This is a genomic window from Streptomyces sp. NPDC002868 (assembly GCF_055563295.1).
Genome location: NZ_JBVHDR010000006.1, coordinates 1 through 114,204 on the forward strand (window position 1 = coordinate 1; position 114,204 = coordinate 114,204).

General features: G+C 68.3%; 105 protein-coding genes, 1 tRNA gene and 5 pseudogenes. 78 read left to right on the top strand and 33 right to left on the bottom strand.

What is annotated here, in order from left to right; genetic code table 11:
- Nucleotides 1-938 (top strand): hypothetical protein (locus tag ACZ3H8_RS19120; RefSeq protein WP_467403268.1); only part of this gene is annotated, 938 nt, incomplete at its 5' end.
- Between the two features lie 155 nt (nt 939-1,093).
- Nucleotides 1,094-1,702, top strand: a complete 609-nt coding sequence (locus ACZ3H8_RS19125) for a hypothetical protein (protein WP_467403271.1) — start codon at nt 1,094-1,096, stop codon at nt 1,700-1,702.
- Here the strand turns inward: ACZ3H8_RS19125 and ACZ3H8_RS19130 are convergent.
- Nucleotides 1,695-2,621, bottom strand: coding sequence for a hypothetical protein (locus ACZ3H8_RS19130; protein WP_467403273.1), 927 nt, complete (start codon nt 2,619-2,621; stop codon nt 1,695-1,697). The two genes, ACZ3H8_RS19125 and ACZ3H8_RS19130, sit on opposite strands and share 8 nt — an antisense overlap.
- A 601-nt stretch (nt 2,622-3,222) precedes the next feature.
- On the opposite strand from ACZ3H8_RS19130, the gene ACZ3H8_RS19135 reads away from it, so the two are divergent.
- The gene (locus ACZ3H8_RS19135; RefSeq protein ID WP_467403275.1) at nt 3,223-5,916 is read left to right on the top strand and encodes an NB-ARC domain-containing protein; all 2,694 of its coding nucleotides are present in this window, start codon (nt 3,223-3,225) and stop codon (nt 5,914-5,916) included.
- Between the two features lie 224 nt (nt 5,917-6,140).
- Here ACZ3H8_RS19135 and ACZ3H8_RS19140 read toward each other — a convergent pair whose 3' ends face one another.
- The 3 genes from ACZ3H8_RS19140 to ACZ3H8_RS19150 all read right to left on the bottom strand — a co-directional run bounded on the left by ACZ3H8_RS19140 (nt 6,141) and on the right by ACZ3H8_RS19150 (nt 8,979).
- Entirely contained in the window at nt 6,141-6,455 is a 315-nt protein-coding gene (locus ACZ3H8_RS19140) for a hypothetical protein (RefSeq protein WP_467403278.1), read from the bottom strand.
- Nucleotides 6,456-6,705: 250 nt separating this feature from the next.
- Entirely contained in the window at nt 6,706-7,179 is a 474-nt protein-coding gene (locus ACZ3H8_RS19145; protein WP_467403281.1) for a cupin domain-containing protein, read from the bottom strand.
- Between the two features lie 339 nt (nt 7,180-7,518).
- Nucleotides 7,519-8,979 (bottom strand): IS4 family transposase, encoded by a 1,461-nt coding sequence (locus tag ACZ3H8_RS19150; protein WP_467403284.1) that lies wholly within the window; start codon nt 8,977-8,979, stop codon nt 7,519-7,521.
- A gap of 146 nt (nt 8,980-9,125) precedes the next feature.
- On the opposite strand from ACZ3H8_RS19150, the gene ACZ3H8_RS19155 reads away from it, so the two are divergent.
- From ACZ3H8_RS19155 to ACZ3H8_RS19170, 4 genes are all read left to right on the top strand, one after another.
- Nucleotides 9,126-10,286 (top strand): tyrosine-type recombinase/integrase, encoded by a 1,161-nt coding sequence (locus tag ACZ3H8_RS19155; protein ID WP_467403287.1) that lies wholly within the window; start codon nt 9,126-9,128, stop codon nt 10,284-10,286.
- Nucleotides 10,287-10,679: 393 nt separating this feature from the next.
- The gene (locus tag ACZ3H8_RS19160; protein WP_467403290.1) at nt 10,680-11,642 is read left to right on the top strand and encodes a protein NO VEIN domain-containing protein; all 963 of its coding nucleotides are present in this window, start codon (nt 10,680-10,682) and stop codon (nt 11,640-11,642) included.
- A 61-nt stretch (nt 11,643-11,703) separates the two neighbouring features.
- Complete coding sequence (locus ACZ3H8_RS19165; protein ID WP_467403293.1) at nt 11,704-13,554, top strand: DNA/RNA helicase domain-containing protein; 1,851 nt, start codon at nt 11,704-11,706, stop codon at nt 13,552-13,554.
- A 300-nt stretch (nt 13,555-13,854) separates the two neighbouring features.
- Nucleotides 13,855-14,127 (top strand): DUF6959 family protein, encoded by a 273-nt coding sequence (locus ACZ3H8_RS19170; protein ID WP_467403298.1) that lies wholly within the window; start codon nt 13,855-13,857, stop codon nt 14,125-14,127.
- A 172-nt stretch (nt 14,128-14,299) separates the two neighbouring features.
- Here ACZ3H8_RS19170 and ACZ3H8_RS19175 read toward each other — a convergent pair whose 3' ends face one another.
- From ACZ3H8_RS19175 to ACZ3H8_RS19185, 3 genes are all read right to left on the bottom strand, one after another.
- Nucleotides 14,300-14,866 carry a hypothetical protein gene (locus ACZ3H8_RS19175; protein WP_467403301.1) on the bottom strand — a complete coding sequence of 189 codons (567 nt, stop codon included), beginning with the start codon at nt 14,864-14,866 and terminating at the stop codon, nt 14,300-14,302.
- A 936-nt stretch (nt 14,867-15,802) separates the two neighbouring features.
- A complete protein-coding gene (locus ACZ3H8_RS19180) occupies nt 15,803-16,615 on the bottom strand; it encodes a hypothetical protein (RefSeq protein ID WP_467403304.1) in 813 nt (270 codons plus the stop codon).
- Nucleotides 16,616-17,231: 616 nt separating this feature from the next.
- Complete coding sequence (locus ACZ3H8_RS19185) at nt 17,232-18,326, bottom strand: DUF1152 domain-containing protein (protein WP_467403307.1); 1,095 nt, start codon at nt 18,324-18,326, stop codon at nt 17,232-17,234.
- An 81-nt stretch (nt 18,327-18,407) separates the two neighbouring features.
- Here ACZ3H8_RS19185 and ACZ3H8_RS19190 point away from each other — a divergent pair, with 81 nt between their 5' ends.
- From ACZ3H8_RS19190 to ACZ3H8_RS19250, 13 genes are all read left to right on the top strand, one after another.
- Complete coding sequence (locus tag ACZ3H8_RS19190; protein ID WP_467403309.1) at nt 18,408-19,148, top strand: GntR family transcriptional regulator; 741 nt, start codon at nt 18,408-18,410, stop codon at nt 19,146-19,148.
- Between the two features lie 287 nt (nt 19,149-19,435).
- Nucleotides 19,436-19,879, top strand: a complete 444-nt coding sequence (locus ACZ3H8_RS19195; RefSeq protein ID WP_467403311.1) for an ATP-binding protein — start codon at nt 19,436-19,438, stop codon at nt 19,877-19,879.
- A 95-nt stretch (nt 19,880-19,974) separates the two neighbouring features.
- A complete protein-coding gene (locus tag ACZ3H8_RS19200) occupies nt 19,975-20,703 on the top strand; it encodes a GntR family transcriptional regulator (RefSeq protein ID WP_467403313.1) in 729 nt (242 codons plus the stop codon).
- 127 nt (nt 20,704-20,830) lie between these two features.
- Nucleotides 20,831-21,181: an SCO3933 family regulatory protein gene (locus tag ACZ3H8_RS19205; protein ID WP_398990521.1), complete on the top strand. Its 351-nt coding sequence runs from the start codon at nt 20,831-20,833 to the stop codon at nt 21,179-21,181.
- Nucleotides 21,182-21,185: 4 nt separating this feature from the next.
- Nucleotides 21,186-22,526, top strand: a complete 1,341-nt coding sequence (locus tag ACZ3H8_RS19210) for an FtsK/SpoIIIE domain-containing protein (protein ID WP_467403316.1) — start codon at nt 21,186-21,188, stop codon at nt 22,524-22,526.
- Nucleotides 22,527-22,604: 78 nt separating this feature from the next.
- Nucleotides 22,605-23,216, top strand: a complete 612-nt coding sequence (locus ACZ3H8_RS19215) for a DUF2637 domain-containing protein (RefSeq protein ID WP_467403318.1) — start codon at nt 22,605-22,607, stop codon at nt 23,214-23,216.
- A 17-nt stretch (nt 23,217-23,233) separates the two neighbouring features.
- A complete protein-coding gene (locus tag ACZ3H8_RS19220; RefSeq protein ID WP_467403320.1) occupies nt 23,234-23,446 on the top strand; it encodes a hypothetical protein in 213 nt (70 codons plus the stop codon).
- Complete coding sequence (locus tag ACZ3H8_RS19225; protein ID WP_467403323.1) at nt 23,416-23,607, top strand: mobile element transfer protein; 192 nt, start codon at nt 23,416-23,418, stop codon at nt 23,605-23,607. The genes ACZ3H8_RS19220 and ACZ3H8_RS19225 overlap by 31 nt, the downstream gene beginning before the upstream one ends.
- A 10-nt stretch (nt 23,608-23,617) precedes the next feature.
- Nucleotides 23,618-23,812: a hypothetical protein gene (locus tag ACZ3H8_RS19230; protein WP_142214576.1), complete on the top strand. Its 195-nt coding sequence runs from the start codon at nt 23,618-23,620 to the stop codon at nt 23,810-23,812.
- A gap of 15 nt (nt 23,813-23,827) precedes the next feature.
- On the top strand, nt 23,828-24,127 hold the full coding sequence (locus tag ACZ3H8_RS19235; protein ID WP_467404069.1) for a hypothetical protein: 300 nt from the start codon (nt 23,828-23,830) through the stop codon (nt 24,125-24,127).
- 153 nt (nt 24,128-24,280) lie between these two features.
- Nucleotides 24,281-25,603 (top strand): replication initiator, encoded by a 1,323-nt coding sequence (locus ACZ3H8_RS19240; RefSeq protein ID WP_467403325.1) that lies wholly within the window; start codon nt 24,281-24,283, stop codon nt 25,601-25,603.
- Complete coding sequence (locus ACZ3H8_RS19245; RefSeq protein WP_467403328.1) at nt 25,596-25,808, top strand: excisionase family DNA-binding protein; 213 nt, start codon at nt 25,596-25,598, stop codon at nt 25,806-25,808. The genes ACZ3H8_RS19240 and ACZ3H8_RS19245 overlap by 8 nt, the downstream gene beginning before the upstream one ends.
- Nucleotides 25,808-26,974, top strand: coding sequence for a tyrosine-type recombinase/integrase (locus tag ACZ3H8_RS19250; RefSeq protein WP_467403330.1), 1,167 nt, complete (start codon nt 25,808-25,810; stop codon nt 26,972-26,974). Before ACZ3H8_RS19245 ends, ACZ3H8_RS19250 begins: the two co-directional genes overlap by 1 nt.
- Before the next feature lie 51 nt (nt 26,975-27,025).
- Here the strand turns inward: ACZ3H8_RS19250 and ACZ3H8_RS19255 are convergent.
- Nucleotides 27,026-27,099 (bottom strand) — tRNA-Gly (locus tag ACZ3H8_RS19255).
- Nucleotides 27,100-27,566: 467 nt separating this feature from the next.
- On the opposite strand from ACZ3H8_RS19255, the gene dcd reads away from it, so the two are divergent.
- From dcd to ACZ3H8_RS19285, 6 genes and pseudogenes are all read left to right on the top strand, one after another.
- Nucleotides 27,567-28,142, top strand: a complete 576-nt coding sequence (gene dcd, locus ACZ3H8_RS19260) for a dCTP deaminase (RefSeq protein WP_307662108.1) — start codon at nt 27,567-27,569, stop codon at nt 28,140-28,142.
- Between the two features lie 3 nt (nt 28,143-28,145).
- The gene (locus tag ACZ3H8_RS19265; RefSeq protein WP_467403333.1) at nt 28,146-28,655 is read left to right on the top strand and encodes a phosphoribosyltransferase; all 510 of its coding nucleotides are present in this window, start codon (nt 28,146-28,148) and stop codon (nt 28,653-28,655) included.
- Between the two features lie 186 nt (nt 28,656-28,841).
- On the top strand, nt 28,842-30,032 hold the full coding sequence (locus ACZ3H8_RS19270) for a PIN domain-containing protein (protein WP_467403335.1): 1,191 nt from the start codon (nt 28,842-28,844) through the stop codon (nt 30,030-30,032).
- Between the two features lie 216 nt (nt 30,033-30,248).
- On the top strand, nt 30,249-31,025 hold the full coding sequence (locus ACZ3H8_RS19275) for a hypothetical protein (protein ID WP_467403338.1): 777 nt from the start codon (nt 30,249-30,251) through the stop codon (nt 31,023-31,025).
- A 197-nt stretch (nt 31,026-31,222) separates the two neighbouring features.
- Nucleotides 31,223-31,306, top strand: a pseudogene (locus ACZ3H8_RS19280) (hypothetical protein); the annotation flags it as partial.
- 29 nt (nt 31,307-31,335) lie between these two features.
- Complete coding sequence (locus ACZ3H8_RS19285) at nt 31,336-31,746, top strand: formylglycine-generating enzyme family protein (RefSeq protein ID WP_467403340.1); 411 nt, start codon at nt 31,336-31,338, stop codon at nt 31,744-31,746.
- 125 nt (nt 31,747-31,871) lie between these two features.
- Here ACZ3H8_RS19285 and ACZ3H8_RS19290 read toward each other — a convergent pair whose 3' ends face one another.
- The 5 genes from ACZ3H8_RS19290 to ACZ3H8_RS19310 form a co-directional block, all read right to left on the bottom strand.
- A complete protein-coding gene (locus ACZ3H8_RS19290) occupies nt 31,872-33,662 on the bottom strand; it encodes a glycosyltransferase family 2 protein (RefSeq protein ID WP_467403342.1) in 1,791 nt (596 codons plus the stop codon).
- Between the two features lie 159 nt (nt 33,663-33,821).
- Nucleotides 33,822-34,406, bottom strand: a complete 585-nt coding sequence (locus ACZ3H8_RS19295) for a hypothetical protein (protein WP_467403345.1) — start codon at nt 34,404-34,406, stop codon at nt 33,822-33,824.
- Nucleotides 34,407-34,458: 52 nt separating this feature from the next.
- Nucleotides 34,459-35,028, bottom strand: coding sequence for a DUF4365 domain-containing protein (locus tag ACZ3H8_RS19300; protein WP_467403348.1), 570 nt, complete (start codon nt 35,026-35,028; stop codon nt 34,459-34,461).
- A gap of 774 nt (nt 35,029-35,802) precedes the next feature.
- Complete coding sequence (locus tag ACZ3H8_RS19305; RefSeq protein WP_467403351.1) at nt 35,803-36,336, bottom strand: GNAT family N-acetyltransferase; 534 nt, start codon at nt 36,334-36,336, stop codon at nt 35,803-35,805.
- A 24-nt stretch (nt 36,337-36,360) separates the two neighbouring features.
- Nucleotides 36,361-37,134, bottom strand: a complete 774-nt coding sequence (locus tag ACZ3H8_RS19310) for a GntR family transcriptional regulator (protein WP_467403353.1) — start codon at nt 37,132-37,134, stop codon at nt 36,361-36,363.
- 167 nt (nt 37,135-37,301) lie between these two features.
- Between ACZ3H8_RS19310 and ACZ3H8_RS19315 the strand changes: the two genes are divergently transcribed.
- The 11 genes from ACZ3H8_RS19315 (at nt 37,302) to ACZ3H8_RS19365 (ending at nt 45,749) form a co-directional block, all read left to right on the top strand.
- Complete coding sequence (locus ACZ3H8_RS19315; RefSeq protein ID WP_467403356.1) at nt 37,302-37,643, top strand: SCO3933 family regulatory protein; 342 nt, start codon at nt 37,302-37,304, stop codon at nt 37,641-37,643.
- 5 nt (nt 37,644-37,648) lie between these two features.
- Nucleotides 37,649-39,007: an FtsK/SpoIIIE domain-containing protein gene (locus tag ACZ3H8_RS19320; RefSeq protein ID WP_467403359.1), complete on the top strand. Its 1,359-nt coding sequence runs from the start codon at nt 37,649-37,651 to the stop codon at nt 39,005-39,007.
- Nucleotides 39,008-39,084: 77 nt separating this feature from the next.
- Nucleotides 39,085-39,267, top strand: coding sequence for a hypothetical protein (locus ACZ3H8_RS19325; protein WP_467403362.1), 183 nt, complete (start codon nt 39,085-39,087; stop codon nt 39,265-39,267).
- A 75-nt stretch (nt 39,268-39,342) separates the two neighbouring features.
- Entirely contained in the window at nt 39,343-40,020 is a 678-nt protein-coding gene (locus tag ACZ3H8_RS19330; RefSeq protein ID WP_467403364.1) for a DUF2637 domain-containing protein, read from the top strand.
- A gap of 6 nt (nt 40,021-40,026) precedes the next feature.
- Nucleotides 40,027-40,221, top strand: a complete 195-nt coding sequence (locus tag ACZ3H8_RS19335) for a hypothetical protein (RefSeq protein WP_142213821.1) — start codon at nt 40,027-40,029, stop codon at nt 40,219-40,221.
- 23 nt (nt 40,222-40,244) lie between these two features.
- Nucleotides 40,245-40,565 carry a hypothetical protein gene (locus ACZ3H8_RS19340; protein WP_467403366.1) on the top strand — a complete coding sequence of 107 codons (321 nt, stop codon included), beginning with the start codon at nt 40,245-40,247 and terminating at the stop codon, nt 40,563-40,565.
- An 88-nt stretch (nt 40,566-40,653) separates the two neighbouring features.
- Nucleotides 40,654-40,878 carry a hypothetical protein gene (locus tag ACZ3H8_RS19345; protein WP_467403368.1) on the top strand — a complete coding sequence of 75 codons (225 nt, stop codon included), beginning with the start codon at nt 40,654-40,656 and terminating at the stop codon, nt 40,876-40,878.
- The gene (locus ACZ3H8_RS19350) at nt 40,878-42,386 is read left to right on the top strand and encodes a DNA cytosine methyltransferase (protein WP_467403370.1); all 1,509 of its coding nucleotides are present in this window, start codon (nt 40,878-40,880) and stop codon (nt 42,384-42,386) included. Before ACZ3H8_RS19345 ends, ACZ3H8_RS19350 begins: the two co-directional genes overlap by 1 nt.
- Entirely contained in the window at nt 42,386-42,817 is a 432-nt protein-coding gene (locus ACZ3H8_RS19355; RefSeq protein WP_467403372.1) for an ASCH domain-containing protein, read from the top strand. The genes ACZ3H8_RS19350 and ACZ3H8_RS19355 overlap by 1 nt, the downstream gene beginning before the upstream one ends.
- Nucleotides 42,810-44,183, top strand: a complete 1,374-nt coding sequence (repSA, locus tag ACZ3H8_RS19360) for a replication initiator protein RepSA (protein ID WP_467403375.1) — start codon at nt 42,810-42,812, stop codon at nt 44,181-44,183. The genes ACZ3H8_RS19355 and repSA overlap by 8 nt, the downstream gene beginning before the upstream one ends.
- A 144-nt stretch (nt 44,184-44,327) precedes the next feature.
- The gene (locus ACZ3H8_RS19365) at nt 44,328-45,749 is read left to right on the top strand and encodes a recombinase family protein (RefSeq protein WP_467403377.1); all 1,422 of its coding nucleotides are present in this window, start codon (nt 44,328-44,330) and stop codon (nt 45,747-45,749) included.
- Between the two features lie 214 nt (nt 45,750-45,963).
- Here the strand turns inward: ACZ3H8_RS19365 and ACZ3H8_RS19370 are convergent, their stop codons facing one another.
- The 3 genes from ACZ3H8_RS19370 to ACZ3H8_RS19380 form a co-directional block, all read right to left on the bottom strand.
- On the bottom strand, nt 45,964-46,860 hold the full coding sequence (locus ACZ3H8_RS19370) for a Yip1 family protein (RefSeq protein WP_467403380.1): 897 nt from the start codon (nt 46,858-46,860) through the stop codon (nt 45,964-45,966).
- A 201-nt stretch (nt 46,861-47,061) separates the two neighbouring features.
- Nucleotides 47,062-49,332 (bottom strand): heterodisulfide reductase-related iron-sulfur binding cluster, encoded by a 2,271-nt coding sequence (locus ACZ3H8_RS19375; RefSeq protein WP_467403385.1) that lies wholly within the window; start codon nt 49,330-49,332, stop codon nt 47,062-47,064.
- Nucleotides 49,333-49,458: 126 nt separating this feature from the next.
- On the bottom strand, nt 49,459-49,992 hold the full coding sequence (locus ACZ3H8_RS19380; protein WP_467403386.1) for a sugar transferase: 534 nt from the start codon (nt 49,990-49,992) through the stop codon (nt 49,459-49,461).
- A gap of 267 nt (nt 49,993-50,259) precedes the next feature.
- Between ACZ3H8_RS19380 and dnaK the strand changes: the two genes are divergently transcribed.
- From dnaK to ACZ3H8_RS19400, 4 genes are read left to right on the top strand one after another with little or no spacing between them, the layout of a single operon-like run.
- Entirely contained in the window at nt 50,260-52,116 is a 1,857-nt protein-coding gene (dnaK, locus tag ACZ3H8_RS19385; RefSeq protein ID WP_307662102.1) for a molecular chaperone DnaK, read from the top strand.
- Nucleotides 52,113-52,763 (top strand): nucleotide exchange factor GrpE, encoded by a 651-nt coding sequence (gene grpE / locus ACZ3H8_RS19390; protein WP_467403389.1) that lies wholly within the window; start codon nt 52,113-52,115, stop codon nt 52,761-52,763. The genes dnaK and grpE overlap by 4 nt, the downstream gene beginning before the upstream one ends.
- A 30-nt stretch (nt 52,764-52,793) precedes the next feature.
- On the top strand, nt 52,794-53,984 hold the full coding sequence (gene dnaJ / locus ACZ3H8_RS19395; protein WP_467403391.1) for a molecular chaperone DnaJ: 1,191 nt from the start codon (nt 52,794-52,796) through the stop codon (nt 53,982-53,984).
- A gap of 1 nt (nt 53,985) precedes the next feature.
- The gene (locus ACZ3H8_RS19400; RefSeq protein ID WP_398990537.1) at nt 53,986-54,438 is read left to right on the top strand and encodes a heat shock protein transcriptional repressor HspR; all 453 of its coding nucleotides are present in this window, start codon (nt 53,986-53,988) and stop codon (nt 54,436-54,438) included.
- Between the two features lie 200 nt (nt 54,439-54,638).
- Here the strand turns inward: ACZ3H8_RS19400 and ACZ3H8_RS19405 are convergent.
- A pseudogene (locus tag ACZ3H8_RS19405) lies at nt 54,639-55,469 on the bottom strand (GAP family protein); the annotation flags it as partial.
- Nucleotides 55,369-56,352 carry a helix-turn-helix transcriptional regulator gene (locus ACZ3H8_RS19410; RefSeq protein ID WP_467403394.1) on the bottom strand — a complete coding sequence of 328 codons (984 nt, stop codon included), beginning with the start codon at nt 56,350-56,352 and terminating at the stop codon, nt 55,369-55,371. The gene ACZ3H8_RS19410 and the pseudogene ACZ3H8_RS19405, both read right to left, overlap by 101 nt.
- Before the next feature lie 386 nt (nt 56,353-56,738).
- Here ACZ3H8_RS19410 and ACZ3H8_RS19415 point away from each other — a divergent pair, with 386 nt between their 5' ends.
- Nucleotides 56,739-57,059, top strand: coding sequence for a (2Fe-2S)-binding protein (locus ACZ3H8_RS19415; protein WP_351549710.1), 321 nt, complete (start codon nt 56,739-56,741; stop codon nt 57,057-57,059).
- Nucleotides 57,060-57,197: 138 nt separating this feature from the next.
- On the opposite strand, the gene ACZ3H8_RS19420 is transcribed toward ACZ3H8_RS19415, so the two are convergent.
- Entirely contained in the window at nt 57,198-57,602 is a 405-nt protein-coding gene (locus ACZ3H8_RS19420; protein ID WP_467403398.1) for a pyridoxamine 5'-phosphate oxidase family protein, read from the bottom strand.
- A 132-nt stretch (nt 57,603-57,734) separates the two neighbouring features.
- Here ACZ3H8_RS19420 and clpB point away from each other — a divergent pair, with 132 nt between their 5' ends.
- Nucleotides 57,735-60,320 (top strand): ATP-dependent chaperone ClpB, encoded by a 2,586-nt coding sequence (gene clpB / locus ACZ3H8_RS19425; protein ID WP_467403399.1) that lies wholly within the window; start codon nt 57,735-57,737, stop codon nt 60,318-60,320.
- 296 nt (nt 60,321-60,616) lie between these two features.
- Nucleotides 60,617-61,156, top strand: a complete 540-nt coding sequence (locus ACZ3H8_RS19430; protein WP_356230344.1) for a YbjN domain-containing protein — start codon at nt 60,617-60,619, stop codon at nt 61,154-61,156.
- 28 nt (nt 61,157-61,184) lie between these two features.
- On the opposite strand, the gene ACZ3H8_RS19435 is transcribed toward ACZ3H8_RS19430, so the two are convergent.
- Entirely contained in the window at nt 61,185-62,393 is a 1,209-nt protein-coding gene (locus ACZ3H8_RS19435) for a glycosyltransferase family 39 protein (RefSeq protein WP_467403402.1), read from the bottom strand.
- 392 nt (nt 62,394-62,785) lie between these two features.
- Between ACZ3H8_RS19435 and ACZ3H8_RS19440 the strand changes: the two genes are divergently transcribed.
- The 22 genes from ACZ3H8_RS19440 to ACZ3H8_RS19545 all read left to right on the top strand — a co-directional run bounded on the left by ACZ3H8_RS19440 (nt 62,786) and on the right by ACZ3H8_RS19545 (nt 88,194).
- The gene (locus tag ACZ3H8_RS19440) at nt 62,786-63,919 is read left to right on the top strand and encodes an aminotransferase class I/II-fold pyridoxal phosphate-dependent enzyme (RefSeq protein WP_467403403.1); all 1,134 of its coding nucleotides are present in this window, start codon (nt 62,786-62,788) and stop codon (nt 63,917-63,919) included.
- A gap of 287 nt (nt 63,920-64,206) precedes the next feature.
- A complete protein-coding gene (locus ACZ3H8_RS19445; protein ID WP_467403406.1) occupies nt 64,207-66,783 on the top strand; it encodes a SpoIIE family protein phosphatase in 2,577 nt (858 codons plus the stop codon).
- Between the two features lie 792 nt (nt 66,784-67,575).
- Nucleotides 67,576-68,094 carry a DUF2617 family protein gene (locus tag ACZ3H8_RS19450; RefSeq protein WP_307662091.1) on the top strand — a complete coding sequence of 173 codons (519 nt, stop codon included), beginning with the start codon at nt 67,576-67,578 and terminating at the stop codon, nt 68,092-68,094.
- 74 nt (nt 68,095-68,168) lie between these two features.
- Nucleotides 68,169-69,764, top strand: coding sequence for a polyamine aminopropyltransferase (locus ACZ3H8_RS19455; RefSeq protein WP_467403407.1), 1,596 nt, complete (start codon nt 68,169-68,171; stop codon nt 69,762-69,764).
- 87 nt (nt 69,765-69,851) lie between these two features.
- The gene (locus ACZ3H8_RS19460) at nt 69,852-70,772 is read left to right on the top strand and encodes an SRPBCC domain-containing protein (protein WP_467403409.1); all 921 of its coding nucleotides are present in this window, start codon (nt 69,852-69,854) and stop codon (nt 70,770-70,772) included.
- 9 nt (nt 70,773-70,781) lie between these two features.
- Nucleotides 70,782-71,591 carry an aldose epimerase family protein gene (locus ACZ3H8_RS19465; protein WP_467403411.1) on the top strand — a complete coding sequence of 270 codons (810 nt, stop codon included), beginning with the start codon at nt 70,782-70,784 and terminating at the stop codon, nt 71,589-71,591.
- A 10-nt stretch (nt 71,592-71,601) separates the two neighbouring features.
- On the top strand, nt 71,602-72,150 hold the full coding sequence (gene pyrE / locus ACZ3H8_RS19470) for an orotate phosphoribosyltransferase (RefSeq protein WP_307662087.1): 549 nt from the start codon (nt 71,602-71,604) through the stop codon (nt 72,148-72,150).
- A gap of 191 nt (nt 72,151-72,341) precedes the next feature.
- Nucleotides 72,342-73,364, top strand: a complete 1,023-nt coding sequence (gene fbaA, locus ACZ3H8_RS19475; RefSeq protein WP_307662086.1) for a class II fructose-bisphosphate aldolase — start codon at nt 72,342-72,344, stop codon at nt 73,362-73,364.
- 144 nt (nt 73,365-73,508) lie between these two features.
- Nucleotides 73,509-74,981 (top strand): MFS transporter, encoded by a 1,473-nt coding sequence (locus ACZ3H8_RS19480; protein ID WP_467403413.1) that lies wholly within the window; start codon nt 73,509-73,511, stop codon nt 74,979-74,981.
- Nucleotides 74,982-75,072: 91 nt separating this feature from the next.
- On the top strand, nt 75,073-75,486 hold the full coding sequence (locus tag ACZ3H8_RS19485) for a DUF3151 domain-containing protein (RefSeq protein WP_467403415.1): 414 nt from the start codon (nt 75,073-75,075) through the stop codon (nt 75,484-75,486).
- Between the two features lie 108 nt (nt 75,487-75,594).
- On the top strand, nt 75,595-76,482 hold the full coding sequence (locus ACZ3H8_RS19490) for a DUF3152 domain-containing protein (RefSeq protein WP_467403418.1): 888 nt from the start codon (nt 75,595-75,597) through the stop codon (nt 76,480-76,482).
- A gap of 100 nt (nt 76,483-76,582) precedes the next feature.
- On the top strand, nt 76,583-77,404 hold the full coding sequence (locus ACZ3H8_RS19495; RefSeq protein WP_307662080.1) for a tryptophan 2,3-dioxygenase family protein: 822 nt from the start codon (nt 76,583-76,585) through the stop codon (nt 77,402-77,404).
- Complete coding sequence (gene kynU, locus ACZ3H8_RS19500) at nt 77,397-78,590, top strand: kynureninase (protein WP_467403421.1); 1,194 nt, start codon at nt 77,397-77,399, stop codon at nt 78,588-78,590. The genes ACZ3H8_RS19495 and kynU overlap by 8 nt, the downstream gene beginning before the upstream one ends.
- A gap of 159 nt (nt 78,591-78,749) precedes the next feature.
- Nucleotides 78,750-79,619, top strand: a complete 870-nt coding sequence (locus ACZ3H8_RS19505; protein ID WP_467403423.1) for an alpha/beta hydrolase — start codon at nt 78,750-78,752, stop codon at nt 79,617-79,619.
- Between the two features lie 119 nt (nt 79,620-79,738).
- Nucleotides 79,739-80,686: an alpha/beta hydrolase gene (locus tag ACZ3H8_RS19510; RefSeq protein ID WP_467403424.1), complete on the top strand. Its 948-nt coding sequence runs from the start codon at nt 79,739-79,741 to the stop codon at nt 80,684-80,686.
- Nucleotides 80,679-81,809: an acyltransferase family protein gene (locus ACZ3H8_RS19515; RefSeq protein WP_467403426.1), complete on the top strand. Its 1,131-nt coding sequence runs from the start codon at nt 80,679-80,681 to the stop codon at nt 81,807-81,809. The genes ACZ3H8_RS19510 and ACZ3H8_RS19515 overlap by 8 nt, the downstream gene beginning before the upstream one ends.
- Before the next feature lie 10 nt (nt 81,810-81,819).
- A complete protein-coding gene (locus ACZ3H8_RS19520; protein ID WP_467403427.1) occupies nt 81,820-83,094 on the top strand; it encodes a sensor histidine kinase in 1,275 nt (424 codons plus the stop codon).
- Entirely contained in the window at nt 83,091-83,759 is a 669-nt protein-coding gene (locus tag ACZ3H8_RS19525) for a response regulator (protein WP_467403429.1), read from the top strand. The genes ACZ3H8_RS19520 and ACZ3H8_RS19525 overlap by 4 nt, the downstream gene beginning before the upstream one ends.
- Before the next feature lie 57 nt (nt 83,760-83,816).
- Nucleotides 83,817-84,692: an NmrA family NAD(P)-binding protein gene (locus ACZ3H8_RS19530; protein WP_467403432.1), complete on the top strand. Its 876-nt coding sequence runs from the start codon at nt 83,817-83,819 to the stop codon at nt 84,690-84,692.
- Nucleotides 84,693-84,796: 104 nt separating this feature from the next.
- Nucleotides 84,797-86,170, top strand: a complete 1,374-nt coding sequence (locus tag ACZ3H8_RS19535; protein ID WP_467403433.1) for a sensor histidine kinase — start codon at nt 84,797-84,799, stop codon at nt 86,168-86,170.
- Nucleotides 86,167-86,826, top strand: coding sequence for a response regulator (locus ACZ3H8_RS19540; RefSeq protein WP_307662072.1), 660 nt, complete (start codon nt 86,167-86,169; stop codon nt 86,824-86,826). The genes ACZ3H8_RS19535 and ACZ3H8_RS19540 overlap by 4 nt, the downstream gene beginning before the upstream one ends.
- A 165-nt stretch (nt 86,827-86,991) precedes the next feature.
- Nucleotides 86,992-88,194: a cytochrome P450 gene (locus ACZ3H8_RS19545; RefSeq protein WP_467403436.1), complete on the top strand. Its 1,203-nt coding sequence runs from the start codon at nt 86,992-86,994 to the stop codon at nt 88,192-88,194.
- Between the two features lie 278 nt (nt 88,195-88,472).
- On the opposite strand, the gene ACZ3H8_RS19550 is transcribed toward ACZ3H8_RS19545, so the two are convergent.
- Both ACZ3H8_RS19550 and ACZ3H8_RS19555 read right to left on the bottom strand, forming a co-directional pair.
- Nucleotides 88,473-88,616 (bottom strand): hypothetical protein, encoded by a 144-nt coding sequence (locus ACZ3H8_RS19550; RefSeq protein WP_467403438.1) that lies wholly within the window; start codon nt 88,614-88,616, stop codon nt 88,473-88,475.
- 182 nt (nt 88,617-88,798) lie between these two features.
- The gene (locus ACZ3H8_RS19555) at nt 88,799-89,629 is read right to left on the bottom strand and encodes a diacylglycerol kinase (protein ID WP_467403439.1); all 831 of its coding nucleotides are present in this window, start codon (nt 89,627-89,629) and stop codon (nt 88,799-88,801) included.
- A gap of 153 nt (nt 89,630-89,782) precedes the next feature.
- On the opposite strand from ACZ3H8_RS19555, the gene ACZ3H8_RS19560 reads away from it, so the two are divergent.
- Complete coding sequence (locus ACZ3H8_RS19560) at nt 89,783-91,069, top strand: adenylosuccinate synthase (RefSeq protein ID WP_467403442.1); 1,287 nt, start codon at nt 89,783-89,785, stop codon at nt 91,067-91,069.
- 52 nt (nt 91,070-91,121) lie between these two features.
- Here the strand turns inward: ACZ3H8_RS19560 and ACZ3H8_RS19565 are convergent.
- Nucleotides 91,122-91,956: pseudogene (locus tag ACZ3H8_RS19565) on the bottom strand (oxidoreductase).
- 91 nt (nt 91,957-92,047) lie between these two features.
- Between ACZ3H8_RS19565 and ACZ3H8_RS19570 the strand changes: the two are divergent.
- Nucleotides 92,048-92,989: a LysR family transcriptional regulator gene (locus tag ACZ3H8_RS19570; RefSeq protein ID WP_467403444.1), complete on the top strand. Its 942-nt coding sequence runs from the start codon at nt 92,048-92,050 to the stop codon at nt 92,987-92,989.
- Between the two features lie 40 nt (nt 92,990-93,029).
- Here the strand turns inward: ACZ3H8_RS19570 and ACZ3H8_RS19575 are convergent, their stop codons facing one another.
- A complete protein-coding gene (locus ACZ3H8_RS19575; RefSeq protein WP_467403446.1) occupies nt 93,030-94,556 on the bottom strand; it encodes a substrate-binding domain-containing protein in 1,527 nt (508 codons plus the stop codon).
- Between the two features lie 430 nt (nt 94,557-94,986).
- Here ACZ3H8_RS19575 and ACZ3H8_RS19580 point away from each other — a divergent pair, with 430 nt between their 5' ends.
- Nucleotides 94,987-96,984, top strand: a complete 1,998-nt coding sequence (locus ACZ3H8_RS19580; RefSeq protein WP_467403448.1) for a GTP-binding protein — start codon at nt 94,987-94,989, stop codon at nt 96,982-96,984.
- A 52-nt stretch (nt 96,985-97,036) separates the two neighbouring features.
- Here the strand turns inward: ACZ3H8_RS19580 and ACZ3H8_RS19585 are convergent, their stop codons facing one another.
- Genes ACZ3H8_RS19585 through ACZ3H8_RS19595 form a run of 3 tightly spaced genes read right to left on the bottom strand, consistent with a single transcriptional unit; the run spans nt 97,037 to nt 99,503 of the window.
- A complete protein-coding gene (locus ACZ3H8_RS19585; protein ID WP_467403450.1) occupies nt 97,037-98,413 on the bottom strand; it encodes a cytochrome P450 in 1,377 nt (458 codons plus the stop codon).
- Between the two features lie 20 nt (nt 98,414-98,433).
- Nucleotides 98,434-98,670: a DUF397 domain-containing protein gene (locus tag ACZ3H8_RS19590; RefSeq protein WP_467403452.1), complete on the bottom strand. Its 237-nt coding sequence runs from the start codon at nt 98,668-98,670 to the stop codon at nt 98,434-98,436.
- Nucleotides 98,667-99,503, bottom strand: a complete 837-nt coding sequence (locus ACZ3H8_RS19595; RefSeq protein WP_467403454.1) for a helix-turn-helix domain-containing protein — start codon at nt 99,501-99,503, stop codon at nt 98,667-98,669. Before ACZ3H8_RS19595 ends, ACZ3H8_RS19590 begins: the two co-directional genes overlap by 4 nt.
- 157 nt (nt 99,504-99,660) lie before the next feature.
- On the opposite strand from ACZ3H8_RS19595, the gene ACZ3H8_RS19600 reads away from it, so the two are divergent.
- Together ACZ3H8_RS19600 and ACZ3H8_RS19605 are read left to right on the top strand one after the other, a co-directional pair.
- Nucleotides 99,661-100,068: a hypothetical protein gene (locus ACZ3H8_RS19600; RefSeq protein ID WP_467403456.1), complete on the top strand. Its 408-nt coding sequence runs from the start codon at nt 99,661-99,663 to the stop codon at nt 100,066-100,068.
- A 372-nt stretch (nt 100,069-100,440) separates the two neighbouring features.
- A pseudogene (locus tag ACZ3H8_RS19605) lies at nt 100,441-100,537 on the top strand (hypothetical protein); the annotation flags it as partial.
- Nucleotides 100,538-101,323: 786 nt separating this feature from the next.
- Here ACZ3H8_RS19605 and ACZ3H8_RS19610 read toward each other — a convergent pair.
- A pseudogene (locus ACZ3H8_RS19610) lies at nt 101,324-101,654 on the bottom strand (tyrosine-type recombinase/integrase); the annotation flags it as partial.
- Between the two features lie 58 nt (nt 101,655-101,712).
- Between ACZ3H8_RS19610 and ACZ3H8_RS19615 the strand changes: the two are divergent.
- Both ACZ3H8_RS19615 and ACZ3H8_RS19620 read left to right on the top strand, forming a co-directional pair.
- Nucleotides 101,713-101,835, top strand: coding sequence for a hypothetical protein (locus ACZ3H8_RS19615; RefSeq protein ID WP_467404071.1), 123 nt, complete (start codon nt 101,713-101,715; stop codon nt 101,833-101,835).
- A 374-nt stretch (nt 101,836-102,209) separates the two neighbouring features.
- Nucleotides 102,210-103,529 (top strand): S1 family peptidase, encoded by a 1,320-nt coding sequence (locus ACZ3H8_RS19620; RefSeq protein WP_467403457.1) that lies wholly within the window; start codon nt 102,210-102,212, stop codon nt 103,527-103,529.
- A gap of 4 nt (nt 103,530-103,533) precedes the next feature.
- Here the strand turns inward: ACZ3H8_RS19620 and ACZ3H8_RS19625 are convergent, their stop codons facing one another.
- The gene (locus ACZ3H8_RS19625; protein ID WP_467403460.1) at nt 103,534-105,186 is read right to left on the bottom strand and encodes a serine/threonine-protein kinase; all 1,653 of its coding nucleotides are present in this window, start codon (nt 105,184-105,186) and stop codon (nt 103,534-103,536) included.
- A 147-nt stretch (nt 105,187-105,333) separates the two neighbouring features.
- On the opposite strand from ACZ3H8_RS19625, the gene ACZ3H8_RS19630 reads away from it, so the two are divergent.
- Nucleotides 105,334-105,531: a hypothetical protein gene (locus tag ACZ3H8_RS19630; RefSeq protein ID WP_467403462.1), complete on the top strand. Its 198-nt coding sequence runs from the start codon at nt 105,334-105,336 to the stop codon at nt 105,529-105,531.
- Here the strand turns inward: ACZ3H8_RS19630 and ACZ3H8_RS19635 are convergent.
- Both ACZ3H8_RS19635 and ACZ3H8_RS19640 read right to left on the bottom strand, forming a co-directional pair.
- Nucleotides 105,491-105,973 (bottom strand): MarR family winged helix-turn-helix transcriptional regulator, encoded by a 483-nt coding sequence (locus tag ACZ3H8_RS19635; RefSeq protein ID WP_467403463.1) that lies wholly within the window; start codon nt 105,971-105,973, stop codon nt 105,491-105,493. The two genes, ACZ3H8_RS19630 and ACZ3H8_RS19635, sit on opposite strands and share 41 nt — an antisense overlap.
- A gap of 8 nt (nt 105,974-105,981) precedes the next feature.
- Complete coding sequence (locus tag ACZ3H8_RS19640; RefSeq protein WP_467403465.1) at nt 105,982-106,572, bottom strand: type 1 glutamine amidotransferase family protein; 591 nt, start codon at nt 106,570-106,572, stop codon at nt 105,982-105,984.
- Nucleotides 106,573-106,740: 168 nt separating this feature from the next.
- On the opposite strand from ACZ3H8_RS19640, the gene ACZ3H8_RS19645 reads away from it, so the two are divergent.
- Nucleotides 106,741-108,096 carry an aminotransferase class III-fold pyridoxal phosphate-dependent enzyme gene (locus ACZ3H8_RS19645; RefSeq protein ID WP_467403468.1) on the top strand — a complete coding sequence of 452 codons (1,356 nt, stop codon included), beginning with the start codon at nt 106,741-106,743 and terminating at the stop codon, nt 108,094-108,096.
- 289 nt (nt 108,097-108,385) lie between these two features.
- Here the strand turns inward: ACZ3H8_RS19645 and ACZ3H8_RS19650 are convergent, their stop codons facing one another.
- Nucleotides 108,386-109,318: an NADP-dependent oxidoreductase gene (locus tag ACZ3H8_RS19650; RefSeq protein WP_467403470.1), complete on the bottom strand. Its 933-nt coding sequence runs from the start codon at nt 109,316-109,318 to the stop codon at nt 108,386-108,388.
- Nucleotides 109,319-109,423: 105 nt separating this feature from the next.
- Between ACZ3H8_RS19650 and ACZ3H8_RS19655 the strand changes: the two genes are divergently transcribed.
- Nucleotides 109,424-110,458, top strand: coding sequence for a GlxA family transcriptional regulator (locus tag ACZ3H8_RS19655; protein ID WP_467403472.1), 1,035 nt, complete (start codon nt 109,424-109,426; stop codon nt 110,456-110,458).
- Here ACZ3H8_RS19655 and ACZ3H8_RS19660 read toward each other — a convergent pair.
- Entirely contained in the window at nt 110,438-110,884 is a 447-nt protein-coding gene (locus ACZ3H8_RS19660; RefSeq protein WP_467403474.1) for a hypothetical protein, read from the bottom strand. The two genes, ACZ3H8_RS19655 and ACZ3H8_RS19660, sit on opposite strands and share 21 nt — an antisense overlap.
- 156 nt (nt 110,885-111,040) lie before the next feature.
- Here ACZ3H8_RS19660 and ACZ3H8_RS19665 point away from each other — a divergent pair, with 156 nt between their 5' ends.
- A complete protein-coding gene (locus ACZ3H8_RS19665) occupies nt 111,041-111,730 on the top strand; it encodes a GntR family transcriptional regulator (RefSeq protein ID WP_467403477.1) in 690 nt (229 codons plus the stop codon).
- Nucleotides 111,727-114,153, top strand: a complete 2,427-nt coding sequence (locus ACZ3H8_RS19670; protein WP_467403478.1) for a dolichyl-phosphate beta-glucosyltransferase — start codon at nt 111,727-111,729, stop codon at nt 114,151-114,153. Before ACZ3H8_RS19665 ends, ACZ3H8_RS19670 begins: the two co-directional genes overlap by 4 nt.
- Nucleotides 114,154-114,204: the final 51 nt, after the last annotated feature.

Here is a 114,204-nt window from a genome sequence, read left to right on the forward strand (position 1 = left end):
GGCGCAGCCGGAGAACCTCCACTCCGGATCGGCCAGAGGAACAGGACCGGCATCTGTTCTGGACGACCGCGCGGCCGACCTTCCGCACCGTGCCCGAGGCCAGCACAGCGCTGATTCTCTCCATGCGCGCGGTGCGTCGTGAGCCACACCCTCACCGCCTTGTCCGCCGCGCTCGCCGGATACACGGCCGCCTCGCTGGTTCTCAACGCAACGCCACGATCGTTGGGCTGATGACGCTCGCGCGTGGCTACTGCTACTGGCCGGAGTGTCAGGCGCCGACTATGCGGATGGTTAACGGATCTCCGGTTTTGAACGTTGACATCGCCCATATTCGCGCTGCTAGTCCGTCAGGGCCGCGCTTCGACGCGACGCTTTCGAAGTCGCAGCGAGATGCGTTTTCCAACCTGATCCTGTTATGCACGGTCCATCACAAGACGGTCGACGGGAAGGGGTGGGAACGTTATCCGGTTGATCTTCTTGAGCAGTGGAAGAAAGAGCGCGAAGCGGGAAGCCTTGATCAGCTGGCCGGGCTTTCGGGCCTCACAGAAGAGAAGCTGTCGCTGATGCTCGCCCAGGCGCAGTCCGAGCTACTTGACCGTGTCAGCCCGGCTCTCGACGTGTTCGCTGAGACGGCCCCAGACCTCGCAGCGTTGCTGCGGACCCTGACCGACGAACTGGCGGATCCGCGTGTTCACGAGTTCGGAATCTCGGAGGATGTCGCCGTATTGCTCAACGACTCGGCATGGCGGCTGTCCGGCTTGGAGGACAACGCGATGCTGCTTGCCCGAGCTGCCAACAGGCTGGGCAACCTGGGTGACAACGCGAGACTGCTAGCGGACGCCACCTCGAACCTGGGCGGCCTCGCAGATCTGGTGCGGATTCTTGAAGGCGCGGCTCAGAGGATCCAGCAGGCTGCCGATCGCATGGGCCCGTACTAGACCGGCCCGTCCCCGGACGGCCGCACCGTCAGGGCCCCAGTGGCACCGCCGCCCGGGTGATAACGCAGTGTCACCGCGCCGGTTCCGCGCTTACAGCGAGCCGCTGTGCGACGTTGGGCGCCGACCCGAGCCGGAGCGGAGGGACCGACACCGTGATGCCGGACATCAGACGCAGCTTCGCCGCGGTGGCACTGCTGACAGCCCTGACCATGACGGCGACGGCGTGCGGGGGATCCGACCCCGAGCCCGTCCAGACCCGCGACACCACGACCACCGACACGGACACCGAAACGTCCCCCACCGCGCCGGCGGACGAGGATCTGGGCAAGGTCTTCCCCGGCACCGACGGAGGCTCCGGCGGTGGCGCGACGGTCGCCGTGCCGAGGGCGCAGCTGGACGAGCCGGCCGGAGGCACCATGGAGCTCGCCAACGACCAGCAGGTGCCCCTGACCGTCCAGCCGCTGAAGGCCACCACCGACAGCGGGGAGCTCTCGATCGTCGAGGACGCCTGCACCGGCGTCACCCTTCAGCCCCAGGAGACGTGCAGCGTCCAGGTCAGCCACATCGCCCACGAACCCGGCACGTGGACGGGGACGGTCACCGCTCCGACCGCCGAGGGGCCCGTGTTCTCGGTGACCCTGACCGGTGAGGCCGTCGAGGCCGCACCAGAGACGACCTCCGAACCCCCGACGCCGGAGCCCGACGAGACCCCGGAAACCCCCGACGAGACCGAGACCCCCACACCCGAGCCCGGGCTCACCTGACAGAGCCCTTCATCTGCACCCGGACCGTGCCGTCGTCGTCCGGGAGCACGACGGTCACGGTGTTCTTGTATCCCCCGTAGTAGGGGACGAGGTAGAAGCGGGTCGGGGTCTTCACCAGGAGGCGAAAGCCTCTGTACTGGTACCGGTAGGGCCCGGCCCTGGCGCCCAGGTCCTTGAACTCGATGTCCTTGGCGTGGTGGACCAGCGGCAGGCGCGAAAGGACCTCCACGGCCGGGTTCCGCTTCATGCCGCCGTTCGCGTCCGCCCTCGCTTGCGTCTCGCCCGCCATCGCCGCGTACCGGGACACGCCGTAGAACAGGCTCAACGTCAGCATCCCTAGGAGCAACGCCCCGGCCACGAGCCACAGCCGGTCGGCGTCGCGGACCCGAGGGTTCCGCCGCCCGGGGTCGTGCTGCCCGAGGCGCACCTGGATGGCGAAGAAGGCCAGGCTGGCTCCCAGGGCCACCACGAGGGTGGGCAGCAGCCCGCGTGGCCAGCCCGCGGGGAGGAAGGCGAGCAGGTCATCCCGGAAGAACACGGGGTAGCCCCCGACCACCCCCAGGAGCAGGCCCACCGCCAGCAGCGCGCGGTACGCCGTGCGGCGCCGCCCCTCGTTCTCCGGGCGGGCCAGGGCGTGCCCGAGCCAGCCGAGTACGAGCAGGACGATGAGCCCGCAGACGAGCAGCATCCAGACCGGGAAGAAGAGGGCCTGCGGGCTGCGCGCGAGGACGGCCTGAACGGAGATGGGCAGGTCGCTGAGCGGGACGCCGAACGCGCGGTAGTAGGCCTCGTTGTACTGGTTGCCGAAGTAGTAGAGCAGCCCGAGGACGACGGTCCCGGGCGCCGCGACGTACGCCGCCTTGTCCAGGAACGACCTCTTGGGAGGGGCCGATGGCGGCCGCCGCGCCTTCACGGGCATGCGCTCAGTCTGTCCGCCCGCCCCGGGGCCCGCACGTAACGGCCGTCCGTCCGGCTGACACCCCGCCGCGCCGCCCCGGCACACTCGCCGCTAGGGGCGTGCGGGAACACCGCTCGCCGAGCGGTTCGGGCGTCTATCGCAGGTCTATCGCGATCAGTGCGCAACAACGACAAAGACCTGGACTCAGTGGGACTGTGTCCAGGTCTTCATGCGTGGCACTCGTGCAGGTCAGCAGCGTGATCGTGCTGGTCTGGCTGGAGTGCCCCCGGCAGGATTCGAACCTGCGCACACGGCTCCGGAGGCCCTGTGAACCACGCACGTATCTGCTGGTCAAAGCGATGGTGCTGTCTCCCTGCGGGGCACCAGTCCACGAATAGGCCGTGAGGTTCAGCCCTTCCTGCTGAGCTTCAGCACCTTCGACGTGGCTTCCTTCTTCTTCGGCGCACCGCTCTGTCGCGGACCACGGGTTCGGGTGGCCGGTCCAGGGCAAGCCGCAGAGCCAGAATCGCGTGGAACAGAGATCAGGAATGCGCGAACTGACCACCGCTCTGCAGTTGCGTCACTACAGTGGGTTGTCCGCGTATTGGACCTCGGAGTGTCGATGATCAAGCACGCCCGCATGACGCGATCCAGGCTCTATGTCCTGATTGACTCCTTTGAATCTGATTTGCGGCGTATTCTCATCCGCTACATCCTGGATCATCTTCCTGAGGATGAGGCTCTTGGGCCCAACTTCAAGAGAGCAAACGATCGCAGGGAGGAGGATAGTGGAGACGCGAATGTCTCCATTGCCGAGTATCTAGATCTGCGTGAATGCTACGACATCCTGAATCGACACCGCGATTCGCTGCCGGGTGAACTTGCTCGTGAGTTGCGCGCTAACACTGTGCACATGGACACCTTGGTGCCGATCCGCAATCGTGTGATGCACGGGCGTCCGCTTCAAGAAGGGGACGCCGGGAAGGCTGTCAGTGCGACGAATTCGTTCACTTCGCGCTTTTGGCAGGGCGCGCGAGACACGCTTGAGCACCTCTATGAGGACCCGAATTGGGAGCCCGCTTTCGGTTCCATAGTCAAGCGGTCTGACAAAGTGCTCCACAACCTACCGCTGCCTGAGTTCGATGAGACTGGGCTCGTGGGTCGGTCTCAAGACTGCCAAACGATCGTCGAGCATCTGTTGCGTCGCCGCGAAAATATGATCACACTTACCGGCGAGGGAGGTATCGGCAAAACTGCTTTGGCACTTCAGGCGGCCTATAGCGTACTTGACGCGCCTGACGTGCCCTATGAGTGCATCCTGTGGGTTTCCCTCAAGACTGAGAGGCTAACCGCTAACGGTGTCGAAACAATCGTTGACGCAGTGCGGGACGTGACCGGTGCTATTCATCAACTGGGAAGGGTGATTGTCGACGAGTTTTCAGGCTCCGTCTCCGACTTGGCGGAGATGCTTGAGGGCGTTGAGACGCTCCTGATTATTGACAATCTAGAAACCGTTGATGGCAGTGAGATCGTCGCACTGTATGAGGCCCTTCCCTACAGTGTGACGTACCTCCTTACCAGTCGTATTGGGGTTGGGCAACTAGAGCGGAGAATTCGGCTGGGCCCGCTGCGCGAGAAGGATGCAGACAACCTCTTTCGTTCCTTCTCGCGTGCCCGTGGAGTGGATTGGATGGCCCAGCTAAAGCCTGACACGGTAAGAGAGGTTGTGAGTCGGCTTAGGCACAGTCCGCTTGCAGTTCGATGGTACGTCCTGAGTGTAGAGGCGGGTGTGCAACCAAATCTAGCTTTGCTGCAGCAGGATGAACTCATCAATTTCTGCGTCCGGTCCGTATACGAAACGCAGAACGAGGTCACCCAGCGGCTTCTCGTGGTTTTGTACTCACTTGAGCGTGAGGCTACATTCGACGAGCTGGCTATTCTCACCGAAAACTCGATCGACGAACTGCGTCGTGCAGTACAGAACCTGGTGAGCGGCTCAATGGTTGCGGTCAGCCCGAGCCCAGAGAACGCGCTGGTCTCCCATATCGGCCTGACGGAAGCTGCCCGCCACTTTCTCACCTCCGTGGAGCCGCCTCATATGGCAGAGATCGGTCAGATTCTCAGCCGAGAGCAAGAGATTCGCAGAGGCGAGGAGTTGCGGCGGGCAGATGAAGCTCAGAGGGAACTCGCTCCAGCTGTGGTGCATGTTAGAGGTGCCCACGATGAGCCCACAGCGCACTTGTTGCGAATGGCCCTAAAGATTTCGGCCCGGGAAAACTTCGATAAGGCGCGCGAGTATGTGACAAAGGCTCGACAGCTCAATCCGGAGTTCTGGGAGGTTGACAGGGTCGACGGGTTTCTTTTGTCCACGAAAGGTAAGGTGGATCAAGCTACTGCAGCTTACAACTCTGCGCTAAGAAAGGTTTCTCCCGGCAAGGAGAGGGCGGTAGTTTGTCATTTCCTGGCGGGGCACCTGGCGCGCAAGGCTCATGACCTTTCAGCTGCGTTGCCTTATGCGCAAGAGGCACATGATTTTTTTGGGACTGCCGAGACCGGTCACTCGCTGGGAACAATTCTGCTCTGGCAGCGCGAATATGAGATAGCGCAAGAATATCTTGTTTGGGCGCTAGATGAGGTCGAAGAGAAGGGGAAGCTCTACAGGATCATCCTGACTACGCTAATTGATTCTTGGCGTAGGTGGGCGGAGCGTCTTCTAGAGGATGATCTGCGTCCCGTGGAGGCCTCTCACAAGGCTCACACTGCTTTTTCGCTCGGAGTGCAAGAACTTCGTAGAGGCACCTACGACCTGAGGCTGGCTGCAGGAGCACTTGAGGGCGCTAAAGTGTTCATGCGTGCAGCAACAGTCACCGGGGTATTGAATCCCTCATTTGAGGGAAAGGTCTATCTCCTGCTGCGGGATATCGAAGCCCACGTGGATCTCTTCGAGAAATGTCAGGCTTGGGGGCAAATTCCTGGTCACGTCGGTAAAGTCTTCCGTGCTCGGAATGTATCCGAGAGAATCCAAAGGATTTGCGCTACTCTCGTGGGTGGCTCTGGCGTTCAGGGTGAATCTTCCGATGATCGTGAAGGTCTCTCAGGGCGCGTCAGTGGGTGGCTTGGAAGGTACGGATTTATTTCCCACCCAGAGTTCCCCAGTGACGTGTTCTTTCCAGCTTCTGTAGTTCGGGACCTTGCGGCCAGAGGAGAGGAGATCGATCTAACTGGCTGTCAGGTTCGTTTCGGTATCGATGAGTATGAAACTGGAGCCCGACCAAGGGCTTCGTGGGTACTTATCCTGCCCGGTGGCGCAAGCTGAGGACGCGGACGCTTTGCGTCACGGTCGGTGGAGTCTCAATGACCAAGTCGAGCTACTCTTCCGTCAAGTTGAGGACCCCTAGCCGGCAAGAGGATTTGAACCTGTGGCCTCATCCTCATCAGGTCGGTCCGTGGGCGTCGCGCACCACGGCCAATCCTGGCCGGTGCTGGGTCCACCTGCCGCGTGAGTCCGGCGGGATTCGCCGGTAACCGGCAGTGTTGGTGTCAGCCGCTGATGCCATCGCCAGATTGCTCTCTTGACACGCCTTGTGTCGCCTCGACTTCCTCGTCCTCGTAGCCACCCATGGCGTCGAGCAAACGCTGCCGTGCCTGCTCCAGACGACCGGCGTAGTCGGGCATGAAGATCTCAACGAGCGACTTCTCCAGGGTGCCGGAGATCGCATAGATGCCTGACCAGACGGTGCGGTCCGGGACGATCGCATCGAGCTTGTCGGACTTCATCATCACTTCGTAGAGCCAGTCCGACAGCACGAACGCTTGGTCGTGCGTGAGCTTGATGACCACCGGTTCCTCATCCACGCGGTCAAGGTACGCGACGGTCGAGCGGGGCTACGCGGTGCCGGCGCTTTGGGCTTCGGAGCACCAGTTTGGAAGATCGCGTAACCGGGTGGGGCCTGACCTGGCAAGACGCTGACCTGCACGTTCCTGGGAGGCTCGCTGACGTTCCCCGTTGTTCCCCGCCACTCGCTGCCGCATCGGGCACGCAGGGGGCACACGTGCCCTTCTCCCGCGTTCCGCTGGTAACTGCGCCCCCGCCGCCTGGGACAAGCTAGGCGTTAGGCATCGGCTGCATCTGAATTCCGTGCCGCTTACCGATCTCGATGATGCGATCAACGTCAGGCGGCGTGTCCGACTGGGGCGGCAGCTCCCGTCGCTGGGCGGGTTCACCCGCCTCGGCGAAGAATTTATCGATACCGCCCGGCGTGTAGGTGATCAGGATCCGCACTGTGCTGGTGGGCTCGAACCGCTCCAATGTGCCCTCAGGGATATGGAAGAAGGACCCGGGTCCGCCTTCGACCGTCTTGCCTCCGATGTGATAGCGCAGCGTCCCCTCGATGACGTAAACGCTCTCGGTCCCAGGGTGAGTGTGGGGCGGTGGGCCACCACCCACCGGAACGGTCATCTCCATGACGGTCATCGAGCCATTGGTCTCGTCGCTCGACGCCTTGACCTCGTAGAGGCCGTTCAGCATCCAGAATGCCTCCCCGTCACCGCTGTGGCGCACGTGGGCGTTGTTCGCCATGGGGTCGCTCCTTTCCTCGGTGGACCTCCCGAGGTGTTCCCAGCGGCTCGCCGACCGAAGGCCGCCATCCGGGTGCTTGCGCGCGTGTGTCGCACGTCCCGCATGACCAGCCCGGACCCTGGATTCCATCGACCGCGTCGCCGGGCGTCCCTGAACCCGCAGCTGCCCACGCGGTCGGCGGAGCGGCTTTGGGCGGGAGCTGCCATGGGGCGAGTGATCATGGCCCCTCAAGCTTGCCGCGATTCGGGCAGTCTGTGGACCTGCCCGCAATGGCCAGAATCGGGGCCATGATCTTAGAGGCTCGCCCCATGGTGGCTGCCTAAAGGCCAAGACCGGCAGTTAGGGTCTGGCGCTGGTCAGGAGCGTGACGCGGGTGATGATTTTGGTCTTCTGGCCGACGCTGCCGTTGGTTTTGTTGTAGGCGTAGGGCGACAGGGTGCGTTTCACGCAGCGTGGGCTGGTGCGCGACCGGCGTCGTGGGGCGGTGAGGTTGCGTCGGTCGACCAGGACGGCGGCCAGTTGGGCAGGGCCGGCAGTGTCCGCGGTGATCACCGTATGCCGTGCCGTGCGCAACGCGATGGTGAAGGACAGCCGGTCGGGGTCGATGCCGGTGGCGGTGGCGGCCTGGGACATGGCCATGCGGGAGATCTGGAAGACGGTCAGCAGTGCATAAAGCTCCTGCTCGACACCGTCGACGGTGCGGGAACGCAGGACGCGGTCCGCGCCGCGCAGGGTGACTTTCAGCCCGTAGTAGGCGGTCTCGATCTCCCAGCGCTGGTGGTAGAGGGCGGCCAGCTCGGCCGCCGGGTGCCTGTCAGGGTCCAGGAGCGTGGTGACCAGGCGGACGGTGCTGCAGCGCGAGTTGCCGTCGGCGGCGGTGACGCTGATCTGGTAGCTGATCACGCGCATAGTCATCGCGGTCAGCTTCGGCAGCGGGGTGGTGCGGCCGCGGTGCAGCCAGTTGGCCAGCCGGTCGCCGGAGCGGCGGTCCGCAATCAGGGTCAGGTGAGTGCCGTCCGGCAGCGGCTGCATGACCGGCAGCAGTCGCCCGGCCTGCACCCGCCACAACAGGTCGGCGCCGGTGGCGGCGGCATCCCGGATCGCCTGGTAGCCGTCATAACCGCGGTCGGCCAGCAGCAGCATCCCGGGCGTCAGGGCAGGCAACAGGGCATGCGCCTGCGGCAGTTCCTTGTGCCGCAGCGGCCCGAACACCGCGTCGATCAGGCCACGGGTGCCGCATTCGACCAGGGCGGTCAGCCGGACCTGCGGATAGCCGGCCGGGCGGGTGGTGCGGGCGCCATGCCGCCGGAAGTACGCGACGTTGGCCTCACTGTCCGGCACCTCCAGGCAGGTCCCGTCCCAGGCCACCAACCGCAGCCCACGCCAGAACACCCCCACCGTGTCGGTCAAACCGACCGGGCCGCACAGCCTGCGAAACAGCATGGCCAGCGGAGCCGTCCCCAGTCGGCGCCTTGCCTGCCGCAGGGCGGCCGCCGACGGATCGGGCACCATCGCCCGCGGCAAACCGGCCGTCAAAGCGGCCCACACCCCGCGATACCCGCAGTCGGTGAACAACGCCATGGCCAGCACGAAGTAGACCGCCACCCGGGCCGGCAGCAGCCTCACCCGGCGCTCGGTCCGGCCCGTGGTCCGCAGGACCTCATCCACCAACGACGGCGGCACCCACCGCGTCAACGCCCCTAAATGGCCCGGCAACCACACTCGCGACCGGTCCCGAACTGTCCCGCTGGTGGCACACTGAACGGACAACGGAGCCCCCTCGAACCGTGACCTCGACACTCACAGTTCGCGCCGGGCTCCGTTCCCACGTCAAGCCACCGAACCAACCCTCCGCCCAGCCCTAACTTCCCGGTCTTGGCCTTTATCCATGCCAACACCGTTCAGCCCGTTCGTCGTAGGCGCTCGCGCTACGGGAGGGCTGCTTGATGGGCAACAAGAAGGGAAGCCGCCGGCGCTTCGGATCGGTTCGTCAGTACCGGTCCGGGCGTTGGACCGCGAGCTACCTGGGCAAGGACGGGCAGGAGTTCCGCGCGCCCGAGACGTTCGAGACCAAGAAGGACGCCGAGGTCTGGCTCTCGCAGATTGAGGCCGATCTGACACGCGGCGACTGGCAGGACCCAGACGCAGGAGCGGTGAACTTCAAGGAGTACGCGCTCCAGTGGGTCGACGAGCGGGGCCTGTCCGCCACCACGGACGAGCTGTACCGGCGACTCCTGCGGCTGCACGTCCTGCCCTCGTTCGAGGCCCTGGACCTCGACGAGATCACTGCTCCTCGCGTCCGCACCTGGAGGGCCGAGCGGCTGGCGACGACCGGGGCGACCACGACCGTTGCCAAGGCCTACCGGCTCCTGAAGGCCATCATGGAAACCGCGGTCGATGACGAGCTGATCCGGCGCAACCCCTGCCGCATCAAGGGCGCTGGCAAGGAGTCGTCCGCTGAACGGCAGATCGCCACCGTCGCCCAGGTCGACGCACTCGCCGATGCCCTCGGGCCCCGCTGGCGCCTGATGGTCTACCTCGGCGCGTACGGGCCGATGCGGCCGGAGGAACAGGCCGAGCTCCGCCGCAGGGACGTCGACCTGGACGCGATGACCATCCGCGTGCGGATGGCAGCACCCGAGGTGACGACCGGCCATCGCGCCCTTGGTGACACCAAGTCGGATGCAGGCAAGCGGCTCGTCGTCCTGCCGGCCTTTCTTCGGACCGACCTTCGGCGGCATCTCGACTGGTACGCCGAGAAAGGACCCGACGGACTGCTGTTCGTGGGGGAGAAGGGCAAGCCGTTCCGGAGGTCCACCTTCGGGCGGAAGTGGCGCAAGGCCCGTGCCAAGGTCGGCATGCCGGAGGGCTTCCGCTTTTACGATCTTCGTCACACCGGGCACACGCTGGCGACCCGCTCCGGGGCCACCCTCAAGGACACGATGGTCCGCGCCGGGCAGTCGTCAGAGAAGGCCGCGTTGATCTATCAGCACTCGGATCTTGAGCGACAGCAGGAAGTCGCAAGCGGGCTGGACGAGCTCGTGCGGGCCGCTCGCCAGAAGAGCGACAAGGGGCCTTCTGGTGCGGATCTGGTGCAAGGTGCTTAGTGCGGTCTAGACAACAACAAAGCCCCGGGCTCCTGGCCTGGGGCTTTCTATGGAGCGGGTGACGGGAATCGAACCCGCGCTCTGAGCTTGGGAATCACGGCGCTTCTGAACCTAGGTCGGAGCCTGACCAGCACCAAACAGGTGCCAGGGTGAAGCTGCGGGCACACCTTGGCACCCGCTGTTGACCGTCGTTCACCGACCCGTCGGGCACGGATCGGGCACGGCCGTGAGTACCGCTTTAAAAGTTCGAGCAGGGATGCCGCAACCAGCCAGCCTGCGGCATCCATTGCGCTGGCTGGCAACTCGGTTGCTGGCGCGCCCGGTAGCCGTCCGGGCCTCGGCGCTTCTGGATCCTCTTGAGGTACTTATAGTGACGCGCTTACGATGAGCTGCATGAGGCAAGAACCTTTCGTCATGGTCCACGTGGGCCAAAGCACTGAGTCGCAGCGCAACTTGCAGTACGGGATCGAGACCCGCTCCTGGGGGTTCCCGCTCTGGCAGCCCGAGTACCGGTCGGTCCGTCCGCGTTTCGCCCTGCTGGCCACGGGGGTGGCTCCCCGCGTGCCGCTTGACGTGTGGCTCACCCAGAGGATCACCCTGTACTTCTTCGAAGTCCGCGAGAACTTCTACGGGGCAGAGGCTCCTCATTGGCCCGACGAAGAGGCCGAGAACGCCATCAAGTACCCAGTGCGCTTCGGGGTCGAGCCCCTGGCCGTGATCCGTGATGTCCCCCTGAATGAACACGGGCCGCTGGGACTGGTCGGCAGCGACGCCATCCGCCGCTCCGGCATCGAGCGCGGCATTGGCAAGCTGTGCGACTTGGACCCCCAGCCCCTGCTCGACGCGGCGGGCGTCCCGGCCAACTGGGCACAACGGCAGCAAGTTCCCCTGAACCGCACCCCCGGCTTCACCGCAGAACAGGTCGAGGCACCCAAGGCGCCTAAGCGCCGGCGCCGCGGGGCTGGCTTCATCTCCGATCCCAAGAAGCGCAAGGCCATCGAGCTGCACGCAGAGGACATGGCCGTCGCCCACTACGAGCAGCGGGGATGGACCGTCGAACGCCTCGGCAAGCCATACGACCTCCACTGCACACGTGCCGGGGCGGAAAGGCGCGTTGAGGTCAAAGGGACGACAGGCGCGGCCACGAGCGTGGACCTGACGATCAATGAGGTCGAGCACGCCCGAAATCCGCAGCACACCGTGGACCTGTATGTGGTGAGCGATATCAAGGTGGACGTACGAAGCGCCGATTACGCCACGAGCGAGGGCAGGGTGCTGCACCTCCAGGACTGGTCCCCGGCCGAGGAGGATCTGAGGCCGAGGAGCTTCGAGTACCGCCTGCCGCTCGAAGCTTGACCTGGCCCACCCCCACCGATACCAACCGATCGTACGGAGATCAATCGTGGCCCTCTTACGTATGTCCGCACGCACTCTGGAACGCACCAGCAACGCAACTTTGTCGGAACGGCTCACGGAGCGGTCTCGCTCCAAGCTGTTTCAGGAACCGTCAGCTGGCGAGAACCGCGCCTGGCAGAACAGCCTCCCGGCTCTGGCAGAAGTGCTGTGCGACGCCGGGCTCCACGAGGTGGAGGTCCTCATCGAGTACCAGATACCTCTCAGCAGCCTTCGCGCGGACGCCGTATTGGCCGGTACGCATCCCGAGACAGGCAGACCCTCGTACGTCGTCGTCGAACTCAAACAGTGGAGCGAGGCCAGCCTGGTACCCGAGACGGAAGATCTGTGCCTGGTCCGTGGGGCCGGCTACCGCTCCTCCCTTCACCCGGTCGTGCAGGTGCGTCGCTACTGCGACTACCTGGAGGACTTCACCGCACTGCTGAATGACGCGCAAAATCACGTCGCCGGCCTGGCCTACCTGCACAACGCCCAAGACCGGGACGTAAGCGAGCTTTTCCAGCTCAACGATGGCAGAGCACATCTCTTCACCAGCACGTCCCGCGGCGAACTCATACGGCATCTGCAGAACCAGCTTTCGCCGCTCGACGGGGCGCTGGAAGCAGACGCCCTCTTGGACAGCCCCATCACACCAGGACAGCAACTCATGCGAACGGCCGCCGACGAAGTCCTTTACGGCGGCAAGTTCCGGCTCATGGATGAACAACAGGTTGCGGCGTCTCTGGTCAAGCGCGCTGTCGCGATCTCACGGCGGTCGGACAGCAAAGAAGTGATCGTGGTCTCCGGAGGACCTGGCTCTGGAAAGAGCCTGATAGCCCTCCACCTCATGAGTTATCTCGGCAGGAACCGACGGAACGTCGTCCACGCCACCGGCTCCAAGTCCTTCACCACCACCCTGCGCCACGTCGTCGGTCAGAAGAACGAGCGCATCGCCAAGCTCTTCCGCTACTTCCTCGACTTCCGCACCGTGGAAAAGAACGAACTCGATGTTCTCATCTGCGACGAAGCTCACCGCATCCGCCACCGCTCGGGAAACCAAGACTCCTTGAACGCCCACAGAAGCGGACGAAGCCAGGTCGAAGAACTCATCGATGCTGCCAGGGTTCCGGTCTTCTTGCTCGACGAGCACCAAGTTGTGCGCCCAGACGAGATGGGGAGCGTCAAGGAGATCGATCTGGCCGCAAAAGCGCGCGGCTGCGTCGTCCGTCACGTCAACCTCGACGAGCAGTTCCGCTGCGGCGGAAGTCGCGCCTACGAACACTGGGTCCGGCGTCTCCTGGGGCTGGAACCCGGAGGGCCGGTGCCATGGGAGCCTGAGCCCAACTTCGAGCTGCTGATCGCCGACACCCCCCAGCAGATGGAGACGTATCTCCACTCCCGGCAAGCAGCCGGATCCACCGCACGTATGACCGCTGGCTTCTGCTGGCCGTGGAGCGACCCGCGAAGAGACGGCAGCCTGGTCGATGACGTGGTCATCGGTGACTGGCGTCGGCCGTGGAACGTCAAGGGGGAGCGCGAGGTACGCGGCGGCCCGCGATCCTCGCTCTGGGCCACTGAACCAGCGGGCATCGGCCAGATCGGCTGCATCTACACAGCTCAGGGTTTTGAGTACGCCTGGAACGGCACAATCCTCGGCCAGGACCTGGTCTGGGCAGGCGACAGTTGGCGCACCGACCAGGCAGTGTGCAGGGACAGCAGCCTGCGCAATGCGGCGTCCCACGACTTCGCCCGTCTCACACGGAACCGGTACAAGGTACTCCTGACAAGGGGCCTGACCGGCACCGTCCTGTACTCCACCGACGCCGAAACACAAGCCATGCTGCGCACCCTTGTACCGGGTAGGACCGCTCCATAACAGTGACGGCAAGAGCGTCTTCGCTCGACGAGCACGCTTTCCAACTGTGTTGGTGGAGCGGGAGGAATCGTGCAGTGGCGTTCATCTGCGTTCGTAGGCGGCCAGTTGCGGGAGAGCAGATACCGGCTTCGGTCTCGCCTGAACGGCCCCGAACGACTCTGAATGAGACGGTAACTGAGACGGGTGGCAGCACCATCGGCGCACATCGTGGCACCTCAGGAGCATGCTCGTCTCGGAGGTGCTCACCGCAGGACATCACTGTCCTTGATGTCACCCGGTGATGTCAGGTTGGATGACCGTATGGAGCGAGTCGAGGCTGAGCTGTTCACGGACGGTGGCAACAGCGCAGTGGTGCGCCTGCCCGGTCGCCGCTTCCCCGGTGTGCTGATCCAGGGTGACTCACTCTCCATTCTCCGCAGCGATGTCGCTGAAGTAGTGGAGGCCTTCGACGAGGGCGACGTGGCGGGCGCCCGCGAAACTGCCAGCCTTCTCCTGGATGGCCTCGACGCGCTGCTCACGCGCTACTCCGCTGCGCTGGAAGCCCACGAGATCCCGCTGCCTTACCGGCCCTGAGTTGTGAGCTTAGGAATCACCGTGCGGATCGGGCTAGTTGATCTGTCGAGTTGCGCAGACGCCGGGTTCCCCGCCCTCGCCGACTCCAAAGCCGCCGATCGGCAGGCCGCACTCAAGGCAGCCCTGCCCGTAGCGGAGCGCAATCATGGCTCGTGCGCGTTTCGCTTCTGAGCTATCCCGAGATCGCGATGTCCGTCACTTCGGCGGTGAGCTTGGCGCCGCTCGTGGCGGTGGACATGACGACGGGATGGTAGGAGAGGGAGCTCTGGTTGGTCAGCTCCATAGTCTGGATGATGGCCCCGTCCTCGCCGCCACGCACCTCGTATGTGATCGAGTAGGTCTTGTCGGGGTCGAGCGGCAGCGGACCGAGGTAGGACAGGTTGGGCTCCACCGTGACGTTGCACCCGGCGGAGCCGAAGCACTGCTTCGACTTGGTCTTCAGGTCCAGCGAGAACTCCTCGCGGGCGGGGGCCTTGTTGTAGATCTCCTCCAACGTGGGCTCCTCGGTAGGCTTGTCCGCCACCCCGGCGGCCGTCGCCGTGGCCCCGGAGGCGGCCTTCGCCGGGCTCCTGGAGCCCTCCTCGTTGTCCATGGCCAGGAAGAGTCCTGTGCTAACCAGGGCGGACGTCAGGACCCCGACGGTCAGCCCCTTCAGAAACGCGTGGCGGCCTGGGGGCTTCGGAGCCTTTGGCGAGGAATCAGGCATCGGGGGCAGGTCGGCACTGGTCTGTTCGCTCATGCGTGTTCCGTCTCTTGTTTCCGTACATGCGGTCGGATTCCAGTAATGAGCCGGTCCGACTGTATTTCATATACCTCCGTCGTAGTTGCGAGTTGTCCTATTCGCTCCTCGTAGCAGCCGACTGTGAAGCCGACGAGACACCACAGGCGATCGACACCCCCGAATGTGTCGTGAGAGCGTCCGCTCGTCGCCTCCGAGGCCGCGCAGCTCGACGACCTGTACATGTCCGCCCTCGAAGTCCTCGAAGGCGGCCACGTGATGGCGTCCGACAACAGGATCATCACCAGCTAGGACGGGCAGCCGCTCCTCGACGACGGGCCGAAACTCGCGGCGATCCGCGAACTCCGGGCGATCCGCGAGACAACAGATCCTGCGGGGATGGGGCATCGACGTGGCATCTGACAACGGAAAGGCCCCTGGTCGATGACCAGGGAGCCGAACCCTGCCGCCAGCTGCAGCTGTTCACTGTGGGCGCGGACGGTTTCGAACCGCCGACATCTGCTTTGTAAGCCTGGCACCGCTCGCGGACGGGTCTTTGCTGGTCAACAGGCGCACAACAGTGCTGCGCCTGACGTCGCTTGCCTGCACCGCCTCACACCCCAATTGACCGTGGCTGACCGCTCGATCTGGCACGGATCTGGCACGCGCGGCGTCGCCGACACCTGCCTTGTAAGTTCGATCCCGGCCTCGGTATTGCTCAGCAGAGCCACTTCTGCCTGGCAGGGGCGTGGCCGCATCGGTCTGCTGGCTACCGCCGTGGTCCGCTGCTGTTGATGTCACCTGGTGATGTCAGGCGAGTACGGCTGGCGGGTCCGGGTCGTTGTTCTGGGCTTGGGCTGGGCGTGATCTGAGCGATCTATGGGCGCCTGGCCCCCGCAGCGACCGCTCTCACGGCCCGGGCCGTGAGAGCGGTCGGTAACGCCGAACGGTCGGGTGCTAGAACCAGATGATGACGTACCCGTTGCCGCCAGGAGTGCCGGGCTCGCCGGGGACACCGGCACCGCTGCCGCCCTGGCCGCCGTCGCCGCCTGCCGCGCCGCCGTTGGGCGGGCTGACGATGCCGTCTGCGGCGTCACCGCCGTGACCGCCGACGCCGGTGACGTGGCCGTCTTCGCCACGAAAGCCGTCGTTGACGAAGTTGTTGCAGTTAAGGGCATCGTTAAGGTCGACGTCGCCGCCGGCGCCGCCGAGGCCAACCTCGCCGTCGGCGTCGCCGCTGCCGCCGCCACCGCCTCCATGGGCGGTGAGAGCCTCCTCCCCGTCGTCGATCACGCTCGTGGCGGTACCGGCGCCTCCGTCGGTACCGTCCTCGCCGGGCTGGCCGCCGGTGCCTGCGTGACCGCCGTGGCCTACGTGCACCGAGAGTTCGTCCCCAAGGTTCTGCGTGGCCACGTTGCACACAGAGAAGACGAAGCCGCCGGCGCCGCCGCCACCACCGCCGCCCCCACCTGCGGGCTGGGCAGCGCGGCCGTTGTTGAGCAGGGCGCCACCGCCGCCGCCGCCACCGCCGCCACCGGCACCCCATGCCTGGATGTACAGAGCTTTGACGCCCTTGGGGACCCTGAACGTCCCGTCCTCGGTGAACTCCCGGAGTCCGTGGCTCTCCTTCTCCCTCTTGGGGTCTTCGCCGCCGGCATGCGCCACAGGCGCTGTGACGAGCAGCTGACCGGTCAGCGCCGCTGCTGCCATGGCGGCAGCGAGCATCATCCTGCGACGCGCGGGGTGTGCGGGCTGGCTGTTCCCATTCATGGTGCCCTTCCCTCGTGGCCCATCCGGGGCCACGGCAGTGCGATGAATCGAATGTTCGGACCGAGCGGTCCGAGGCCCACCCCAACAGGGCTGCCCACCATCCCGCCACCAGAGATGCCCTTGCCTGGCCCAACGGGGGCGCAAGATGCCCTGCTCGGGCTAACTGCCCGGTCAGGCCACGTTCAGTGAAGAGCCGAGGCCGGTGGAGCCTGGTCCGAAAATAAGCACCTCCGCAGCTCAGGGCCTTACCTGAAGAGATGCCTGCGCGGCTCGGCAACAGTCGGCGGAGCGGCTTTGGGCGGGAGCTGCCATGGGGCGAGAGATCGGGGCCCGTAAGCTTTCCGCGACTCGGGCAGCCTCTGGACCTGCCCGCAATAGCCCGATGTGGGCCCCGATCTTGGAGGCTCGCCCCATGGTGGCTGCGTAAAGCCGTGGAGCCGACCGCCCCAGCCCCGCCGGCCTTTTCTCCTCAGCCAAGATGGCTCGCTCTAGCCGCGCGACCGGCGTAGCCGGGGACAGAGCGGGGCGGAGACAGGAGCGTCGTCCCCGGCGGTCGAGCCGGGGAGCGCGCGGCGAGCGGAGCGAGCCGCCTTGAACCCGTGAAGAAAGTTGTTACTCAGGCGACTTGCGGGATGTGCCAGAGCGGGGCTGCGTACTGCTCTGGGCGGCTGCTGAGCAGGAGAGCTCTCAGGTCCTGGCGCTGCTTGCCGTTAAGGCCAAGGGCCTCGGTGAGGCGGCGGAACGTCGTGTGGGTGACTCCGCGGGCGCGGGCTTCGGCCTCGAACTGGTCGAGGTGGCGGAGCGTGTTCTCGAGGTCGAGTTTCTGCGCTGGCTGGGTGCCGAGCCAACTGGCTTTGTTGCGCTCGTAGTCGATTTCGGAGTACCCGCAGATCTCGCGGCTGTGCTGTTCGACCTCGTCGAGCGTTTCCGTTGCGAGGATGGCGCGGGCCAGCTCGTTGCGGGTGAGGGCGTCGTCCAGGTCGGCTGCGTGGATGGTGGGGCCATCGTCAGTGAGGGGGACCGGGAGGCCAGCGTCGCGGACTTCGCAGAGGCCGCGGATTCCTCGGGCGGTGGCAGCGAGCATGGCCGTCGCTTCCGAGGGGTGCCATTCCAGGACCGAGCTGACCGGTTCGACGTGCTCGGCTGTGAGGGTCAGGAGTGCGAGGCCCATGCGGTCGCGTAGGTCCTCGGCGGGGATCTCGCCGTCCAGGCCGGGGCCTGCGACCAGGAGACGTACCGGGGCGTTGACTTGGCAGCATGCCGCTAGCGTGAGGGCGTCCGCGAGGGGGCTGCGCAACGTCGGTTCGTCGCCGCGGGCGAGGATGTCGCCTCCGACGTCCAGGAGGTCGATCGACTCGGGCTCCAGGTGCTGGATGAGTTCTTCGAGCTGGCGCGTGATGCCCTCGGCACCGTGATGCGGATCGATGAGGGCGAAGGTCTGCGGGAGTTCCGCGGCGAGCCGAGGGAGGGTCGAGCCTGCGGGAGCTACCGGACGGGCATCGCCGGGTACCACCTGGACGCTTCTCGTCAGAGGTCGCAGGCCGGTGAAGCTCGCGGGACCTCGGGGGCCCGGGACCGGGTCGACCAGGAGGCGATCCCACGCGTACGTGAAGACCACCGCTGGGCCCTCGCCGCCGTACAAAGCGGCGTCGAGCATTGCGGCGGCGACAGCGTCGCCCCCTCCACCTGCTGCCACGATCAAGCGCGTCACCCGCGTCAGCGTACGGGCTAGCTGCCTGGCCACTCACCCTATAGTGGCCAGAGGTAATAGCCACTTAGGGAAAGGGCTCGGATGCCGCAGATTGAAGAGACCCAGCCCAAGTACCTGCAGATCGCGCATCACATCCGCGATCAGATCTTGCGCGGTGACTTGCGGCCGGGGGATGAGGTTCCGTCGGAGAGGCAGCTGGCGGCCGACTGGAACGTGTCGCGGCCCACGGCTGCGCGCTCGCTGGAAGCCCTGAGTCATCAGGGCCTCGTCGAGAAGCGGCAAGGATCAGGAACGTACGTCCGCAGTCTGCAAGTAAACCGGCGTGCACGTGAGTTGTACGGCCGGGCCAGGCAGACGGGCAAGATCTACACGCCGGGCGAGTACGCGGTCATCACCTCGGCGGGCTGGCTGGACGCCCCCGACTACGTCGCCGAGGCGCTGAACCTGGCACCCGGCAGCCGTGCCGTGCATCGCCGGCGGGTGACCAACAACGAGTCCGGACCGATCACGCTCTCTACCTCGTGGTTCGCCGCCATGGTCGGCGAGCGGGCGCCCAAGCTCCTGGAGCCGGACCGGATTCGGGAGGGCACTTTGATGTACGTCGAGAGCATGACGGGACGTCAAGGCAGCTACGCCGAGGATCGGATGTGCGCCCGAGTGGCCACCGAAGAGGAGGCGGCCGACCTCAAGTTGCCTGCCGATTCGGCTGTGTTGATCGTGCATCACATCGTCTTTGACGTGCAGGATCGGCCGCTTGAGTTCGCCGAAGCGACCTACCCGCCTGGGCGTTGGGCCTTCGAGCAGGGCTACCCGATCACGTAGAAACCTGTGGCGCTGTCTGCGAACCACTTGCGCCGCGCCAAGTGGCCAATGCCACTATCCAGTAAGTGGCTAAGGCCACTTACTGGAAGGGGCGCGGACGTGATCAAAGACGGCGCAGGGTTAGCGCGCGACGCGCATGCGCCATGCGTGGGTTGCCGGGGCCGAGGCTGGAAGCGCGTGGGTTCCCGCTCCGCCCTGGCAGCCTCCGCGGCTGACGGTCGCGCTCGCACTACGTCCAAGCGGCGCTGTCTCGACTGCGACGGCACCGGTAGGGAGCAGCGAAGCGCATGACTGATGCCGATGACCGGCGCGACGAAACGGGCTCCGGCCCGGTCTCGATCGGTCGCATGACCCTCTACCCGGAACCCGAATCAGTCGCTCGGGCCCGCCGGTGGTTCCGGAAGTTCCTGGATCCGTACGACCTGTCGTGCTCGCTCGACGACTGCGTCTTGATGATCTCCGAACTCGTCACTAACGCGATCTTGTACGGGGAGGCGGAGGAAGAGTGGCGGGTGCGCGTCGAGTGGTGGCGCGTGAATGCGGCGCTGCGGGTCGACGTCCACAACCCCGGATTTCCGGCGCACGTCAGGATGCGGCAGCCGACCCCCGACGAGGCGCACGGGCGCGGACTCTGCCTGGTCAATGAGCTGTCGGACTCATGGAGCGCCCGGCCCAGTCCCTTCGGCGGCACGGTGGTGTCCTTCCTCGTCGACGGCGCCTGGAAGTCGTGACCCTTGTCGGTCTTGCACGCGAGCTAGCCTGCATGCGTGCAAGTTAGCTAGACTGGTTGACCAGTTGACTAGGCCAATCCGGGACGGGCGACGCTATGGCGTACGAAGTGGCTGCACCCAAGTACGTGCGGCTGGCGCAGGCGCTCCAAGGTCGGATCGAGGACGGCACGTACCCGCCCGGCACCCTCATCCCGAGCGAGAACCAGCTCGTCCAAGCCTTCGGCATGTCGCGACCGACGGTCGTTCGGGCTCTCGAACTCCTCAAGCGGGATGGTTGGCTTGAGTCCCGGCAGGGGTACGGCACCATCGTGCGCGGCCAGCCGGAAGCCGTCGAGCAGAAGATCCGGCGTGGTCGCGAAGTGCTGGAGCGCGACGAGTCCCAAGCTGCGGGCCGCCTGGTCGAGGTGAGAGAAGTGCCCGTGCCTCCGCGTGTGGCTTCGCTGCTCGGCGTACCCAAGCGGGCCAAGGTCCTCGTACGGCGGCTGCTGATCGAAGATGAGGGCGAACCGTTCGAGCTGGCCTCGTCGTACTTCCCTGCAAGTCTGGTCGACGGTACGGACCTTGCCGGTCCCGTGCCCATTCAGGGCGGCCTCCGCGAGCACCTGGAGTCGCGGAAGCGCGTGCGCTTCGACCACGTCACGGAGCGCGTTTCCGCTCGGCTGGCGACCAAGGAGGAGAGCGGCCTTCTCGGCATGGCTGCCGGGGACGCGCTGCTCAGCGTGCTCGTCGTGGCCTTCGATGCGTCCGGGCAGGCCCTCCAGGTGACAGATGTGCTGCTGCCGGCGGACCGGCAGGAACTCGAAGACACGTACCGGCTCGGCTGAGATCCACCAACTGATCTATCCAGTACGCCACTTGAATCACTTGACAAGTCAACCTGGCATCCCTAACTTCGAACTTGCTAAGTCAACCTGTCAGGTTGGTAGATGCCCACACAGAGGAGAAATTTCAGTGCGTGTGATGCGAATCGACGCCTCGACGGCAACGATCCTGATGACGGAAGCTCCGGCGCCGAAGCTGCGAGACCGGCAGACCGGTGAGATCGCCAAGGACGCCGTAACCGGCGAGGGTCTGATGACGATCGGCGTCGTCTACATCGACCAGGGGGAGTCCTCCCTGATCTCGGTGACCGTTCCGCAGAGCGGCGTCATGGACGGGCTCGCCGTGGGTGCGCCCGTCTCGCTGCCGGGCCTGGTCGCCCGGCCGTGGGAGAGCGTCTTCAACGGTCAGGCTCGTCACGGCATTGCCTTCCGTGCGACTGCGATCGCTCCCGGCGCGTACCCGGCCGGGCAGGAGGGCTGATCCCGTGGCTGACCTGGTGACGCTCGCCGAACTCGGGGGAGCACTTACCGCCGTTGGTGGGGTGGCCTACGCCCGCAAGGCTCAACCCGCTGTCTACTGGTCCATGGTCGGCCTGCCCGCCGCGACTGCCCGGCTGCTGGTCTCGTATGGCTCCACCATGGATGCGTGCGGGCTCACGGTTCCGCCGTCCCGTCTGCGGGCGCTTGCAGTGAGGGCGACCAGTCGTCGCGAGATACGTCCGGTCCCTCCCCGTCGCGGTCTGGTTCGCCCGACCGCGACGGGGCTCCGGGTGCGGCTCCGCCTCGCCCCCGGACAGGAGCCGGCCGACGTGGCTGCCTCGTGCGAACGGCTCAGGCACGCCTGGGGCGTTCACGCCGTGCACATCCGGAGCATCAAGCCGGGCGTCGTCGAGCTGCTGCTCGTAGGCTTCGACGTGCTGCGGGACGTGAAGATGCCGCGTCGGGCGGAGAGGGACCTTCTCGCCGTACCCGTGGCTCTCCGGGAGGACGCCACGCCGTTCGTACGCGACTACCGGGCCATCCCTCACCAACTGGTCCTCGGAGCCACGCTCTCGGGGAAGTCCATGTTCCTTCGCAACCTGTTGGCGGCGCTGGCGGCTCAGCCTGTGGCGCTCGTCGGCATCGACTGCAAGCGCGGTGTGGAGCTCGCTCCCTTCGCGCCTCGGCTCTCGGCCCTGGCCACGGACCCTGATGAGGCCGCCGAGCTGCTGCCCGTACTCGTACAGGAGATGGAGGACCGGTACGACCTCATCCGGGCTCGGCAGAGCATCGCGCCCGGCGTCCGGGACGAGGAGATCACCTCCGATGTATGGGGCCTGCCCGACGACGAACGACCGGCCCCGATCGTGCTCTTCGTCGACGAGGTTGCGGAACTCTTCCTCGTCGCCACACGCAAGGACGAGGAACGGCGCGACGAGGTGGTCACTCAGTTGATCCGTCTCGCTCAGCTCGGACGGGCCGCGGGCATCTATCTGGAGGTCTGCGGGCAGCGCTTCGGGGCCGAACTGGGCAAGGGGGCGACCATGCTCCGGGCCCAGCTCACCGGCCGCGTGTGCCACCGGGTGAACGACGAGGCGTCGGCCAAGATGGCGCTCGGCGATATCGCTCCTGAGGCGGTGTACGTCGCGTCCGCCATCGCCCCCGAAGTGCCTGGGCTGGCGGTCGTGGGGGACTCGTCAGGCGGCTGGTCCCGCATTCGCACGCCGTACCTCTCCCTCGCCGACGCCGCGTCGACCTGCCGTGACTCGGCCCATCTCACCCCGCACATACCGGCGTTGGAGGCCTTCCGGCCATACGCCTCGGCCGAGCTGAGTCCGGCGGGCTGAGCGCTCAATCCCTCGGTTGGCGTGACCGCATCGCGCCGAGTCCCTACCCCGCCATGCCCCGAAACCGGAGGTCCTGCCGTGCGTGCGTTGCCCGTCCGTGTCGACGCCGTCTTGATCCAGGCGGTCATCGCTGCCGCGCTCTCGTTCGCGCACCTTCATGACCTGGCCGTGGCAGCTGGCCAGGACGGTTGGAAGGCGTGGGCCTATCCGGTCAGCGTCGACCTGCTGATGGTTGCTGCCTGGAAGCGGCTGCGGTCGGGGGGTTCCAGGGCGGCCGGCTGGCCATGGTTCCTGGTGGCCATCGCCGCGAGCCTCGGAGCGAACGTGGCCACCGCGGGACTGCTCGACCTCGACAACGTTCCGGCGTGGCTCCGCATCACCGTGGCGGGTTGGCCGGCGGTCGCCTTCCTCGGCGGCACGCTGCTCGCCCACGGGGCCAACGAGCGTAGGGAAGCGGTCGACGAACCGGCCCTGCTGCCCGCTGACGAGCTGGATGCGCCCGTGCTGCCCGCGACTCCCGAAGCACCCCGCACGCCTGACCAGCTCCCGGTCGCTCTCGTCGACCACGCCCGGAAGGTCGCGGCGGAACACCGCACCCGCACGGGATCGCCGATCGACACCGCCACCCTTCGCGCCCGGCTCGGTGTCCCGATGCCGCTCGCCGAGGCCATCGCCGCACAACTCACCTGACCGACAAGGAAATGCCGTTGCGTCCGACCACGCTCCGCACGCTCAAGCGCGCGGCCGAACTGACCCGTCAGAACCACTTCGTTGAAGCCGTGCTCCTGGCCGAGCCGATGATCATCAGCGCCGACGAGCAGGAGGCCGCCGAGATCCGCCGCTGGCTCATCGACCACACCGACCAACTCACCCAGGAAAGGACCCACTCATGCCCGCACTGCCGCGATTCCGACGCGTGATCCGAGTCGGCCCGGTCCAGGTCGGCACGTACTACGACGGCCGTGGCCACGAGAAGCACGCCGCTGCCTGTACGGCTCCCCGCTGCGGCTTCTCCACCGACTTCGACAGTCGAGCCGCTGCCGAACTGGCTGCCCGTACTCACCGCTGTTCCGTCCGCTGAGGAGCCTCCCGTGACCGTGAGTCTGCCGCTCGTCTTCGTCCTTGGCGTCATCGCCTGGGCCGCGATCAAATTCCTCGGCATCCGTCTGTGGGTGGCCGTCGTGATCGCACTCTTCGGCTTCTGGCTCTCTCAGACCTTCCTCGCCCCGGCGATCGAATCCGGCACGCGCTCCGGAGTCGACGTCGTCAACGGCACCAACAAGTGAGAGGAGAACGCTGTGCTGCTCCGCCCGAAAATGCCCGACGCTCCGCCTGTCCCGGCCGCGCACCTGATCACCTCGGCGCTACCCGCCGAGCGGCACCACTTCGCCCCCGTGTGCGCCTGCCAGCACGCTCCGGTGGCCTCCGCCGGGCGACCCGTCGCCCCGTACGTGGGCATCGGCGTCGGTGCTGTCGCCGCCGTGCTCGTGGTCGGCGTCGTGTTGACCGCACTCCTGGCCACGGTCGCCATAACGGCTGTGTCCGTCTCCATCGCGGCCCTTGTGCTGCGCTCCCAGCTCAGCAGCGCGCGAACGCGCTGACCGGCCTGCCGGGGCGGCCTCGATACCGCCAAGCATCCCGCCGCCCCGGCAGGCACTGACCCTCCCGACCACTGTCGAAAGGACAGCTCCATTACTACCGGACACACTGCGCCCCCGCTCAAAGACCTGGGCGGGCTCGCCGCACTCGGCAACATGCCTGCGCTCGTGCGTCAACTGCGCGGCCTGGGCGGCTGCACGCACCCCGTACGCCTCAACGGCCATCGCACCGAACACGAACTCAACCAGCGAACGGGGGAGATCGGCCGGGTCCTGCACCACCTCAACTCGGCAGAGCTCCCAGCCAGCCATCTCCTGGTGCGCTGCAACAACCGCCGGGCGACCCGCTGCGTGGCCTGCGCAGAGGTCTACCGCCGGGACACCTACCAGCTGATCACCGCCGGACTGCGCGGCGGCAAGGGCAATCCTGAGACGGTCGCCCAACACCCCAGGGCGTTCGCCACGTTCACCGCGCCCGGCTTCGGTCCCGTCCACAACCGGCCGACCGGCGGGCGCGGAACGACACGGCCCTGCCGGTGCAGCCTCCTGCACGACCAGGACGACGACGTACTCGGCGTGCCGCTCGATCCGGCAACGTACGACTACGAGGCCGCAGTGCTGTGGAATGCCCACGCGGGGATGCTCTGGAGGCGCTTCTCCATCTACCTGCGCAGAGAGATCGCCAAGCGGGCCGGGCTCACTCAGCGCGACTTCCCGAAGGCCGCCCGGGTCTCCTTCGCCAAGGTGGCCGAGTACCAGAAGCGCGGCGCGGTCCACTTCCATGCGGTGATCCGTATCGATGGCCCGGAGGGTAGCTTCAGCTCTCCTCCGGCCTGGGCAACGGCTGAGCTACTGACCGACGCGATCCGCGCCGCTGCTCGCCTTGCGGCCGTCAGCGGGCCCGTTGTCGACGGCCGGCCGCACGCCTTCAGGTTTGGTCGGCAGCTCGACGTACGCCCGATCCGCTCGGCTGACTTCGAGGGTCCGGCTGAACTGACCGAACGCGCCGTGGCCGCCTACATCGCCAAGTACGCCACCAAAGGCGCTGAGGCAGCGACCGGGACCCTGGACCGGCCGATCAAGTTCCTTGCCGAGCTCGCCCATGCGCGCATCACGGACCACGCCCGGCAGATGATCCGTACGGCCTGGCTGCTTGGTGCGCGCAAGGACCTGGCTGAGCTGCGGCTGAGGGCGTGGGCCCACATGCTCGGCTTCCGCGGCCACTTCTCGACCAAGACGCGCCGCTACTCGACCACCCTCGGCGCGCTGCGCAATGCCCGTGCCGAGTGGCGTCGGGTCCAAGCGCTCGCAGCCCTGCCCGAGGAATTTCGTTCCGTTGAGGTCGACCAGGACGAGGAGACGACCTACGTCATCGCCCACTGGGCGTTCGCCGGTATCGGCCTTACCCGCGGCGAGGAGTGGCTATCCGCCTCACTCGCCCCGGCCCTCGGCACGGAAGGAGAACCCACCCATGGCTGAGCGGCTTCTGACCGTGGCGCAGGCTGCCGAGCGGCTGGGCACGAGCGAGCGCTTCCCTCGTCGCCTGATTGCCGAACGGCGCGTGACCTTCGTCAAGGTCGGTCGGCATGTCCGCATCCCCGAAGGTGCTCTCGCGGCCTTTATCAATGCCAACACCGTTCAGCCCGTTCGTCGTAGGCGCTCGCGCTACGGGAGGGCTGCCTGATGGCGGCGAAGAAGAAGCGTCGCTTTGGGCGCATCCGCAAGCTGCCCTCGGGCCGCTATCAGGCTCGCTACCTCGGGCCCGATGGCGTCGACCGCCCGGCCCCGCAGACCTTCGAAACGGTCGGAGACGCTGACGACTGGCTTGCGGAACAGCAGACCGAGGTTCGCCGCGGCGACTGGGCAGACCCGGATGCCGGGGCGGTCAACTTCAAGGAGTACGCGCTCCAGTGGGTCAAGGAGCGTCGCCTCTCGCCGACCACGGACGAGCTGTACCGACGACTGCTCCGCCTCCACATCCTGCCCACCTTCGGCGGCCTGGACCTCGACGAGATCACTCCGCCTCGCGTCCGCTCCTGGCGCTCGGAACGGCTCGACACCACCGGCGCGGACACGACGGTCGCCAAGGCGTACCGGCTGCTGAAGGCCATCATGGAGACCGCTTCCGACGATGAGCTGATCCGTCGCAACCCGTGCCGCATCAGGGGCGCGGGCAAGGAAGACGCGGAGGAGCGCCCGACCGCGACCGTCGCCCAGGTCGACGCGCTCGCCGACGCGATGGGGCCGCGATGGCGGCTCATGGTCTACATCGCCGCGTACGGTCCGGCCCGGCCGGAGGAACAGGCCGCGATGCGGCGTTCGGACGTGGACCTGGAGAATGTCGGCATCTGGGTGCGTACAGCTGAGCCGGAGCTCACCACCGGACGGCGCGCCCCCGGCGACACCAAATCCGAGGCGGGCAAGCGATTCCTCGTCCTGCCGGCCTTCATGGAGAAGGACCTGAAGCGCCACCTGGCCTGGTACGCGGAGAAGAAGCCGGACGGGCTGCTGCTCGTGGGGGAGCGAGGCAAGCCGTTCCGGAGGTCCACCTTCGGGCGGAAGTGGCGCAAGGCTCGTGCCAAGGTCGGGCTGCCGGACAACTTCCGCTTCTACGATCTTCGTCACACCGGACACACCCTCTCGACGCAATCCGGCGCCACGCTCAAGGACACGATGGTCCGCGCCGGGCAGTCCTCCGAGCGGGCCGCGCTGATCTATCAGCACTCGAACCTGGAGCGGCAGAAGGAGGTTGCCGGTGGGATCGACGCCCGCGTCCGGGCCGAGCGCGAGAAGGCCACGGACGTGCCCGACGATCAGGCATCGGGCACGCAACGGGCACGAGACGCTTAGACCGGTCTAGACAACAACAAAGCCCCGGGCCGCTGGCCTGGGGCTTTCATATGGAGCGGGTGACGGGAATCGAACCCGCGCTCTGAGCTTGGGAAGCTCATGTTCTACCATTAAACTACACCCGCGCGGCGAGCCGTCGACCGGCACCGCATCGGCGCACACTCTACCTCATCGCAGGCCCCCGGCGAATGACGCCGCGGGGCCTCTGTGCTCTTCCGTGGCCCGATGTGGCTGCGGGGCGCGGGAGTTGAGGCGTACCTTTGAGCGACGGAGTGCCGCTCGTGGGTGCGTCCCGTTGATCCCTTAATGTGGGCGTTCGTCCGCATTCTTGGGGAAGGGACTCGATGGACTTGATGGAGCGCACCGTCGTCCGCTGTGCCGAGGGGCACGTCTTCACTACCGCTTCGTTCCCGATGCAGCAGCTTGGCGTCGACCGGATCGGGCCCGGGCGGCTCATCCGGTGTCCGCGTTGTGCGCGGCTTCGGAATGTCGTGCCTGTGGAGCCGGTCAAGCGGTAGGGAGCGCGGCGGTCAGGGGGCGCGTGGGGCTGTCCGATTGGGGTGGGCCCGCGCGCTCTGCGTATCCTCGGGGCGTGCTTCTCTCAGACAAGGACATCCGGGCCGAGATCGACGCCGGACGGGTGCGCATCGACCCGTACGACGAATCCATGGTGCAGCCCTCGAGCATCGATGTGCGGCTCGACCGCTACTTCCGGGTGTTCGAGAACCACCGCTATCCGCACATCGACCCCGCTGTGGAACAGGCGGATCTGACCAGGAGGGTCGAGCCGGAAGGGGACGAGCCGTTCATCCTGCACCCCGGCGAGTTCGTCCTGGCGTCGACGTACGAGGTCATCTCGCTGCCTGACGACCTCGCCTCGCGGCTCGAGGGGAAGTCCAGCCTCGGGCGGCTCGGGCTCGTCACGCACTCGACCGCAGGCTTCATCGACCCCGGGTTCTCGGGGCACGTCACGCTCGAGCTGTCGAATCTCGCGACGCTGCCGATCAAGCTCTGGCCCGGGATGAAGATCGGTCAGCTGTGCATGTTCAAGCTGAGCTCGCCGGCCGAGTTCCCGTACGGGAGCGAGCGCTACGGGTCCCGCTACCAGGGGCAGCGCGGGCCCACGGCCTCGCGGTCGTTCATGAACTTCCACCGGACGCAGGTGTGAGCCATGGGTGATGTCCGCGAGAACCTGACGTACGAGAAGTTCGGCGGCGCGATCCGCGAGCTCGCTCAGGCCATCGCCGACGACGGCTACGAGCCCGACATCGTCCTCTCCATCGCGCGTGGCGGGGTGTTCGTCGCCGGTGGGCTGGCGTATGCGCTGGACTGCAAGAACATCCACCTGGTGAATGTGGAGTTCTACACGGGAGTCGGTACGACGCTCGAAATGCCCGTCATGCTCGCGCCCGTACCGAACACCATCGACTTCTCGGACAAGAAAGTCCTCATCGCCGACGACGTGGCCGACACCGGCAAGACGCTGAAGCTCGTACACGACTTCTGTGTCGACCACGTCGCCGAGGTGCGCAGTGCCGTCATCTATGAGAAGTCGCACTCGCTGGTCAAGTGCGAGTACGTCTGGAAGCGCACCGACGAGTGGATCAACTTCCCCTGGAGTGTCTTGCCTGTAGTACGTAAGTCTGGCGAGCCGATCACTCCGTCGAAGGAAGCGCTCTGACCTGCGCTGATACGTGTGCGCCCCTCGTCCCGAACTACCGGCGGCGCTGTTGCGGCGTCGCCCGTTTCCTGCCGGAGTTGGGCGTACTGAGAAGCGACTGAGTGGACAGACCTCGAAACCGGGTGCGCGTGGGCGCAGGGCCTGGAACCCTGTAGATCACTTCAGCAGGGGCATGGGGGCAAGCCGTTGATCATCCTAGACACGAGCATCCTCCGGTCTTTCAACCCGGAGAGCAGCAGCGCAGACCTCCTGCGCACGATTCGGACCGTCGGCGCACAGCAGGTTGCAGTCCCATGGATGGTCATGGAGGAGCTAGCCGCTCAACAGGCCATCAAGTACCAGGAAAAGTACGAAGCTGCAGCTAGGGCTCTTGAGTCTTTGAGACAGTTCACCCCTTGGCCACTGGAGGTGTTGCTGGACCAGTGTGAGCCAGACAGCGTTCGCGCCCACTGGCGAGACAAGTGGGGCCAGGTCGTCGCGGCGATTCCGACCAGCGACGAGGCGTTGCGTCAAGCAGCCTTTCGGGAAGCCAACTCCCTTCCCCCATGCAAGACGTCAAAGGGTGAGAAGACCGGTGCCCGGGATGCTGCCATCTGGCTGTCCGCGACGGAGTATGCGCGTGAGCACCCGGAAGAGACGGTCTACTTCGTCAGCGCGAACACCAAGGACTTCGGCGACGGGGCTTCGTACCCAGCTGTCATGAGCGATGACATCGCCAGCTCGGAAGGCCGGTTCGTGCACTTGACGAGCATGGATCAGGTCGCTGCCCACTTCGCGGAACCGACTTCGACAGACGAAGCACTCGTGGTCGACATCCTGAAGTCCCCAAAGGTCCTGGAAGCGATTACGCAGTCAGCCCAGCAGATGGACGGGTCCTTCGAATGCACTGCCGCAGCTGGGCTCGGAGGCGAAAACGTAATCGTTCGCATGTTCGGATGGATGGCGACCAAGGCGGTCTTCAACAGAGTAGAGAGGATGCAGACGTACCGTATCGGCGATCACGAATGGTGCACAGCCGTCGTCGAATGGCACCTCGGCGGGGTCGTGATTACCGATCTCCTGCCTGGCCGTGGCGCATGGGCCGGCTGCAGTTGGACGACGTCGGTGCTGTTCACGCCGAACGCCGATGATCCACGCCTCGCCGTCCTGCGGAGCGACCCGCCTCGCCCGCTCAGCGATGCAGCTTTCGATGCCATCGAACTGCCTCGTTTTGAGTCGACTCCCGTGGATAACCTCCTCCAGCGGCTGACACGAGCCTCCGCATCCGCCGCCCAGCGCTTTGGGGGGTTGCACCCTTTGCGAGGACAGCGCACTTACGAAGGGGCCCTCGGCCGGGACGTTGCGGCGCTCCGGCTCGGGGACACGGCCGCAGGCTAGGCGCTGATCCGCCCACTGCTCATCCTGGGCGAGTCACCGCCCAGCGCTGACATCCGACGCACGTGCGCGGGCAGTTGAGTGCTGAGCAACCTCCCGAAGGGTGCGTAGGCAGGTGGAGGATGCCCGCCGCATCGAGGCCGAGGAGGCAGATGATGTTCCCGCTCAAAGATTGAGTTTCGTCCTCTAAGGCGCGTATGCACACCTAGAGTGATCAACATGTCGAACACGACTTCCTCGGACGCGCCAGAAGCAGACGAAATAGGCGATCCTGCCCCTCTCTCTACGTGGAGCCGGACTATCGCAGGGACAATCGGTTTCGTTCTCTGCGGAGCGGGGACCGTCGCCGTATTCAAGACGGAAAATCAGGCGGGATGCGTAGCACTTATTCTGGCAGGGGCGCTCTTCATCGTATTGACGATTGGAGGGAATCCTCTTCATAGCCTCGGATTTGGTGAAGCCCAGATGCGTTTTGCTGTCCAGAAGCGCCGCCGTGAAATCTTGGCGAGCGTAAGTGACGCCCCGCCAGAAGAGGCCCGTAGAACACTGGACGTGTTGCAGGCCATCGATCCAGGGGCAGCAAACGATGAGTCATTCAGGTATCAGTCGGCCCGCGCATACGAAGGGCTCATCAAGCAACGATTCATGCAGCTATTTCCAGACTGCGTCATCTCTGACAGGCCCCAGCACGGCCCGATTGACTTTGATGTACTGCGACCGATAGATAAGATCGTATCCGTCGATGCCCTCTTCTTGGAGGGTGCATCTCCGCGAGGCGTCAGTAGGTCCTTGATTCAGAAGCGGACACACAGGGCATCGGGAACTGTTGCGCCGACCATCATCATCAGCAACGTCCCAATCTCCCGAGGAGCTCAAGACGCCCTTGAATCAGCCCAGGCTAACGGGGGCAGAGTGCAGTTCGTGCAATGGCGTGATGAGCGAGACGACACGGAATTGCACACGGCTGCGGAAGCTCTGTTTGCCGAAATTCCCTAGTGCCGGATGGCTTCTGCATCAAGAGCGTGAAGGGGGCGCTTCAATGAGTACGCCATCCTTTTCACGTGATCGGACCCGCAGTTGGGGAAACACAGCCGGCTCGGGCTGAAGGACGGTGTCAAAAGTTGCTGTCAAGGGCCTGGTTTGCGGCATCAAGGAAGGCGTCCTGTGCCTCTAGCGCCGCTAGACGCGGCTCTATGACTTCGCCCAAGGTGCGGTTCTGCGCAGCTACCCGGCATCCGGCGCCTGAACATTGGCAGAACGGCCGGTGTCCGCGTGAACTGTACGACCACCCGGCTGTGCACGTGACATGGCGAGACGCGGACGCGTACGCGCGTGGGCAGGGAAGTCGCTCCCGACGGCCGAACAGTGGGAGAAGGCCGCGCGTGGAACCTCCGGCCGGACCTTTCCGTGGGGGGACCAAAAAACGGCCGCTAAGTGCAACGTCCGTGAGACTGGGGTGGAGGGAACGACTTCCGTCTCCCGATACCACAGCGGCGTTTCCCTGTACGGGGTCTACGACATGGTGGGCAACGTGTGGGAGTGGCTAGCAACAGCGACTACCGCGGGCCGGTACGAACTCAGAGGTAGTGCCTTCACGAGCCCTCTATTTCGGGGCGCCCCTGCCATCTCCAACGACGCCAACGACACAATGCATGACGATGACACCGGATTCCGTTGTGTGGCTACGCCCGAGCAGATGGCCCCTCGTAAGGCATGACGGCTGCTCGTCGGTCAGGAACGCCACCGGCCCGCCCCTCCATCGCCTGTCGGTGCTGCGGCGGCGCTCACTCTAAAACACATGATCGGAGCGGCGGAGTCCGGGGCAGTCCGCTATGGCGCCGGTCAGACTCTCCACACGTGGACGCCGGCGCGCTCCGTTCCGCGCTCGTCCAGGAGCCGGTCCACGGTGGTCTGCAGCTCCTGCTTGTGTGGCTGCGGTGGGAGTACGACTGCGTCGGCCCGCCAGTAGGCGAGATCCTTGCGGGCCTGGCGTCGCTGTTCGGGTCCGATGTCCGGGATGCGGCCGGTGTCGGAGACGGTGAGCAGGAGCTTCGCGGTGGGGCGCAGGATCGGTCCGTACCAGCCGTTGCCGTCCTTATCGATGGGACCGACGAAGTAGCCGCCGGGAATGGCGAAGCCCATGTTGGCGCGCATCTGCCATTGCATCGTTCCTGCGCGGACGTTGTCCGGTACGGGCACGGGGACCAGTGTGCGGCCGGGGTGTACGTAGGACTTCCAGAGTCCGGAGGTGATGAAGGCCGGCGGCGCGTCCCGTTCGTGGGTGGGGTAGGGAGTTGGTGCGATCGGCATCAGGGCGCACGCCAGGGCCAGGGCCCCGGCGTCGCGTACCCGTTGATTCGGGTGTGCGGCGAGCCTCTCGACGGCCAGTGCGAGCAACATGGCGATGCCGACCACGCAGATGAGGGCGAGTCGCCCCTCGACGATCGACCGGAACAGCGGGAGGTAATCGACCAGTGACCACGGGCCCCGGGCGCCCAGGGACAGCACGGCGGCAGCGATCGTCATGCCGGCGAACACCTTGACCATGGGACGGTCCAGCAGCCAGATCACGATCCCGCAGACGATCACCAGCAGTGGCCAGCCGAGGAAGGAGTTCTGCTCGGTGACGCTGTTCCCGGCCAGGGCGAGGGCCGCCTTCGCATCTCCGGCGAGTGACTGTCCGGGGAAGGCGAGAAACGCTCCCGGCTCGTTTGCCGAATCGTGCTTCAGTCGGTAGCTCTGGGACCCGAAGAACTGATGGGCCAGGGGATAGGCCAGCAGCGTCAGGGCGACACCTCCCGCGACAGCCGTGCCGCGGGTGAGCGGGCCGGCGAACCGGCTGGCCTGTGCACCATGGACGGCCGCATAGCCGAGCGCGAACAGCGCGATGCCGATGGCCGCGATGAAGAGTAGTTCTTCGCCGATGAAGACCTGGTAGGTGATGAACAGTCCGAGAACGGCACCGTCGCGCGGCAGACTCTGGCTGTGCCGCAGTCGCAGCAGCCGGTCGATGATCACTGGGATCATGAACTGCACGGTGAGGTTGGGGTGGGCGGTGGCGTGCGAGACCATCGCGGGTGCGAAGGCGCAGAAGCCGCCGGCGAGTAGCGCGCCGGTGCGTGAGGTGGTCACGTATTTCGCGGCCAGCCAGTACCAGGAGAATGCCGTGGCCGCGAGGCCACCCGTCATCAGCAGCGTCCACGTCACGCCCGCACCGGCGAGGAGGGTGAGGGGGGCGAGCGGGAGAGCCAGGCCGAGCATGGCGGTATTCGCCATGAGGTTGACGCCCTCCGGGGCGTTCAGCAGCCCGGTGGACAGCGGATTGGTCAGGTGCACCAGGTCGTGTGCGGCTTTGGTGAAGAGCCACTCGTAGAGCGTCTGGTCGTTGGCGCTGAGGGTGAGATAGCTCCTTGTCGGGTTGGACCACAGGCCGTGGTAGAGGTAGAAGGAGATCAGCGCATAGAGCACGGCGGGACTCACGGACGCGAATCCAAAACGATGCGGCCCCGCTCCATCCGGGGCGCGGTCTTGGTCGGGTGCATCGATCGAGTCGGTGGCCGGCTGCGGCTGCTTGGTGACACTCGGGGTGTTCATGATGCTCCGGGAGCTGGAGTAGTGCGGCTGGACTGCCATCACCGGAACGCTTATATCAGCCGCTATTCTCCAGCCGTGTGCGTAACACGCGTACTCGACCTCGCACCACGAAGTCGGATAGGCGCCGATCCGACCTCTCACTTCAGAAGACGAGCTGATCGCACGCCAACTGCGCACAATTCTTCTTCGGCGGTCAGATTAGCTCGTCGCGGGATTCTGCCTGAAGCGATGGCGCAGAAATTCTGCGTCCAGCTCGACCTGCCCAATCAACCTCCACGCGCGGCGCGCGTACGTGAGGTCACCTGTGACCGTGATGGGAATCTTGTTCCGATAGGCGAGGATCGCCCATTCATGGTCCTCTGCGGACAGCACCATATGAACGTTCCGCAGACGCCCGCGCACCTCGGCGGTGATAACAACCGTTGCTACCTCATCGTCGTCGGTGAGCTCTTCACGAGAAAGCGTGCGAACTGCGCCGACAAGAGTCTCCCGGTGAGGTGGCTCTTCGCGGCGAGCCAACCGTTCGCGCACCCTAGGGAGCTTCTCCATTTGTGTTCGGTTTAGGATAATCGGCTCTTGACCGACCGACGGAAATTCGCCCACTCTCGCCCAGTCAAAGGACAAGTCCAACTCGCGAAGCCCCACGGCTTGCGTCATATCCTCCAATGATTCGACGAGACTAGCGCTCACGCCAACCGCGCTAGGCTCCCCGGGTAGAAGAAGAGGCTCCGGGGCTGCGGTGATTTTCTGTGTCGCTTCAAGTCCGCCTGCAAGAGTGGTCATGACTCGACGTGAGAACGAGGGGAGATCCGGTTCGGTTGTGTCGCTAAGCGGCTCATCGCCCAGACGTGTCACGACCGTGAAGATAAAGCTCCCTCTCTTTGTGTGACCTGATGCCCTTGAGATGGGGCACGTCGAACATGTTCTGTCGCGGCAAGCGCACGGTGATCGAGTCCCTGCCGTCAGCTAGAGAACCAAGCTCACTCGCAGCTTGCCAGTACATGCGGCTCTTCGATAGGAGCTGCGTCTCGTCCTGCTCCAACCACGGGCCGGCGCCAACCGGGATCACCAGAACCCCCAGGTAAGCCTTCAGGTACCGCGATGGCCTGGTGAGCTTCTCAAACGGGGCCGCTTCCATCCGCCAGTTGACGTATGCGTCACGAACAAGATCGGTTCGGTTCGTGCACTTCACCTGAAGCTCAAACTGCGGCGCATAGAACATGGCGTACTGAGCCGATGACACAACGGTGATGTCTACGCCGTCGTAGTCTGTTGCGTGATCTTTTACTGAGCAACCCGCCGCAGCAGCGATCATGCGGACGAAACCCAGGCTGAACTGCTCTTTCATGGCGTTCATGGGGAGCTGGTTATGAGGATCCTCGGCCAGGTCCATCAGTTTGATCACGTGCGCATCACCAGCCCCCCAGCGCTTATGCAGCGCCTCGCCCGATGACTGACGATAGCGGCGAAGGATCAGAGCGTCACTGGAGATGACAGAAAGAGTTGCCTCTCCCGGCCCCCGTCGTCAGATGTGCGTGAGGTCGGTGGAACGGCTTTGGCCGGTGTCCTGCCCGGTTTGGGGTCGAGCATGATCAGGGGGCCGTACGCTTGCCAGCTACTCGGGCAGGCTTGTCCCCTGCCCGCAATGTGTCCGAGTGGCCCCCTGGTCTTGCTCGACGCGGGACCCGAATCGGGGAGTGTGGGTAAAGCCGTGGAGCCGTCCGACCCACCCCCGGCCTGGTATTTTCGCCCCCTTGTGGGCGCGGGCGGGCGACGACGTGCGGCCCCGGTGGCGTAGACATGGAGGGGCAAGCGCGGCGGCGTCCGGCCGGCGCCGCCGCGCTGTGCGCGGCACCCTCTGATCTCTGATCAGACTGCTACCGCAGTTCAGGAGGCCGGGAAAGCAGACGTTCGATGCGTCAAATGTGGTGTTCTCCCGAGCGTCCGCCTCTTCCCCCGGGCCTGGTGCGCTGGTGTCTCTTGAAGCCTTCTGGGGCCACTCGGGCGCATGGCGAGCATGGGACAGGGCGGTCCCGTGTGACTGGGCTGCGTGTGGCGGCTCGGCTGGCAGTGATCCTCGATCGCTGACTGAACCCCGGGTCGGGCAGCGAGCGAAGCGAGCACTTGATAGACGTAGGGAAACTCTGTCCGCGCCGCCGCTGATTGCTCGCGCTGCTGGTCAGTCGGTGGGTGCGACGAAGCAGAGAGCGGATGTCTGTTGGCCTTCGCCGTAGGTGTGGATGGTGCTTCCGATGATCTGGCAGCCGAGCCGCTCGTAGAGGCGGATCGCAGCAGCGTCCTTGGTCATGACATCGCCGACGAGAGCGAGGTTACGCCTTCGGGCGTACGAGGCGGCTTCCCGGGCGAGACCTTCACCGACAGCCTTCCTTCGCGCCTGTGGCAATACGAAGAGCCTTGCAAGGACGACGACTTGACCCTCTGATACCTGCGCTTGCTTCAGGTAGAGCGAGACGGCTTCTTCGCCCTGCGGCCGGCTGACCGCGACATGGCCGACGACTTGTCCCGCCATCTCGGCTACCCACGCTTCGAGCAGCCCCGGCGGACTCAGCCATCCCTGCGGGTCCTCCACACCTTCTACGGGGTAGCCGTCGGCGGCATGGACTGTCACGAGCCCGGCGGCAGCAGCGGGGAGATCCTCGTCAGTGCGAGTCCGGATGATCACGTTCGGCTCGGTTGTTGCGTCAGCATTCACGGCGAACTCCTCTGCTCTGACTTCTCATTCGACCGGGATGTTGTAACTGAGTCCGTTCATGTCGGCGCGCATTACGAACCTGGTCACCTCGTAGGGTTCGCCGTCCTGGTCGATGCTGGTGTGCATCACCTCGATGACGGGCACGCCGGGAGACAGGTTCAGGTATCCGACTTCGTCCGGTGTGGGCATGCGTGCCGTGATCTCATCGCTGATACGGGCCATCACGTGGCCCTTGTCCTCGAAGACTCCGTGGATTCCGTACTGGTGAGGGACCTCCGCTTGAAGGAGGCCCGTTCCCTGGGCGATGCGCCATGGGATCCACGTCGTCACGCGATAGACGGGGTCTGCATCCGCGTAGAACACATTCTCTCGACACACCACGGACTTGGTCTTGTCGGAGACCTTGAGCTGGTCCGCTAGGGCCTTGTCTGGCTTGATGCGCTCGATGCCAAGGACTTCGAACCTTCCGACTTTGCCCTGCTTCGCGCACTCCACAAGGAACGGCGACAGTCCCGATTCGCGGTACTTCGGCGAGTATCTATCGCTACCCAGGCGAATGAGGGGCTGCTTCACGCGAACGAACACGCCCCGACCATGCTCAGCGACCACCAGCCCTTCTTGGGCAAGGATCTTCAGGGCTTCGTCGACTGTGTTGCGGACGGCCCCGAACCGCTCCGCAAGCCTGCGCTGGGACGGGAGCTTCGCTCCGGGCGCATGCTGCCCGCTTTCGATCTCTTTGCGGAGTTGATCCGCAATCCGTCGACTCAGCGGCCTTCGATCTTCGGCCTGGTCGGTCATCACTACCTCTCCTAGTGGCTGGCGCCAGTTTACGTCCTGGCTTGAGCCAGTTCCACGCAAGGGCTTGACGTCACTGGCTTGAGCCAGTTCTACTGGTGCAAGCCAGTTCAACTGGCGTGCGCTACTTGCCAGTTGGATCAACCCTCCGAGCAAGGAGTAAGACAGACATGCGCAGGATCCCCGTGAAAACCGAAGCCATGACGGTGATGTTGATCCAGGCTCCGGAGAAGAAGGTCAAGAACCGGGAGACCGGTGAGGTCGCGACCGACAAGTCGGGCAAGGTGCAGTTCAACGTGAACGTGGCCGTGGTCGTGGATGGCCGGCCGGACGCGGTGACCGTCGTGGTGACCGAGGACGGTGTTCAGCCGGACCTGTTCCCCGGCATGCCGGTGGCTCTGCCCGGCCTGTTCGCGACCCCGTGGGAGAACGACTTCGGGCACGGCATCAGCTTCAAGGCAACCGCGGTGATGGCCGCAGAGGTTCCGGCGGCTGCGAACGGCAAGGTCTGATCGTCATGGTCGAACTGCTGCTGTTCATAGGCGCGTTAGTGGTCTTCGCGCTGATCGTTCGGGTCAAGGCTCCGGCCGTGTACTGGGTGCTGTTCGGTTTTCCGGCCGCGCTGTACCGGGTGTTCTCGTCCTACCGGCAGACGATGGAGGCGTGTGAGCTGACGGTCGCTCCGCCGTGGTGGAAGGTCTTCGCTCGCAAACTGTCCGCTGGTGAGCAGCAGGCGCGCCCCGGGATTCCGAAGGTGCGGGGGATCCGCCCCACCAATACGGGTCTGCGGATTCGGCTGCGGCTGGCTGCGGGGCTTGCTCCGGACGATGTGGTCAAGTCTGCCGAGCGGCTGCGGCACGCCTGGGGCGTGTACTCGGTGCACGTCGCTGAGATCAAGCCGGGTGTGGTGGAGCTGCGGCTCACCGGCTTCGATGTCCTCGACCGGGTACGCATGCCGCGCCGTCTGGCTGCGGGTCCGCTGTCGGCGACCGTGGCCGTGTGTGAGGACGGCCGGCCGTACGTCCGCGACTACCAGGCCAAGCCGCACGGCCTGACCCTGGGCGCGAACTACTCGGGCAAGTCCATGTATCAGCGCTGCCTGATCAAGGACCTGGCGAAGCAGGAGGTCGCGCTGGTCGGCATCGACTGCAAACGCGGCGTCGAACAGGCCCCGTTCGCCCCGCGCCTGACCGCGCTGGCCATCACCCCCGACCAGGCCGATGGGCTGCTCGATGCGCTGATCGAGGAGATGGAATCCCGCTTCGACCTGCTGTGCCTGTACCAGGGCATCGATTCCGCAACGCCGCTGGAGGACATCACCTCTGACATCTGGGGCCTGCCCAAGAACCTGCGGCCGGTGCCGATCGTGATCCTGATCGACGAGATCGCGGAACTCTTCCTGATCACCACCCGGGAGGACACGGCGCGGCGGGATCGCATGGTGACGCAGCTGGTGCGGCTGGCACAGCTGGCCCGTGCGGTGGGGATCTATCTGGAGGTGTGCGGTCAGCGCTTCGGCTCCGAACTCGGCAAGGGCGCAACCGCCCTGCGCGCTCAGCTCTCCAACCGGGTGGTCCATCGCTGCAACGACAAGCAGACCGCCGACATGGGCCTGGGCGACGTCAACGAACTCGCCGTACTCGCTGCCACCAGCATCAGCCCCGAGCGGGCCGGAACCGCGATCGCCGGGGACTCCTCGGGGTACTGGACGCGCATCCGCACCCCGAAGACCTCGCTGGGTGAAGTCTCCGGCCTCTGCTACCGGTTCGCGCACCTGACCCCGCGCATCCCGACCCTGGAGCCGTTCCGCCCGCAGGCGGTCATTCCGATGCAGAACTCCACCCGTGCACCGGTCGAAGCCCCCAGCGCGCTCTAGCATCGCTGTCCCATCCCGGTCGGCGTGACCGTCTCGCGCCAGGTCCCTACCCCCGCCATGCCCGAAGGGAGAAAAGCGTGACCGCTGCCAAGCGCTCTCGCCGCCCGGCCAAGCCCAAGCCCACGCCGTGTCCGGACTGCCAGACCGGTCAGATCTCCGAGTCCTTCAAGATCGGCGCTCGCAGCAAGCGCGAGAGCTCGGACCGGCAGGAAGCCCTGTGCCTGACCTGCTTCGGCACCTGCCAAGCCCCGACCGACTGATCCCGCCGGTGGCTGGGCGGCTGGACGCATGAGCCCCGCCCGGTCCCGGCCCAACACCCAAGGAGGTGAAGACCCGTGGCCCGATCGATCCGCCTGGATGCCGTGCTGGTGCAAGCCGTGATCGCCGGTGCGCTGTCCTTCGCCCACCTGCACGACATCGCCGTCGCCGCCGGACAGGACGGCTGGAAAGCCTGGGCCTACCCGATCAGCGTGGACCTGCTGCTGGTCGCGGCCTGGCGACGTCTGCGGATCCTCCGCGCTGCCGGTGAGCCCGCGCGTGCGGCGTGGAGCTGGTTCGCCGTCGCGCTCGCCGCATCGCTCGGCGCAAACGTCGCCACCGCGGGACTGCTCGACCTCAACGCCGTGCCCGCCTGGCTGCGGATCCTGGTGGCCGGCTGGCCCGCCCTCGCCTTCCTCGGCGGCACCCTGCTCGTCCACACTCCCGCCCACCAGGCCACCGACACGACCCCGGTCCCGGCCCCGGTTCCCGAACCGGCTGCGGATGTCGCGCTCACCCGCGACGCACCCGCCCAGGTCCCGGCACCCGAGCCCGAACCTGTTGCTGGTTCGGTTCCGGCGCTGCCGCCCGCCTCCCCGGTGCCTGCCGCGCTCGTCGCGCACGCCCGGAAGGTCGCCGACGCGCACCGAACCGCCACCGGCGATCCGATCGACGCCGACACCCTGCGCGTCCGTCTCGGCGTTCCCGGCCCGATGGCCGATGCCCTCGCTCTCCAGCTCACCGGAAAGGACTGACCGGCTGTGAACGTCGAACTGCCGCTGATCGCCGTGATCGCCATCTTCGGCTACTTCGGAATCAAGATCATGCGCCCGCCGACCTGGCTGATCGTCGTGCTCCTCCTCGGCGGCTTCCTGCTCGCCGACACATTCCTGGCCCCGGCGATCGAGTCCGGCACCAAGGCCGGTGTCGACGTCGTCAACGGCACCACCAAGTGACCTGACCGGAAGGGAGAACCACCGTGATCCGCCCCGACGCACAGCTCCGAAGCGGCCACGTCCCCGCCGACCTGATCCCCCCGGGCACCGACCCCCGATCCGTGGTCATCGTCCACACCGCGCCCCGCTCATGGACAGGGCCGGTGCTCCTGGTCCTGGTCGCCACAGTCGGCCTGTGCGGGCTGGTCTACATCACCACCGTGGCCGTGCTGTCCCTGGTCCAGGTCGCCGCCACCACCGCCGCAGCGGTCAAGACCGCGATTCCCACCCTGATCGGCGGCGGCGGGCTCATCACCCTTGCCATCAAGACGCCCAAAGCAGACCGCAAACGCACCACACGCTGACCGGCCCCGGAGCGGTTTTCAACCGCCAAGTTTCCGCCCGCTCCGAGAGCCGTGCCCCTACCCGATCTCACAACCGGAAGGGACTCCCATGATGCCCGACCGCGCTGCCCGGATCTGCCCGGACTGCGACGGCTTCCCGTCCGTCGCCGTTACCCTCGGCGGCCGCGACCGCTCCGGACACCTGCGCACCATCACCGCGCACTGCCCGGCCTGCCACGGCACCGGCACCGCTCCTCTCTGGCTCGTCACCTCGCGCCGCCCGGCTGTCGGCCAGCTCGGTGTGACCTCCTCCGGGCGGGAGGCAGGCCGGTGATGCGCCGATCCGCTACTTCCCGGCCGACGTCCATCCATCTGTTCTGCGGTGCCGGTGGGGACTCCGACGGGTTCCGCCGGGCCGGGTTCGATGTGGTGCTGGGTGCCAATCACTGGGCTCGGGCCATCGAGACGCATGCGGCCAACTTCCCCGAGGCCGAGCACCTCTGCGTGGATCTGGACCACTACGACATGCGGCGTCTGCCCAAGGCCCGTGTCCTGGTCGGCTCGCCGATCTGCACCGAGGGCAGCCCCGCTGACGGCATCAGCCGCCCCAAGCCGCCGCCCACCCCCGGTCAGCTGGATCTGCTGGAGGAAGGGCCGATGCAGGACGCCGCGTGGGAGCGGACCCGGGCCACCGCATACGACATCCTGCGCGCTGCCGAGGTCCACAACTTCGACGCTGTCGTGTGTGAGAACGTCCCCCGCTTCGCCACCGCCTGGCCGCTGTTCTCCTGGTGGCTGCACGCCTGGGAGATCCTCGGCTTCCGCCACCAGATCGTCTCGGTCACCGCAGCCCACATCGGCGCCGACGACAACCCGCACGCCCCGCAGTGGCGGGACCGCATCTTCATCGTCTTCACCCGCCGGGAGCTGCGGGCACCGAACCTCGATGTCCGCCCGCCCGCATGGTGCGCGGCCTGCGAACAGGACGTGCTGGCCGTCCAGTCCTGGCGTAACGGCCGGAAGATCGGCAAGTACCGGCAGCAGTACGACTTCCGGTGCCCCAACGCCGCCTGCCGCTACCGGATCGTGGAGCCGTACGTGCGGCCCGCTGCCAGCGCGATCAACTGGGCCGATCCCGGTATCCGGATCGGGGAGCGGCACACCAAGGGCATGAAGCCGCTGGCCGCCTCCACCCTCCGCAAGATCCGCCTCGGACTGGAGAAGCACCGGGTACCGTCCGTGGTCACGGTCAACCACAAAGACCAGGGCGACGGCCGCGCGTTCCCCGCACTCGCCGCACCGCTGCCCACGCGCACGGTACGGATCGGCGACGGCATCGCCATCCCGCCGATGCTGGTCCCCACCGGCGGCAGCTGGAACACGGACGCCGCTGCCGTCACCGTGCCCATGCGGACCCGCACCACCCGCGAGAGCGAAGCCCTGCTGCTGCCCGCTCCGTTCATCACCGAGCACCGCGGCGGCGGCTCCACCACCCGGGGAGTCAGTGACCCGCTGGCCGCGATCACTGCCGGAGGCAACCACCACGGCCTGGTCATCCCCTACCGCAGAGGCGGGCCGACCACGACCGAGGTTCCGCTGCACACCATCGCCACCCGCGAGTCGGCCGGCGTGGTGCTCGGAGCCGACAGCACACCCGAGCAGATCGATCCGGAGGACTGCTACTTCCGGATGCTGTCCGCCCGCGAGCACCTGCGCGCCCAGCGCTTCACCGACGACTACACCGTCCTGGGCCACGGGGGAGAGCAGACCAAGCAGGCCGGAAACGCCGTACCCGCCAACGTCGCCCAATGGATCGCCACCGCCCTGCTGGAGGTGCTCTGATGCGCCCCGAACTCGACACTGCCCCGGTCCCGGCGTTGACCGTGTGGCAGCCCTGGGCGAGCGCGATCGCCTACGGCACCAAGCGGATCGAGAACCGCACCTGGCCGACCGATCACTGTGGCCTGGTCCTCATCCACGCCGGACGCACCACCGACCCCAACGCCCATGACGCCCCGCTGGCCCGGCCATTCCTACGCCGCCCCTACCCGCGCGGCGCGATCGTCGCCGTCGCCCGCCTGGAGGGCTGCCATACAGATGACGGCTGGTGCACGCTCTGGTCCGCCCGGGGCCGCTACCACTGGCGACTGTCCACAGTGACCCCGCTCGCCGCGCCGCTGTCCTGGCCCGGCGCCCGAGGTCTGTGGACCCCGCCGCCCGGCCTGCTCGCCGCACCGCTCCTCGCCGACGCGCTGGGGGCTGCCCGTGGCTGACACGCTGGACCCGACCACCCTGGGCGATTTGCTCAGGGTGGCTTCGGCCCCCGACTTCGCCCGCTGGCAAGACCAGATCAAGAGGACCGGTGGGTGCGCACAGCCCATCCATCTCACCGGCTGGTCCCTGACCCGCGACAAGACCACCGGGCAGGTCCTGCACACCTACTCGACGCAGGATGAGCCCGGTGGCCGGCTGCGGATCGCCTGCGGCAACCGCCGCGCCTCCCGCTGCGAGCCCTGCGCCTACCTCTATGCCGGTGACGCCTACCGCCTTGTCCGTGCGGGCCTGGCTGGCGACGACGCCATGAACATCCCCCCTGCCGTGCGCGAGCGCCCCCGCGTCTTCGCCACACTCACCCCACCGTCGTTCGGTCGCGTGCACAACATTCCCGACTCCGGCCGCTGCCGCTGCGGGACACGGCACGCCGAGGACGATCCCGCCCTGGGCACCGCCCTTAACCCGGAGACGTATGACTACGCGGGCGCGGTGCTGTTCAACAACCATGCGGGGGAGCTGTGGCACCGGTTCATCAACCGGCTGCGCCGTGAGATCGCCGCACGTGCCGGACTGACCCAGCGCGAGCTCGCAGCTGCGGTCCGGATCTCGTACGGGAAGGTCGCCGAGTTCCAGAACCGAGGCGGGATCCACTTCCACGCTGTGATCCGTCTCGACGGACCCGAAGGCCCCGACAGCGAACCGCCGGCCTGGGCCACGCTCGACTTGCTCACCGACGCGCTCCGCGACGCCAGGAAGCATCCCTACACCACCGTGACGGTGCCCGCTGTCGAGGGGCAGTCCGCTCGCACGCTGTGCTGGGGCGAGAAGTTCGACGTCCGGCCCATCACGGCGTTCGACAGCGACGACATCACCGAGCAGAAGGTCGCCGCCTACATCGCCAAGTACGCCACCAAGGCAGCCGAGACCACGGGCAGCTTGGACCGGCGTATCGGCGAACTCGCCGAACTGGACCAGCACCGCGTACCCGACCATGCCCGGCGGCTCATCCGCGCGTGCTGGGATCTCGATCCGCTCTACCCGGAACGCAAGCTCTGGGCCTGGGCTCACATGCTCGGCTTCCGCGGCCACTTCTTGACCAAGTCCCGCCGCTACTCCTCGACGTTCGCTGAGCGTCGTCAGGTCCGTGCCGACTACCGCGCTACCGAACAGCGCCAAGCGCTCGGCCTGCCCGAGCCCGATACCACGCTCGTGCTCGCCGACTGGCGCTACGAGGGCCACGGCCACACACCCGGCGAATCCGCCCTCGCCGCCTCCATCGCCGAAGACATCCGCATCAACCGAGAAACCGCCCGAGAAGCCCTGGCCGACCGGAGAGGGGGTGAGCTGCATGCCTCGAACTGCTGAGCAGGAGCCTCATAAGGACGCGGTGATGACCAAAGAGGAGTGGATTTCGAAGCACCTTCGCCGTGCCCCGACAAGGGATGAGGACTGGGTGCGCCGACTCCTGGTCCTTCACGGCCGCGGGTGACCCCACAGGAGGCAAACAGCATGGCCCCCAAGGTCGCCATCTATACGCGGATCTCCAGGGACGACGAAGGCGATGGTCTCGGTGTTGCACGACAGCGAGAGGACTGCGAGCGACTTGCCGAGCTGCGTGGGTGGAACATCGTCAGGATCTATGAGGACAACGATGTGTCCGCCTACAAGCGCAACGTTCGGCGGGCGGAGTTCGAGCTGATCCTCAGTGACATGGCTGCCGGACTGATCGACGGAGTTGTCGCGTACGACCTCGATCGTCTCGCTCGGCAGCCGAAGGACCTTGAGAGGCTCATCGACCTCTACGACGGGCGCAGGCGGCTCGTGTTCGCCACGGTGACCAACGACGTGAACCTCTCGACTGCCGACGGGCGAACCATGGCCCGGGTCATGGTCGCGTTCGCCAACAAGTCCTCGCACGATGCCTCCCGCCGGATTCGGCGCAAGCACCTTGAGTTGGCCCGGCAAGGCAAGTCGAGCGGTGGCCCCGCACCCTACGGCTGGCTGAAGGGCGGCACGAAGGTAGACACAGAAGCGGCCGAGCACATCCGGGAGGCTCAGCGGCAGGTTCTAGCGGGAGTCCGCATCAGCACTATCCGCCGGGATTGGGAAAAGCGTGGGCTTGGCAACCCACGGAACGGAACACAGCGCGTCTCTCATCACCATGTCGAGCACATGCTCACCAGCCCTCGTCTGTGCGGATACAGGACCTACCACGGCGAGATCCTGTTCAATGATGAGGGCCAACCGGTGATTGGCGAGTGGGAAACAATCAATACTGTCGAGGAGTGGGAAGCGGTCTGCGCGGCCGTGGCGGAGCACAAGGCCCCGGCAGGCCATAGGAGCTTCGCTCGAAAGTACTTGCTCTCTGGAATCGCGCGATGCGGGTTGTGTCACAACAAGGTTCGCGGACAGAACAACCTTCGTTGGAAGCCCGGGTCCAAGGCAGCGAAGTACACGTATCACTGCTCTGTCGTGAACGGTGGCTGTGGGAAGGTCGGCCGCGTTGGAGAACCGGTGGACGATTTCATCGTCAGCCTGGTCCTTGCTGAGCAGCAACAACAGGCGGCCCGGAGCGGTGCCGAGAGCGTTGCCAGTTGGGCCAAGGCAGACGAGCTCGCGGCTGTCGAGTCGGACATCCTGCAGCTGACGCAGGCCGCGAAGAGCAGGCGGATCACCGTCTCGACGCTGCTCCAGCTATTACCTGATCTGGAGCGGCAGCGCGACGAACTGAGGCTGGAGCGGGCCCGATTTCATAGAGAGCAGCGGCAGGCGGAAGCGCTCACCGCCGAGACCGCTGAGGACTTTCGGGCCCTCCCTGTCGAACAACAGCAGGCCATCATTAGGCACAGCCTGTCTGCCGTTCTCATCCACCCTGCCGGCAGGGGTAAGCGGAAATTCGACCCGAGTCTGATCGAGCCCGTTTGGCGATAGCGGAGGCTATCCGCTGGACGGCAGCTGAGCTCACCACCGTCATCCGGTAAACGATGCCTGGAGCGTAGAGAAGCCTGTCGTGCAGCGATCCGGGCAGGTTCTGGACGCCTGACCGGCCCTGACTGCCCCTGAGGGCCCCCTGACTGCCCCGGGCACGCCATGCCTACGAAGAAGGCCCCTACCGGCGCGGTAGGGGCCTTCACGGTCGTACAGGTCAGATCGTGCCCAGCTTGATGATCGACAGCAGCGCGATCAGCTGGATTGCCGACGCACCCAGCGCCTTCGGCCACGGCAGATCGTGCGACTTGCTCACCATCGAGGTGAACAGCGCGCCCGCCGCCAGCCATGTCGCCCAGCCCAGCCCCTGCACCAGGGAGTTCTCGCCGCCCAGGAAGAGGGCGAAGATCAGGCGCGGGGCGTCCGTGATCGACATGATCAGCATGGAGAGGCCGACCGTCGGCTGCCATGCGCCGTCGCCACCGAGCTGGCGGGCCAGGGTGTGGGTCACCGCGCCCAGGATCATGCCGCCTATGACGAACGCGACCGCCGTCGTCAGTACGTACGGGATGGCCGTGGAGATCGTCGCGTTGATCGTCTCCTCGCGGGCCTTGTCGAAGCCGAACAGCGCGAGCAGGCCGTACAGGAACGTGACGATCAGCGCTGGGCCCCACACGGGGTAGTCGCGCATCTGCCAGAACGTCGGGCCCGGGCGCAGCACGATGCCGCTCAGCAGCTGCTTCCAGTGCAGGCGCGGGCCGACGGGCGCGGGGGCAGCGCCCGCGCGGTAGGTCGCGCCGTTGGCGTACGGGTCCTCGTTGATGCTGAACGCCTGGGTGTGACCAGGGTTGTTGGCCGCGTACGGGTCGGGTGCGGCGGGGTGCTGCTGGTACGGGTCGCCGAAGTACTCCGGTTCGCCGTACGGGCCTTGGGCGCCCCGGGGTTGCTGATGGCCGCCGCCGCCCGCCTGGGGCCAGTTCGGCGGTGGTTGCTGCTGCGCATACGGCGGTGCCGCATGGCCGCCGCCGCCTCTGTAAGGCGGCGGTGCCTGCTGCGGTTGCTGCTGCTGCGAGGTGCGGTTGTCCCGGCCGCGTCCGATCCTGAATCCAGCCACGTAATCGAACGTACCCGGTCCGCGTCCGCCGGGTGGCAGGAGACCGGGAACGGGGGCGCCTTTGCGGCTGAGCTGTGACATCCCCTAGGGGAACCCTGGAGGGGGTGCGTGCCACGTAAACCCGCACCTGGAAACACGGAAGCGGCCGGATCTGCCCCCGAGGCAGATCCGGCCGGTTACCTGTACTTACAGACGCACGAGCTACTTCACTGGTTCAGGCTCCGGCGTGCCCGCCGGCTCCTCGTCGTTCGCAGGGTCCGCCGGAGGCGTACGCACCGAGTCGAGCAGCAGCTGCGCCACATCGACGACCTGGAGCGATTCCTTCGCCTCCCCGTCGTTCTTCTTGCCGTTCACGGAGTCCGTGAGCATGACGAGGCAGAACGGGCACGCCGTCGACACGATGTCCGGGTTGAGGGACAGGGCCTCATCCACGCGCTCGGTGTTGATGCGCTTGCCGATCCGCTCTTCCATCCACATGCGCGCGCCACCGGCGCCGCAGCAGAAGCCGCGCTCCTTGTGACGGTGCATTTCCTGCTGACGCAGCCCGGGGACCTTGTCCATGATCTCGCGCGGCGGCGTGTAGATCTTGTTGTGCCGGCCCAGGTAGCAGGGGTCGTGGTACGTGATCAGACCCTCGACGGGGGTCACGGGGATGAGCTTGCCCTCGTCGATCAGGTGCTGCAGCAGCTGCGTGTGGTGGATGACCTCGAACTCGCCGCCCAGCTGCGGGTATTCGTTCGCGATCGTGTTGAAGCAGTGCGGGCAGGTCGCGACGATCTTCTTCGACGACTTGGGCTTCTTCGTCGACGGGTCTTCGTCGTCTTCTCCGTACGCCATGTTCAGCATGGCCACGTTCTCCTGGCCGAGCTGCTGGAACAGCGGCTCGTTGCCAAGACGGCGGGCCGAGTCACCCGTGCACTTCTCGTCGCCGCCCATGATCGCGAACTTCACGCCCGCGATGTGCAGCAGCTCCGCGAAGGCCTTGGTGGTCTTCTTCGCCCGGTCCTCCAGAGCGCCCGCGCAGCCGACCCAGTACAGATAGTCGACCTCGGACAGGTCCTCGACGTCCTTGCCGACGATCGGGACCTCGAAGTCGACCTCCTTGGTCCACTCCACCCGCTGCTTCTTGGCGAGACCCCAGGGGTTGCCCTTCTTCTCCAGGTTCTTGAGCATCGTGCCCGCCTCGGACGGGAACGCGGACTCGATCATCACCTGGTAGCGGCGCATGTCGACGATGTGGTCGATGTGCTCGATGTCGACCGGGCACTGCTCCACGCATGCACCGCAGGTGGTGCAGGACCACAGCACGTCCGGGTCGATGACGCCGTTCTCCTCGAGCGTCCCGATCAGCGGGCGCTCGGCCTCGGCGAGAGCCGCCGCCGGGACACCGGCCAGCTGCTCCTCGGACGCCTTCTCCTCGCCCTCCATCGTCTTGCCGCCGCCGGCCAGCAGATACGGGGCCTTGGCGTGCGCGTGGTCGCGCAGCGACATGATCAGCAGCTTCGGCGAGAGGGGCTTTCCGGTGTTCCAGGCCGGGCACTGCGACTGGCAGCGGCCGCACTCCGTACACGTGGAGAAGTCGAGGATGCCCTTCCAGGAGAACTGCTCGACCTGGGAGACGCCGAAGACGTCGTCCTCGCCCGGGTCCTCGAAGTCGATCTCCTTGCCGCCGCTCGTCATCGGCTGGAGCGCGCCCAGCGCCGTCGAGCCGTCCGCGTTCCGCTTGAACCAGATGTTCGGGAAGCCGAGGAAGCGGTGCCAGGCGACACCCATGTTGGTGTTGAGCGAGACCGTGATCATCCAGATCAGCGAGGTGCCGATCTTGATCATCGCGGTGAAGTAGATCAGCGTCTGGAGCGTGGAGACGCTCAGGCCGTCGAAGGCCAGGACCAGGGGGTACGAGACGAAGTACGCCGGCTCGTAGTGCTCCACGTGGTGGATCGCGCCCTCGAGCCCGCGCAGGGCGAGGATCGCGAGTCCGATGGTGAGGATGACGTACTCGACGAAGTACGCCTGCCAGGCCTTGGAGCCCGCGAAGCGCGACTTGCGGCCGGCCCGCGACGGCAGGTTCAGCAGCCGGATCGCCATCAGGATGACGATGCCGACGACGGTCATCAGACCGATGAACTCGATGTACATCTCGAACGGCAGGAAGCCGCCGATGATGGGCAGCGTCCAGTCGGCCTGGAAGAGCTGGCCGTATGCCTGCGCCAGGGTGGGCGGCAGGGTGAGGAAGCCGATGGCGACGAACCAGTGGGCGAAGCCCACGATCCCCCACCGGTTCATCCGGGTGTGGCCGAGGAACTCCTTGACCAGGGTGATCGTGCGCTGCTTCGGGTTGTCGGTACGGCTACCCGCAGGCACGGGCTGGCCGAGCCTGACGAACCGGTAGATCTGCGCGACTGCTCGGGCGATGAGCGCAACGCCGACCACGGTCAGGACCAGCGACACGATGATCGCGGCGAGTTGCATTGGGGGCTCCTCGGGCCTGCGAGGTGGGGAATCCAGCACTACTAAGCGGTAACTTATTCAGTTCGATGCTGAGGGTACCCACTTATTCCGCCGCACTGTAGCCGGGCGGCCGGTGATCTGTGTCGCTCAGGCAAGCCTGACCGGGCGGGCCGCGCGGCGTCCGGCGAGAGCGGTCGGCAGGGTGCGGGCCAGGATCAGCATGTCCAGTCCCAGCCAGTGTTGCTCCACATAGTGCAGATCGAGCACTGCCATCTCCTCCCAGGGGAGTTCCGAGCGGCCGCTGATCTGCCACAGCCCGGTGATTCCGGGGCGTACGCCGAGCCGCGCCCGGTCCGCGTGGTCGGAGTCGTTCGGGCCCGTCGGCCGCGGGCCGACCAAGGACATCTCGCCGCGCACCACATTGATCAGCTGCGGGAGGTCGTCCAGGAAGTAGCGGCGCAGCAGCGGTCCGACGGGAGTGGGGCCAAGATCGCCTGACCGCTTCGTACGGAACGTCAGCATCGCAAACGACCGGCCGCCCAGGCCGGTGCGGTTCTGGCGGGTCAGGATGCCGCCGGGGGAGGTCGTCGCGACGGCGGCGGCGACGGCGAGCAGCAGGGGAGACAGGAGAAGCAGCAGAATCAGACAGCCCGCCAGGTCGACGGCTCGCTTCGCAGGCATGGATCCAGGCCCTTCATCACGATCTTCATCACGATCTTCACGATCTTCGTCACGATTGGTGTCTCTTGACCGTTTTTTGCGGCTATGACTCTCGCAGATGAAGCCCGGTTGGGCCGACGCGCCACGCGTGTGCCACGGTGGTCGCGCAAGCTGCATATAAGCGCCGGATAAAAGTTGAGTGGGGTCGACTCAGGTCTGTTGACTCGTGGGAGCGGGTCATGCATCCTTGAGCCAGATCCACTCAAGTAGTCAGCTGGAGGAATTGAAATGGCACGTGCGGTCGGCATCGACCTGGGCACGACTAACTCCGTCGTCAGCGTTCTGGAGGGCGGCGAGCCCACCGTCATCACCAACGCCGAGGGTGCCAGGACCACGCCGTCCGTCGTCGCCTTCGCGAAGAACGGTGAGGTGCTGGTCGGCGAGGTTGCGAAGCGTCAGGCAGTCACGAACGTCGACAGGACCATCCGGTCGGTCAAGCGCCACATGGGCACCGACTGGAAGATCGAGCTCGACGGGAAGACCTTCAACCCGCAGCAGATGAGCGCCTTCATCCTGCAGAAGCTGAAGCGCGACGCGGAGTCCTACCTCGGCGAGAAGGTCACCGACGCGGTGATCACTGTCCCGGCGTACTTCAACGACTCCGAGCGCCAGGCCACCAAGGAGGCCGGCGAGATCGCGGGTCTGAACGTCCTGCGTATTGTCAACGAGCCGACCGCGGCCGCCCTGGCCTACGGCCTGGACAAGGACGACCAGACCATTCTGGTCTTCGACCTCGGTGGCGGCACCTTCGACGTCTCGCTGCTGGAGATCGGCGACGGCGTCGTCGAGGTGAAGGCCACCAACGGTGACAACCACCTCGGTGGTGACGACTGGGACCAGCGCGTCGTCGACTACCTGGTGAAGCAGTTCGCCAACGGGCACGGCGTCGACCTGTCCAAGGACAAGATGGCTCTTCAGCGTCTGCGCGAGGCCGCGGAGAAGGCGAAGATCGAGCTGTCGTCCTCGACCGAGACGACGATCAACCTCCCGTACATCACGGCCTCCGCCGAGGGCCCGCTGCACCTGGACGAGAAGCTCACGCGCGCCCAGTTCCAGCAGCTCACCACGGACCTGCTCGAGCGCTGCAAGACCCCGTTCCACAACGTCATCAAGGACGCCGGCATCCAGCTGTCCGAGATCGACCACGTGGTGCTGGTCGGCGGCTCGACCCGGATGCCCGCCGTCGCCGAGCTCGTCAAGGAGCTGACCGGCGGTCAGGACGCCAACAAGGGTGTGAACCCCGACGAGGTCGTCGCCATCGGCGCCGCCCTCCAGGCCGGTGTCCTCAAGGGTGAGGTCAAGGACGTCCTGCTCCTCGACGTGACCCCGCTGTCCCTCGGTATCGAGACCAAGGGCGGCATCATGACCAAGCTCATCGAGCGCAACACCACGATCCCGACCAAGCGGTCCGAGATCTTCACGACGGCCGAGGACAACCAGCCGTCCGTGCAGATCCAGGTCTACCAGGGCGAGCGTGAGATCGCGGCGTACAACAAGAAGCTCGGGATGTTCGAGCTGACCGGTCTGCCGCCGGCCCCCCGCGGGGTCCCGCAGATCGAGGTCGCCTTCGACATCGACGCCAACGGCATCATGCACGTGACGGCGAAGGACCTGGGCACGGGCAAGGAGCAGAAGATGACCGTCACCGGCGGCTCCTCGCTGCCGAAGGACGAGGTCGACCGGATGCGCCAGGAGGCCGAGCAGTACGCGGACGAGGACCACCGCCGCCGCGAGGCCGCCGAGACCCGCAACCAGGGCGAGCAGCTCGTCTACCAGACGGAGAAGTTCCTCAAGGACAACGAGGACAAGGTCCCGGGCGAGGTGAAGACCGAGGTCGAGACCGCCGTCGGCGAGCTGAAGGAGAAGCTCAAGGGCGAGGACACGGCCGAGATCCGTACGGCGACCGAGAAGCTCGCCGCGGTCAGCCAGAAGCTCGGCCAGGCGATGTACGCCAACGCCGCGCCCGACGGCGCCGCCGCTGCCGGAGCCGACGCCCCGGCCGGCGAGCAGGCCAAGGCTGAGGACGATGTCGTCGACGCCGAGATCGTCGACGACGAGAAGGACGCGAAGGGTGGTGCCGCGTGACGGAGGAGACCCCGGGCTTCGACGAGAAGCCTGACGTCCCCTCCGGCGCCACCTCTGACGACGCCGCCGAGTCCGCCGAGTCCTCCCAGAAGGAGGGCGCGGCGGCCTCGGCAGGGGACGCAGCAAAGATCGCCGGCCTGACGGCGCAGCTGGACCAGGTCCGTATGGCGCTCAGCGAGCGCACGGCAGACCTCCAGCGGCTCCAGGCCGAGTACCAGAACTACCGCCGTCGTGTGGAGCGCGACCGGATCACGGTGAAGGAGATCGCCACGGCGAATCTGCTGACCGAGCTCCTGCCCGTGCTCGACGACATCGGCCGCGCCCGTGACCACGGGGAGCTGGTGGGCGGGTTCAAGTCGGTCGCCGAGTCCCTCGAGACGGCGGCGGCCAAGATGGGCCTGCAGCAGTTCGGCAAGGATGGCGAGCCCTTCGACCCGACGATCCACGAAGCCCTGATGCACTCGTACGCACCGGATGTCACCGAGACCACGTGCGTCGCGATCCTGCAGCCTGGGTATCGCATCGGCGAACGGACCATCCGCCCCGCGCGGGTGGCGGTGGCCGAGCCCCAGCCGGGTGCGACCCCGGCGGCAGGCAAGGAAGAGACGGCGAACGACGAGGAGAGCGGTGGCCCGGACGAGGGCTGACGCAATGATCGTCCGAGAGGAGGGACGTCGATGAGTACGAAGGACTTCGTCGAGAAGGACTACTACAAGGTCCTCGGCGTCCCGAAGGACGCCACCGAGGCCGAGATCAAGAAGGCGTACCGGAAGCTCGCCCGCGAGTACCACCCGGACGCCAACAAGGGCGACGTCAAGGCGGAGGAGCGCTTCAAGGAGATCTCCGAGGCCCATGACATCCTCGGCGACCCCAAGCGGCGCAAGGAGTACGACGAGGCACGCGCCCTCTTCGGCAACGGTGGCTTCCGCGCACCCGGGTCCGGCGGCCCCGGTGGCTCCTTCAACTTCGACCTGGGTGACCTCTTCGGGGGCGCCCAGGGCGGCACACAAGGTGGCGCCGGGGGCTTCGGCGGCGGTATCGGCGATGTATTCGGCGGCCTGTTCAACCGTGGCGCCGGCGCCGGCACGGGTACGCGTACCCAGCCGCGCCGCGGCCAGGACATCGAGTCCGAGGTGACGCTCAGCTTCACCGAGGCGGTCGACGGGGCCACGGTCCCGCTGCGGATGTCCAGCTCGGCGGCGTGCAAGGCCTGTTCGGGCACCGGCGACAAAAACGGTACGCCTAGGGTGTGCCCGACCTGTCTGGGCACCGGCCAGGTCTCGCGCGGCGGCAGCGGCTCCTTCTCGCTCACCGACCCGTGCGTGGACTGCAAGGGCCGCGGACTGATCGCGCAGGACCCCTGCGACGTGTGCAAGGGCAGCGGGCGCGCCCGCTCCTCGCGCACCATGCAGGTCAGGATCCCCGCGGGCGTCTCCGACAGCCAGCGGATCCGGCTGCGCGGCAAGGGCGCCCCGGGCGAACGGGGCGGCCCGGCGGGCGACTTGTACGTCGTCGTGCATGTCGACCCGCACCCGGTCTTCGGCCGCAAGGGCGACAACCTCACGATCACCGTCCCCGTCAGCTACGCGGAGGCGGCGCTCGGCGGCGAGGTGAAGGTGCCGACCCTGGGCGGTCCGCCGGTCACGCTGAAGCTGCCCGCCGGGACGCCCAACGGCCGTACGATGCGGGCCCGCGGCAAGGGCGCACTCCGCAAGGACGGCACCCGCGGGGACCTGCTGGTCACCGTCGAGGTCGCCGTGCCCAAGGACCTCGGCGACAAGGCGAAGGAAGCGCTGGAGGCCTACCGCGAAGCCACCGCGGACGAGGACCCGCGGGCCGAGCTGTTCCAGGCCGCGAAGGGAGCATGAGATGGATGGCCGGACGGGACGCAGCCGCAATCCCTACGAACTGACCGAAGAGTCGCCGGTGTACGTCATCTCGGTGGCGGCCCAGCTCTCGGGCCTGCATCCGCAAACTCTTCGGCAGTACGACCGGCTCGGTCTGGTCTCCCCGGACCGCACCGCGGGCCGGGGCCGGCGCTACTCCGCCCGCGACATCGAACTGCTGCGCACCGTCCAGCAGTTGTCGCAGGACGAGGGCATCAACCTGGCCGGAATCAAGCGCATCATCGAACTGGAGAACCAGGTCGCGGCGCTCCAGCAGCGGGTCGCCGAGCTGTCGACGGCCGTCGAGGGCGCGGCGGCGGCGATGCAGCAGCGCGAAGCCCAGGTGCATGCCTCGTACCGGCGCGATCTCGTGCCGTACCAGGATGTGCAGCAGGCGAGCGCGCTGGTGGTCTGGCGGCCCAAGCGGTCTGAGTAGGGCAGGAGTTGTACGGCCGAAGGGGCCGGAGAGCGCGTCGCTCTCCGGCCCCTTCGGCGTGTACGGCCCGCGGCCTGCCGGGTACCGGTCAGCCTCCGGAGAGGATGAGGGCGATGAAGATCCCGCAGGCGATGATGGCTGATGAGCCAGCTGTGGGTGTTCATCCACTCGCGCACCTTCGGCATGGAGCGCTCGGCCTTCCTGCCGAACATGAGAAGGCCCATCAGCGGCAGCGCAGCGATGAGGACCGTCAGCCCGATGAAGGGCAGCGCCTCGCCCAGGCCGGCGTCGTGCTGCTGCAGATGAATCCCTACGGTCAGCATGACCACGAGGTCGGATGGCATCAGCAGAATCAGCAGCAGGCCGACGGTGAACGCCTTCCTCGGGCCGGCCGTCATCAAGGACTTCAGCCACGTCGGCGGCTCGGCCGTTCTGCGCCCCACCCAGTTCTTCACCGCGACGAACACCAGCAGGCCGACCAGTACGTACTCGATGATGTGGCCGACCGAGCCCTTGTCGGACGGGCTGCCCGTGTCGACGGCGCGGCCCAGGAGCGCGGCGATGCCCCGCATCACAGCCACCCCGACCGTAGTCCCGACTGCGATACCCAGAAGGAACGCCAGGGACGCCCGGACCGCTCTCGGACTGGTCACGAAGATAATCGCCGACAGGATCTGGGCCCCACCATCATGGTGACGGCGAGCGGAAGAATCCTCAGGTCCAAACCGACTCCGCCTGCCCGTCCAGCGTCCGGCGCCCGCGCACCGGACGCTGCGTACTCCTTCAAGGCTGCCCAGTATGCGCCAGATGATCAATTTCGGGATGGAATGAAACGGAGTTCCGGCCCGGGAGGCCGACTGCGAGATCAGGACGACCTTCGTACCGTCGAAGCCCGCCCCGGCGTGTCGGCGGACACCGGGGCCGCCGCGGTCAGTCCTCGTGTTCCAGAATCCCCGACTGCGCGATGAGATAGCCGAGTTGGGTCCGGCTGCCACTGCCCAGCGCGGAGCCCAGCTTGGCGATGTGCGCACGGCAGGTACGGACGTTCATGCCGAGGCGCCGGGCGATGGCCTCGTCGACATGCCCCTCGACGAGGAGCTTGGCGATCGAGCGCTGGACGCCTGTGATGCCGTCCAACTGGGGTCCGTAGGAGATCTGTTCCTCCCACGGGATGCCGTGCAGCCAGAACTGCTCGAAGACGCCGACGAGATACTCGACGATGCCCTTGTGCCGAAGTTCCAGGGCGGACAGACGGTCGCTGCTCGCCGGTATGAAGGCCACTTTCCGGTCGACGATGATCAGCCGGTCGATGATCTCCTCCAGCGTGCGCACCTCAACGCCGGACGGGCCGACCTGTTCCATGTAGGACAGCGTGGCCGGGTGGTGGCGGGCCGTGTGCTGGTAGAGCGTGCGCATCCGTACGCCGCGGTCGATCAGCGGCTCCACGCGGCGCAGAGCCTTCTCCAGGATATGCGGCTGTCGCCCGCTGCCGGGCTGGACAGTGAGAAGCTCCTCGGTGCAGTCTGCGGTGACTTGGTCGAGGGTTGTGTTGATGCGGTTGAGGCCCTCGAGGACGGTTATCCCTTGTGGGACGGTGGAGTTCTGAGCGGTGAACGCCATGAATGGCTCAAGAGCATCGGTCAGAGCGACAGTTCGTCGTCGGCGCTCTTGGATCTCCCGCTCGATGGGGTGTATCAGCTGTGTCAGCGCAGTGGTCGGCGGGACCGGGCGGAGCCACTGGGCGTCGTCGGGATCCGGGTGCAGCAGGGCCAGATCGAAGAGACAGGGCGTGGGTTCCGCTTCTGACCGGGCTATTCGCCCGGTACGCAGCGCGGTGATGTAAAGACCCTTCCCCGCCTCGCACAGCTCGCCGTCTGCGTGAGGGTGTCCGGATTCGCCCTCATTAGCTGGCATATGTACCCCCTCAGGCTCCTGCATTACAGGAACATGATGCCTGCCGTCGCTGGTGCAAGCGTTCGGAGTGAGACATCGTCTTATGCGCGGGGGAGGAGGAATGATCAAAAGAGGTGGAGATCACCCATGTCTAGGACGCTTCGTGCTCTTTGTGCTCTTGCCATAGCGGCGGCCGCGCTCGGTGCGGTGGCCTCCGGTGAGCCCTCCTGGGGTAGCTCTCCCGCCGGCGCGGTGACGGCAGCCCCTGGCGAACCTTCGTGGGGCTTCGCTCCCGCGGACGCTGTGGCCAAAACGCCCGGAGAGCCTTCATGGGGTGTTGGTCCGGCAGTCGTCACGGGCACGAACGGTGAGCCCTCCTGGGGTGTCGCTCCGGCCCGCACGGACGCATGACCGTTCCACCGGACGACCGGGTCTTCCGGCGTGAGATGGCTACGGCTTACAGATCGGGGTGGCATTTCATCGACCTCGTCACGGCAATCCCCCACCGTGGCGACTCGTTGATGGTCACCCTCTTCGGAGAGCCGATTGTCGTGGCACGCGAGGAGGACGAGGACGTCCGCGCGTATCGGTGCCTTCGCCGGCCCCGTGGAGCTCCGCAGCCCGTCCGCTGTGCCATCCGGTACGGCATGATTTTCGTCAATCTCGACCAGCGGGACCACCAGTTGGCCGAGCCCGATACCACCACCGCCACCCCCCGCAGTGCCTGAGCGGTTCCCCCGTCGTTGTAAATCGCTCGGGCGCTTCCCCCACACAGCGGCGCCATCGTGGACCTGAAACACGATGGCGCCGCTGTGCTTTTCTGTTTTCCCGGGGCCGTGGCTTCCCGGGCCTGACCCGGGCCCGGGCTAGGCCCGGCCCATTGCCCGTGTCAGGGCGATCTCGATCAGCACCCGGTCCGCGTTCGGGGTCGGGTTGCGTCCGTAGCGTTCCGCGTAACGCTCCACCGCCTCCGCGATGAGCTCCGGCTCCGTACGGACCGTCGCGCGGCCCTCCAGGGTCGCCCAGCGCCCCCTGTCGACCTGGCAGACCGCGACCGGCGCCCCGTCGGGGCCCGCTGCCAGGATGTTGTCGACCTTGTGGCTGTGCTTGTTGGTGATGACGCGGGCGAGTCCGCCCTCCGGGTCGTAGGTGACACCGACCGCGACGACGTGTGGGGTTCCGTCCTGGCGCGGGGTCGTCAGCGTGCACATGTGGTACTCACGCCAGAAGTTGAGATAGGACGCGTCGGGGTTGCGGAGGTCGATGGCCATGCCCGGAACCTACACAGGCGGCGGTTGTCTCTCACTGGGTTGAGTGGAATAGACTCAACTTTGTGCACGTTGAATGAGTCAGTGTTGAGGGAACAGCCCTACCCGCAAGGACGCAAGGAGGAGAGACCGCACGTGGACGCCGAGCTGACCAACAAGAGCCGGGATGCAATCAACGCCGCCACCACCCGGGCCGTGTCCGAGGGTCATCCCGATCTGACCCCCGCGCATCTGCTGCTCGCGCTGCTCGCGGGCGCGGACAACGAGAACATCATCGACCTGCTGGCCGCCGTCGAGGCGGACCAGGCCGCCGTGCGCTCCGGGACCGAGCGGGTACTGGCCGCGCAGCCCAGCGTGACGGGGTCCACCGTCGCGCCACCGCAGCCCAACCGGGAGTTGCTCGCCGTCATCGCCGACGCCGCCCAGCGGGCCAAGGAGCTCGGGGACGAGTATCTGTCCACCGAGCATCTCCTCATCGGCATCGCCGCCAAGGGCGGGCAGACCGGGGAAGTGCTGGCCAAGCAGGGGGCCACGGCGAAGAAGCTGCTGGACGCGTTCGAGAAGGCAAGGGGAGGGCGCCGGGTGACCACCCCCGACCCTGAGGGGCAGTACAAGGCACTGGAGAAGTTCGGTACGGACTTCACCGCGGCGGCCCGCGAGGGCAAGCTCGACCCGGTCATCGGCCGGGACCAGGAGATCCGCCGGGTCGTCCAGGTGCTGTCCCGCCGTACGAAGAACAACCCGGTGCTGATCGGTGAGCCGGGCGTCGGCAAGACCGCGGTCGTCGAGGGGCTGGCGCAGCGCATCGTCAAGGGCGACGTGCCCGAGTCGCTGAGGAACAAGCGGCTGGTGGCGCTCGACCTGGGCGCGATGGTGGCGGGCGCGAAGTACCGCGGTGAGTTCGAGGAGCGGCTGAAGACCGTCCTCTCCGAGATCAAGGAGAGCGACGGGCAGATCATCACCTTCATCGACGAGCTGCACACCGTCGTGGGCGCGGGCGCCGGCGGGGACTCCGCGATGGACGCGGGCAACATGCTCAAGCCGATGCTGGCGCGCGGTGAGCTGCGGATGGTGGGCGCGACGACGCTCGACGAGTACCGCGAGCGGATCGAGAAGGACGCGGCGCTGGAGCGGCGCTTCCAGCAGGTGCTGGTGGCCGAGCCGACGGTCGAGGACACGATCGCGATCCTGCGCGGGCTGAAGGGCCGGTACGAGGCCCACCACAAGGTGCAGATCGCGGACAGCGCGCTGGTCGCGGCCGCGACGCTCTCGGACCGGTACATCACGTCGCGCTTTCTGCCCGACAAGGCGATCGACCTCGTCGACGAGGCCGCGTCCCGGCTGCGGATGGAGATCGACTCCTCGCCCGTCGAGATCGACGAGCTGCAGCGGGCCGTGGACCGGCTGCGGATGGAGGAGCTGGCGCTCAAGAACGAGACCGACGAGGGCTCCAAGCAGCGTCTGGAGAAGCTCCGCCGCGACCTCGCCGACAAGGAGGAGGAGCTGCGTGGCCTCACCGCGCGCTGGGAGAAGGAGAAGCAGGGCCTCAACCGCGTCGGTGAGCTGAAGGAGAAGCTCGACGAACTGCGCGGCCAGGCGGAACGCGCGCAGCGCGACGGCGACTTCGACACCGCTTCCAAGCTGCTGTACGGGGAGATCCCGGGCCTGGAGCGGGAGTTGGAGGAGGCCACGGTGGCCGAGCAGGAAGCGGCCAAGGACACGATGGTCAAGGAGGAGGTCGGCCCCGACGACATCGCGGATGTGGTGGGGTCCTGGACGGGCATCCCGGCCGGACGCCTCCTGGAAGGGGAGACCCAGAAGCTTCTGCGGATGGAATCCGAGCTGGGCAGGCGGCTGATCGGCCAGACGGAGGCGGTCCAGGCGGTGTCCGACGCCGTACGCCGCACCCGCGCCGGGATCGCGGACCCCGACCGGCCCACCGGTTCGTTCCTCTTCCTCGGCCCGACGGGCGTCGGCAAGACGGAGCTGGCGAAGGCGCTGGCGGACTTCCTCTTCGACGACGAGCGGGCGATGGTCCGCATCGACATGTCGGAGTACGGCGAGAAGCACTCGGTGGCCCGCCTGGTCGGCGCGCCTCCGGGCTACGTCGGCTACGAGGAGGGCGGCCAGCTGACGGAGGCGGTGCGCCGCCGCCCGTACTCCGTCGTCCTCCTCGACGAGGTGGAGAAGGCGCACCCCGAGGTCTTCGACATCCTGCTCCAGGTCCTCGACGACGGCCGTCTGACGGACGGCCAGGGCCGGACGGTGGACTTCCGCAACACCATCCTGATCCTGACGTCGAACCTCGGCAGCCAGTATCTGGTCGAGCCCCTGACCAGCGAGGAGGAGAAGAAGCAGCAGGTCCTCGAGGTCGTACGTGCGTCGTTCAAGCCGGAGTTCCTGAACCGGCTGGACGACATGGTGGTCTTCTCGGCCCTGTCCAAGGACGAGCTGGTCCACATCGCGAAGCTCCAGATCGACCGCCTCGCCAAGCGCCTCGCCGAACGCCGCCTCACGCTGGACGTCACCCCGGCGGCGCTGGAATGGCTCGCGGACGAGGGCAACGACCCGGCGTACGGCGCCCGCCCGCTGCGCCGCCTGGTCCAGACGGCGATCGGCGACCGCCTGGCCAAGGAAATCCTGGCGGGCGAGGTCACGGACGGCGACACGGTCCGCGTGGACCGCTTCGAGGACGGCCTACTGGTGGGCCCGACGCAGTAACGGGCCCGCGGCGCGCCGCGACGCGGGTGCGGGGGTGAGCGGCGGGCGCCGCACCGCCATCCGGCGGCGTGGCTTCCCGAGGGGCAGCCGCGTCGCGCCCGCATCCCGCCGTGGAGCGGCTCGCCGGTGGCCGACCGGCGCCTGCGGCCGGGTTCGGCCTTGCGGCGCGAAGCTGCCGCGCCGGGGTGCGGGGCTCGCCCCGTGTTCCCCTTCCCGCCCACCCGCCCCGGCAGGGGTTGCCAGTACCCGCCCGACATGGGAGAGGATGGCAGGAACCGTACGAAGGGAAATCCACGGTGACCATCGATCCGTCCTCGATTCCGAATTTCGGGGGCCAGCCCCAGCCTCAGGCCGCAGGACCGGCGGCGGGACCCGTCGTTCCCGACCAGGACCTGGTCAAGCAGCTCCTCGACCAGATGGAGCTGAAGTACGTCGTCGACGACGAGGGTGACCTTGCCGCGCCGTGGGAGGAATTCCGCACGTACTTCATGTTCCGCGGCGAGGACGACCAGCAGGTCTTCTCGGTGCGGACGTTCTACGACCGGCCGCACGCCCTCGAGGACAAGTCCAAGGTCCTCGACGCGATCGACGACTGGAACCGCCGCACCCTGTGGCCGAAGGTCTACACGCACATCCATGAAGAGGAGGACGGCCCCACCACCGTCCGCCTCATCGGCGAGGCGCAGATGCTGATCGGCACCGGCGTCAGCCTGGAGCACTTCGTGTCGTCGACCGTCAGCTGGGTCCGCGCTTCGATCGAGTTCGACAAGTGGCTCGTCGAGCAGCTCGGTCTGGAGCCGGCGGACGCGGACGAGAAGCCCGCCGACGACGCCTGACCCGCCTAGCGGCGGCCCCCGCCGCGCCCTACAGCGCGATCGGGGACAGCGTCAGCAGATACGCCCCGTAGGCGAACGAAAGCCCGGCCAGGACGACGGTCACCACGACCGCCGCCCTCGGCCGGGCTTTCGTCAGTGCGCACGCCGGCGGCAGCAGCAGCGGGAACGCCGGCAGCAGAAACCGCGGCTTGGACTCGAAGAAGCCGGACCCGCCGACCGTGATCAGCACCAGCACCACCGTGTACACGAGCAGCGCCGTCGGCGGCCGGTCCAGCGCCAGCAGCGCGAACAGCAGCAGCGCCGCCACGACGATCAGCATCGCCACCATCAGCGAGAGCAGCGTCGGACGCAGCACGATGTCCCGCACCACCTTCAGCGCCCCGATCCCGAAGTCGAACCGCGAGGTCCACCCCCGCTGCACGGCGAAGTAGCCGCCCAGCGGGTCGTCCGTGCGGAAGCCGACCCACAGCACATACCCGCACCAGCCGAGCGGAGCCAGCGCGGCGCCCGCCCAGATCCGTCCGAGCGCGCGGTCGCGCTCACGCCGCCGGTACGCCCGGACCAGTTCGTACGCCGCCACCACCAGCACCGCCGCCGCCACCGCGATCCCATTGGGCCGGGAAAGCCCCGCCAGCGCCGCCAGCACGCCCGCCCACACCCAGCGCCGGGTGAGCACCGCGTACAGCGACCACGCGGCGAACGCGGTGAGCACCGGCTCGGTGTACGCCATGGACAGCACGATCGAGTGCGGCAGCAGGCCCCACAGCAGCACCAGCACGGTCGCGGTGCGCCGCCCGTGCAGCCGCTCCACGACCGCGTAGATCCCCCACGCGGACGCCGCCGCCGCCGTCCAGGAGATCAGCAGCCCCGCCGTGCCGCTGGTCACCGGCAGCACGGTCGTCACCGCCCGGACCAGCGCCGGGTAGAGCGGGAAGAACGCCAGATCGCTCTGGACCGCGCCGTCCGGCCAGTACAGCGTGCGGCCGTAGCCGTGCTCGGCGATCAGCATGTACCAGTCGGAGTCCCAGGCACGGGCCACGATCGCCCGCGGCGAGCGCCCGATGTGCCAGGCCCAGCCGGCCATCACCAGCAGCCCGGTCAGCCGCGCAGCCGCGAACAGTCCGAGCGCGGGGGCGGCTCGCAGCAGCGCGGCGCGCCAGCGGGGGACGGGCCGGGAGCCCTGTGCCGGTGCGCTGTCGAAAGTCTCGGCGGACAGGGGGCACCTCCGGGCGCGCACAGGGGTCGGTCAACCCGACCATGAGCGGCCAAGGCACCGCGCGCGAGCGCTGACCAGCCGGACAGGGCCGGTTCTTACCCGGTCGGCCGAAGGGACGGGTGTCGCCCGTGACAGCGGACGCTTCGGCCGCTGAAGAGCCGGCCGAGAGCCGGCGGCTGGGGAGCCGGCCGCCAGAGTGCCCCTGGAGGGCGTCACCGCCTGGTCAGCGGCTCCGGTGAAGGCTTGAACATGCTCACCGGTAGGCCGGTGTTCCGCGTGGTGCCTATCGTGAGGGCCGAATCTCCTGGTTGGTGGACTCGGGAAAGCGGGATCGCATGAACACGGTGGGGACGGCTGAGGCGCGCGGCGTAGTGGGCTCGGCAGGCTGGAGCCCTGCGGCTCGGGTGCAGGGCATGGGCACGTCGATCTTCACGGAGATGACGGAGCTGGCGCGGAGCACCGGGGCCGTGAACCTCGGGCAAGGGGTGCCGGAGCTGGCCAGTCCGCCCGTGCTTCTCAAGGACGTGGCGGATGCGGTGCTCGCGGGCAGCAACCAGTACCCACCCGCTCATGGGTTCCCGGCGCTGCGCGAGTCTGTCGCCGCTCATCAGCTGCGCCGATACGGCCTCGAATACCAGCCTCAGGGCGAGGTGCTGGTCACCACGGGCGCTACGGAGGCACTCGCTGCGGCCCTCCTGGCGCTCTGCGACCCCGGTGACGAGGTCATCGCCTTCGACCCCTGCTACGACGCGTACGCGGCGGATGCCCGGCTTGCCGGGGCACGGCTGGTCGCCGTCCCCCTTGTCCTCGACGGCGCCGCATTCGCCCTCGACGCCGACGCCCTGCGTGCGGCCGTTTCCCCGCGTAGCCGGGTGCTGATCCTGAACACTCCGCACAACCCCACGGGCATGGTCTTCAAGGCCGAGGAGTTGGAAGCCATCGCTGATGTGTGCCGTGAGCACTCGCTGACGGTGATCACGGATGAGGTCTACGAACACCTCGTCTACAGCGATGGTGCGCGTCATCTCCCCATCGCGGCCCTCCCGGAGATGCGGGAACGGACAGTAGTCATCTCCTCGGCGGGCAAGACCTTCAACACAACGGGCTGGAAGGTCGGCTGGGTCTGCGGGCCCGCGCCGCTTGTCGCTGCGGTGGGCGCTGCAAAGCAGTTCCTGACGTACGCCTCGGGTACTCCGTATCAGGAAGCGCTGGCGCATGCGCTCGGCTCGGTGGAGGAGTGGGCGGCGGGTCTGCGGGACACTCTGCGCCGGAATCGGGACCTTTTGAGCGACGGCCTGGCGGAGGCTGGACTACGGCCCTTCCGTGCCGATGCCGGTTACTTCGTGCAGGCGGACGTGCGGCCGTGGGGCTTTTCGGACGGCGTGCAGTTCTGCCGGGACTTGCCGGAGCGCGCCGGTGTGGTGGCCATCCCGACGTCGGCGTTCTACCTCAGCGCGAATGCTCCGGCCTGGCTGGTCCGTTTCTCGTTCTGCAAGCGCGAGGATTCGATCCGCAAGGCGGTGGACCAGCTGATCAGCGCGCGCTGATCGGTGCCGGTCCGAGCCGTGCCTGGAAAGGCTGCGCGCGCGAGACACTAAGGAATCCACCAAGGCGGTCGGTGACAAACTCGTTGACCGCGCAAACGAACGCCCACGCCCCCGTGAAGAGCCGGCCCTCGCCCGTCCGCAGGCCAGCAATCTTTGGCCGCGGAGCACCTTGCGGTGTTAGAAAGGTCAATGTGGTCAAACGCTCTGACCGATCCCGGAGCGCACCGGTTCGGTCACTGACCGACAAGCATCCCCGGAGCGTCGCCGGGCAGGTCTTCGCTCTACAGGTGGCTGTGGTGGTGCTGCTCGTGGCAGCCGCAATGCTGGCGCTTGTGCTGCAGTCCCGGCACGACACCAACACAGAGGCGAAACACCGTTCCATTGCCGTCGCGGAAACGTTCGCGCACTCTCCGGGCGTTCTGGCCGCGCTGAGGACCCCTGACCCCTCCAAGGTGCTCCAGCCACTCACCGAGAAGGCGCGGAGGGCGGCCGGCGTCGACTTCATCGTGGTGATGGACACGAAGGGGATCCGCTACACGCATCCCCAGCCGGACCGGATCGGTAAGAGGTTCGTCGGCACCATCGAGCCCTCGCTGGCCGGCCGCGTGTACACAGAGAGCGTCTACGGCCCGCTCGGCCACGAGGTCCAGGCGACCGTCCCCATCTACGATGAAAGACGCAAAGTCGTCGCCTTGGTGTCCGCCGGCTTGAAGGTCAAGAACGTGACCAGCGTGGTGGACCGACAACTGCCGATCATCTTCGGCGCCGGAGCGGCCGCGCTCGCCCTGGCTACGGGAGGGACGGCGCTGGTGGCCAGGCGGCTGCGGCGGCAGACCCACCGTCTGGGCCCGGCCGAGATGACCCGCATGTACGAGCATCACGACGCCGTGCTGCATGCCGTCCGCGAGGGTGTTCTCATCGTCGGCAACGACGGTCAGCTGCTGCTGGCGAACGACGAGGCCAGGCGGCTTCTGGATCTGCCGCCCGATGCCGAGGGGCGGCACATCTCGGAACTGCCCAGCCTTGATCCCTCCACGGTGGAGCTGCTGACGTCGGGCCGCGTGGCGACGGACGAGGTGCACCTGGCCGGGGAGCGGTTGCTTGCGGTGAACCAGCGGCCCACGGATCGTCACGGTGGCCCCAAGGGGACGGTCGCGACCTTGCGTGACTCCACAGAGCTGCGGACGCTGTCCGGCAAGGCGGACATGGCGCGCGAGCGGCTGAAACTGCTGTACGACGCCGGTCTGGGCATCGGCACCACCCTCGACGTGGTGCGTACGGCCGAAGAACTGGCGAAGGTCGCGGTCCCCCGATTCGCCGACTTCGTCACCGTCGATCTGGCCGACCCGGTCCTGCGAGGGGAGGAGCCGGTCGGCACGGGCACGGACATGCGCCGCACCGCCGTCCACGGCATCCGGGACGATCATCCCCTCTATGAGCTCGACCGCCTGATCGACTTCCTCCCCTCCACACCGCAGGCACGGGGTTTCGACAGCGGCCGGTCGGAGCTGGTGCCCGACCTGTCCGCCGCGCCCGGCTGGCATGCCCAGGACCCGGAGCGGACACAGATGATCGTCGACTACGGCATCCATTCGCTCATCACCGTGCCCCTCCAGGCGCGGGGCGTCATCCTGGGCGTGGCCAACTTCTGGCGCTCGGAGAAGCCCCAGCCGTTCGAGGAGGACGACCTGTCCCTGGCCGAAGAACTGGTCGCCCGGGCTGCGGTCAGCATCGACAACGCCCGCCGCTACACCCGTGAGCACACCCTGGCTGTGGCTCTGCAGCGCAGCCTGCTGCCGCGGGCCCTGCCCGAGCAGAGCGCCCTCGATGTCGCCCACCGCTACCTGCCCGCGCTGTCCGGGGTGAGCGGCGACTGGTTCGATGTGATCCCGCTTCCGGGCAGCCGCGTAGCGCTGGTCGTCGGGGATGTCGTCGGCCACGGCCTGCACGCGGCCGCCACGATGGGACGGCTGCGCACGGCGGTGCACAACTTCTCCACGCTCGATCTGCCGCCCGACGAAATCCTCAACCACCTCGACGACCTGGTCGGGCGCATCGACCAGGAGGAGGACGAGGCGGCGGCCGGCGCGGGGGTCACGGGCGCCACCTGCCTCTACGCGATCTACGATCCCGTCTCCCGCCACTGCGCCATGGCGCGGGCCGGGCACCCCGTGCCGGCGCTGGTCCACCTTGACGGCAGTGTGTCGTTCCCCGATCTGCCGGCCGGGCCGCCCCTGGGCCTGGGCGGTATGCCGTTCGAGACCGCCGAACTGGAACTGGCGGAGGGCACGCAACTCGTCCTTTACACCGACGGGCTCATCGAGGACCGCACCCGGGACATCGACGTGGGTATGGAGCTGCTGAGTCAGGCCCTGGCGTCCCATCCGGACCGGCCGCCGGAAGAGAGCTGTCAGGCGGTGCTCGACGAGCTCCTGCCCGGTCGGCCGAAGGACGACGTGGCGCTGCTCATCGCCCGCACACGGGCGATCCCGCCCAACAACGTCGCTTGCTGGGACGTGCCGTTCGATCCCGCCGCCGTGGCAGGGATGCGCGCCGCCGTGGCCGAGAAGCTGGACGACTGGGGTCTGTCCGAGCTCGCGTTCGCCATGGAGCTGGTGCTCAGCGAGCTGATCACCAACGCTCTCCACTACGGCTCCGAACCGATCACGATGCGACTGCTGCGCGACCGCACCCTGACCTGCGAGGTGGCCGACGGCAGCAGTACCTCGCCCCATCTGCGGTACGCGGCCACGATGGACGAGGGAGGCCGCGGTCTGTTCCTCGTCGCGCAGATGGCCGAACGCTGGGGCACCCGCTACACCCCCCAGGGAAAGGTGATCTGGGCGGAGCTGTCGCTGCCCTGATCCCACGGGAGCCCGCGCCCGCCGTGACCAGTACCTCGGGTCGGGGTCGTACGCCAGGCCGTACCGCTGGAAGCCCTGGCCGTCTGGCCGCCATCTGTGCCGAAGCTCTGGAGTTGCTCAAGTCTGCTTTGGGCCCGCGGGGCCGGGGGCATCCCCCTGACACGCAAGACTTCGGGGGAACGGAAGGACGGTGGGGGCAGTGGCAGCTTTCCTCGGGATTCTGATCGTCGGGTTCGTGCTCGTCTTGATCATCAAGATGGCGTTCGGCTCGAAGAGCGGTAAGAGCCGCAAGGGCCGTCGGCGTGGGACCGCGGGTGGTGGTGGCGGCAGTTGGTGGGCCGGCAGCGACGGCGGGGGCTCATCGTGCGGGGGCGGTTCCTCGTGCGGCGGCAGCAGCTCGTCCTGCGGCGGCGGGGGCGGCGGGGGCGGATGCGGCGGCGGAGGCAGCTGACACGGGGCAGCTGGTCCGCGGCCACTGAAGGCACCCGGCGGGTGAACTCCCGCCGGGTGCCTTCTTGTTGACCGCGCCAGTGACCTCCCTGACACTTTTTAGTTGAACAGTTGAACCGTGAGGCCCCCGGGGGGATGGAAACCCCTTCAAGTTGGGTAAAAACGCTGTGGGCGCCGCATAGTTCATGATTCCCTCGCTGTCGGAACCTGTTGGAACCATCCAGCCCTCGGACCTGATGTGGACCCGAGCAGGCGGTCCCCGGATCTTGTTCAACTCCCTCTCAGGGGCGCCCCCGGTCCACGTGTCCTTCACCCGCCAAAGCGTGTTTGCGGAGCCGACCCATGCTCACGACCCTCCATACGGCCTACACCGACACCCGTGCCGACGACCTCGCCTGGGCGTTGGGACGGGAGCCGCTGCCTGCCCTGGCCGTCCTCGACCTCGAACTGTCCGGAGCAAAGCTGCAGTTGAGACTGTTGGGCGCGTCCCACCAGGTGCTGCTGGAGGAGGAGCAGGGCAGCTGCTCCGAGACCGTCGCCTGCATGCCCGGCAGCAGCACGCCCCTGCCGCTCGGCGTGGCCAAGCGGCTCGGTGCGTGGGAGTACGAGTTCGCGGCCCGCGTCGAGACGCTCTCGAAGGGCTCCTTCGCGGGGCGCGCGCAGGAGTTGCTCGCGCTGGTCGCCGACCACCCCCAGGGTCTCGCCGGCACGTTTCCCGGCTCGCCGCACGCCTTTACGGCCATGCTGGCGCAGCGGCGCGAGGGCCAGGTGCGGTGGCGCACATGGCACGCATATCCGCAGGAGGGCCGTCTCGTCGTCACCCGTACGCGTGTCGGTGCCCGTATGCCTGCAACGCTGTAGTTATGCCTCCCGCGCTCCAGTAGCACCCTTGTGGGTGACAGGCGGCGCATTACCCCTGACGTAGCGTTACAAACATGATCGATCGGCTGCCGACCTCACCGCCCCCGCAAGCGGTTCGGCTGCCCGTGCGCCCGGACGCCGGCCGGTATCTCGTGTTGACGGCTGTCTTCGTCTGCGCCGCGTGCGGATTGGTGTACGAGCTCGAACTGGTCGCCCTCGCTTCGTACTTGATCGGCGACTCCGTCACCCAGGCCTCCGTCGTGCTGTCGGTGATGGTCTTCGCCATGGGCATCGGCTCGCTCCTCGCCAAGAGGCTGCGCTGCCGGCCCGCGGTCGGCTTCGGTCTGCTGGAGGCGGCACTCGCGCTGGTCGGCGGCTGCTCGGCGATGGTGCTGTACGCCGCGTTCGCCTGGATCGGCGAGTCCCGCGTCGTGCTGGTGTGTTTCTCCCTCGCCATCGGGGTGCTGATCGGCGCGGAGATCCCGCTGCTGATGTCCCTGATCCAGCGCATCTCGCGGCGTGACGCGGAGGGCACGGTCGCCGACCTGTTCGCCGCGGACTATGTGGGGGCGCTCGTCGGCGGGCTCGCGTTTCCGTTTCTGCTGCTGCCGTGGTTCGGGCAGCTCACGGGCGCGCTGTTGACGGGCGGCGTCAACGCGGTCGCGGGCGGCGCGCTCGTGCTGTGGCTGTTCCGGCGGGATCTGACGGTGCGTTGGCGCGCATGGCTGCTCGTCGCCAATGTGACGGTGCTGGCGATGCTGGCGACCGCGACCGTCCTGGTCGACGACTTCGAGCGGGCGGCGCGGCGGGCGGTCTACGGCGACGAGGTGCGGGTCGCCGTCCACACCGATCTGCAGGAAGTCGTCCTCACCGGCGACCCGTCGGGGCCGCTGGATCTCTTCATCGGCGGGCGGCTGCGGGTCAGCGGGCGCGACGAGTACCGCTACCACGAGGCGCTGGTGCACCCGGCGATGCGGGGGCCGCATGCGCAGGTGCTGATCCTTGGCGGGGGCGACGGGCTGGCGGCGCGCGAGGTGCTGCGGTACCCGGGCGTCGAGTCGGTGACCGTCGTCGAGCTCGACCCGGGCGTCGTCCGGCTTGCGCGTACGGATCCGGCGCTGGCCGTGCTGAACGAGTACGCGTACCGGGACCCGCGGGTGCGAGTCGTCGCCGCGGACGCGTTCTCCTGGCTGCGGGAGCCAAGGGGGGCGTACGACGTGGTGATCTCGGACCTGCCCGATCCGGGCATCACGCCGAGCACCAAGCTCTACTCCCAGGAGTTCTACGGACTCACCGCGCGGGTCCTCACGGACGGCGGGCGGCTCGTGGTGCACGCCGGGCCGGCGGGCTCCCGACCGCATACGTTCTGGACGGTCGACGCGACACTGCGGGGCGCGGGGTTCGGGACGCGTCCGTACTGCGCCACCGGACGGCTCTCCGGCTTCACGGCGGGCCCGGACCGCTCGACCGGCACGGCGTCCGCGCCGCACGACTGGGGCTTCCTGCTTGCCGGGGCGGGGCGGGCGCCGGGGCTCGGCCTCGACCCCGAAGCGCCGCGGCTGCGGACGCTGGGCCCGTCCGCGCTCGCCGCGGGGGCGCGGGATGCGGAGCGCACGAGGCTGTCGGCGCTGCCGCCGTCGACGCTGGTGCACCCGCGGTACATGGACTGAGCCGTCCATGGACTGAGTCGTACACGGGCTGAGCTGTACAGACTGAAACGCTGACGTGGCGGTCGTGTCTGAGTAGGCTCGACTCCCATGGAGCATGAGGTGTTCGTTCCGGTTGTGTCAGAGACCCTCCGCCAGGCACTGAGGGACCCTGCCCGGGTCGCCCGCTGCGTGCCGGGGCTCCAACAGGACGCGGACGAGTCGGCAGGCCCGCTCTCCGGCCGCCTGAAGGTCCGCATCGGCGGTCACACGATTACCTACCGTGGCACGCTGCGCATCGTGGAGCAGGGCGAGGTCTTCGCGGTCGAGGGTGAGGGCGTGGAGGCACGCGGCACGGGCTCGGCGAAGGTGACCCTGACGATCCGTCCGCAACCGGCGGAGGGCGGCACGGCGCTCACGTTCACGGCGACGTCCCGCGCGGAGGGCCGCCTGGCGGAGTTGGATCCCGCACAGACGATCGCGGCGGCGCACCGCCTGCTGGACCGCTTCGCGGACCGGCTGGGTGAGGATGCTGGGACCACGCCGGGGGCTGCGAGTGTGCCGGAGCCCGCGAGCGACGCCCACGATGCGGGCCCGTCCGCTGCGCCCGACGCCGACCTCGACGCCACCGCGCCCGACGCCGACGCCGACGCCACCGCGCCCGACGCCGACCTCGACGACGAGGCGAACGCGTCCGTGTTTGACGCTCCCGTGCCGCCGCCCTCCCTCGATCCCGCCGCCGAGGAACAGTTCGGCGCAGAGGACGGCCCCGACGCAGCGGACGCGGAGGAACTGCACGAGATCCCCGTCATCCCCGACGAGCCCCCCGCCGAGGCCGCCCACGCGCGGCGGACCATGATCGGACGGAGCGCCGAGGAGGTCGATCACGCGCCGCCGCGCGGGCGTTACGCACCCACACCCCCGCCCGATGCCGGCAGTGCCGGTGCCACACTGCGGTGGGTCGCGCCCGCCGCCGCTCTCGCGATCGCCTCCGCCGTGGTCGTCGGACGCGTGCTGCGCCGGCGCAAGTAGTGTCGTGGTGTGAGTAGCAGCGAAGAGAGCATCCGGCTGGCAGCCGGAGACGCCGAGTTGACCGTGCACCCGCGAAACGGCTGCCGCGTCGCGAGCCTGATCATCGGCGGCACCGAGGTGCTGCGCCAGGGGGAGCGGTACGGCTCCTTCCCGATGGTCCCCTGGTGCGGCCGCGTCGCGAACGGGCGGTTCCGCAACGGCGACGTACCGCATCAACTCCCGCTCAACTCCCCGCCGCACGCCATCCACGGCACCGGCCGCGACACCGCCTGGCGCACCGCCCGTACGGCCAAGAGCGAGGCGGCCTTCACATACGACCTCGCCGAGCCCTGGCCGTACACCGGGCGGGTCACCCAGACCTTCGAGCTGGCGGAGGACTCGCTCACGCTCACCCTGGGCGTCGAGACGTACGAGACGTCCTTCCCGGCCCAGGCCGGCTGGCACCCCTGGTTCCTGCGCAACCTCGGCGGCGAGGGCGCACCCGGCGAGGACGTGCGCATCGACTTCACCGCCGCATGGCAGGAGGAGCGCGGCGACGACCACCTGCCTGCCGGCCGGCGCATCCCGCCCCTCCCCGGCCCCTGGGACGACTGCTTCGGCATGCCCGACGGCGTCTCGGTCACCCTCACCTGGCCCGGGCAGCTCGAGCTCACGATCGCCAGCCGCGCCGAATGGGTCGTGATCTACGACGAGCAGGAGGCGGCCGTCTGCGTCGAACCGCAGTCCGGCCCGCCGAACGGCCTCAACATCCACCCCCAGCTCGTCACCCCGATCGAGCCCCTGGAGATCGCGACGACCTGGAGCTGGCGCCGCCTTTAAGCTCATGGGCATGACTGACGTACGCGCCGATCTGCTTCAGCAGATCAAGGACAAGGCCGTGGTGCACGGCAAGGTGACCCTCTCCTCGGGTCTTGAGGCCGACTACTACGTGGATCTGCGCCGGATCACGCTCGACGGCGCGGCCGCTCCGCTCGTCGGTCAGGTCATGTCCGACCTCACCGCGGAGCTGGACTACGACTGCGTGGGCGGCCTCACGCTCGGCGCCGACCCCGTGGCGACGGCGATCCTGCACGCCTCCGCCGCGCGCGGAGAGCGGGTCGACGCCTTCGTCGTACGGAAGGAGGCCAAGGCGCACGGCATGCAGCGCCGGGTCGAGGGCCCGGACATCAAGGGCCGACGCTGCCTGGTCGTCGAGGACACCTCCACCACCGGCGGCTCCCCGCTGGCTGCCGTCGAGGCCGTACGCGAGGCCGGCGGCGAGGTCGTCGCGGTGGCCACGATCGTGGACCGGGCGACGGGAGCCGGCGAGAAGATCAGCGGTACGGCTGGGGTCCCGTACCTCTACGCGTACTCGCTCGACGAGCTCGGTCTCGCCTGAGCGAGGGCTCTGACCTGCGGTGATGGTGAGGGGTGCGGCGTTTCACGTGAAACGCCACACCCCTCACGCACGTGCATGCCGCACGCCTGGTGGAGTCGCGCCAAGAGTCTGGAAAGATAGGCGCCGACGATGACGTCGCCCCCAGGTCAGGGCCAAGCACCACACACCCGCACATCACAAGGAGCGGACACATGCCCATCGCGACTCCCGAGGTCTACAACGAGATGCTCGACCGGGCGAAGGCCGGCAAGTTCGCCTACCCGGCGATCAACGTGACCTCGTCCCAGACTCTGCACGCTGCGCTGCGCGGCTTCGCGGAGGCCGAGAGCGACGGCATCATCCAGATTTCCACCGGCGGTGCCGAGTTCCTGGGCGGCCAGTACAACAAGGACATGGTCACCGGCGCGGTCGCCCTCGCCGAGTTCGCGCACATTGTCGCCGCCAAGTACGACGTCACTGTCGCGCTGCACACCGACCACTGCCCCAAGGACAAGCTGGACGGCTATGTCCGCCCGCTGCTCGCCATCTCCGCCGAGCGCGTCGCCAACGGTCAGAACCCGCTGTTCCAGTCCCACATGTGGGACGGTTCGGCCGAGACCCTCGCCGACAACCTGGCCATCGGCCAGGAGCTGCTGGCGCAGGCCGCCGCCGCCAAGATCATCCTCGAGGTCGAGATCACCCCGACCGGCGGCGAGGAGGACGGCGTCACCCACGAGATCAACGATGAGCTGTACACCACGGTCGACGACGCGCTGCGCACCGCCGAGGCGCTCGGCCTGGGCGAGAAGGGCCGCTACCTGCTGGCTGCCTCCTTCGGCAACGTCCACGGCGTCTACAAGCCGGGCAACGTCGTCCTGCGCCCCGAGCTGCTGAAGGACCTGCAGCAGGGCGTGGGCGAGAAGTACGGCAAGACCTCGCCGTTCGACTTCGTCTTCCACGGCGGCTCCGGCTCCACGGCCGAGGAGATCGCCACCGCGCTGGAGAACGGCGTCGTGAAGATGAACCTCGACACCGACACCCAGTACGCCTTCACCCGCCCCGTCGCGGACCACATGTTCAAGAACTACGACGGCGTCCTGAAGGTCGACGGCGAGGTCGGCTCCAAGAAGACCTACGACCCGCGCACCTGGGGCAAGTCCGCCGAGGCCGGTATGGCCAAGCGTGTCTCCGAGGCCTGCGCGGCCCTGCGCTCCACGGGCACCAAGCTGAAGTAAGGGCGCTCTGTACGCAGCCGGGCCCGGCACCCCCTTCGCGGGGTGCCGGGCCCGATGCATGTCCCAGAAGGTTCCATCGTGAGCGCCCAGATCCGTGCCCTCCGCCGACTCGTCCGAGCCGGGAGCGGCTGGGATGATCCGGGTATGGACAACAGTCCGGGTGACAGTCCGGGGGGTATCCGGCTCTCCACGGCCACCGGCCGTTGGGTGATTCTCACGACCGTGCTCGGGTCCAGCATGGCGCTGCTGGACTCGACCGTCGTCAATGTCGCCCTGCCCCGCATCGGGGAGGACCTCGACACCGACATGGCGGTCCTCCAGTGGACCGTCAACGCCTACACGCTCACTCTGGCCGGACTGATCCTGCTCGGCGGGGCGCTCGGCGACCGCTACGGGCGGCGGAGGATCTTCGTCCTCGGCACGATCTGGTTCGCCATCGGCTCGCTGCTCTGCGGCCTCGCACCCAACGACCTCCTCCTGGTGGGCGCCCGCGCCTTGCAGGGCATCGGCGCCGCGCTGCTCACGCCGGGGTCGCTCGCCCTGATCCAGGCGAGCTTCCACCCGGACGACCGGGCCCGCGCGGTGGGGCTCTGGTCGGGGCTCGGCGGCGTCGGCGCGGCGGTCGGGCCGTTCCTCGGCGGCTGGCTCGTCGACGGGCCCGGCTGGCGCTGGATCTTCCTGATCAATGTGCCGCTGGCCGCGCTGTGCGTACCGGTCGCACTGAAGCATGTGCCGGAGTCCCGCGACCCGGAGCACCACGGCCGGTTCGATGTGCTGGGGGCGGTGCTCGTCGCGACGGCGCTGGCGATGGTGACGTACGGGCTCATCGCGCCGCAGGTGTGGGTGGGCGTCGCGGGCCTGGTCGTCGGGGTGGCCTTCATGGTGGTCGAGCGGCGCCGGCCGGACCCGATGCTGCCGCCGTCGATCTTCCGCTCACGGCAGTTCACTGCGGTCAACCTGGTGACGATGTGCGTGTACGCGGCCTTCGCCGGGTTCTTCTTCCTGGTCGCCCTGCAACTCCAGGTGGTGTCTGGGTACTCGGCGCTCGGCGCCGGGACCGCGCTGCTGCCCACCACCGTGCTGATGCTGCTCCTGTCCGCGAAATCGGGCGAGTTGGGGGAGCGGATCGGCCCGCGCATCCCGCTCACCGTGGGCCCGCTGCTCTGCGCGGGCGGGATGCTGCTGATGCTGCGCGTGGGCGAGAACGCGTCGTACGTAGGCGATGTGCTGCCCGCGCTGGTGGTGATGGGCCTGGGCATGGTGACCCTGGTCGCGCCGCTGACCGCGACGGTGCTGGCGTCCGTGGAAACCGGGCGGGCGGGGCTCGCGAGCGGCATCAACAACGCGGCGGCCCGCGTGGCCGGTCTGCTCGCGGTGGCGGCGCTGCCGCTGCTGGCCGGGATGGGGCCGGAGGCGTACCGCTCGGCGGAGGAGTTCGGGGAGACGTTCCGGCGGGCGATGCCGATGTGTGCGGGGGTGCTGGTGGTGGGGTCGCTCATCGCCTGGTCGACGGTGCGGAGGGGGGTGCGGGGGGCGGTGGGGCCGCGGCCGGAGTGCAGGGTCAACTGCGGGGTGGTCGCGCCACCGCTGGAGCAGGCGCCGTCGCCCGAGCGCTGACCGGGGCCGCGTGGGCCCACTGACCGGGGCTCCGCCCCGGACCCCCCGCACCGGTTCCACGGATCCTCATGGACCTGTGACACTGGAACCCATGGTCATCCATGAAAATCTGCTGGGGGGACCTCCCCCGACCCACCTGCCCGACGAACCCGAGCCGCGCGAGCTCCTCGCCGCCGGCACGGCCCCGGCCGACGTCGCCGCCAAGTACCCCACTTCCTCGCTGGCCTGGGCCCAGCTCGCCGACGACGCCTTCGAGGGCGGCCGGGTCGTGGAGTCGTACGCCTACGCCCGCACGGGCTACCACCGCGGCCTCGACTCGCTGCGGCGCAGCGGCTGGAAGGGCCACGGCCCGGTGCCGTGGGAGCACGAGCCGAACCGCGGCTTCCTGCGCGCGCTGCACGCGCTGGCCCGCGCGGCTCAGTCGATCGGTGAGCAGGAGGAGTACGAGCGCTGCACGACGTTCCTGCGCGACTCGTCCCAGACCGCGGCGGACACGCTGGGCTGAAGCTGCGGACACGCTGAGTTGAAGATGGAACCGAAGGCCCGTATCCCCTGTCTAGACCACCGGATACGGGCCTTCGGCCTGTCGGATCGCAAGCGTGGGAGGTCTGTCGTGGGCAAACGCGCCGCCGCCCGTCGTGTGCGCAGCCGCAGCCGTAGCCGCGGCAGCAGATCCACCCGCCGCCCGCTAGCCCGGATACTCCCGCTCGGCGCGGCCTTGGTCGTCCTCTCGCTCGGCGGCGGCGCCGCCCTCGCGCACTGGCACGGCACCAAGGAATCCGTGCCCGAGGCGGCCGACGACCCCATCCGCACGCCCGTGTCCCCGCCTGTGACTCCGGAGGTGTCCGACCCGGCCCGCGCCGACCGCTCGATGCCGGACCAAGGCCGTACGCCCCCCTCCTACCGGCCGCCGAAGCAGCCGCCGGTCAAGGTCCCCGCATCCGGCGCGGGCACCTTCACCACCGCGCAGGCATCCGGCAGCGCCGCCGGTTCGGGCCCGCTGCGCCGCTACCGCGTCCAGGTCGAGGACGGCATCGACATCTCCGCGAAGGACGCCGCAGCCGAGATCCAGCAGATCCTCGCCCACCCGCGCGGCTGGGCCGCGCACGGCCGTGGCTCCTTCCAGCTGGTCTCAGGCGACGCCAAAGCCGACTTCGTGATCAGGATCGCCACGCCGTCCACCGCGGACCAGCTCTGCCTGGCGCAGGGCTTCGACACCGGCGGCGAGCTGAACTGCGAGACCGCCGACGGCGTCGTGGTGAATCTGCGCCGCTGGATGCTGGGCTCGCCGACGTTCGCCGGCCCGGCCGCGGAGTACCGGCATCTGATCATCAACCACGAGGTCGGGCACGAAATAGGCAACCGCGAGCACCTGGGCTGCCCGGGCCCGGGCAGGCTCGCGCCGGTGATGATGCAGCAGATCAAGGGGCTGAACGGCTGTCGGTCCAATGCCTGGCCGTACGACGAGGACGGGACGTACATCACAGGCCCGACGCTCTGACCTGCCCAATGACCCCCGGCTTATGATGCCCGTGGGGACCGGGGCTCCCGAGCCAACAGGAAGGGGCGGACCGCTACCCGGACACGTCGAGGAGACAGCAATGTCACATGACGCGGCCCCGAACCTGGATTTCGCGGGCACCACTCCGTACGAGGACTATGTCCAGGCGGACGTTCTCACCCACCTCCAGAAGCCGCTCTCGGACGACCCGGGAGAGATGGTCTTCCTCGTCACCACGCAGGTGATGGAGCTGTGGTTCACCGTGATCGTCCACGAGTGGGAGACGGCGGCGCGCGCCCTGCGCGAGGATGATCTGCCGGTCGCCCTCGCCGCGCTGAAGCGCAGCACGTACGAACTCGAGTCGCTCAACGCCTCCTGGAAGCCGCTCGCACATCTGACGCCCGCCCAGTTCAACGCGTACCGCAGCGCTCTGGGCGAGGGTTCCGGCTTCCAGTCCGCGATGTACCGGCGGATGGAGTTCCTGCTCGGCGAGAAGTCCGCCTCCATGCTGGTGCCGCACCGGGGCGCGCCGCGCGTCCACGCGGAGCTGGAGAAGGCGCTGCAGGAGCCGAGCCTGTACGACGAGGTGCTGCGACTGCTCGCGCGGCGCGGGCTGCCGGTGCCGTCCTCGGTCCTCGACCGGGATCTCTCGCAGAAGTACGAGCCGTCGGAGGAGATCGAGGAGATCTGGGCCGCGGTGTACGGCGGCGCGGACCAGGACACCGAACTGGTGCGCATCGGCGAGGCGCTGACGGATGTCGGCGAGCTGGTGTGGCGCTGGCGCAACGACCATCTGGTGGCGACGCGGCGGGCGATGGGCTCGAAGGCGGGTACCGGCGGTTCGGCGGGGGTGGCCTGGCTGGAGAAGCGGGCCCGCAAGAACGTCTTCCCGGAGCTGTGGACGGCGCGCAGCCATGTCTGAGTCACTGGCCGCGAAGGCCGCGGCGCTGGACGCCGCAGACGAACTGGCCGGGGCGCGCAAGCTGTTCGCGCTCGACGAGACGGTCTATCTGGACGGAAACTCCCTCGGTGCGCTGCCGGCGCATGTGCCCGAGCGGGTCGCGGATGTGGTGACCCGGCAGTGGGGCGAGCTGCGGATCCGCTCGTGGGACGAGAGCGGCTGGTGGACGGCGCCGGAGCGGATCGGTGACCGGATCGCACCGCTGGTGGGCGCGGGCCCGGGCCAGGTGGTGGTCGGCGACTCCACAAGTGTCAACGTTTTCAAGGCGGTTGTGGGCGCGGTACGGCTGTGCGGGGACGACTCCCGTACGGACGTCGTGGTCGACGCGACGACCTTCCCCACAGACGGCTACATCGCCGAGTCGGCGGCCCGCCTGACGGGCAAACGCCTGGTCCCGGTCGCGCCTGCCGACCTGCCCGGCGCGCTCGGCCCTCGTACGGCGGTCGCGCTGCTCAACCACGTCGACTACCGCACCGGCCGTCTCCACGACCTGCCGTCCCTCACGGCGGCGATCCACGAGGCGGGCGCCCTCGCGGTCTGGGACCTCTGCCACACGGCGGGTGCCCTCCCGGTCGGCCTGGACGCCCACGGCGTGGACCTGGCGGTCGGCTGCACCTACAAGTACCTGAACGGCGGCCCGGGTTCACCGGCCTATCTGTACGTCGCCCAGCGCCACCAGGCCGCTTTCGACTCCCCGCTGCCGGGCTGGAACTCGCACACGGACCCGTTCGCGATGACGGCCGACTTCACGCCGGCGCCGGGCGCGATCCGCGGCCGGGTCGGGACGCCCGACATCGTGTCGATGCTGGCCCTGGAGGCGGCGCTCGACGTCTGGGACGGCGTCTCGATCGACTCGGTACGGGCGAAGAGCCTGGCGCTGACGGACTTCTTCCTGGAGTGCGTCGAGTCGTACGTCCCGGAGGGCCGGGTCACCTCCCTGACCCCGTCGGCCCACGCATCGCGCGGCAGCCAGATCGCGCTGCGCTGCGCGGACGCCCCTTCGGTGATGGAGAAGCTGATCGCCCGCGGGGTGGTGGGCGACCTGCGCAGGCCGGACGTGCTGCGGTTCGGGTTCACGCCGCTGTATGTGGGCTTCGGCGACACAGAGCGGGCGGCTGCGGTTCTGGCGGAGGTTCTTGCCGCCTGACGCCGCGCTGAGCCGACCAGCGGGAGACTGGTACCGTCCCCGCTGGTCAGCTCAATTTCGCGGTCAACTTCGCGGCCAGTTCCGCAGTCGGTTCCGCGGTCAGTTCCGCAGTCGGTTCCGCGGTCAGTTCCGCCACTCCGTCGGAAGGTTGGAGCAGCAATGCCGGACCCCGTCGCCCGTGACGCCGCCGAGGCCGAGTCGGTCTTTTCGCATCCTGCCGTCGCGCCGGACGCCTCCGTCGCGTACGGGGAGCATCCCGACCAGGTCGTCGACTTCTATGCGCCGCGCGGGGAGCAGGCCAGTGCGCCTCTCGTCGTCGTGCTGCACGGTGGGGCGTGGCGGGCAGCGTACGACCGGCAGCATGTCACTCCCTTCGCGGACTTTCTGGCCCGGCGTGGGCTCGCAGTCGCCAATGTCGAGTACCGGCGGGGGAGCGAGATTCCGCAGCAGCGGGGGAGCGGGCCGGTGGCCGGGCGGTGGCCGGAGACGTTCGACGATGTCGCCGCCGCGATGGACGCGCTGCCCGGGCTCGCCCGGCGGGCGCTGCCGCAGGCGGATGTCCGGCGCATCGTGGTGACGGGGCATTCCGCGGGCGGACAGCTCGCACTGTGGGCCGCCGCGCGGCATGTGCTGCCCGTCGGGTCGCCGTGGCGGCTGGCCGCGCCGCCCGCGCTGCGCGGGGTCGTCGCGCTCGCGCCGATCGCGGACTTCGCGCAGGCCGTCCAGCTCGATGTGTGCGGCGGCGCGGTGGTCCAACTCCTGGGCGGGGAGGAGGAGTTCGAGTCGAGGAGCGCGCACGCCGATCCGGCGGCGCTGCTGCCCACCGGCATCGCCACCACCGTCGTGCAGGGGCGCGTCGACATCGTCGTGCCGTACGCCGTCTCCGAGTCGTACGTCGACGCCGCGGCGAAGGCCGGGGAGACCGTCGGGCTCACGCTCCTCGAAGAGGTCGGGCACTTCCCGCTCATCGACCCGGCCGCGGACGCGTGCGCGGTTGTCGTGGAAGAGATCGCCCAGCTCGCCTGGTGAGTACCCGTAATACTTCGGAGCTACCTCACAGGTGCGCTCTCCAGCGGGACGCCGACCACCGGCCGTGATCCATAACTTCTGTTCCAGAGACAGCGTCTGGAACGGAAGGAAGAAACCTCATGGCGTCCCGCCTGCGTCGTACCCTGCTCGCCGCGCTCGTCACCGCCGCGGTGGCCGTGCCGGTGTCGGCGGCGGCGCGGCCCGCAGCCGTCCCCGCGCCCGCCCCGGTCGCGCTCGCGCCGGTCACCGCCGCCGAACTGCCCGCTCTCGGCGACCGCTACGCAGCCAACCGCGGCAATATCCGCGAGGCCGCGCGGACGGCCGCCGACCACGGCGACCGGGGAAGGGCCGCCCGGCTGCGCGTCATGGCGGACCCGACGCGGCACTTCCTCACCTTCGACGGGCGTGACGGCGGCCGCACCGCCGAGGTGTTCGGCGATCTCGCGGGCGCCGAGCGGATCGCCGTACTGGTGCCGGGCTCGGACACCAACCTCGATACGTACGAACGCTTCCGGGCCGGAGCTGCCGCCCTCCACGGCGAACTGGGCGGCCGCGCGGCGGTCGTCGCCTGGCTGGGCTATGCCACGCCGGGGACCGTCAGCCCCGAGGTCCTGACCGAGGGGCGCGCGGAGGGAGCGGCAGGCAAACTGCGTTTATTCATACGCGAGTTGGTAGGCGCAAGGCCCGATGCGCGAGTCAGCCTCCTCTGTCATTCGTACGGCTCCGTCGTCTGCGGGCGCGCCGCCGCCTCCGTCGACGTCGCCGACATCGTCCTCTACGGCAGCCCGGGCGCGGGTGTCGATCACGTGGCCGAGCTGCGCACCCGCGCCGCCGTCTGGGCAGGTCGCGGCAGCGACGACTGGATCGCGGACGTTCCGCACCTACGGCTCGAACTCCTCGGTACCACGGTGGGATTCGGCGCCGACCCCGTCTCGCCCGGCTTCGGCGCGCGCACCTTCGACGCGGGCGACGGCGGGCACAGCGACTACCTGAAGCCCGGCTCCCCGTCCCTGCGCAACCTCGCCCGGATCGTCCTCGGCCGCGCAAGGGAGGGCACCCATGTGTGAGTTGGCACGCCGTATCGACGCGGCCACCCCGCCCGACCGGGACCGTGCCGTCGACGCCCTGCGCGCGCTCGCGATCCTCGGGGTGGTCCTCGGCCACTGGTTGGTCACCGCCCTCGTCACCGACGGCGGCGGCGTGCTCCACGGCGCCAGCCCGCTCCAGCACATGCCGTGGCTGAGCCCGGTCTCCTGGATCTTCCAGACCCTGGCAGTCTTCTTCCTGGTCGGTGGGTATGTGGCGGCCAAGAGCCGTGCCGCGGCGCGGGCCCGCGGCACCGGCTACCGGCAGTGGCTGGCTACCCGCCTGGCCCGGCTCTTCGCGCCGGTCGCGGCCGTCCTCGTGCTGTGGGCGGTCGCCGCGATCGGGATGCTCGCCACGGGCGCGGGCCTTGAGACCGTACGCACCCTGCTGACCCTCGCCCTCTCCCCGCTCTGGTTCCTGCTGGTCTTCGCCGCGCTCACCGCCGCCACCCCGCTCGTCGCCAGGCTGCATCCGCTCTGGCCGCTCGCCGTCGTCCTCCACATCGACCTGTTCCGTTTCGGCTTCGGCGGACCGGCCTGGCTGGGCTGGATCAATGTGGCCGTGGGCTGGCTGGTCCCGTGCTGCCTCGGCGCGGCCTGGGCCCGCGGCGGACTGCGGGGCCGTGCGATCCGATGGGCGCTGCTGCTCGGCGGCGGCGCCGCCACCGCCGCACTCGTCCTGTGGGCCGGCTATCCCGCGTCCATGGTCGGGGTGCCCGGCGCCGAGATCTCCAACCTCAACCCGCCGACCCTCGCCGCCGTTGCCTTCGGGCTCGCCCAGTGCGGAGCGGCCCTGCTGCTGCTCGGCCCGCTGCGCAGGGTGCTTCAAAGACCCGCGGCCTGGGCGGCGGTGGCACTGGTCAACCTCTCGGCGATGACCGTCTTCCTCTGGCACCAGACCGCGCTGATGGCGGTCACCACGACAGGCCTGCTCGCGGGCGCGCTTCCCGGACTGCACACCGCACCCGACAGCCCGGGCTGGGTGCTGGCCCGGCTTGCCTGGCTACCGGTCTTCGCGCTTGCGCTGTCGGTCTGCTGGGGTGCGTTCCGGCTGTACGAACAGGGGCGGCGGCCCGCCCGCCCGAAGGTGGTGCGCGATGCCTAGGCTTCATCCTGTGGCGGACGAAGACAACCTCAACAGATGGGAGCGCGCGGCTCTGCGCCCTCCTGAGCTGTGGAACTTCGAAGCGATGCCGCTTCCGCCGATGGCCCGCCCCCGCTGGCTCCGCCGGCTGCCGCATGTCCTGATCGGCTACGGCGCCCTCACCCTGGCGATCCTCGGTTCCGACGAACTGGTCCATCAGTTCCGCCTGCACGGGCAGTACGGCATCCCGCTCGGCGTCGCCACCGCCGCCGTGGTCGGGTACGCGATGCGCCGGCCGCTGGCCGCTTGGTGGATGTCGCTGGGGATCGCCGTACTGACCGCGTTCGCCGTGGCCGGCCAACTGCCCGGCGGGCAGCCCTGGCCGTGGACCGTACCGGGTGTCATCGCCAACGCGGCCGTGCTGTTCCTTCTCGCCCTGCGCGTCCGGACCCGGATCGCCGTCAAGGCCCTGGTGGTCACCGTCGGGGTCGGGTTCGTCCTCGACGCCTTCGGGCTCGGGATGCCTCCGTACAACTCGTCGGCCGCGACGGCCGCACTCGTGTACGCGGTCGTGGTCCTCGTCGGTGTATCGCTGCACGGCCGCCGCGAGGCCCGTGACCGGCTCGCCGAGCAGGAGTCGCTCACCGCCGAGGAGCGGTCCCGGCGCACGCTGCTCGAAGAGCGCAACCGGATCGCCCGCGAGCTGCACGATGTCGTCGCCCACCACATGTCGGTGATCTCCATCCAGGCGCAGGTCGCCCCGCACCTCGTGCAGAATCCGTCCGACGAGCTCAAGGAGAACCTGGAGGGCATCCGCGAGAACGCCCTCGAAGCGCTCACCGAACTCCGCCGCGTGCTCGGCGTGTTGCGGTCCGAGAACCCGGAAGGCGCACCGCACGCACCGCAGCCCACCCTCGACCGGCTGGACTCCCTCGTCGAGAATGTCCGCAGCGCAGGGCTGAGCATCACCACCGACAGCTCCGGCGAGCCGCACCCGCTGTCGCCCGGCGTCGAACTGTCGGCGTACCGGATCATCCAGGAGGCGCTCAGCAATGCGATACGGCACGCGCCCGGTTCCGAGGTACGCGTGGAGATCGTGTACAAGCCGAGCGTGCTGGGTGTCCGGGTGATCAACACCGCTCCGGCGAAGCCCGCCCCGCCGTCCCCCGGTGCAGGCCATGGTCTGCTCGGCATGCGCGAGCGTGCCGCCATGCTCGGCGGCGGCCTCGCCGCGGGACGCACCCCCGACGGCGGCTACGAAGTCACCGCACACCTGCCCCTGCAAGTCTCGAAGGACAACGCATGACGATCCGGGTGGTGATCGCCGACGATCAGGCGATGGTCCGGCAGGGCTTCACGGTGCTGCTCAATGCCGAGCCGGGCATCGAGGTGATCGGCCAGGCCGTGGACGGCCGCGAGGCGGTCTCCAAGGTCGCCGAACTCGGCCCCGACGTCGTCCTGATGGACATCCGGATGCCCGAGCTCGGCGGCATCGAGGCAACCCGCCGGATCACCCGGACCCCGGGTGCCACCGTCAAGGTCCTCGTGCTGACCACGTTCGACCTGGACGAGTACGTCTACGAGGCGCTGCGCGCGGGCGCGTCCGGCTTTCTGCTGAAGGACGCCTCCGCCGGTCAACTCGCCGAAGCGGTACGGGTGGTGGCGGCCGGCGACGCGCTGCTCTCGCCGAACATCACCAAGCGGCTGATCACCGAGTTCTCCCGGACGGCCGGTGCGCCGCGCACCCCGCTCAAGGAGCGCGTCGGGGATCTGACGGAGCGTGAGACGGAGGTGCTCAACCTGATCGCACAGGGCCTGTCGAACGCGGAGATCGCCGCGCGGCTGGTGGTGGCGGAGCAGACCGTGAAGACGCATGTGAGCCGGATCCTGGTGAAGCTGGGGCTGCGCGACCGTACGCAGGCGGCGGTTTTCGCGTACGAGACGGGACTCATACGTCCCACCGGCTACTGAACCCACGGCCTTGCCTTGCGGACAGAAGCTGACCGCAAGCCCTCCTACGTTGGTCACATGACGAATCGAGAGAGCACCGAAGGAATCGTCCTGGTCACCGGAGCAACCGGAACCGTTGGCCGCCAGGTCGTCGCCGAACTCCTCCGCCGTGGACACTCCGTCCGTGCCCTGACCCGTGACCCCGCCAAGGCGGACTTTCCGGACGGCGTCGAGGTTGTGCAGGGCGATCTCACCGACCCCGAATCCCTCGCAGCCGCTCTGGAGGACGTGACCGGCCTTCATCTGATCACCTTCGGCGGGCCGTACTTCGCCCCTCTGGAGACCGGTCCACAGATCCTCGAACTGGCCCGCAAAGCGGGTGTCCGCCGGGTCACCGTGCTGCACGGCGGCGGCCCCAGCCTGCTGGAGGACGCGGTGCGGGCTGGGGGCCCCTCCCACGCCGAAGGCTGTGGGGGAAACTTCGCGTGGACCGTGGTCATGCCGGTGGAGTTCATGTCGAACGCGCTGGAGTGGGCGGACGGTATTCGCGGCGACGACGCGGTGCGGGAGCCGTTCACCGGCCGACTGAGCGCGATGGTCCACGAGGGCGACATCGGCGCGGTCGCCGCGGTCGCGCTCACCGAGGACGGCCACGGCGGCAAGGAGTACGTGATCACCGGCCCGGAGGTGCTGACCCTGAAGGACAAGACGGACGCCCTCGCGGCTGCCCGCGGCCGGGAGATCCGGCTCGTCGAGCTGAGCGAGGAGCAGGCGGTCGAGAAGTGGCGGGCGTCCGGCCAGCCGGACGAGGTGATCGGCTTCCTGCTGGAGGCGTACGGGAACACACCGCTCGTCGGACGTACCGTCGTCGACACCGTCGAGAAGGTCACGGGGCGCCCGGCGCGGACCTTCGCCCAGTGGGCGGCGGAGCACGCGGACGCGTTCCGCGCGTAAGCGCTGTCCCGTACCGCCCGTACCACCTGTATCGCTTCGTATCGCTTCGTAGCGACTCGTAGCGCCTCGTAGTACTCAGGACGGACGCGGCAGGATCCGCAGCGATGCTGACGACCGCGTCCGTCCTTCCGCTTACCGTTCTGTACGTGACCGAGAAGACCCGCAGCCCCGAGTTCCACCTGGCCATTGGGGCCCTGAGCGGCCTCCGCCAGGACCTCTTCCACGATGCCCTCGCCTACCGCCCCCTGCCGCGCAGGCGGACGGACGGGCCGATCACCCGCCGGCTCCCGGGCCGGATACGCGAGTACGCGGGGTGGACCCCGCACGCCGTGCTCGTGGTCGTGGCGTTCTTCGTGCTGCTCATGGCGTCTGTTTCCGGCGACAGCGAGGGCGCGGGGTTCGAATTCGTCCTGACCGGGTTCGTCCCCGCCGCCGCGGTGGTGATGACGCTGCTCAGGCCGGTCGGCGCATGGTGGCTCTCCCTGCTCAGCACACCCGTCGTCGGCGTGCTGGCCCACTACTGGGACGGCTGGCCGTGGACGCCCAGCTCCTTCCTGTCGCACCTGACGGTGATGACGGTGGTGGCGCTGCGGACCCGGCCGCGGACCGCGGCCTGGATGTGGGTGCTGACCGGGGTGTACGGAACCTTCTCCGAGGTCGTGATCTCCCGTGGTGGCAGCTCCGACACCCCGCAGATGCTCTTCTTCTCTGCGCTGGTGCTGCTGGCGACGACCGTGCTGCAGGTACGCCGCGAGGCGAAGCAGGAGGTCGCGGCGCAGCAGACGGTCACGGCCGTCGAGCGCGACAGGCGCACACTCCTCGAGGAGCGCACGACCATCGCCCGCGAGCTGCACGACGTGGTGGCCCACCACATGTCGGTGGTCGCGATCCAGGCGGAGGCCGCGCCCTACCGGGTGGAGAACCCGCCACCCGAGCTGGAGAAGGCCTTCGCCACGATCCGCGAGAACGCGGTGGCGGCGCTGACCGAGCTGCGCCGGGTCCTCGGTGTCGTAAGGGCGGAGGACTACCAGGCCCCCGACGCCCCGCAGCCGGTGCTCGCCGACATCGAGAACCTGCTCTCCAACGTCCGCGAGGCGGGGCTGGAGGTGGAGAAGACGGTGACAGGCGCGGTCCGCGATCTGCCGCAGGGCGTCGAGCTGTCGGCGTACCGGATCATCCAGGAGGCGCTCAGCAACGCGCTGCGCCACGCGCCCGGGTCCTCGGCGAAGGTCGAGATCTCCTACGTACTCGGCGGCCTCGGCCTGCGCATCGTGAACACCGCGCCCCAGGGCCTGGTCAAGCCGTCGCCGGGTGCGGGCCACGGCATCACGGGCATGCGGGAGCGGGTGACGATGCTGAGCGGCGAGATGACCGCGGAGTCGACGCAGGACGGCGGCTACCAGGTGACCGCCTTCATCCCCGTCGCAGCCGTCCCCACCGACGCCGCCCCCGCCACCGCCACCGAGGAGCCGTCATGACGATCCGCGTCCTTGTCGTCGACGACCAGATGATGGTCCGCGAGGGCTTCTCGGTCCTGCTGAACGCGATGCCCGACATCGAGGTCGTCGGCGAGGCGGTGAACGGCCGCGAGGCGATCGCCAAAGTGGCCGAACTCGCGCCCGACGTGGTGCTGATGGACATCCGTATGCCGGAGCTGAACGGCATCGAGGCGACCCGCGAGATCGCCGCCGCGCACGCCGGGTCCAAGGTGCTGGTGCTGACGACGTTCGACCTCGACGAGTACGTGTACCAGGCGCTGCGCGCGGGGGCGTCCGGCTTCCTGCTGAAGGACGCGTCCGCGCGTCAGCTCGCCGACGGTGTACGGGTGGTGGCGGCGGGCGAGGCGCTGCTGGCACCGACGGTCACACGCCGTCTGATCACGGAGTTCTCGAAGCTCTCCCAGAACCCGCGCCCGCCGGCCCTGGCCCAGGTGGGCGATCTGACGGAGCGCGAGACGGAGGTGCTGGTGCTGATCGCGCAGGGTCTGTCGAACGCGGAGATCGCCTCGCACTTGGTGGTCGCGGAGTCGACGATCAAGACGCATGTGAGCAGGGTGCTGGTGAAGCTGGGGTTGCGGGACCGGACGCAGGCGGCGGTGTTCGCGTACGAGGCGAGGCTGGTCACGCCGGGCTGAGCGTTCCCCCGGGGCTGAATCAAGCCCGTTGGGGGTCCCCCCGGACGAAGTCTGGGGGAGTTTGAGGACAACGCCCGAAGGGCGTACGGGGGTCTGGGGGCTTGCCCCCAGTTACGGGAAGGGGCGGGACTGGGGAAAGAACATCCCGCCGGGTAGCGTCAGCCCATGGCCGACTTCGCCCCCTGGTCACCCGCATTCGTCGCCGACCCCTACCCCGCCTACGCCGAGCTCCGCGCCCGCGGACGCGTGCACTACTACGAGCCCACCCGCCAGTGGCTGATCCCCCACCACGCCGACGTCTCCGCGCTGCTGCGCGACCGCCGGCTCGGGCGGACGTACCTGCACCGTTTCACGCACGAGGAGTTCGGGCGTACGTCCACGCCCGCCGCGCACGAGCCGTTCCACACGCTCAACGACTACGGGATGCTCGACCTCGAAGCCCCCGACCACACCCGCATCCGGCGTCTCGTGTCGAAGGCCTTCACGCCGCGCACCGTCGAGGCGCTCGTGCCCACCGTGCGCAGGCTCGCGGCCGAGCTTGTCGCCGGGCTCAAGGACAACGGCGGGGGCGATCTGCTCGCCGAGGTCGCCGAGCCGCTGCCGGTCGCCGTCATCGCGGAGATGCTCGGGATTCCGCCCGCCGACCGCGCGCTGCTGCGGCCCTGGTCGGCGGACATCTGCGGGATGTACGAGCTGAATCCGTCCGAGGAGACCGCCGCCCGCGCGGTCCGCGCCTCGGTCGAGTTCAGCGCGTACCTACGGGAGTTGATCGCCGAGCGGCGCACGGCGACCGGCGATGACCTGATCTCCGCGCTCATCGCCGCGCACGACGAGGGAGACCGGCTGAGCGAGCAGGAGATGATCTCCACCTGTGTGCTGCTGCTGAACGCGGGCCACGAGGCGACGGTCAACACCACCGCGAACGGCTGGTGGACCCTCTTCCGCAACCCCGACCAGCTCGCCGCCCTCCGCGCCGACCACACACTTCTGTCCACAGCTGTGGAGGAGCTGATGCGGTACGACACCCCGCTCCAGCTGTTCGAACGCTGGGTACTCGACGACATCGAGATCGACGGGACCCTCGTCCCGCGCGGCTCCGAACTCGCTCTGCTCTTCGGCTCGGCCAACCGGGACCCGGAGAAGTTCGAGAACCCGGACACCCTCGACCTCGCCCGCGCCGACAACCCGCACGTCAGCTTCGGCGCGGGCATCCACTACTGCCTCGGCGCGCCGCTTGCGCGTATCGAACTGGCAGCGTCGTTCGGGGAGTTGCTGCGGGAGGCGCCGACGATGCGGCTTGCGGCGGAGCCGGAGTGGAAGGCGGGGTTTGTGATCCGGGGCGTGAAGGAGCTGCGGGTCGAGCTGTGACCTTCCCCCACCCCGCCCCTTCCCGTAACCGGGGGGCAAGCCCCCCCGGCCCCCGTACGGCCTCCGGCCGTGTCCTCAATCGCCGGACGGGCTCCAATGGAGCCCCTGGGGGTCCCCGGACGAAGTCTGGGGGAGATTGAGGAGCGGGGTCCGGGGCGGAGCCCGAAATTAAGCCCCGCCGGCGTTTGAGGCGCGGGGGTCCGGGGCCGAGCCCCGAAAACCAGCCCCGCCCGGCGATTGAGGCGCCGGGGCCGGGGCGGAACCGGTTGCCGGGGCCGTCAGGTCTGCATGTCCCGCCTGCGCAGACCCACCAGCCCCGCCACGACCAGCGCCCCGCCCACCACCGTCAGGATCAGCACCGGCGCCCACCGCATCTCCGGCCCCGGCAGCGACGGCAGATGCTCGAACGGCGACAGGGTCATCACCGACTGCGGCAGCGCAGGCCAACCCCAGCCCGTCGGCCGGAATTCAAGCCGGTCCGGCGCTCGAGGACGCCCGGAATCCAAGCCCGTTCGGCGTTTGAGGACGTCCCGTCTGTCGGACGGCCCGGGCAAATCAAGCCCGTCCGGCGTTTGAGGACAAACCGGCAGCCGGACGGCCCCGGCTAACCCCCCGCGCCCGCCACCACCGCCCCCGACGGCAGCGTCAACCCCCACGCCCCCGCCCGCAGCGTCCACGTCCGCGTCCTCACCGGCCCCGTCACCAACGCGTCCGCCCGGTAGCGGAAGTCCGCGCCCGAGACCGTCACCGTCAAGGCGCGAGCCATGACCGGCTCCGCATGCGCGCCGTGCCGGACGACCACCTCCGCGCGCCCGTCGCCCGCCCGCACCGTCACCGCCTCCACCACCCGGTCCAGGTCCGTCAGCAGCACCCCGTCCGCCTCCACCCGCAACCGGTGCGTCCGCACCACCGCAGCCGGCGGCGTGCGGACCAGCGTGCGGACCAGCGAGCGGCAGGTGCCCCACACCGACACGCCGTTCGCCCCGGGAGCCGCCCGCGCCGACGCCGCCGGGATCGACAGATCCCCCAGCACGACCCCGTCGCTCTCGTCCACCAGCAGGTCAAGGCGGCGTACGGCTCCGTCGAGCACCGCCCGCGCCGCCGCCACCGCCCCCCGGGGCACGCCCAGCGAATGCGCCAGTTCCACGGAGGCGGACGGCCCCACCGGAACCAGTGCCAGCGCCCCGTCACCCAGCCAGCGATCCCGGTGCAGCAGCGCCACCGCACGCAGCAGCGCCCGGTCGTCACCGATCACCACCGGCCGTCGCGACCCCCTGCGGGCCAGTGCCCGCGCGAATTCCTCCGGCCCCTCGGGGAGGCAGATTTTCGCCTCCGACCCGCCACACAGCACATCTTTCGCGATCCGCACGGACTCGCCGTCACTTCGGCGGGCGACCGGGTCGATGACCACCAGTAGCTGGTCGTGAGCCGACACCTCGGTCCTTCCTCGGGTAGCATCTTTGTGCAAGAGCCCCTTGCGCTATTGCGCCAGGGGCTTCGTCTATTCCGGGGCAACCGGTCCGAAGACTCAGGCACGGCTCAGGCCCCCTGACCTTGGTCTTGCCCCGCCCGGAAGGGGTGTACGCCTGTGCCCGCACTTGTGCTGCTCGGTGCTCAGTGGGGTGACGAAGGCAAGGGAAAGGCCACCGACCTGCTCGGTGGATCCGTGGATTATGTAGTGCGCTATCAGGGCGGCAACAATGCCGGCCACACGGTCGTCGTGGGCGATCAGAAGTATGCGCTCCATCTCCTCCCTTCCGGAATCCTCTCGCCGGGATGTACTCCGGTCATCGGCAACGGCGTCGTCGTGGATCCGGCGGTTCTGCTCTCCGAGCTGAGCGGGCTGAACGACCGTGGCATCGACACGTCCAAGCTGCTGATCAGCGGTAACGCGCATTTGATCACTCCGTACAACGTCACCCTCGACAAGGTGACGGAACGGTTCCTCGGCAAGCGGAAGATCGGCACGACCGGCCGCGGCATCGGCCCGACCTACGCCGACAAGATCAACCGCACCGGCATCCGCGTCCAGGACCTCTACGACGAGTCGATCCTGGAGCAGAAGGTCGAGGCGGCGCTCGAGTCCAAGAACCAGCTCCTCGCCAAGGTCTACAACCGCCGCGCCATCGAGGCCGGCAAGATCGTCGAGGAGATGCTCCAGTACGCGGAGCAGATCAAGCCGTACGTCGCCGACACCACGCTGATCCTGAACAACGCGATCGACGAGGGCAAGGTCGTCCTCTTCGAGGGCGGCCAGGGCACGCTGCTCGACGTCGACCACGGCACGTATCCCTTCGTCACCTCGTCGAACCCGACCGCGGGCGGCGCCTGCACCGGCGCCGGCGTCGGCCCGACGAAGATCAGCCGGGTCATCGGCATTCTCAAGGCGTACACGACCCGCGTCGGCGCGGGCCCGTTCCCGACGGAGCTCTTCGACGAGGACGGCGAGGCGCTGCGCCGCATCGGCGGCGAGCGGGGCGTGACCACCGGCCGTGACCGCCGCTGCGGCTGGTTCGACGCGGTCATCGCGCGGTACGCGACCCGGGTCAACGGCCTCACCGACTTCTTCCTCACCAAGCTGGACGTGCTGACCGGCTGGGAGCAGATCCCGGTGTGTGTCGCGTACGAGATCGACGGCAAGCGTGTCGAGGAGCTCCCGTACTCCCAGACTGACTTCCACCACGCGAAGCCGGTGTACGAGTACCTGCCGGGCTGGTCCGAGGACATCACCAAGGCGAAGACCTTCGCGGACCTGCCGAAGAACGCGCAGGACTATGTGAAGGCGCTGGAGGAGATGTCGGGCGCGCCGATCTCGGCGATCGGGGTCGGCCCGGGCCGTACCGAGACGATCGAGATCAACTCGTTCCTCTCGTAGGACACATAGGTGAGCGCCCCCAGGGACCCGTCCCCGGGGGTGCTCACGCGTCTCAAGCCAGGCGCGTGTCCCGCCCGGCCTTCTCCCACGCCGTGACATCCGCGCGCACGAGGTCGAGGTGGCCCAGGATCGCGTCGATCGCGTCGTCACCCAGCGCCAGCCGCAGCGGCGTCTCCTCCGCGTCCAGGGCGGCGAGGATCGCGGCCGCGGCCTTCGCCGGGTCGCCCGGCTGCGTACCGTTCCCGCTCTCGACCATCCGCCGGGTCGCCGCGACCGTCTCCGCGTAGTCCGCCGTCTCGGTGATCGCCTCGCTGGCGCTTCTGTTGCCGAACAGGCTGGTGCGGAAGGCCCCCGGTTCCACGATCAGCACCTTGATGCCCAGTCGCCCCACCTCGTCGGCCAGCGCCTCGGACAGGCCCTCCAGCGCAAATTTGGTGGCGCTGTACGCCGAGAAACCGGCGAAGGACATCTGCCCGCCCACACTGCTCAGCTGCACGATCGCCCCGGAGCGGCGAGCGCGCATGTGCGGCAATACGGCCCGGATCAGCGCGGCGGGTCCGAAGACGTGGACGTCGAAGAGCGAGCGCAGCTCGGCGTCGGTGGTCTCCTCGACCGCGCCGACATGCGTGCGGCCTGCGTTGTTGACCAGTACGTCGATCCGTCCGTGCCGGTCGGTCACGTCCCGTACGACGGCCTCGACGGCGGCCGTGTCCGTGACATCCAGGGCGAGCGCCTCCACCTGGCCGGGGTGGGCGGCGGCCACCTCGTCCAGCCTGGCGATGCGGGCGGGCGGTGGCGACGACGACATCGCCGGCGGCAACCGCCGCCTCGGTGATTGCCCGGCCGAAGCCGCTGTTCGCTCCCGTGATCAGCCAGACCTTGCTCATCGCTTTCTCCCTCGTCTTCATCGCGTTCCTGGGTACGCAACCACCTTGCGCCGTCCTGCGATTGGCCGTCCAAGACCTGTCGTGATAACCAATGGTTATGGACGTGCACGGACGGGATCTCCGGTACTTCGTGGCCGTGGCGGAGGAGCTCCACTTCACCCGCGCGGCCGAGCGGCTGTTTGTGTCGCAGCCCGCGCTGAGCAAGCAGATCAGGATGCTGGAGCGGCAGCTCGGCGCACCGCTGTTCGAGCGTGACCGTCAGGGGGTGCGGCTGACCCCGGTCGGTACGGCGCTGCTGCCGCACGCCCGCGATGTGCTGGCCCGCTGGAGTGCCGCCGAAGACGCGGTCGCGCGCGCGACGGCCGAGCAGCAGGCGACGCTGGTCGTCGGGATGAGCACCAGCCCCGGCCGCGGCGGGCTGCTGCCCGCGATCCGCTCCCGGTTCACCGACGCCCACCCGCACGCCCGCATCAAGCTGCGCCAGGTCGGCTGGGAGGACGCGACGGCGGGGCTCGCGGACGGGACTTGCGACGCGGCATACGTATGGCTGCCGCTCACCGACCCGGACCGCTACCGGTGGTTTGTGGTGGCCACCGAGCCGCGCCTCGTCGCCCTGCCCGAGACACATCCACTGGCCGGGCGCGAGACGGTCGACTTCGCCGATCTGCTGGACGAGCCGTTCCTGGCGCTGCCCGAGAGCACCGGTGAACTGCGCGACTACTGGCTCGCCCTGGACGCCCGCGGCGGCCGCCCGGCCCGTGTCGGCGCCGAGATCGCCAGTACGGAGGAGACGTACGAGGCACTCGTCGACGGCCGCGGGGTGTGCCTGGTGGCCACCGGCAATGCACCGCTGCTCACCCTCGGCGGTGTCGTCACCCGCCCCGTGCGCGGCGTATCGCCGAGTCGGCTGGCGCTGGCGTGGCGGGCGGACGACCACCGTGAGCTGGTGCGCGACTATGCCTTGGCGGCCCAACAGGTCGCCCAGAAATCCAGCCCCGCGGGGGTCCCCCGGACGAAGTCTGGGGGAGATTGACCCGCGGGGTTCCGGGGCTGAGCCCCGGCAAGCCCTCGGCTCAGCCCTCGCCGCAGATCCGCAGCCCCTTCGGCGTCGCGCACGGCAGATGGCCGTGCGTGCGGATGACGTCCTGCCCGTTCCCCCGGCTCATGTAGCCGAGGAAACTGGAGGCGAGCGAGTCGGCCGGCGGCTGGCCGTAGGTGTACGCGTACTCGATCTCCCGGTACGGATACGTGCTCTCGCCGATGTCGTCCACGGACGGCGGCTCCCCGTCGATGTTCAGCCGGTGCAGCCCCTTGAGCCCGGTCCCGGCCCGCAGTTCGCTGTAGCCGATCGCTCCCGGCAGCCGGGCCACGGTGTTCAGCACCTGTTCCGTGCTGTCGAGCTCGCAGCGTACGACCTTGGCCTCGCCGTCGTCCTTGCTCTCGCAGTCGCGCGAGGAGTTCGCGGGCTCGTTCCGCCGCAGCACCCGGCGCTGGAACACCTCGCGGGTACCGGAGTTGGCGTCCCTGCTGACCAGCAGCACGGGCATATCGGGCCCGTTCAGCTGGTTCCAGTTGTTGATCTCGCCGCGGTAGAGCCTGCGTATCTCGTCGGCCGAGAGATTCCGCACCGGCACCCGGTCGTTGACGACGAGCGCGAAGACGGAGACGGCGACGCGGTTCTCGCGCAGCTGCGGATAGCCGCCCGGCTTGGGCCCGTCGGCGAGGGCGATCAGCGCGGGGGAGCCGTTCTTGGCCTGTGCGCCTGCCTCCGCCAGCGCTCTTATTCCGGCGGTGCTGCCATGCGCGTCGACGATGACGGTGGAGCCCTCGCAGTCCTTCTCGTACTTCTTCGCCAGCTCCTTCACCACCGGCGCGAAGGCGGTCGAACCGGTCAGCGTCAGCGTGCCTTTGGCGCAGCCGATCGGGGGTCGGGTGTCGTCCCGTACGACGATGATCGACGCGAGCGTGATGACGCAGGCCGTGAGCAGCACGGTGATCAGCCGCGCGGGCCTGCTGAACTGCGGCGGCTTGTCGTCGGGCGTGATGGAACGGTTCGGCATCACCTGGCCGTCCCGGATGCCGCCGCTGACGGTGATCTCGCTGCCGACACCCGCGCCGGTGAGCAGCACCAGCAGCTTGAAGTGCTGCCCGCGGTTGAGCGGGACGCGCGGCAGATAGATCGTGCTGCCGCTGTGCCGCATGCCCGCGGCGGGCGTGAAGTGGTCCATCAGATGCTCGGCGCCGAGCGGCTGTGTGACGGCGATGGCGCGGATGGTGCGGTCGGTGAACTCGGCGGTCAGGCCGTGGACTTCGCGCCCGGTGTAGTCGTTGTCGGCGATGCTCTGTGAGCCGTCGTTCTCGATGCGCAGCAGTACGAGCGTGGCGTCGGACATCTCCGGTGTCTCGTTGAACAGCCCGAGCCGGAAGTTGGGCCGCCCGCTGCGTACGTTGCTGCCGATCGGGGTGTCCAGCTGGACCCGGTACCCGATGCGCTTGCGCCGCGGCACCCGGCGTTCGTACCAGAGCACGGCCCCGGAGGCCAGGATGCCGAGTACGGCGGTGAGGACGGCCACGACATTCTCGGCGCTGAGCCACTCCACGGGTTCTTCTCCTCGCACTCCCCCTGCACTGCCTGGCGGGCGGCAACGGTAAGAGGGCAGCGGGGGGTGTGGGAGCGGGTTACTGGTCCCGATGCCGGATGTTCGTCCTGAGGTCACCCTGGGGGGTGAACGGCTTCGATGGGCCGGGCGACTGAACTCGGAGGCGGGCCTCGCGGTCGGCCCGTGCTGACGCTGACACCTTCGCGGTACCTGGGCACTGGCATCCGGACGATCCGGATCGTCGAGTAGTACGCGGTGCGGGACCGGCTCGAGCCCGGTCCCGCACCCGCCATTAAATCGCTTGCCCACCCCCGCAGCCATCCGCTGTACTCCCCGCGACAGCCGAACCACCAGGAGGAGACCTCAATGCGCACGACGTCCATGTCCACCCAGCAGGTAATTTCCACCCACCTAAAGGACATGACGCTTCGTGCGGACGTTGAACCTCGGAATCCTGGCGCATGTCGACGCCGGTAAGACAAGCCTGACCGAGCGGCTCCTCCACACCGCCGGTGTAATCGACGAGATCGGCAGCGTCGACGACGGCAGCACCCAGACCGATTCCCTGGCGCTGGAACGGCAACGCGGCATCACGATCAAGTCCGCCGTCGTGTCCTTCGTCATCGATGACATCACCGTCAATCTCATCGACACCCCCGGCCACCCGGACTTCATCGCCGAGGTGGAACGCGTGCTGAGCGTGCTCGACGGCGCCGTGCTCGTCATCTCCGCCGTGGAGGGCGTGCAGGCGCAGACCCGCGTGCTGATGCGGACGCTCCAGCGCCTCCGCATTCCCACCCTCATCTTCGTGAACAAGATCGACCGCAGCGGCGCGCAGTACGAACCCGTCCTGCGCAGCATTTCCGAGAAGCTCGCTCCGGCGTTCCTCCCGATGGGATCGGCCGACGAACTCGGCACCCGCACCGCCCGCTGGACGCCCTGCACCGACGCCGACGCCGCCTTCACCTCCCGTCTCGTCGATCTGCTCGCCGACCACGACGACGCCTTTCTCGCCGCGTACGTCGACGACGAGACGACCATCTCGTACGCCCGGCTCCGCGGCGAGCTCGCGGCCCAGACCGGGCAGGCGCTGGTGCACCCGGTGTACTTCGGCTCGGCCATCACCGGCGCGGGCGTGGATTCGCTGATCGCCGGTGTCAGGGAACTGCTGCCCGCGACGGAAGGCGATGCGGACGGCCCCGTTTCGGGCACGGTCTTCAAGGTCGAACGTGGTCCGGCCGGGGAGAAGATCGCGTACGTGCGCATGTTCTCGGGGACCGTACGAATCCGCGATCGGCTGCGATTCCGCAATGACGACGAGGACAAGGTCACCGCGATCAGCGTCTTCGAGCGGGGCTCGGCCGTCCGGCGTGAGTCCGTCGCCGCAGGGCAGATCGGCAAGGTCTGGGGACTCGGCGATATCCGGATCGGCGATGAGATCGGCGTATCGGGAAGGACCTCGACGCGTCATTATTTCGCGCCGCCGACGCTGGAAACGGTCGTCGTCCCCTGCCGACCGGCCGACAAAGGCGCGTTGCACTTCGCGCTGACCCAACTCGCCGAGCAGGACCCGCTGATCAACCTGCGGCAGGACGACATTCGCCAAGAAGTGTCCGTCTCGCTCTACGGCGAAGTGCAGAAGGAAGTCATCCAGGCAACGCTGGCCGACGACTTCGGCATCGACGTCACATTCCGTGAGACGACGACCATCTGCATCGAGCGGCCCATCGGCACCGGTTCGGGCTACGAGAAGGACCTCGACCCATTTCTCGGAACCGTCGGGCTGCGCATCGATCCGGCGCCGGTCGGCAGCGGCGTCGAATTCCGTCGGGAGGTCGAGCTCGGGTCGATGCCGTACGCGTTCTTCAAAGCAGTCGAGGAAACCGTCAAAGAGACGCTGAACCAGGGGATTTACGGCTGGGAGGTCGCCGACTGCACGGTCACCATGACGCACTCCGGCTACTGGCCGCGGCAGAGCCACTCCCACGCCATCTTCGACAAGAGCATGTCGAGCACGGCAGGAGACTTCCGCAACCTGACGCCGTTGGTCCTGATGAGCGCGCTGAAGCAGGCCGGGACCAGGGTGTACGAGCCGATGCACCACTTCCGGCTCGACGCTCCCGCGGACGTGCTGGGGCCGATGGTGTCCGCGCTGGCCCGGCTGGGCGCCGTTCCGCACACGCAGGACGTCCGGGGTACGTCGTGCCTGCTGGAGGGTGCGATTCCGGCGGCCCGCGTGCACGCGCTGGAGCAGGAACTGCCGGGGCTGACCCGTGGCGAGGGCGTACTGGAATGCGCCTTCGACCACTACCAGCCGGTCCGCGGCACAACCCCGGCCCGGCCGCGGACGGACAACGATCCGCTCAACCGCGAGGAGTACCTGCTGCGCGTCGTGCGGAGGGTGGCGGGGCGTGGGGCGGGCGCGTGAAGTGGCGCGGGGTCCGGATCACGCCCGGGCCCCGCGTCTCTGCGTCTCCGCGTCAGGCGGACGCCCCGTCCACACGGCGCAGCGCGCACCGCGCCGGGCCCGCCGCGCGCAGGGTGATGCCCGTGTCGACCGGGACATCGACGTCGACCGCGTCCAGCTCGTACTCCCGCAGGATCATCGCCAGCGCCAGCACCGACTCCAGCATCGAGAAGTGCTGACCGATACACGCCCGCGGCCCGCCGCCGAACGGGAACCACGCATACCGCGGCCGCTCCTTCTCCCGCTCCGGCGTGAACCGTTCCGGGTCGAAGCGCTCCGGATCGTCCCAGTACCCCGGATGCCGGTGCGTCACCCAGGGCGCGACGATCACATCCGCGCCGGCCGGGATCGTGTGCCCGCCGATCTCCGCCGCTGCGACCGCCTGACGGCCGATGACCGGGCCCGCCGGATAGAGCCGCATCGCCTCCTTCAGCACCTGCGTCAGATACGGGAGTGCGTCGAGATCCGCGGCGCCCGGGGTCCGTCCGTTCAGTACGCGTACGACCTCGTCCCGCGCCCGCGCCTGCTGCTCGGGGTGGCGGGCCAGCAGATGCAGCGCGAACGCGAGCGACGTGGCCGTCGTCTCATGCCCGGCGAGCAGGAATATCAGCACCTGGTCGCGGATCTCGGACGCGTCGAGGGAGCCGTCCTCCGCGCTCTCGGCCTGGGAGAGGAGCGTCAGCAGATCCTCGCCCTGTGCCGCGTCCCCCTCCGCCCGCCGCTTTTCGATGATCCCGTCGCACACCGCGAATAGATCTTCCATCGCGGCGGCGGCCCGCCGGTTGGCGGGAGTGGGCCAGCTGCGCGGGAAGTTGGCGGGGGAGTAGCCGCGGGTAAGCGTGTACTCGCCGATGATCGGGAAACAGCGCTGCACGACGTCGACCGCCGCCTCGACGTCCGTGCCGAACAGGATGCGGGCAACCGCCCGTAGAGTGAGCCGGGTCGTTTCGTCGACGACGTCGACCGTGGCGTTGGGGGCGGTGCGCCAGGAGGAGAGCAGGGCCGAGGTCTCGGCGGTGACGGCGTCGGCGTAGCCGTCGACCCGGCGGCGGGTGAACAGCGGCTGCACGAGCCGCCGCTGCCGGAGGTAGTCGTCGTCCTGGCTGGTCAGCAGGCCGTTGCCGAACGACTCCCGGACCTCCTGATAAAAGGCGTTGTCCTTGCGGAAGTTGGCCGATTCCGTCGCCAGCACCTGCTGTGCGCCCTCCGCGGAGAACACCGCGTACAGCTCGGCCCGCAGCCCGGGCGGGCCCGCGGTGATCCTGACAACGTCGCCGTGCTCGCGCTGTGCGTTGAGGAAAGTGCCGAGCGAGTCCCGCTTCAGCTCGAACATCGAGCCTAGCAACGGCAGACCCGCCGGACCCGGTACCGCTGTGCCCGTTATCGTCATGGCTCCTCCTACGTACGGATTCAGCTCGCCCAGTCGACGAAGTTCGCCCAGGTGGTGGGGGTGACGGCGAAGGTGGGGCCGTCGGCCTGCTTGGAGTCGCGGATGTGGATGGTGTGGGGGCAGGCGGCGACCTCGACGCAGTCGCCACCGCTTGAGCTGCTGTACGAGGACTTACGCCAGTCGAAGGCCACTTCGATGCACTCGCCGCCACTGTCGTCGCTGTAGCTCGACTTGAACCATCGGAGGCTGCTGCTCATTGCTGATCTCCTGCCAACCGCTCGATGAGACCCAGTGATTCACGGGGATCCAGGGCCTGTGCACGGATCCTCGCATACCGCTGGGAGTACGTACTCACCTTTGCGGGGTCCTTGATCAGCAGGCTCTCGCCCTGGATCTCCAGATACACCAGGTGGTCGTGTTCCGGGGTCTCTAGCAGAGTCAACCCGCCACGTGCCCCTGCGTACTCACCGCTCAGCCCGCAGTCCAGCGGTAACACCTGAAGCGTCACATTGCGCCGCCGCGCGCACTCCGCAAGGCGCTGCATCTGGCCCCGCATGACATCCTCGCTGCCGATCGTCCTGCGCAGAACGGACTCCTCCAACACGAGCTCGATCAGCGCCACCGGCTCCCGCTCGAACAGTGCCCTGCGCGCCATCCGAGCCTCAACCAGCTCCTCCACCCGCCCCTCGGACAGCGGCGGGTATCCGCCCCCGATCAGCGCCCGCGCATACTCCTCCGTCTGGAACAGCCCGTGCACGACGAGCGTCGCGTACAGACACAGCCCCACCGCCTTCTGCTCCAGCAACGCGTAGTTCTTGAACTGGGCCGGGTACTTGTCCAGCCGTACGTGTGTCCTCGCCTCCTCGAAGATCCCCGTCCCACCCCCCAGCACCCTCTCCAGCTCCACCAGCATCTGGTCGCTCGCGGGCTGCGCGCACGTCTCCATCGCGCTCACCGCCGCGCCCGTGAAGCCGATTTCGTTGCCCAGCTGTTCCTGTGTCCATCCCTTCTGCACCCGCATATTGCGCGCCACATTCGCCACCAGACGCGTCGCCGGACCCGCCGTTTCCTTGTTCTCCGCACGTGCCATTTACGATCACCGCTTCGACTCAACCGGACTCAACCGGTCTCAACCAGACCCGTCCGAATTCGACCCGCGTTAGAAGGAGTTCGAGCAGGGCAACGTATGTCTGACCCCCTCCTCGCGGTCATGGAAAACGCTAGCCAAGGTCACCCAGACTGTCCTTGTGGATACGCAAAGTCGCCAACTAAACCTCGATTGGATTCCGGCTTCCGGATTCCAGCTCCGCAAGGCCGGCGTGCAATTCGACGCCGTACGCGTCGACGACGAGGACGGCCGTCGTCTCGCCGACCTCCTGGAGCAGCTGACCGGCGGTGACCCCGGGCCCGTCGTCGTCGAGGCGTCCGGGCGGCGGTCGGTCTACTTCCTCGTACCGGCAGGAACTACCTCCCACCGGCCCTGGCCGCGTGGCGTGACCCGGCTCAACTCAGGGCCCGCGAACGTCAGTTACATTCCCGTGCCCGCCCTCCGCGGCCGCACCTGGCCGCTGTCCTGGCGCTTCCCACCGACCACGGCGGACCGGTTCGTACACCCGCTGCTCCTGCGCAACGCCGCGTCAGCGCTGCTCAGCTGACCCCGACGGGGCATCCTGCGCGATCCGATTCCGACGCGGGGTGAACAGGACGGCGGGGCGGTACGTACTGAGGTGTGGGGGCCCCTGGTTTCAGGGGCCCACGGGCTTGTGGCGCGATGTCGAGTACCGGAGCTGCTGCAACGCGAGCTGGGCTGAGCCGTCCGACGAGGGGCTCAGCCCAGCTTCGTGTACGTGATCGGCTTGCTGCCCGAGGCCAGGAAGGCCTCAGCAGCTCCACCTATCCTCCTGTTGTGCATCCCGGCGTCCGAGCCATGAAGTTGGGATCACCTGGCTACCCGCGCGGGGTGAGCATGCGCATGAAGAGGTTGGCGGTCGCAGTCTGGATGTGCTGGTTGACATGGCCGGGCTCGCAAGCACGCTCGCACCTACAACCTCACCGTCGACGACCTCCACACGTACTATGTGCTGGCGGGGGCCACGCCGGTCCTGGTTCACAATTCAAGTTGCCCGTCATTTAATACGGGTAAGCCGATTAGTGGACCCCTTCCGGATGCCGGGCAGACGTCTCTCTATGCGCTCGTTCACCCGCAGACCGGGAAAATGCTGAAATGGGGAATTTCAAAGAATCCGGTTGGCAGGTACAAGAATTCCGAATACGAAAACGGAACGCGAATGGTGATCGTCAAGAACTATGACTCCAGGCGGGACGCCTTCGATGCCGAGTGGTATATGACACAAAGGCATCCCGGCCCGTTGAACCTGGAGCCCCATCGAGGGTCTGTGTCTCCGACGCAGTCCTGGGAGAAGGATCTCCAGTATGTTACTGGCGGTCGATTCTTTTCGGATCGGGACGGAGGGTAAATGATGTCCTTACCTTGGAGGTTGGAGGCAACGTGTCATCTGGTGCCGCTTCATATTCCGTCGAATCGGAGAATGGTGAATCATTCGAGGGACTCTCTGAAGATCTGCTGTTTGAATTGATCGAGGAGTTGAATTATCCGGACAATTCGTTCCTGACGGTCGAGTCTCGCGATTCTCATAGCCAGTGGTATGTAGTCGTTACGCTGGATTCGGATGGACGATTCGAAGTGGAGTACCGAAACCCGCAGCGACGCGAGCATCGGGTCGTGTCAGGGGGTACGCCATCAAGAATCGCGAATGATGTGACGATCTGGGTTGCCGCAGTCGTATAAAGTAGGGGCAGTCGGCGATAGCCCCGGCCGATACCCGAATCAATTCACGAAGCCCCGCCGGGGTTATTTCCGGCGGGGCTTCTGGGGTGTTGACGGCGACGTCAGCGCACGGCTGCTGTGGCGGGTGGGTCGTCAGCGTCGTAGGTGCCTGCTCTGAGTGCGTCGTTGAGTGTGTCGATGGCCTGGCGTTGGAGACGGACGTGGGCGTAGACGCTGGCGGTGACACCGATGTGGGCGTGGCCGAGAAGTTTCTTGATGACGACGAGGTCGACGCCTTGTTCCAGGAGCAGGGCGGCGGTCGAGTGGCGCAGGTCGTAGAAGCGGATGCGGCAGAGCCCGGCCCGGCCGAGGAGTCGGCCGAAGCGGCGGCTGAGGTTGGCAGGGCCGATGGGTCTGCCAGTCGGGGGTGAAGACGAAGCCGCTGTCCATCCATCCCGGCGCCCCAGTTGTCCGGAACCGCCTGGCCGTCGACTATGCCGCCAACGAGGTCGTGGTCCACGCCGACAGCACCGTCTCCGCCGCCGAGTGGTCACGCATGTCCGAGGTCGCAAAGGGCATTGGCGGGTCCGCACGCAGGGCACCTTCCTCACCCGGGTCGACGGTGCCACCCTGATCTCCGCGAACGGACCGACAGCAGTGTCCTGGGTCTCACACCTCGGAACTCTCGTCCCGGGACTGATGTTGATCGTGGGCAGCCGGTGAGCAGGTGGTGCTTCGAGCCGACCCGGCCCCCGGTCGACCGGCGGCCATGTGGATCCCCCTTCTCGGGTTCTCACGTGGCCGGAGGCCGATGGCCGCCTGCGACCAGTCGAGCCGTGAGGCCGCGTTCAGCTCGGCCAGCTCCTCGTGCATCCGCTCCTTCTCCTCAACGTCGCGTCCACACTCCTCAGTTGAACGGGACAGTGAAGCCGCACGTATGGAGATGGGGCATTGTTTCCGGGCCCCATGGCAGTGGTACGCCTTTCCGTTACGACCTTGGGGCCGCGTATGAGGCACGCACGACGCAAACTCCAGCGGATCGCGCGGCTGGCGGCCGTCGGCGGACTGGTCTGCGGCGGGCTGATGGTCTCGAGCGCGATGGCGGGCGAACCGCCGGACCCGTCCGCCGATCCGGTCACCAGTCTGGTCTCGCGGCTCGGCGCCTCCCGTACCGCAGGGAGTTGGATGGGCGCCGACGGGCGCCCGGTCGTCGCAGTCACCGACGTGGACGCGGCGGACGAGGTACGGGAGGCGGGGGCGCGCGCCGAAGTCGTGCGCTACAGCATGGGGGAACTCCGCTCGGCCACCGAGGCCCTGAGTGCGGCGCCCCGGGTGACCGGTACCGCTTGGGCGGTGGACTACGCGTCCAACAGGGTCATGGTGCGCGCCGACAGCACCGTCTCCGCCGACGACTGGTCGCGTATGTCCGGCGTCGCCGAGGGCATCGGCGGTTCCGTCCAGATGGAACGGACCGAGGGCACGTTCACCACCAGGGTGAACGGCGGTGTCCCGGTCTTCTCCGGCGACGGCCGCTGCACCGTGGGCTTCAACGTGACCGACGGCCAGAACACCTTCATACTCACGGCCGGGCACTGCGGCCCCGTCGGCACCACCTGGTTCCAGGACCGGCAGGGCGACCAGCTGGTCGGTACCACGACGAACGGCTCCTTCCCGGGCGCTGACTTCTCCCTTGTGCGGTACGAGGGTGGCAACCCACCCGACGGAGCCAACATCGTGGGCATCGGCGGTGGCCGGGCGGTGCGGATCGTCGGCGCGGCCGATCCTGTCGTCGGTCAGCGCGTCTTCCGCAACGGCAGCACCACGGGGTTCCGCTCCGGAGAGGTGACCGCGTTGAACGCGACGGTGAACTACCCCGAGGGCACGGTCACCGGCCTGATCGAGACCACGGTCTGCGCCGAGCCCGGAGACAGCGGGGGCCCGCTGTTCTCGGAGGGTCTGGCGCTCGGCGTGACCTCGGGCGGCAACGGGGACTGCACCACCGGCGGTACGACGTTCTTCCAGCCGGCGACCAAGGCGCTGGAGGCCCTCGGGGTGAGCCTGTCGCTCGGCGATCCGGGTTCCGGTGGCGGGGGCGGCCCGGCCGACCCCGCCCCATCGGCGGCCGGAGCCGTCCCGCCGGGGTCGCCCGGGTCTTCGGGGGTGGCAGACGGATCGAGGAGGATCACCGGGATCACGGACTTCGGAAGTCTCGGCTCCGGGCTGGTCGTCATCGGCGCGAGTCTGGTCGGACTGGTGGGCGCCCGCTGGATTCTGTCGGCCCAGGAGCGGCGGAACTTCCGGAACTTCTACAGCGCGAGCTGGGGCTGAGGTCTCAGCCCTGCTTCGTGTACGTGATCGGCTGCCCGCCCGAGCCCACCAGCTCGCGGACGATCGTCGTGTCGTCGGGCATGTCCAGGCGGCTCCACTGGCCCGGTGAGCACTGCTTCGGGTCGCCGAACGTGACCTGGGTCGGGCCGAGTTCGAGGGGCGGGCCCGGGGCACGGAGGGTGGCCGACCAGCGGCAGTCGTAGTTCGGGCCGGTGCCCGACAGGGTCATGACCGTCTCGCCCGTTGTCCCCTGGGTGATCGTCATGACGCGGGTGTTGGTGCCGTCGGCGGTGTCGAAGGAGCCCTGCCAGGTGCCGACGTACTCCTGCGGGACGCTGCCGTCCTGGGTCGGGGGTGGGGACGATGACGTACTCGGGCCGGGTGTCGCCGAGGTGGCCGGTGCCGAGGTCGTCGGTCCCGGCTTGGGATCGTCGGCGGCCTTCTTCTTGCCGATGTCGCCCAAGAACGCGTAGACCGAGGTGCCTGCCGCGACCGCGACGAGCAGGGCGACGGCGACGAGGGCGACGGTGCCGCGGCGCCGCGGGGGCGCGGGGGCAGGGAGTGTGGGGAAGTGCGGGGCGGGACCCTGCTGCTGGGGGTAGCCGTAACCGGGCTGCTGGGGGGAGCCGTAGGTGTAGTTGTTGTGCCTGTACGCCATGGGCAGGGGCGGCGGGGGTGTGGGCATCCGCACGGGCGGCTTCGGGGCGTCCACGCTCACCGAGGTCATCGTCGGCGGCTGCTGCGCCGGTGCCGCGGGGGGCTGTTCCACCTCCAGCAACTGGACCGCGTGGCGGCCGAGTTGGGCGATCAGCGAGCCGGGCAGCCAGGGCTCGGGGTCCGCGTCGGAGGCCGTGCTTTCCAGGATCTGCTCGATCGTCGGGCGGGCCTCGGGGTCCTTGTCGAGGCAGTCCCGTACGAGATCCAGCAGGCTCTCGGGGAGGTCCGCCAGATCCGGCTCCTCCTGCGCGATGCGGAACATCAGCGCGTGCACGCCGCTGTCCGCCGAGCCGAAGGGGAGCCGGCCGGTCGCCGCGTACGCGAGGACCGAGCCGAGGCAGAAGATGTCGCATGCGGCACTCACGCGGTCGCCGCGTACCTGCTCGGGGGCCATGAAGCCGGGGGAGCCGACGAGCGCGCCGGTGCGGGTCAGGCCACCGTCGGTGACCGTTTCCAGGGCGCGTGCGATGCCGAAGTCGATGACGCGGGGGCCGTCGATGGTGATCAGGATGTTGGACGGCTTGAGGTCGCGGTGGATGAGGTCGGCCGCGTGGATGTTCTGCAGGGCGTGCGCGAGGCCGTAGGCGAGTTTGCGGACCGAGCGCTCGGGGAGCGGGCCGTGGTCGCCCGAGACGACGGTGTGCAGGGCGGGCCCGGCGATGTAGCCGGTGGCGACCCAGGGGATCGGGGCCTCTGTGTCGGCGTCCAGGACGGGGGCGGTCCACTCGCCGCCGACCCGCAGCGCGGCGCGTACCTCCTGACGGAAGCGGCTGCGGAACTCCTCCTGCTCCGCGAGTTCCTGGCGTACGAGCTTGACGGCGACCGTGCGGCCGCGGTCGGAACGGGCGAGGAAGACCTGGCCCATGCCGCCCGCGCCGAGGCGGGCCAACAGGCGGTACTCGCCGATGCGCTGTGGATCCCCTGGTGCCAGCTGCTCCATCGCCGCGCGCCTTCCCCCCGGTACCGCTTCTGTTGGACGGACCGAGGATAGTGCGCCATCAGCCGGTGCCTTATAGGCCAGGATCTGACCTACTCGCCGCCTACCGTCGGCCCTACGAGCCCGACCCCCGTACGCGAGGAGACTGTCATGGCCGTCAAGCCGGTTCCCGAGGGCTGCACCAGCGTCACGGGTGCGGGACCGTTCGGGAACCTGTACTGGATCCAGACGCATATCGAGGATGTGAACGAGGAGGAGATGGAACGGCGGCTTGGGGACCCGGCGTTCACAAAGGCGATGGACTACGTCACGAGCGCGGACTTCTTTCCGGGGACTCCTCGCCGCTGATGGTGTCCAGGGCCTTGGACAACTGCTCCAGGACTCTGACCGTCTCGGCGAACTGCTCGGTGCCGAGGGCGGATTCGAGGCGGCCGGCCAGCCACGCATGACCGGGGTCGATCTTCCCGATCGCCGCGCGCCCCTCGTCGGTGGCGTGGAGCAGCTTGGCCCGGCGGTGGGCCGGGTTGGGGCCGTACGCCGCGAGGCCCTGCTCGACCATGATGTCGGCGATGCGCTGCACGCTCTGGCGGGTGATCCCCATCGTCCGGGCGATGCCGGCGACGGTCTGGGGCTCGCGCAGCACGGCTCCGAGTACCTGCCACCGGGCCGCGGTCAGTCCGGCCTCCCTCGCCAACTCGTCGGAGACGGTCAGGAATTGGCCGTTCAGCCGGAAGACGCCCAGCGCCGTCCGGGTGAGCAGCTCCTGCGGGTGGGTCTCGGGACGGCTCATGCTCCGAGTCATCCTTCGAGGATCTCGTACGCGGAGGCGTCCGAGTCGTGGAAGAGCCGGTACCAGGCGTCCAGCTTCTCGCCCTCGTACACACCGAGCCGAGCGAAGACCTCGCGGGCGAAGGCGACGGGCTCGGTGGGTCCCGCGGTGATCAGGTCGCCGTCGGTGACGGCGTCCGTGTCGCGGTAGTGCTCACCGCCCTTGTAGCCGGTGGCGTCGAGGTAGAAGGAGACGGCGCTGGTGTGCTCGCGATCGTCGAGCAGCCCCTCGCGGGCGAGCCCGGCGGTGGCCCCGCAGATGGCGGCGACGGGCACCCCGGCATCGAGGAACTCGCGCGCCTTGCCGGCGAAGGGGGCGAGGTCGTCGCCGGTGTCCCAGAGGTTCGCGCCGGTGAGGATGAGGAGAGCGCTGTCCTCGGGGCGGAGATCGGTGAGCGCGAGGTCGGGCTGGATGCGGATGCCGCCCATGGTGGTGACGGGGTCGGTGGTGGGGCCGACGGTCTTGACCGCGAAGCCGTTCTGGGTGAGGTGGGCGGTGGTGTGGCCGGTCTCCCAGTCGGCGTAGGTGTTGTAGACGGCGAGATGAACGGTGCGGTTCATGGTGGCCTCCCGGTTGGATGACAGCAGTCTGTCGTGTCGACAGCATGCTGTCAATATCCCTGGGTGGGCTCACGGGGCTCCCCACCCGACAACCTGCCCAGCAAAGTGGCCCAAGCCATACACCGTGGCCATGTCCGCCCCCAGCTGCGCGTCTCTACCCTGAAGCCCATGACCCCTCATCCCGACCCCCAGGCCGGCGCTGCCGTGAAGGCCGCAGACCGTGCGCATGTGTTTCATTCCTGGTCCGCCCAGGGCCTGATCGACCCGCTCGCCGTCGCCGGTGCCGAGGGCTCGTACTTCTGGGACTACGACGGGAACCGCTATCTCGACTTCACCAGCGGCCTCGTCTACACCAACATCGGCTACCAGCACCCCAAGGTCGTCGCCGCGATCCAGGAGCAGGCCGGCAGGCTCACCACCTTCGCGCCCGCGTTCGCCGTCGAGGCGCGTTCCGAGGCCGCACGTCTCATCGCCGAGCGCACCCCCGGCGACCTCGACAAGATCTTCTTCACCAACGGCGGCGCCGAGGCCATCGAGCACGCCATCCGGATGGCCCGTCTGCACACGGGCCGTCCGAAGGTCCTGAGCACCTACCGCTCGTACCACGGCGGCACCGCCACCGCGGTCAACGTCACCGGCGACCCGCGCCGCTGGGCCTCCGACAACGGCACCTCCGGCGTCGTGCACTTCTGGGGGCCGTTCCTCTACCGCTCGCCGTTCTACGCGACGACCGAGGCCGAGGAGTGCGAGCGCGCGCTCCGGCACCTGGAGGACACCATCGCCTTCGAAGGTCCGGCGACCATCGCCGCGATCATCCTGGAGACGATCCCCGGGACCGCCGGGATCATGACGCCGCCGCCCGGCTACCTCGCGGGCGTACGCGAGATCTGCGACCGGTACGGGATTGTCTTCGTACTCGACGAGGTCATGGCGGGCTTCGGGCGCACCGGCAAGTGGTTCGCCGCCGAACACTTCGATGTGGCGCCCGACCTGCTGACCTTCGCCAAGGGCGTCAACTCCGGTTACGTGCCCCTCGGCGGCGTCGCGATCAGTCAGAAGATCGCCGCGACCTTCGAGACCCGCCCCTACCCGGGCGGACTCACCTACTCCGGCCACCCCCTCGCCTGCGCCGCCGCCGTCGCCACGATCAACGTGATGGCGGAGGAGAAGGTCGTCGAGAACGCGGCCCACATCGGTGAGACGGTGCTCGGCCCGGGCCTGCGGGAGCTCGCCGAGCGGCACCCGAGCGTCGGCGAGGTGCGCGGCACGGGCGTGTTCTGGGCGCTGGACCTGGTCAAGGACCGGGAGACGCGCGAGCCGCTGGTGCCGTACAACGCGACGGGCGCGGCGAACGCCCCGATGGCCGCGTTTGCGGCCGCGTGCAAGAAGAACGGCCTGTGGCCCTTCGTCAACATGAACCGTACGCACACGGTGCCGCCCTGCAATGTCACCGAGGCGGAGGCGAAGGAGGGCCTGGCGGCGCTGGACGCGGCGCTGTCGGTCGCCGACGAGCACGCGGCGTAGCTCGGCCGGGGCTCCGCCCCCGGACCCCGCGCCTCAATCGCCGGCGGGGCTGGTTTTCGGGGCTCCGCCCCGGCCCCCGCGACTCAAACGCCGGCGAGGCTTGTTTCGGGGCTCCGCCCCGGGCCCCGCTCCTCAAACGCCGGAGAGGCTTGATTTCGCGTCCGGGACCGCTCCTCAATTTGCCGGACGGGCTCCATTGGAGCCCGTCCGGCGATTGAGGACACGCGCGAAGCGCGTACGGGGTCTGGGGGCTTGCCCCCGGTTCGGGAAGGGGCGGGCTGGGGAACAGCTACGCCACCGTGAGGACGATCTTGCCGGTCGTACGGCCCGCCTCGCCGATCTCGTGTGCCTTCCCCGCCTCTTCCAGCGGCAGCACCGTGTCGACGTGCACGCGTAGCTTCCCCGCCTCGATCAGCGCCGCGATCTCCTTTAGACCGCCGTTGTCGGGCTCCACCATGGTGAACCCGGCGCGCAGGCCCTGCTGTTCGGCCACGGCCGCCAGCGACGCCTCGGCCGGGGACGCGATCGAGACGACGATGCCGCCCGGGCGCAGAGTCCGCAGCGAGCGCGGACCGTACTCGCCGCCGATCGTGTCGAGTACGACGTCGATGTCGTGGGCGGCCGTGACGAAGTCGGTCTGCGTGTAGTCGATGACCTCGTCCGCGCCGAGGCCGCGCAGGAAGTCGTGCTTGGGCGAGCGCGCCGTGCCGATGACATACGCGCCGTGGGCCTTCGCGATCTGGACGGCGAGATGGCCGACCCCGCCCGCCGCCGCGTGGACGAGGACCCGCTGACCGGGGCGTACATCGGCGGTGTCCACCAGGGACTGCCAGGCGGTGAGCCCGGCGAGGGGGAGCGCGGCGGCCTCCACGTGGGAGATCCCGGCGGGCTTGTGAGCCAGATGGCGCGAGGGCGAGGTGATGAACTCCGCGTATGTGCCCCCCGGTTGGGGCAGCCGCGGCATGCCGAACACCTCGTCGCCCGGCCGGTACATCGTCACGCCCAGGCCGACTTCCTCCACCACGCCCGAGACGTCCCAGCCGAGCGGGATCGGCTGCTCGCCCAGCAGGCCGCCGGTCGAACGGTGCCACCAGTCGGTCGGGTTGACGCCGGCCGCGTGCACCCGGACGAGGACCTCGGAGAACCCGGGCTCGGGTCTGTCGATCTCGACGACTTTGAGGACTTCGGGTCCGCCGAGGGTGTCCTGGCCGATGGCGCGCATGGTCCCAGCTCCTTGGGGTTGTCTGTCGGTGTGTACGGACAACCCTGCGGGAGACGACCACGCCCTTCGAGTGGCCGGATGGTCAGGGTGTGCAAGGATCTGGCCATGCATCGTGTCGTTGTACTCGCGCTCGACGGCGTCTATCCCTTCGAAATGACCATTCCCGTCCGGATCTTCGACACCGTGGAGGGAGCGGACGGCGAGCGGCTCTACGAGGTGATCACCTGCAGCCTCGACGGCGGTCCCATCCGCACCAGCGCCGACTTCTCCGTCACCGTCGCCCACGCGGCCGACGTGCTGGCGACCGCGGACACCCTGGTGATCCCGCCCTTCGCCTGTGGCCCTGACGAGCAGCGGGACTGGCTGCCCGAACCGCTCGCAGAGGCGTTCGCCCGGCTGCGGCCCGGCACCCGGATGGTGTCGATCTGCACCGCCTCGTACGTCCTCGCCGCCGCCGGGTTCCTCGACGGCCGCCCGGCGACCACGCACTGGAACGAGGCCGCGCGCTTCCAGCGGATGTTCCCGCAGGTCAAGGTCGATCCGGGCGTGCTGTTCGTCGACGACGGCGATGTGCTCACCGCGGCGGGTGTCGCCGCGGGCGTCGACCTGTGCCTGCATCTCGTACGCCGCGACCACGGCAGCGAGGTCGCCAACCGGGTGGCGCGGCTGTGCGTCGTACCGCCGTGGCGGGAGGGCGGCCAGGCGCAGTTCATCGACCGCCCGGTGCCGGAGCCGTCGGCGGCGACCACGGCGGCGACCCGTGCCTGGGCGCTCGGGGAGCTCGGACGGCCGCTCACGCTCGGGGAGTTGGCCGCGCATGCGCGGATGAGCGTGCGGACGTTCTCGCGGCGGTTCCGGGACGAGGTGGGGATGACGCCGGGGCAGTGGCTGACGCAGCAGCGCGTCGAGCATGCGCGCAGGCTGCTGGAGACGACGGACTGGCCGGTGGACCGGGTCGCGGGGGAGGCGGGGTTCGGGACGGCGGCGTCGCTGCGGCAGCACATGGCGGCGACCACTGGGGTGTCGCCGATGACGTACCGCCAGACGTTTCGCGCGCAGGTCTCGCCCAGCAAGGATGGCCGGGGCCGTCCGGCGGCAGTTTTGTCTTCAACCTTGTCCTCAACGGCCGGACGGGCTTGAGCCTGCCGGTTCCACCTCCAGGAAGCGGCGGTTGCGGGGGCCGCGGTACAGCAGTGCCTCCCAGCCCAGGGCCGTCAGCTTGGAGGCGCACTCCGTGAGCTTCGTCTCCTCCTCCTGGGGCGCGCCGCTGCCCGGCGGGCCCAGCCAGTCCACGCAGACCATGCGCGGGCTGTCGGCGGCGCGTACGCGATAGCCCGTCGCCGTCCGGGTGCCCGAGGCGTCCAGGGCAGACGGCGGGATGCCCGCGGCCTCCAGGGACAGGGCGACCGCGCGCACCATCTGGTTGAGCTCCCAGGCGGCGGGGGCGGTGCCGGTGACGCGGCGGATCTGGAGCAGGCCGTCGAACGCGGTCCGCACCTCTGCGGCCCGGTCGCGGTCGCGCAGAACCTCGCTGTCGCCGGTGGCCGGCTCGAAGACATGAGCCATGGCCGCCACAGTAGCGGCCACGGCCCAGGTCGCCGCGGCCGTCGCCGTGTTCAAGGCCACAGCCGCGCCCGCGCCGTCCAATCCGTATGCCCCTCACCCGGTTCGTAACCTCTGGCCTATCGTGTCCGGGACCCCCCGGCGAAGGAGAAGGCCACGATGCGCGGTACCGACAGCAGTACCGCTGTCACCCGCAACACCCTGCGGCGACAGATCGCGGACGCGCTGCGTGACGAGGTTCTGGCGGGGCGTCTGCAGCCCGGACAGGAGTTCACCGTCAAGCAGATCGCCGAGCAGTACGGCGTTTCCGCGACGCCCGTCCGCGAAGCCCTCGTGGACCTCTCCGCCCAGGGACTGCTCGACTCCGACGAGCACCGGGGCTTCAAGGTGCACCAGTTCTCGGTCGAGGACTACCGCGGCATGATCGAGGCCCGCTCCCTGATCGTGGACGGTGTCTTCCGTCACATCGCCAAGCGCCGCCCCAAGCGCGGCCCCGGCGTCCACGGCAAGGCACTCGTGTCCGTACGCCGCCGGGCCGAGGAGGCCGCCCGCGCGGCCCGCAGCGGGGACCTGGACATACTCATCGGCTACGACCTGCGCTTCTGGCGCGAGCTCAGCGCGGTCGTCGCCAATCGCTACATATCCGACTTCCTGCACCGGCTGCGCGTCCAGGCCTGGGTGTTCGCCGTCCCCTATCTGCGCGCCGACCCCGAGCTGCGGGACTGGCTGTGGAGCGGCCACGAGGACCTGGTGGACGCCGTCGCGCTCGGCGACGCCGACAAAGCGCGCATGGTCATCGACTCGTACAATGACCATGGGCTCGCCTGGGCGGATCGACTGGAGCGGTGAGCGTGGATCTGAGCGTTGTCGTCCCGGCGTACAACGAGGAAGAGCGGCTGGGTCCCACCCTTGACGCCATCTGCGCGCATCTGCGGGGGGAGCCGGGCCGCTGGGGCGACTGGGAGCTGATCGTCGTCGACGACGGCTCCACCGACGGCACCGCCAAGATCGCAAAGGCTGCCGCGGCCGAGGAGCCGCGCATCCAGGTCGTCTCCGGCGACGGCAACCACGGCAAGGGCAGCGCCCTGCGCCTGGGCGTGCTCGCCTCGTACGGCCGACGCGTCCTGATCACCGACGCCGACCTCGCGACGCCCATCGAGGAGCTCGACCGCCTCGACAAGCAGCTCGCGGCGGAGGACGGCGCGGCGGCGATCGGCTCGCGCGCGCACCCCGACTCCCGTATCGAGGTGCACCAGCGGCGTTCGCGGGAATGGCTCGGCCGGATGGGCAACCGCCTCATACGCGCCGTCGCGGTGCCCGGCATCCACGACACCCAGTGCGGCTTCAAACTCTTCGACGGCGACAAGGCGCGCGCGGCTTTCGCCGACTCGCGGCTCGACGGGTGGGGGATCGACGTCGAGATACTGCGGTTCTTCCGGCGCGAGGGCTGGCCGGTCACGGAGGTCCCGGTGCGCTGGTCGCACCAGGCGGGCTCCAAGGTCAGACCGCTGGACTACGGCAAGGTGCTGCTGGAACTCGTCAGGCTGCGGGCACGTGCCGTACGTCCCGTCGACCTCGCCGTCACCGGCCTCTTCCTGCTCGCTTCCGTACTGCTCTACAAGGGGCTGTGGACCGACCTCGATCGCGGCTACCTCGCCGACGCGGGCTCGGACCAGAACCAGTGGGAGTGGTTCTTCGCGGTCACCGCCGACAATGTCGTGCATCTGCGGAACCCCCTGTTCACGACCTTGCAGGGGTATCCCGACGGCGTGAATCTGATGGCGAACACCGTCATGCTCGGGCTCTCCGTCCCGCTCACGCCCGTCACGCTGCTGTTGGGCCCGACCGTCACCTGGGCGCTGGTGCTCACGCTGGGACTGACGGCGACGGCGACGGCCTGGTACTGGCTGATCGCCCGGCGGCTGACGACGAACCGGTGGGCGGCCGCGCTCGGCGGCGCCTTCGCCGCCTTCGCGCCGCCGATGATCTCGCACGGCAACGCGCACCCCAACTTCCTTGTGCTGTTCATGATTCCGGTGATCATCGACCGGGCGCTGCGGCTGTGCGAGGGGCGCAATGTCGTACGCGACGGGGTGCTCCTCGGCCTGTTCGCGACGTATCAGATCTTTCTCGGCGAGGAGCCGCTGCTGCTCGCGTCGATGGGCATGCTGCTCTTCGCGCTCTCGTACGCGCTCGTGCGCCGCGATGTGGCGCGGACGGCCTGGCGGCCGCTGCTGCGCGGGCTCGCCGTCGCCGCGGGCGTCTGTCTGCCGCTGGTCGCCTTCCCGCTGGGCTGGCAGTTCTTCGGCCCGCAGAGCTATACGAGCGTGCTGCACGGCGACAACATGGGCAACAGCCCGCTCGCCTTCCTGGACTTCGCGGGCCGCTCGCTGATGGGATCGGACGAGAGCGCGGACCCGCTGGCGTTCAACCGCACCGAGCAGAACGCTTTCTTCGGCTGGCCACTGATCGCGCTGGCGGCGGCGATCGTGGTGCGGCTGTGGCGGGTTGCGCTGGTCAAGGCGCTTGCCTTTACGGGGGTGGCGGCGGCGTTCCTCTCGCTCGGCCCGAAGTTCCGCATCCCGTACACCGACATCGTGCTCACCGGCCCGTGGCGGGCGCTGGCCCATCAGCCGCTGTTCGAATCGGTCATCGAGTCGCGGGTGGCGCTGATCTGTGCCCCGGTGCTGGGCGTGCTGATCGCGCTGGCGGTCGACCGGCTGCTGGCCACCCGGGAGCGGGTGAACCGGGCGGTGGGTCTGGCGGCGGTGGCCGCGGCACTGCTGCCTGTGCTGCCGACGCCGTATCCGGTGCGGGAGCGTGCGGAGATCCCGGCGTTCGTCACGGAAGGGATGTACAGCGCATATCTTTCCGAGGGCGAATCGGTGGTCACGGTGCCGCTGCCCTCCCCCGGCAACGCGGAGGCCCTGCACTGGCAGTCGGCCACCGGGCTCGACTTCCCGGTGGCCGGCGGCTACTTCAACGGGCCGTGGGGCCCGGAGCGCATGGGCATCTACGGCGCGACGCCGCGGCACACCTCCAACCTCTTCAACGATGTGCGCAGCAGCGGGCGGGTCCCGGTGATCGGCCCCAACTGGCAGGCGCAGGCGCGCGGCGATCTGGCGGCGTGGCGGGCGGGTGTGGTGGTGCTGGCGCCGCAGTACAACGACGTGGCCCTGCATGAGACGGTGGAGAAACTGCTCGGCCGGCCGGGCAAGCGTGTGGGCGGCATGTGGGTATGGGATGTGGGGGCGGAGCGCGTGCGGGGCTGACCGGCACCCTTCGCTGAATGTACCTGGGGCACTACGCTGTCCCGACCATCG

Coding starts and splice junctions, on each gene's coding strand:
- ACZ3H8_RS19125 (WP_467403271.1), top strand. CDS start 1,094: ATGCCGGACATCAGACGCAGCTTCGCCGCGGTGGCACTGCTGACAGCC.
- ACZ3H8_RS19130 (WP_467403273.1), bottom strand. CDS start 2,621: ATGCCCGTGAAGGCGCGGCGGCCGCCATCGGCCCCTCCCAAGAGGTCG.
- ACZ3H8_RS19135 (WP_467403275.1), top strand. CDS start 3,223: ATGATCAAGCACGCCCGCATGACGCGATCCAGGCTCTATGTCCTGATT.
- ACZ3H8_RS19145 (WP_467403281.1), bottom strand. CDS start 7,179: ATGGCGAACAACGCCCACGTGCGCCACAGCGGTGACGGGGAGGCATTC.
- ACZ3H8_RS19155 (WP_467403287.1), top strand. CDS start 9,126: ATGGGCAACAAGAAGGGAAGCCGCCGGCGCTTCGGATCGGTTCGTCAG.
- ACZ3H8_RS19160 (WP_467403290.1), top strand. CDS start 10,680: ATGAGGCAAGAACCTTTCGTCATGGTCCACGTGGGCCAAAGCACTGAG.
- ACZ3H8_RS19165 (WP_467403293.1), top strand. CDS start 11,704: ATGTCCGCACGCACTCTGGAACGCACCAGCAACGCAACTTTGTCGGAA.
- ACZ3H8_RS19170 (WP_467403298.1), top strand. CDS start 13,855: ATGGAGCGAGTCGAGGCTGAGCTGTTCACGGACGGTGGCAACAGCGCA.
- ACZ3H8_RS19175 (WP_467403301.1), bottom strand. CDS start 14,866: ATGAGCGAACAGACCAGTGCCGACCTGCCCCCGATGCCTGATTCCTCG.
- ACZ3H8_RS19180 (WP_467403304.1), bottom strand. CDS start 16,615: ATGAATGGGAACAGCCAGCCCGCACACCCCGCGCGTCGCAGGATGATG.
- ACZ3H8_RS19190 (WP_467403309.1), top strand. CDS start 18,408: ATGCCGCAGATTGAAGAGACCCAGCCCAAGTACCTGCAGATCGCGCAT.
- ACZ3H8_RS19195 (WP_467403311.1), top strand. CDS start 19,436: ATGACTGATGCCGATGACCGGCGCGACGAAACGGGCTCCGGCCCGGTC.
- ACZ3H8_RS19200 (WP_467403313.1), top strand. CDS start 19,975: ATGGCGTACGAAGTGGCTGCACCCAAGTACGTGCGGCTGGCGCAGGCG.
- ACZ3H8_RS19225 (WP_467403323.1), top strand. CDS start 23,416: ATGCCCGCACTGCCGCGATTCCGACGCGTGATCCGAGTCGGCCCGGTC.
- ACZ3H8_RS19240 (WP_467403325.1), top strand. CDS start 24,281: ATGCCTGCGCTCGTGCGTCAACTGCGCGGCCTGGGCGGCTGCACGCAC.
- ACZ3H8_RS19245 (WP_467403328.1), top strand. CDS start 25,596: ATGGCTGAGCGGCTTCTGACCGTGGCGCAGGCTGCCGAGCGGCTGGGC.
- ACZ3H8_RS19250 (WP_467403330.1), top strand. CDS start 25,808: ATGGCGGCGAAGAAGAAGCGTCGCTTTGGGCGCATCCGCAAGCTGCCC.
- ACZ3H8_RS19265 (WP_467403333.1), top strand. CDS start 28,146: ATGGGTGATGTCCGCGAGAACCTGACGTACGAGAAGTTCGGCGGCGCG.
- ACZ3H8_RS19275 (WP_467403338.1), top strand. CDS start 30,249: ATGTCGAACACGACTTCCTCGGACGCGCCAGAAGCAGACGAAATAGGC.
- ACZ3H8_RS19285 (WP_467403340.1), top strand. CDS start 31,336: ATGGCGAGACGCGGACGCGTACGCGCGTGGGCAGGGAAGTCGCTCCCG.
- ACZ3H8_RS19290 (WP_467403342.1), bottom strand. CDS start 33,662: ATGGCAGTCCAGCCGCACTACTCCAGCTCCCGGAGCATCATGAACACC.
- ACZ3H8_RS19295 (WP_467403345.1), bottom strand. CDS start 34,406: ATGACCACTCTTGCAGGCGGACTTGAAGCGACACAGAAAATCACCGCA.
- ACZ3H8_RS19310 (WP_467403353.1), bottom strand. CDS start 37,134: ATGACCGACCAGGCCGAAGATCGAAGGCCGCTGAGTCGACGGATTGCG.
- ACZ3H8_RS19315 (WP_467403356.1), top strand. CDS start 37,302: ATGCGCAGGATCCCCGTGAAAACCGAAGCCATGACGGTGATGTTGATC.
- ACZ3H8_RS19320 (WP_467403359.1), top strand. CDS start 37,649: ATGGTCGAACTGCTGCTGTTCATAGGCGCGTTAGTGGTCTTCGCGCTG.
- ACZ3H8_RS19345 (WP_467403368.1), top strand. CDS start 40,654: ATGATGCCCGACCGCGCTGCCCGGATCTGCCCGGACTGCGACGGCTTC.
- ACZ3H8_RS19350 (WP_467403370.1), top strand. CDS start 40,878: ATGCGCCGATCCGCTACTTCCCGGCCGACGTCCATCCATCTGTTCTGC.
- ACZ3H8_RS19355 (WP_467403372.1), top strand. CDS start 42,386: ATGCGCCCCGAACTCGACACTGCCCCGGTCCCGGCGTTGACCGTGTGG.
- ACZ3H8_RS19365 (WP_467403377.1), top strand. CDS start 44,328: ATGGCCCCCAAGGTCGCCATCTATACGCGGATCTCCAGGGACGACGAA.
- ACZ3H8_RS19375 (WP_467403385.1), bottom strand. CDS start 49,332: ATGCAACTCGCCGCGATCATCGTGTCGCTGGTCCTGACCGTGGTCGGC.
- ACZ3H8_RS19380 (WP_467403386.1), bottom strand. CDS start 49,992: ATGCCTGCGAAGCGAGCCGTCGACCTGGCGGGCTGTCTGATTCTGCTG.
- dnaK (WP_307662102.1), top strand. CDS start 50,260: ATGGCACGTGCGGTCGGCATCGACCTGGGCACGACTAACTCCGTCGTC.
- dnaJ (WP_467403391.1), top strand. CDS start 52,794: ATGAGTACGAAGGACTTCGTCGAGAAGGACTACTACAAGGTCCTCGGC.
- ACZ3H8_RS19400 (WP_398990537.1), top strand. CDS start 53,986: ATGGATGGCCGGACGGGACGCAGCCGCAATCCCTACGAACTGACCGAA.
- ACZ3H8_RS19410 (WP_467403394.1), bottom strand. CDS start 56,352: ATGCCAGCTAATGAGGGCGAATCCGGACACCCTCACGCAGACGGCGAG.
- ACZ3H8_RS19415 (WP_351549710.1), top strand. CDS start 56,739: ATGACCGTTCCACCGGACGACCGGGTCTTCCGGCGTGAGATGGCTACG.
- ACZ3H8_RS19420 (WP_467403398.1), bottom strand. CDS start 57,602: ATGGCCATCGACCTCCGCAACCCCGACGCGTCCTATCTCAACTTCTGG.
- ACZ3H8_RS19440 (WP_467403403.1), top strand. CDS start 62,786: ATGGGCACGTCGATCTTCACGGAGATGACGGAGCTGGCGCGGAGCACC.
- ACZ3H8_RS19450 (WP_307662091.1), top strand. CDS start 67,576: ATGCTCACGACCCTCCATACGGCCTACACCGACACCCGTGCCGACGAC.
- ACZ3H8_RS19455 (WP_467403407.1), top strand. CDS start 68,169: ATGATCGATCGGCTGCCGACCTCACCGCCCCCGCAAGCGGTTCGGCTG.
- ACZ3H8_RS19460 (WP_467403409.1), top strand. CDS start 69,852: ATGGAGCATGAGGTGTTCGTTCCGGTTGTGTCAGAGACCCTCCGCCAG.
- pyrE (WP_307662087.1), top strand. CDS start 71,602: ATGACTGACGTACGCGCCGATCTGCTTCAGCAGATCAAGGACAAGGCC.
- fbaA (WP_307662086.1), top strand. CDS start 72,342: ATGCCCATCGCGACTCCCGAGGTCTACAACGAGATGCTCGACCGGGCG.
- ACZ3H8_RS19480 (WP_467403413.1), top strand. CDS start 73,509: ATGGACAACAGTCCGGGTGACAGTCCGGGGGGTATCCGGCTCTCCACG.
- ACZ3H8_RS19485 (WP_467403415.1), top strand. CDS start 75,073: ATGGTCATCCATGAAAATCTGCTGGGGGGACCTCCCCCGACCCACCTG.
- ACZ3H8_RS19495 (WP_307662080.1), top strand. CDS start 76,583: ATGTCACATGACGCGGCCCCGAACCTGGATTTCGCGGGCACCACTCCG.
- kynU (WP_467403421.1), top strand. CDS start 77,397: ATGTCTGAGTCACTGGCCGCGAAGGCCGCGGCGCTGGACGCCGCAGAC.
- ACZ3H8_RS19505 (WP_467403423.1), top strand. CDS start 78,750: ATGCCGGACCCCGTCGCCCGTGACGCCGCCGAGGCCGAGTCGGTCTTT.
- ACZ3H8_RS19510 (WP_467403424.1), top strand. CDS start 79,739: ATGGCGTCCCGCCTGCGTCGTACCCTGCTCGCCGCGCTCGTCACCGCC.
- ACZ3H8_RS19515 (WP_467403426.1), top strand. CDS start 80,679: ATGTGTGAGTTGGCACGCCGTATCGACGCGGCCACCCCGCCCGACCGG.
- ACZ3H8_RS19525 (WP_467403429.1), top strand. CDS start 83,091: ATGACGATCCGGGTGGTGATCGCCGACGATCAGGCGATGGTCCGGCAG.
- ACZ3H8_RS19530 (WP_467403432.1), top strand. CDS start 83,817: ATGACGAATCGAGAGAGCACCGAAGGAATCGTCCTGGTCACCGGAGCA.
- ACZ3H8_RS19535 (WP_467403433.1), top strand. CDS start 84,797: ATGCTGACGACCGCGTCCGTCCTTCCGCTTACCGTTCTGTACGTGACC.
- ACZ3H8_RS19540 (WP_307662072.1), top strand. CDS start 86,167: ATGACGATCCGCGTCCTTGTCGTCGACGACCAGATGATGGTCCGCGAG.
- ACZ3H8_RS19545 (WP_467403436.1), top strand. CDS start 86,992: ATGGCCGACTTCGCCCCCTGGTCACCCGCATTCGTCGCCGACCCCTAC.
- ACZ3H8_RS19550 (WP_467403438.1), bottom strand. CDS start 88,616: ATGACCCTGTCGCCGTTCGAGCATCTGCCGTCGCTGCCGGGGCCGGAG.
- ACZ3H8_RS19570 (WP_467403444.1), top strand. CDS start 92,048: ATGGTTATGGACGTGCACGGACGGGATCTCCGGTACTTCGTGGCCGTG.
- ACZ3H8_RS19585 (WP_467403450.1), bottom strand. CDS start 98,413: ATGACGATAACGGGCACAGCGGTACCGGGTCCGGCGGGTCTGCCGTTG.
- ACZ3H8_RS19590 (WP_467403452.1), bottom strand. CDS start 98,670: ATGAGCAGCAGCCTCCGATGGTTCAAGTCGAGCTACAGCGACGACAGT.
- ACZ3H8_RS19595 (WP_467403454.1), bottom strand. CDS start 99,503: ATGGCACGTGCGGAGAACAAGGAAACGGCGGGTCCGGCGACGCGTCTG.
- ACZ3H8_RS19620 (WP_467403457.1), top strand. CDS start 102,210: ATGAGGCACGCACGACGCAAACTCCAGCGGATCGCGCGGCTGGCGGCC.
- ACZ3H8_RS19625 (WP_467403460.1), bottom strand. CDS start 105,186: ATGGAGCAGCTGGCACCAGGGGATCCACAGCGCATCGGCGAGTACCGC.
- ACZ3H8_RS19630 (WP_467403462.1), top strand. CDS start 105,334: ATGGCCGTCAAGCCGGTTCCCGAGGGCTGCACCAGCGTCACGGGTGCG.
- ACZ3H8_RS19635 (WP_467403463.1), bottom strand. CDS start 105,973: ATGAGCCGTCCCGAGACCCACCCGCAGGAGCTGCTCACCCGGACGGCG.
- ACZ3H8_RS19640 (WP_467403465.1), bottom strand. CDS start 106,572: ATGAACCGCACCGTTCATCTCGCCGTCTACAACACCTACGCCGACTGG.
- ACZ3H8_RS19645 (WP_467403468.1), top strand. CDS start 106,741: ATGACCCCTCATCCCGACCCCCAGGCCGGCGCTGCCGTGAAGGCCGCA.
- ACZ3H8_RS19650 (WP_467403470.1), bottom strand. CDS start 109,318: ATGCGCGCCATCGGCCAGGACACCCTCGGCGGACCCGAAGTCCTCAAA.
- ACZ3H8_RS19655 (WP_467403472.1), top strand. CDS start 109,424: ATGCATCGTGTCGTTGTACTCGCGCTCGACGGCGTCTATCCCTTCGAA.
- ACZ3H8_RS19660 (WP_467403474.1), bottom strand. CDS start 110,884: ATGGCTCATGTCTTCGAGCCGGCCACCGGCGACAGCGAGGTTCTGCGC.
- ACZ3H8_RS19665 (WP_467403477.1), top strand. CDS start 111,041: ATGCGCGGTACCGACAGCAGTACCGCTGTCACCCGCAACACCCTGCGG.